The sequence below is a fragment of the Aliirhizobium sp. YIM B11859 genome, assembly GCF_057163345.1.
In genome coordinates, this window is the sequence record NZ_JBXHAY010000004.1 from 227,509 (window position 1) to 341,202 (window position 113,694).

The 113,694-nt window shown below is 61.0% G+C and carries 105 protein-coding genes (2 of these 105 cut by a window edge); 63 read left to right on the forward strand and 42 right to left on the reverse strand.

Annotated features, from left to right (window positions below; genetic code table 11):
* The 5 genes in view from AC2GXZ_RS17540 to AC2GXZ_RS17560 are tightly spaced (at most 51 nt apart) and all read left to right on the forward strand, a layout consistent with a single transcriptional unit that may run on beyond the window.
* Positions 1-572: the 3' portion of an ABC transporter permease subunit gene (locus AC2GXZ_RS17540; protein ID WP_483760473.1), read on the forward strand. It extends 346 nt beyond the left edge of the window; the window shows 572 of its 918 coding nt (coding positions 347-918); the start codon falls outside the window, past its left edge; its stop codon occupies positions 570-572.
* Positions 573-574: 2 nt separating this feature from the next.
* Positions 575-1,705, forward strand: a complete 1,131-nt coding sequence (locus AC2GXZ_RS17545; RefSeq protein ID WP_483760474.1) for an ABC transporter ATP-binding protein — start codon at positions 575-577, stop codon at positions 1,703-1,705.
* Entirely contained in the window at positions 1,702-2,532 is an 831-nt protein-coding gene (locus tag AC2GXZ_RS17550) for a glycerophosphodiester phosphodiesterase family protein (protein ID WP_483760475.1), read from the forward strand. The genes AC2GXZ_RS17545 and AC2GXZ_RS17550 overlap by 4 nt, the downstream gene beginning before the upstream one ends.
* Positions 2,533-2,583: 51 nt before the next feature.
* Entirely contained in the window at positions 2,584-3,414 is an 831-nt protein-coding gene (locus AC2GXZ_RS17555; protein ID WP_483760476.1) for a glycerophosphodiester phosphodiesterase family protein, read from the forward strand.
* Positions 3,411-4,238: an inositol monophosphatase family protein gene (locus AC2GXZ_RS17560; protein WP_483760477.1), complete on the forward strand. Its 828-nt coding sequence runs from the start codon at positions 3,411-3,413 to the stop codon at positions 4,236-4,238. Before AC2GXZ_RS17555 ends, AC2GXZ_RS17560 begins: the two co-directional genes overlap by 4 nt.
* A 74-nt stretch (positions 4,239-4,312) precedes the next feature.
* Here AC2GXZ_RS17560 and AC2GXZ_RS17565 read toward each other — a convergent pair whose 3' ends face one another.
* From AC2GXZ_RS17565 to AC2GXZ_RS17585, 5 genes are read right to left on the reverse strand one after another with little or no spacing between them, the layout of a single operon-like run.
* Positions 4,313-6,541 carry a phosphotransferase family protein gene (locus tag AC2GXZ_RS17565; protein ID WP_483760478.1) on the reverse strand — a complete coding sequence of 743 codons (2,229 nt, stop codon included), beginning with the start codon at positions 6,539-6,541 and terminating at the stop codon, positions 4,313-4,315.
* 18 nt (positions 6,542-6,559) lie between these two features.
* Positions 6,560-7,084: a hypothetical protein gene (locus tag AC2GXZ_RS17570; protein WP_483760479.1), complete on the reverse strand. Its 525-nt coding sequence runs from the start codon at positions 7,082-7,084 to the stop codon at positions 6,560-6,562.
* Entirely contained in the window at positions 7,084-7,788 is a 705-nt protein-coding gene (locus AC2GXZ_RS17575) for a hypothetical protein (protein WP_483760480.1), read from the reverse strand. The genes AC2GXZ_RS17570 and AC2GXZ_RS17575 overlap by 1 nt, the downstream gene beginning before the upstream one ends.
* 16 nt (positions 7,789-7,804) lie before the next feature.
* Positions 7,805-8,722, reverse strand: a complete 918-nt coding sequence (locus AC2GXZ_RS17580) for a hypothetical protein (protein WP_483760481.1) — start codon at positions 8,720-8,722, stop codon at positions 7,805-7,807.
* Positions 8,712-10,262: a hypothetical protein gene (locus AC2GXZ_RS17585; protein WP_483760482.1), complete on the reverse strand. Its 1,551-nt coding sequence runs from the start codon at positions 10,260-10,262 to the stop codon at positions 8,712-8,714. Before AC2GXZ_RS17585 ends, AC2GXZ_RS17580 begins: the two co-directional genes overlap by 11 nt.
* 113 nt (positions 10,263-10,375) lie before the next feature.
* Here AC2GXZ_RS17585 and AC2GXZ_RS17590 point away from each other — a divergent pair, with 113 nt between their 5' ends.
* The 4 genes from AC2GXZ_RS17590 to AC2GXZ_RS17605 are packed head-to-tail and all read left to right on the forward strand — an operon-like array spanning position 10,376 to position 18,259.
* A complete protein-coding gene (locus AC2GXZ_RS17590) occupies positions 10,376-11,527 on the forward strand; it encodes a hypothetical protein (RefSeq protein WP_483760483.1) in 1,152 nt (383 codons plus the stop codon).
* Positions 11,517-12,809: a S1 family peptidase gene (locus tag AC2GXZ_RS17595; RefSeq protein WP_483760484.1), complete on the forward strand. Its 1,293-nt coding sequence runs from the start codon at positions 11,517-11,519 to the stop codon at positions 12,807-12,809. The genes AC2GXZ_RS17590 and AC2GXZ_RS17595 overlap by 11 nt, the downstream gene beginning before the upstream one ends.
* 50 nt (positions 12,810-12,859) lie before the next feature.
* Positions 12,860-15,793: a hypothetical protein gene (locus AC2GXZ_RS17600; protein ID WP_483760485.1), complete on the forward strand. Its 2,934-nt coding sequence runs from the start codon at positions 12,860-12,862 to the stop codon at positions 15,791-15,793.
* A gap of 24 nt (positions 15,794-15,817) precedes the next feature.
* Positions 15,818-18,259 (forward strand): hypothetical protein, encoded by a 2,442-nt coding sequence (locus tag AC2GXZ_RS17605; RefSeq protein WP_483760486.1) that lies wholly within the window; start codon positions 15,818-15,820, stop codon positions 18,257-18,259.
* Positions 18,260-18,288: 29 nt separating this feature from the next.
* Here AC2GXZ_RS17605 and pepT read toward each other — a convergent pair whose 3' ends face one another.
* Positions 18,289-19,515 (reverse strand): peptidase T, encoded by a 1,227-nt coding sequence (gene pepT, locus AC2GXZ_RS17610; RefSeq protein ID WP_483760487.1) that lies wholly within the window; start codon positions 19,513-19,515, stop codon positions 18,289-18,291.
* Positions 19,494-19,826: a hypothetical protein gene (locus tag AC2GXZ_RS17615; protein ID WP_483760488.1), complete on the reverse strand. Its 333-nt coding sequence runs from the start codon at positions 19,824-19,826 to the stop codon at positions 19,494-19,496. The genes pepT and AC2GXZ_RS17615 overlap by 22 nt, the downstream gene beginning before the upstream one ends.
* 10 nt (positions 19,827-19,836) lie before the next feature.
* On the opposite strand from AC2GXZ_RS17615, the gene AC2GXZ_RS17620 reads away from it, so the two are divergent.
* Positions 19,837-20,991 carry an MFS transporter gene (locus tag AC2GXZ_RS17620; protein ID WP_483760489.1) on the forward strand — a complete coding sequence of 385 codons (1,155 nt, stop codon included), beginning with the start codon at positions 19,837-19,839 and terminating at the stop codon, positions 20,989-20,991.
* A 14-nt stretch (positions 20,992-21,005) separates the two neighbouring features.
* Here the strand turns inward: AC2GXZ_RS17620 and AC2GXZ_RS17625 are convergent, their stop codons facing one another.
* The gene (locus AC2GXZ_RS17625) at positions 21,006-22,016 is read right to left on the reverse strand and encodes a LacI family DNA-binding transcriptional regulator (protein WP_483760490.1); all 1,011 of its coding nucleotides are present in this window, start codon (positions 22,014-22,016) and stop codon (positions 21,006-21,008) included.
* Between the two features lie 185 nt (positions 22,017-22,201).
* On the opposite strand from AC2GXZ_RS17625, the gene AC2GXZ_RS17630 reads away from it, so the two are divergent.
* The 20 genes from AC2GXZ_RS17630 (at position 22,202) to AC2GXZ_RS17725 (ending at position 41,846) form a co-directional block, all read left to right on the forward strand.
* Positions 22,202-23,299: an ABC transporter ATP-binding protein gene (locus AC2GXZ_RS17630; protein ID WP_483760491.1), complete on the forward strand. Its 1,098-nt coding sequence runs from the start codon at positions 22,202-22,204 to the stop codon at positions 23,297-23,299.
* A gap of 16 nt (positions 23,300-23,315) precedes the next feature.
* Positions 23,316-25,373, forward strand: coding sequence for a hydantoinase/oxoprolinase family protein (locus AC2GXZ_RS17635; protein ID WP_483760855.1), 2,058 nt, complete (start codon positions 23,316-23,318; stop codon positions 25,371-25,373).
* Positions 25,370-27,349, forward strand: a complete 1,980-nt coding sequence (locus AC2GXZ_RS17640; RefSeq protein WP_483760492.1) for a hydantoinase B/oxoprolinase family protein — start codon at positions 25,370-25,372, stop codon at positions 27,347-27,349. Before AC2GXZ_RS17635 ends, AC2GXZ_RS17640 begins: the two co-directional genes overlap by 4 nt.
* A gap of 56 nt (positions 27,350-27,405) precedes the next feature.
* Positions 27,406-28,455: a substrate-binding domain-containing protein gene (locus AC2GXZ_RS17645; RefSeq protein ID WP_483760493.1), complete on the forward strand. Its 1,050-nt coding sequence runs from the start codon at positions 27,406-27,408 to the stop codon at positions 28,453-28,455.
* Between the two features lie 58 nt (positions 28,456-28,513).
* Positions 28,514-29,374 carry an ABC transporter permease gene (locus tag AC2GXZ_RS17650; protein WP_483760494.1) on the forward strand — a complete coding sequence of 287 codons (861 nt, stop codon included), beginning with the start codon at positions 28,514-28,516 and terminating at the stop codon, positions 29,372-29,374.
* A 3-nt stretch (positions 29,375-29,377) separates the two neighbouring features.
* Positions 29,378-30,175, forward strand: coding sequence for an ABC transporter permease (locus tag AC2GXZ_RS17655; RefSeq protein ID WP_483760495.1), 798 nt, complete (start codon positions 29,378-29,380; stop codon positions 30,173-30,175).
* On the forward strand, positions 30,172-30,834 hold the full coding sequence (locus AC2GXZ_RS17660; protein WP_483760496.1) for a VOC family protein: 663 nt from the start codon (positions 30,172-30,174) through the stop codon (positions 30,832-30,834). Before AC2GXZ_RS17655 ends, AC2GXZ_RS17660 begins: the two co-directional genes overlap by 4 nt.
* Positions 30,831-32,120, forward strand: a complete 1,290-nt coding sequence (locus tag AC2GXZ_RS17665) for an NAD(P)/FAD-dependent oxidoreductase (protein ID WP_483760497.1) — start codon at positions 30,831-30,833, stop codon at positions 32,118-32,120. The genes AC2GXZ_RS17660 and AC2GXZ_RS17665 overlap by 4 nt, the downstream gene beginning before the upstream one ends.
* 70 nt (positions 32,121-32,190) lie before the next feature.
* Positions 32,191-32,679 (forward strand): CMD domain-containing protein, encoded by a 489-nt coding sequence (locus AC2GXZ_RS17670; protein ID WP_483760498.1) that lies wholly within the window; start codon positions 32,191-32,193, stop codon positions 32,677-32,679.
* Positions 32,676-33,263: a peroxidase-related enzyme gene (locus AC2GXZ_RS17675; protein ID WP_483760499.1), complete on the forward strand. Its 588-nt coding sequence runs from the start codon at positions 32,676-32,678 to the stop codon at positions 33,261-33,263. Before AC2GXZ_RS17670 ends, AC2GXZ_RS17675 begins: the two co-directional genes overlap by 4 nt.
* A gap of 240 nt (positions 33,264-33,503) precedes the next feature.
* A complete protein-coding gene (gene modA, locus AC2GXZ_RS17680) occupies positions 33,504-34,295 on the forward strand; it encodes a molybdate ABC transporter substrate-binding protein (RefSeq protein ID WP_483760500.1) in 792 nt (263 codons plus the stop codon).
* A gap of 252 nt (positions 34,296-34,547) precedes the next feature.
* Complete coding sequence (modB, locus tag AC2GXZ_RS17685) at positions 34,548-35,249, forward strand: molybdate ABC transporter permease subunit (RefSeq protein WP_483760501.1); 702 nt, start codon at positions 34,548-34,550, stop codon at positions 35,247-35,249.
* Positions 35,246-36,307, forward strand: a complete 1,062-nt coding sequence (gene modC, locus AC2GXZ_RS17690) for a molybdenum ABC transporter ATP-binding protein (RefSeq protein WP_483760502.1) — start codon at positions 35,246-35,248, stop codon at positions 36,305-36,307. The genes modB and modC overlap by 4 nt, the downstream gene beginning before the upstream one ends.
* A gap of 98 nt (positions 36,308-36,405) precedes the next feature.
* Positions 36,406-37,443 carry a LacI family DNA-binding transcriptional regulator gene (locus AC2GXZ_RS17695; protein WP_483760503.1) on the forward strand — a complete coding sequence of 346 codons (1,038 nt, stop codon included), beginning with the start codon at positions 36,406-36,408 and terminating at the stop codon, positions 37,441-37,443.
* 89 nt (positions 37,444-37,532) lie between these two features.
* Positions 37,533-38,201 (forward strand): amino acid ABC transporter permease, encoded by a 669-nt coding sequence (locus tag AC2GXZ_RS17700; RefSeq protein WP_483760504.1) that lies wholly within the window; start codon positions 37,533-37,535, stop codon positions 38,199-38,201.
* A gap of 12 nt (positions 38,202-38,213) precedes the next feature.
* Complete coding sequence (locus AC2GXZ_RS17705) at positions 38,214-38,870, forward strand: amino acid ABC transporter permease (RefSeq protein WP_483760856.1); 657 nt, start codon at positions 38,214-38,216, stop codon at positions 38,868-38,870.
* Between the two features lie 50 nt (positions 38,871-38,920).
* Complete coding sequence (locus tag AC2GXZ_RS17710) at positions 38,921-39,724, forward strand: transporter substrate-binding domain-containing protein (RefSeq protein ID WP_483760505.1); 804 nt, start codon at positions 38,921-38,923, stop codon at positions 39,722-39,724.
* Between the two features lie 40 nt (positions 39,725-39,764).
* On the forward strand, positions 39,765-40,544 hold the full coding sequence (locus AC2GXZ_RS17715) for an amino acid ABC transporter ATP-binding protein (protein WP_483760506.1): 780 nt from the start codon (positions 39,765-39,767) through the stop codon (positions 40,542-40,544).
* Between the two features lie 54 nt (positions 40,545-40,598).
* Positions 40,599-41,504 carry a 2-hydroxyacid dehydrogenase gene (locus AC2GXZ_RS17720; RefSeq protein ID WP_483760857.1) on the forward strand — a complete coding sequence of 302 codons (906 nt, stop codon included), beginning with the start codon at positions 40,599-40,601 and terminating at the stop codon, positions 41,502-41,504.
* A gap of 12 nt (positions 41,505-41,516) precedes the next feature.
* Positions 41,517-41,846: a hypothetical protein gene (locus tag AC2GXZ_RS17725; RefSeq protein WP_483760507.1), complete on the forward strand. Its 330-nt coding sequence runs from the start codon at positions 41,517-41,519 to the stop codon at positions 41,844-41,846.
* A gap of 52 nt (positions 41,847-41,898) precedes the next feature.
* Here the strand turns inward: AC2GXZ_RS17725 and AC2GXZ_RS17730 are convergent, their stop codons facing one another.
* From AC2GXZ_RS17730 to AC2GXZ_RS17765, 8 genes are all read right to left on the reverse strand, one after another.
* On the reverse strand, positions 41,899-43,395 hold the full coding sequence (locus AC2GXZ_RS17730; protein WP_483760508.1) for a gamma-glutamyltransferase family protein: 1,497 nt from the start codon (positions 43,393-43,395) through the stop codon (positions 41,899-41,901).
* Between the two features lies 1 nt (position 43,396).
* Entirely contained in the window at positions 43,397-44,641 is a 1,245-nt protein-coding gene (locus AC2GXZ_RS17735; protein ID WP_483760509.1) for an amidohydrolase family protein, read from the reverse strand.
* A gap of 239 nt (positions 44,642-44,880) precedes the next feature.
* Positions 44,881-45,657, reverse strand: a complete 777-nt coding sequence (locus AC2GXZ_RS17740) for a phosphate/phosphite/phosphonate ABC transporter substrate-binding protein (RefSeq protein ID WP_483760510.1) — start codon at positions 45,655-45,657, stop codon at positions 44,881-44,883.
* Between the two features lie 54 nt (positions 45,658-45,711).
* The gene (locus AC2GXZ_RS17745; protein WP_483760511.1) at positions 45,712-46,716 is read right to left on the reverse strand and encodes an ornithine cyclodeaminase family protein; all 1,005 of its coding nucleotides are present in this window, start codon (positions 46,714-46,716) and stop codon (positions 45,712-45,714) included.
* Positions 46,717-46,789: 73 nt separating this feature from the next.
* Positions 46,790-48,289, reverse strand: a complete 1,500-nt coding sequence (locus AC2GXZ_RS17750) for an HAL/PAL/TAL family ammonia-lyase (protein ID WP_483760512.1) — start codon at positions 48,287-48,289, stop codon at positions 46,790-46,792.
* Positions 48,286-48,453 carry a hypothetical protein gene (locus AC2GXZ_RS17755; protein ID WP_483760513.1) on the reverse strand — a complete coding sequence of 56 codons (168 nt, stop codon included), beginning with the start codon at positions 48,451-48,453 and terminating at the stop codon, positions 48,286-48,288. Before AC2GXZ_RS17755 ends, AC2GXZ_RS17750 begins: the two co-directional genes overlap by 4 nt.
* Positions 48,454-48,601: 148 nt before the next feature.
* On the reverse strand, positions 48,602-49,837 hold the full coding sequence (locus AC2GXZ_RS17760) for a PAS domain-containing protein (protein ID WP_483760514.1): 1,236 nt from the start codon (positions 49,835-49,837) through the stop codon (positions 48,602-48,604).
* 258 nt (positions 49,838-50,095) lie between these two features.
* Positions 50,096-50,545: a MarR family winged helix-turn-helix transcriptional regulator gene (locus AC2GXZ_RS17765; RefSeq protein ID WP_483760515.1), complete on the reverse strand. Its 450-nt coding sequence runs from the start codon at positions 50,543-50,545 to the stop codon at positions 50,096-50,098.
* A 295-nt stretch (positions 50,546-50,840) separates the two neighbouring features.
* Here AC2GXZ_RS17765 and AC2GXZ_RS17770 point away from each other — a divergent pair, with 295 nt between their 5' ends.
* The 4 genes from AC2GXZ_RS17770 to AC2GXZ_RS17785 all read left to right on the forward strand — a co-directional run bounded on the left by AC2GXZ_RS17770 (position 50,841) and on the right by AC2GXZ_RS17785 (position 54,347).
* Entirely contained in the window at positions 50,841-52,916 is a 2,076-nt protein-coding gene (locus tag AC2GXZ_RS17770; RefSeq protein WP_483760516.1) for an FUSC family protein, read from the forward strand.
* Positions 52,913-53,122: a DUF1656 domain-containing protein gene (locus AC2GXZ_RS17775; RefSeq protein WP_483760517.1), complete on the forward strand. Its 210-nt coding sequence runs from the start codon at positions 52,913-52,915 to the stop codon at positions 53,120-53,122. Before AC2GXZ_RS17770 ends, AC2GXZ_RS17775 begins: the two co-directional genes overlap by 4 nt.
* On the forward strand, positions 53,119-54,003 hold the full coding sequence (locus AC2GXZ_RS17780) for an efflux RND transporter periplasmic adaptor subunit (RefSeq protein ID WP_483760518.1): 885 nt from the start codon (positions 53,119-53,121) through the stop codon (positions 54,001-54,003). The genes AC2GXZ_RS17775 and AC2GXZ_RS17780 overlap by 4 nt, the downstream gene beginning before the upstream one ends.
* A gap of 167 nt (positions 54,004-54,170) precedes the next feature.
* Positions 54,171-54,347, forward strand: a complete 177-nt coding sequence (locus AC2GXZ_RS17785) for a hypothetical protein (protein WP_483760519.1) — start codon at positions 54,171-54,173, stop codon at positions 54,345-54,347.
* A gap of 89 nt (positions 54,348-54,436) precedes the next feature.
* Here AC2GXZ_RS17785 and AC2GXZ_RS17790 read toward each other — a convergent pair whose 3' ends face one another.
* Positions 54,437-55,975 (reverse strand): GMC family oxidoreductase, encoded by a 1,539-nt coding sequence (locus tag AC2GXZ_RS17790; RefSeq protein WP_483760520.1) that lies wholly within the window; start codon positions 55,973-55,975, stop codon positions 54,437-54,439.
* Positions 55,976-56,082: 107 nt separating this feature from the next.
* The gene (locus tag AC2GXZ_RS17795) at positions 56,083-56,811 is read right to left on the reverse strand and encodes a FadR/GntR family transcriptional regulator (protein WP_483760521.1); all 729 of its coding nucleotides are present in this window, start codon (positions 56,809-56,811) and stop codon (positions 56,083-56,085) included.
* Positions 56,812-57,087: 276 nt separating this feature from the next.
* On the opposite strand from AC2GXZ_RS17795, the gene ppaT reads away from it, so the two are divergent.
* Complete coding sequence (gene ppaT, locus AC2GXZ_RS17800) at positions 57,088-58,266, forward strand: pyridoxamine--pyruvate transaminase (RefSeq protein WP_483760522.1); 1,179 nt, start codon at positions 57,088-57,090, stop codon at positions 58,264-58,266.
* Positions 58,267-58,285: 19 nt separating this feature from the next.
* On the opposite strand, the gene AC2GXZ_RS17805 is transcribed toward ppaT, so the two are convergent.
* The 4 genes from AC2GXZ_RS17805 to AC2GXZ_RS17820 all read right to left on the reverse strand — a co-directional run bounded on the left by AC2GXZ_RS17805 (position 58,286) and on the right by AC2GXZ_RS17820 (position 63,032).
* On the reverse strand, positions 58,286-59,218 hold the full coding sequence (locus AC2GXZ_RS17805; protein ID WP_483760523.1) for a putative B6 ABC transporter permease subunit 1: 933 nt from the start codon (positions 59,216-59,218) through the stop codon (positions 58,286-58,288).
* Positions 59,219-59,221: 3 nt separating this feature from the next.
* Positions 59,222-60,301, reverse strand: coding sequence for a putative B6 ABC transporter permease subunit 2 (locus AC2GXZ_RS17810; RefSeq protein ID WP_483760524.1), 1,080 nt, complete (start codon positions 60,299-60,301; stop codon positions 59,222-59,224).
* A gap of 23 nt (positions 60,302-60,324) precedes the next feature.
* Complete coding sequence (locus AC2GXZ_RS17815) at positions 60,325-61,908, reverse strand: putative B6 ABC transporter ATP-binding protein (RefSeq protein WP_483760525.1); 1,584 nt, start codon at positions 61,906-61,908, stop codon at positions 60,325-60,327.
* Between the two features lie 101 nt (positions 61,909-62,009).
* Positions 62,010-63,032 carry a putative B6 ABC transporter substrate-binding protein gene (locus AC2GXZ_RS17820; protein ID WP_483760526.1) on the reverse strand — a complete coding sequence of 341 codons (1,023 nt, stop codon included), beginning with the start codon at positions 63,030-63,032 and terminating at the stop codon, positions 62,010-62,012.
* 99 nt (positions 63,033-63,131) lie between these two features.
* Here AC2GXZ_RS17820 and AC2GXZ_RS17825 point away from each other — a divergent pair, with 99 nt between their 5' ends.
* From AC2GXZ_RS17825 to AC2GXZ_RS17860, 8 genes are all read left to right on the forward strand, one after another.
* Entirely contained in the window at positions 63,132-63,563 is a 432-nt protein-coding gene (locus AC2GXZ_RS17825) for a hypothetical protein (RefSeq protein WP_483760527.1), read from the forward strand.
* Between the two features lie 531 nt (positions 63,564-64,094).
* The gene (locus AC2GXZ_RS17830; protein WP_483760528.1) at positions 64,095-65,585 is read left to right on the forward strand and encodes a 4-hydroxyphenylacetate 3-hydroxylase N-terminal domain-containing protein; all 1,491 of its coding nucleotides are present in this window, start codon (positions 64,095-64,097) and stop codon (positions 65,583-65,585) included.
* A gap of 99 nt (positions 65,586-65,684) precedes the next feature.
* The gene (locus AC2GXZ_RS17835) at positions 65,685-66,089 is read left to right on the forward strand and encodes a nuclear transport factor 2 family protein (protein ID WP_483760529.1); all 405 of its coding nucleotides are present in this window, start codon (positions 65,685-65,687) and stop codon (positions 66,087-66,089) included.
* 4 nt (positions 66,090-66,093) lie between these two features.
* A complete protein-coding gene (locus AC2GXZ_RS17840) occupies positions 66,094-67,563 on the forward strand; it encodes an amidase (RefSeq protein WP_483760530.1) in 1,470 nt (489 codons plus the stop codon).
* On the forward strand, positions 67,560-68,873 hold the full coding sequence (locus AC2GXZ_RS17845; RefSeq protein ID WP_483760531.1) for an amidase: 1,314 nt from the start codon (positions 67,560-67,562) through the stop codon (positions 68,871-68,873). The genes AC2GXZ_RS17840 and AC2GXZ_RS17845 overlap by 4 nt, the downstream gene beginning before the upstream one ends.
* The gene (locus AC2GXZ_RS17850; protein ID WP_483760532.1) at positions 68,870-69,958 is read left to right on the forward strand and encodes an AbrB family transcriptional regulator; all 1,089 of its coding nucleotides are present in this window, start codon (positions 68,870-68,872) and stop codon (positions 69,956-69,958) included. The genes AC2GXZ_RS17845 and AC2GXZ_RS17850 overlap by 4 nt, the downstream gene beginning before the upstream one ends.
* Before the next feature lies 1 nt (position 69,959).
* A complete protein-coding gene (locus AC2GXZ_RS17855; RefSeq protein ID WP_483760533.1) occupies positions 69,960-70,502 on the forward strand; it encodes a flavin reductase family protein in 543 nt (180 codons plus the stop codon).
* Positions 70,503-70,528: 26 nt separating this feature from the next.
* Positions 70,529-71,569, forward strand: a complete 1,041-nt coding sequence (locus AC2GXZ_RS17860) for a 2,5-dihydroxypyridine 5,6-dioxygenase NicX family protein (protein WP_483760534.1) — start codon at positions 70,529-70,531, stop codon at positions 71,567-71,569.
* A 102-nt stretch (positions 71,570-71,671) separates the two neighbouring features.
* On the opposite strand, the gene AC2GXZ_RS17865 is transcribed toward AC2GXZ_RS17860, so the two are convergent.
* Positions 71,672-72,340 (reverse strand): GntR family transcriptional regulator, encoded by a 669-nt coding sequence (locus tag AC2GXZ_RS17865; protein WP_483760535.1) that lies wholly within the window; start codon positions 72,338-72,340, stop codon positions 71,672-71,674.
* 239 nt (positions 72,341-72,579) lie between these two features.
* Here AC2GXZ_RS17865 and AC2GXZ_RS17870 point away from each other — a divergent pair, with 239 nt between their 5' ends.
* From AC2GXZ_RS17870 to AC2GXZ_RS17905, 8 genes are read left to right on the forward strand one after another with little or no spacing between them, the layout of a single operon-like run.
* Positions 72,580-73,059, forward strand: coding sequence for an ureidoglycolate lyase (locus AC2GXZ_RS17870; RefSeq protein ID WP_483760536.1), 480 nt, complete (start codon positions 72,580-72,582; stop codon positions 73,057-73,059).
* The gene (locus AC2GXZ_RS17875; RefSeq protein WP_483760537.1) at positions 73,060-73,974 is read left to right on the forward strand and encodes a polysaccharide deacetylase family protein; all 915 of its coding nucleotides are present in this window, start codon (positions 73,060-73,062) and stop codon (positions 73,972-73,974) included.
* 23 nt (positions 73,975-73,997) lie between these two features.
* Positions 73,998-74,840: a substrate-binding periplasmic protein gene (locus AC2GXZ_RS17880; protein ID WP_483760538.1), complete on the forward strand. Its 843-nt coding sequence runs from the start codon at positions 73,998-74,000 to the stop codon at positions 74,838-74,840.
* A gap of 56 nt (positions 74,841-74,896) precedes the next feature.
* Positions 74,897-75,562, forward strand: a complete 666-nt coding sequence (locus AC2GXZ_RS17885; protein ID WP_483760539.1) for an amino acid ABC transporter permease — start codon at positions 74,897-74,899, stop codon at positions 75,560-75,562.
* A 13-nt stretch (positions 75,563-75,575) separates the two neighbouring features.
* Positions 75,576-76,250, forward strand: a complete 675-nt coding sequence (locus AC2GXZ_RS17890; protein ID WP_483760540.1) for an amino acid ABC transporter permease — start codon at positions 75,576-75,578, stop codon at positions 76,248-76,250.
* A gap of 3 nt (positions 76,251-76,253) precedes the next feature.
* Complete coding sequence (locus AC2GXZ_RS17895) at positions 76,254-77,246, forward strand: NAD-dependent epimerase/dehydratase family protein (RefSeq protein WP_483760541.1); 993 nt, start codon at positions 76,254-76,256, stop codon at positions 77,244-77,246.
* A complete protein-coding gene (locus AC2GXZ_RS17900; protein WP_483760542.1) occupies positions 77,243-77,998 on the forward strand; it encodes an amino acid ABC transporter ATP-binding protein in 756 nt (251 codons plus the stop codon). The genes AC2GXZ_RS17895 and AC2GXZ_RS17900 overlap by 4 nt, the downstream gene beginning before the upstream one ends.
* 15 nt (positions 77,999-78,013) lie before the next feature.
* Entirely contained in the window at positions 78,014-78,784 is a 771-nt protein-coding gene (locus AC2GXZ_RS17905) for an SDR family NAD(P)-dependent oxidoreductase (protein WP_483760543.1), read from the forward strand.
* Positions 78,785-78,852: 68 nt separating this feature from the next.
* On the opposite strand, the gene atzF is transcribed toward AC2GXZ_RS17905, so the two are convergent.
* Genes atzF through AC2GXZ_RS17945 form a run of 8 tightly spaced genes read right to left on the reverse strand, consistent with a single transcriptional unit; the run spans position 78,853 to position 87,231 of the window.
* Positions 78,853-80,694, reverse strand: coding sequence for an allophanate hydrolase (gene atzF, locus AC2GXZ_RS17910; protein ID WP_483760544.1), 1,842 nt, complete (start codon positions 80,692-80,694; stop codon positions 78,853-78,855).
* Positions 80,691-81,044 (reverse strand): cupin domain-containing protein, encoded by a 354-nt coding sequence (locus tag AC2GXZ_RS17915; protein ID WP_483760545.1) that lies wholly within the window; start codon positions 81,042-81,044, stop codon positions 80,691-80,693. Before AC2GXZ_RS17915 ends, atzF begins: the two co-directional genes overlap by 4 nt.
* Positions 81,037-81,705, reverse strand: a complete 669-nt coding sequence (locus AC2GXZ_RS17920) for a cysteine hydrolase family protein (protein ID WP_483760858.1) — start codon at positions 81,703-81,705, stop codon at positions 81,037-81,039. Before AC2GXZ_RS17920 ends, AC2GXZ_RS17915 begins: the two co-directional genes overlap by 8 nt.
* An 11-nt stretch (positions 81,706-81,716) precedes the next feature.
* Positions 81,717-83,282, reverse strand: coding sequence for an ABC transporter ATP-binding protein (locus AC2GXZ_RS17925; protein ID WP_483760546.1), 1,566 nt, complete (start codon positions 83,280-83,282; stop codon positions 81,717-81,719).
* Positions 83,279-84,007, reverse strand: coding sequence for a biuret amidohydrolase (gene biuH / locus AC2GXZ_RS17930; protein WP_483760547.1), 729 nt, complete (start codon positions 84,005-84,007; stop codon positions 83,279-83,281). Before biuH ends, AC2GXZ_RS17925 begins: the two co-directional genes overlap by 4 nt.
* Before the next feature lie 15 nt (positions 84,008-84,022).
* The gene (locus tag AC2GXZ_RS17935) at positions 84,023-84,949 is read right to left on the reverse strand and encodes an ABC transporter permease (protein ID WP_483760859.1); all 927 of its coding nucleotides are present in this window, start codon (positions 84,947-84,949) and stop codon (positions 84,023-84,025) included.
* Positions 84,949-86,079 carry an ABC transporter permease gene (locus AC2GXZ_RS17940; protein WP_483760548.1) on the reverse strand — a complete coding sequence of 377 codons (1,131 nt, stop codon included), beginning with the start codon at positions 86,077-86,079 and terminating at the stop codon, positions 84,949-84,951. Before AC2GXZ_RS17940 ends, AC2GXZ_RS17935 begins: the two co-directional genes overlap by 1 nt.
* A gap of 24 nt (positions 86,080-86,103) precedes the next feature.
* A complete protein-coding gene (locus AC2GXZ_RS17945; protein ID WP_483760549.1) occupies positions 86,104-87,231 on the reverse strand; it encodes a BMP family ABC transporter substrate-binding protein in 1,128 nt (375 codons plus the stop codon).
* Positions 87,232-87,586: 355 nt separating this feature from the next.
* Between AC2GXZ_RS17945 and AC2GXZ_RS17950 the strand changes: the two genes are divergently transcribed.
* Positions 87,587-88,294: a GntR family transcriptional regulator gene (locus tag AC2GXZ_RS17950; protein ID WP_483760550.1), complete on the forward strand. Its 708-nt coding sequence runs from the start codon at positions 87,587-87,589 to the stop codon at positions 88,292-88,294.
* A 19-nt stretch (positions 88,295-88,313) separates the two neighbouring features.
* Here AC2GXZ_RS17950 and AC2GXZ_RS17955 read toward each other — a convergent pair whose 3' ends face one another.
* From AC2GXZ_RS17955 to AC2GXZ_RS17980, 6 genes are all read right to left on the reverse strand, one after another.
* Complete coding sequence (locus AC2GXZ_RS17955; RefSeq protein ID WP_483760860.1) at positions 88,314-89,219, reverse strand: 2-hydroxyacid dehydrogenase; 906 nt, start codon at positions 89,217-89,219, stop codon at positions 88,314-88,316.
* Positions 89,219-90,862 (reverse strand): dipeptide ABC transporter ATP-binding protein, encoded by a 1,644-nt coding sequence (locus AC2GXZ_RS17960; RefSeq protein ID WP_483760551.1) that lies wholly within the window; start codon positions 90,860-90,862, stop codon positions 89,219-89,221. Before AC2GXZ_RS17960 ends, AC2GXZ_RS17955 begins: the two co-directional genes overlap by 1 nt.
* Positions 90,863-90,865: 3 nt before the next feature.
* Positions 90,866-91,714 (reverse strand): ABC transporter permease, encoded by an 849-nt coding sequence (locus AC2GXZ_RS17965; protein ID WP_483760552.1) that lies wholly within the window; start codon positions 91,712-91,714, stop codon positions 90,866-90,868.
* Entirely contained in the window at positions 91,714-92,721 is a 1,008-nt protein-coding gene (locus tag AC2GXZ_RS17970) for an ABC transporter permease (RefSeq protein ID WP_483760553.1), read from the reverse strand. The genes AC2GXZ_RS17965 and AC2GXZ_RS17970 overlap by 1 nt, the downstream gene beginning before the upstream one ends.
* Before the next feature lie 13 nt (positions 92,722-92,734).
* Positions 92,735-94,297, reverse strand: coding sequence for an ABC transporter substrate-binding protein (locus AC2GXZ_RS17975; protein WP_483760554.1), 1,563 nt, complete (start codon positions 94,295-94,297; stop codon positions 92,735-92,737).
* Positions 94,298-94,369: 72 nt separating this feature from the next.
* The gene (locus AC2GXZ_RS17980) at positions 94,370-95,665 is read right to left on the reverse strand and encodes an LLM class flavin-dependent oxidoreductase (protein ID WP_483760555.1); all 1,296 of its coding nucleotides are present in this window, start codon (positions 95,663-95,665) and stop codon (positions 94,370-94,372) included.
* A 309-nt stretch (positions 95,666-95,974) separates the two neighbouring features.
* On the opposite strand from AC2GXZ_RS17980, the gene AC2GXZ_RS17985 reads away from it, so the two are divergent.
* From AC2GXZ_RS17985 to AC2GXZ_RS17995, 3 genes are read left to right on the forward strand one after another with little or no spacing between them, the layout of a single operon-like run.
* Positions 95,975-96,658, forward strand: a complete 684-nt coding sequence (locus AC2GXZ_RS17985) for a GntR family transcriptional regulator (protein ID WP_483760556.1) — start codon at positions 95,975-95,977, stop codon at positions 96,656-96,658.
* A gap of 1 nt (position 96,659) precedes the next feature.
* Entirely contained in the window at positions 96,660-97,958 is a 1,299-nt protein-coding gene (locus AC2GXZ_RS17990) for an NAD(P)/FAD-dependent oxidoreductase (RefSeq protein ID WP_483760557.1), read from the forward strand.
* A gap of 58 nt (positions 97,959-98,016) precedes the next feature.
* A complete protein-coding gene (locus AC2GXZ_RS17995; RefSeq protein WP_483760558.1) occupies positions 98,017-98,547 on the forward strand; it encodes a flavin reductase in 531 nt (176 codons plus the stop codon).
* Positions 98,548-98,764: 217 nt separating this feature from the next.
* On the opposite strand, the gene AC2GXZ_RS18000 is transcribed toward AC2GXZ_RS17995, so the two are convergent.
* Positions 98,765-98,917, reverse strand: coding sequence for a hypothetical protein (locus AC2GXZ_RS18000; RefSeq protein WP_483760559.1), 153 nt, complete (start codon positions 98,915-98,917; stop codon positions 98,765-98,767).
* A 14-nt stretch (positions 98,918-98,931) separates the two neighbouring features.
* Positions 98,932-99,768, reverse strand: coding sequence for a GntR family transcriptional regulator (locus AC2GXZ_RS18005; RefSeq protein WP_483760560.1), 837 nt, complete (start codon positions 99,766-99,768; stop codon positions 98,932-98,934).
* A gap of 414 nt (positions 99,769-100,182) precedes the next feature.
* Between AC2GXZ_RS18005 and AC2GXZ_RS18010 the strand changes: the two genes are divergently transcribed.
* Both AC2GXZ_RS18010 and AC2GXZ_RS18015 read left to right on the forward strand, forming a co-directional pair.
* On the forward strand, positions 100,183-100,680 hold the full coding sequence (locus AC2GXZ_RS18010) for a (2Fe-2S)-binding protein (RefSeq protein ID WP_483760561.1): 498 nt from the start codon (positions 100,183-100,185) through the stop codon (positions 100,678-100,680).
* Positions 100,677-104,237 carry a molybdopterin cofactor-binding domain-containing protein gene (locus tag AC2GXZ_RS18015; protein WP_483760562.1) on the forward strand — a complete coding sequence of 1,187 codons (3,561 nt, stop codon included), beginning with the start codon at positions 100,677-100,679 and terminating at the stop codon, positions 104,235-104,237. Before AC2GXZ_RS18010 ends, AC2GXZ_RS18015 begins: the two co-directional genes overlap by 4 nt.
* Positions 104,238-104,389: 152 nt before the next feature.
* On the opposite strand, the gene AC2GXZ_RS18020 is transcribed toward AC2GXZ_RS18015, so the two are convergent.
* A complete protein-coding gene (locus AC2GXZ_RS18020; protein ID WP_483760563.1) occupies positions 104,390-105,226 on the reverse strand; it encodes a ferredoxin--NADP reductase in 837 nt (278 codons plus the stop codon).
* Between the two features lie 70 nt (positions 105,227-105,296).
* The gene (locus tag AC2GXZ_RS18025) at positions 105,297-106,793 is read right to left on the reverse strand and encodes a hypothetical protein (protein ID WP_483760564.1); all 1,497 of its coding nucleotides are present in this window, start codon (positions 106,791-106,793) and stop codon (positions 105,297-105,299) included.
* A gap of 280 nt (positions 106,794-107,073) precedes the next feature.
* Between AC2GXZ_RS18025 and AC2GXZ_RS18030 the strand changes: the two genes are divergently transcribed.
* The 5 genes from AC2GXZ_RS18030 (at position 107,074) to AC2GXZ_RS18050 (ending at position 111,764) form a co-directional block, all read left to right on the forward strand.
* On the forward strand, positions 107,074-108,381 hold the full coding sequence (locus AC2GXZ_RS18030) for an ABC transporter substrate-binding protein (RefSeq protein ID WP_483760565.1): 1,308 nt from the start codon (positions 107,074-107,076) through the stop codon (positions 108,379-108,381).
* A 120-nt stretch (positions 108,382-108,501) separates the two neighbouring features.
* Positions 108,502-109,383: a branched-chain amino acid ABC transporter permease gene (locus tag AC2GXZ_RS18035; RefSeq protein ID WP_483760566.1), complete on the forward strand. Its 882-nt coding sequence runs from the start codon at positions 108,502-108,504 to the stop codon at positions 109,381-109,383.
* Positions 109,380-110,342, forward strand: a complete 963-nt coding sequence (locus AC2GXZ_RS18040) for a branched-chain amino acid ABC transporter permease (RefSeq protein ID WP_483760567.1) — start codon at positions 109,380-109,382, stop codon at positions 110,340-110,342. The genes AC2GXZ_RS18035 and AC2GXZ_RS18040 overlap by 4 nt, the downstream gene beginning before the upstream one ends.
* Positions 110,330-111,064: an ABC transporter ATP-binding protein gene (locus AC2GXZ_RS18045; protein ID WP_483760568.1), complete on the forward strand. Its 735-nt coding sequence runs from the start codon at positions 110,330-110,332 to the stop codon at positions 111,062-111,064. The genes AC2GXZ_RS18040 and AC2GXZ_RS18045 overlap by 13 nt, the downstream gene beginning before the upstream one ends.
* Before the next feature lies 1 nt (position 111,065).
* Complete coding sequence (locus AC2GXZ_RS18050) at positions 111,066-111,764, forward strand: ABC transporter ATP-binding protein (RefSeq protein ID WP_483760569.1); 699 nt, start codon at positions 111,066-111,068, stop codon at positions 111,762-111,764.
* A 2-nt stretch (positions 111,765-111,766) separates the two neighbouring features.
* Here AC2GXZ_RS18050 and AC2GXZ_RS18055 read toward each other — a convergent pair whose 3' ends face one another.
* Positions 111,767-112,201, reverse strand: a complete 435-nt coding sequence (locus tag AC2GXZ_RS18055; protein ID WP_483760570.1) for a MarR family winged helix-turn-helix transcriptional regulator — start codon at positions 112,199-112,201, stop codon at positions 111,767-111,769.
* Positions 112,202-112,535: 334 nt separating this feature from the next.
* Here AC2GXZ_RS18055 and AC2GXZ_RS18060 point away from each other — a divergent pair, with 334 nt between their 5' ends.
* Positions 112,536-113,694 carry the 5' portion of a 6-hydroxynicotinate reductase gene (locus tag AC2GXZ_RS18060; protein ID WP_483760571.1) on the forward strand. It continues 347 nt past the right edge of the window, so 1,159 of the gene's 1,506 nt are visible here — the first part of the coding sequence; the start codon lies at positions 112,536-112,538; its stop codon lies off the right edge, out of view.

Here is a 113,694-nt window from a genome sequence, read left to right on the forward strand (position 1 = left end):
TGCTGCCGCTCGATATTCGGGTGATCACCACCTATCAGGTCGCGGCCAATATCTTCTCGCCGCTCAACGCGGTCCTGGATGTTTCCGGTCTCAATGATCTGATCACGGAGGCTTTCGGCGCGCCGGTCCATCTCGAGCTCAGCGTGCTCGACACTCACTTCGGTCTGGTCGCGCCGCTTGTCGCACATGGCACCGGCACCTTCCTGTTCCGGCAATTTTTCCTGACCTTGCCCAAGGACCTGTTCAAGGCGGCGCGCATGGATGGGGCAGGGCCGATCCGCTTCCTGTTCGACATTCTGCTGCCGCTCGCCCGTCCCAGCATCGCCTCACTCTTCGTCCTGACCTTCCTGAGCGGCTGGACGCAATATCTCTGGCCGCTGGTCGGCGCCTCGACGCCTGACATGCAGACAGCCGTGGTGGGGCTTGCCCGTCTCGTGCCTGATGCAGACGGCCAGGTACCCGATTTCCCGATGATCATGGCAGGCGCCGTGCTCGTCTCTCTTGTCCCTCTTACGATGATCGCGCTTCTGCAGCGCTTCCTCGTTCAGGGCCTCGTTCTTTCGGAGAAATGACAATGACCGCCATCGACGTAAGCATCCGCGCCGCCGCGGCCGATATCGAGCTTCTCGGCGTCTCCAAGACCTATGACGCCAACACCACGGTCATCCCGCCGCTCGACGTGGCGCTTCGGCCGGGCGAGTTCACCGTCGTGCTTGGTCCATCGGGCTGCGGCAAGTCCACGCTTCTGCAGATGATTGCCGGGCTTGAGCGGGTTTCCGCCGGCAAGATCGTTATCGGCGGCCGCGAGGTTCAGGACCTCGAACCGAAGCATCGCGGCTGCGCCATGGTGTTCCAGAGCTACGCGCTTTATCCGCATATGACGGTCGCCGAAAACATGGCCTACAGCCTCAAGGTCGCCGGGGTACCGAAGGCGGAACGCACCGAGCGGGTGGCCTCCGTCGCAAGGATGCTCGGCCTTGCCGATTTTCTCGCCCGCAAGCCCAGCCAGCTGTCCGGTGGCCAGCGGCAGCGCGTCGCGATCGGCCGCGCCATCATTCGCGAACCGGGTGTGCTGCTGTTTGACGAGCCGCTTTCCAACCTCGATGCCCAGCTGCGCCATGACATGCGTATCGAACTTGCCGATTTGCATCGCCGCATCGGCGCCACCAGCGTCTTCGTCACCCATGATCAGGTCGAGGCGATGACGCTCGCCGACCGCATTCTCATCCTTAACAAAGGCCGCATCGAGCAGTTCGATACGCCGAAGGAGATCTATCATCATCCGGCATCGGTCTTCGTCGCCAAATTCATCGGTGCGCCGCCCATGAACATTCTGGCCGTAACCGGCGATGGTTCAGCGCTGCGTCTGGCCGACGGACAAGTCGTGGCCAGTCACTCAGCCAAGGGCAGTTTCCAGCTCGGTATTCGCCCGGAGGACATCAGCGTTGATGCCGGTGGGCAGATCAAGGCCGAGATACGCTACCGCGAAGACCTGGGTTCCCACGAAATCCTCGAAACCGATATCGCCGGCCAGCAATTGCGCATCGCAACGCCTTTCGGTGCGGAGATCGACGCGGCCTCGAGCCTGTGCCTGTCCTTCCCGCGATCACGTCTGCATCTTTTCGACGGCGAGACGGGCCGCGCCATTCACGCAGCTTTCGAAAACGCCGATGTTGCGCCCGCATCCGTGAAAGAATACCAGTGAACTACAGAGAGTTTATCACCGATAAGACCCGTGACTGCGCCATCGTTGCGCATCGCGGCATCTGGCGGGATGCGCCCGAAAATAGTCTTCTTGCGATCCGGCGGGCAATCGAAGCCGGTTACGATGTTGTGGAGATCGATATCCGCCGCAGCGCCGATGGCTGTCTTTTCCTGCTGCATGACGAGACGCTGAAGCGCATGGCCGATGTCGATGCGGCGCCGGAACACCTTTCTTCCGAAGAGCTCTGCGATATCCGTTTGCGCAATCGCGATGGCGGCGCTGAAAACGCTTTCACCACAGAGGTGCTGCCGTGCCTGGTCGACGTGTTCGAACTCGCGAGAGGCCGCATCTTTCTGCATCTCGATGTCAAGGAACGACAGATCATTCCTGATGTCGTTGCCTGTGCCAAGGCATTGGGCGTCGAGAACCAGGTTGATTTCTGGGCATCGTTGAAAAGTGAAAAGGACCTTGCCTGGATCCGCGCGACAATCGACCCGCATGACGTCCTGTTCATGGCCAAGACACGCCTCAACGTAGCGGGGGCCGCCGAGCAGGTGCAGCTGCTGTCACAGTTGTCGCCATCGGTCTGCGAAATCTATTTCGACCGACTGGAAGATCTGTCGGCCCTCGATGGTCTGCTGCGCCAACACGTGATGGCGCTCTGGGTCAACACACTCGATAGCGTCGCCTGCGCCAATTTTACCGACACCGCAGCCCTTGCCGATCCCGATGCCGTCTGGGGGCGGCTGATCGATGCCGGTATTTCGGTCATCCAGACCGACGAGGCGCAAGCGCTCAAATCCTATCTCGCGGCCCGCCGCGCCTGATCTGCCCAAGGCCCGATCCACCCAGGGCCTGATATACTCAAGGAAAGTGAAATGACACATTACAAGGACCATATTGCCGATCCAAAACGCGCGCCTGCGATCGTTGCTCATCGCGGCGCCTGGCATGGTGCGCCGGAAAACAGCCTCGCCGCGATCGAACGAGCAATCGCCGTCGGCGCGGATATCGTCGAACTTGATATCCGCAAGAGCAGCGATGGCGAGCTGTTCATCATGCATGACGATACGCTGTTGCGCATGGCGGGTATCGACCGGGATGCCGAAACCTTCACCATCGCCGAACTTCAGGCGATCGCCTTGCGCGAAGACGATGGCGGCGAACATCGCGCGACGACCGATCAGCGTATTCCGACGTTGAAACAGGCACTTGAAATTATCCGCGGTCGTATCTTCGCAGATCTCGATCTCAAGGATCGCGGTCTGTTTCCTGAAGTCGCCGCCTGCGCCCGTGAGATGAATGCGGCGCATTATGTCGATCTGAAGACCCGCGTGATGGCGCGTGAGGAACTCGACTGGGTTCGCGCCCAGAATATCGACGGTGTGCCGTTCATGGCGATGGCGCGTTTCACCGAAGACGGCATTCACGACACCATGGCGCTGCTTTCCGAGCTCAGGCCCTTCATGTGCGAGATCCGTTTCGACCGGATCGAGACGATCGCCGACAACCGTCAGATGTTCCGTGACGCCGGCATGGCGTTGTGGACAAACACCCTCAACATGGTTGCCAGCGGCGACTGGGTGGACAAGACGGCACTGATTGATCCAGACAGCATCTGGGGCCGGCTGATGGATGCCGGAATCAGTGTTTTCCAGACCGACGAGCCGGAAGCGCTGAAAGCCTATATCGAAGGACGCCACGCATGAAGACTGTCAGCGACGACCTGCTCAATGCCCTGATGAGCGATATGCGGGAGGCGGCCGAAGTCGAAATTCTCCCGCGCTTCCGCTCCGTTACGTCGGATACCATTCGCGCCAAGACCATGGCCGATGATATCGTCACGGATGCGGATATCGCCTCCGAGGCCTTTATCAGCAAGCGGCTCGGTGAACGTCTGCCGGGCATCGCGATCGTCGGCGAGGAGGCCGTGTCGGACGATGCTTCCATCCTCAAACGTCTGGCGGAAGCCGATCTGGCAGCCGTCATCGATCCGGTCGACGGTACCTGGCATTTTGCCCATGGCACGCCGATGTTCGGCAGCATTCTTGCGATCGTCTCCGGTGGAGAGACCATTGCCGGGCTGATCCATTACCCGGTCCTCGGCGATTTCCTCGTCGCGCGCCGCGGTGAGGGGGCCTGGCATATCGCAGCGGACGGTATGCGGACGCGGCTTTCCGTTGCCGCGCCGACGCCCATCGACGAGATGCATGGATTTATTCCGCTGCACATGTTCGAGCCCAACCTGCAGAAGGAAATGGCACCACGCGTGCTGCGCTTCCTGCGCGTCACCACCTGGCGTTGCTCTGCCTGGGAATACCGCATGATGGCAACCGGTGCGATGAGCTTCTGCCTCAACGAAAGCCTGAAGCCGTGGGATCATGCCGCCGGCGTGCTCATCCACGCGGAAGCCGGAGGATATGCGGCGACGATGGCAGGTGAGCCATACCGGCCAACGATGACAAACGGGCATTTGCTGGCAGCACCTGACAAAGCATCCTGGAGTGATGTGAAGGCCGCGTTGTCCACCTAGGCGGCAGCGGGTCTATCGGATCTTTCTGAATCCCGACCACCGGGAAGGCGTTGAGGATTGAAATGATCCAAGGATCATAGGGTTGATCGTGTTGATAGATGTGCGGCGTCGGCGAAAGCCTTGGTGGACCGCGCCGCACCCAGCTCGTAGCGCAGGCAGAGTTCCTCCGTCAGCTTGAGAAGGTCTGACAGCATTGCCTCATCAACGATGCGGCAGGGGGCGATATCGACTTCCGTGTGATGCACGACATGACCCGTCTTCAGGGATTGTGCGGTGATGTCATCGATATTGATATAAAACTCCTCCTGCTTATCCTCTGCCAGCGACAGGTCCTTGAGCGCGAACTTTTCTCGAAAGACGGTGTGCGAGATGACCGGTTCGAAACGCACGCTAGGGAATTTGCCTGTCTTCGATGCCAGAAAGAGTGGATTGCGTAAATCTTCGCGGCCGTCGGCACTTGAGTTCATCAGGTCATCGGTCCCCATCTGCAGATCGTCGATCCAGTTGAACTCCAGCCGGGCGATCACTGCGCTTGTGCCATAGCGGACGGAGGGCAGTTCAAGATTGAGCGGGTGCATGTTCGCACCCATCGGCGCACCCCAGGTCATGAACTTGCTCGACATCAATCGCTGACGCAGCGTGAAACCGGCAGCGATCAGGCCGTTTTCGAGCGCCGATGCGGGGTCGTCATAATAGAGGTCGACGCTTTGCGGGCCGGGAGCGCGGTCAAAGCGCTCGACGGCGAGAGCGGCAAAGCGGCTGTCCGGCCCTAGCAGAAGTTCGCCTGCCTTGCCGTGGCCAAACTGGTGAAGTGCATTGCGTAGCCGTCGAATGGAGTTGTCCGTCAGCGGACGCAGACGTCCCTCGTGTTCAAGCGAAAGTTCGACAGGCTTGTTCTTGTCATTCGGCCGGACCGGTTTCCAGTGCAGCAGCCGGAAGCCACGTCGGTCCAGCGTTTCGGTGAGGTCGGGAATTCTTGCCCGAACGTCATCCCTGAACCTGCGCAGGCTTTCCGGCTCCACCTCGCCTGGGCAAGCGATCGCCGTCACCGGACCGGGGATACTGACAGGGTCTTCCAGCCGGGCGCAGAAGCGGGCAAGCCATTTCATCCCTTCGCCATAAAGCGCCAGCGCGACATCCTCGCGCGAGGGTGTCTTTTCCAGGCGGCCCTGCGGCAGCCCTAACAGGTTGGCTGCCATGGCAAGTTCGTATCGGGCCTCCCAGAAGCGGTCACCATGTTCATTGGCGAACTCGGCAACCTTCTTGAGGCAAATCCTGACGAGATCCGGCGTCCAGAGCGCAGCATTGATGCGATAGCTGAGGCTGGCACCATCAGCGTCGGTCGATCTGTAGTCCACCTTGAAGCCCTGTCCGTCATAGGGCTTTTCCATGGGGCCGGTATTTTCAACGAAATGAGTGAGCTTGGCGATATCGAAGAGATAGTCGCCATTCAGCCATTCCTTCGGGTCGATGAATTTCAGCTCCAGCTTGCCGCCTTCTCTCCGCAGAAGGATGTTGCCGGGGTTCGGGTCGCCATGGACGACGGTGGAGAAAGGAGCGGCGATGCGATCCAGATAGGCTGAGTTCCGCTGGATCAGATCTAAGTAAGATTGCCATGGTGCATAACACTCGCCATTGATTTCCAGCGGTCGAGATCTGAAGCGCGGGTCGAATGCGGCCGTCTTGTTCAGTCGTTCTATAATCCGCCCGAGATAGTCTTCCCGAATGCTCGGTATGGCGCGTTTGTTCTTGCTTGAGGAGAAGCCAAGAAACATGACGTTCAACGCATGCTCCGTCAGTTCCGGCGGAGAGCCGCTGACGGACTTTCCCGGTTTCGGGAAGAACCTGTCTTCAAGCGATACCCAGCCGTCACCGGGTGGAAAGAATTCCATCAGATAGGCATAGGGTGGAGTGTCGCGAACCGCATAGACCACAGGCCATGCCTTGCGGTAGTCGTCGTGAAGCTTGGCATTGCCGCGGATGAGGTTCATAGTTATCGCTTCTTTCGCCAGCTTCTCTTCTTTCCGGTCGAGCTTGAAGGCGAAAGGCGCCTGGAATTTGTAGAAGGCCACGACATCGGCGGTGTTGCCGCCTGAAAGCGACTTGCCCTCGATCTCCAGCTTGGCCACCGGCAGGCCCTTGGCGACGACCGACTCGATCAGGTCTTTGGCGATACCGTCCGCCATCCGCTTGATTTCCTCCCGCTCAGGTGGAACGGCGTCACCTTCTTCATCCGTCTCCTGCAGAAGTGCGCTGATCGCTTCGGTCAACACATCCTTCAGGTATCTTTCCTGATCCGTCATTATGTCGCGCTCCCGTCTCTACTGGTTGATGGACGCCCGCAGGTTCTTCACCTGCTGGATCAGGTCACTGACCGGCACCTCCTGCGCCTGCCGCGCGGCCTCCTCGCGCTTCAAGTCGTTATTCGCATTGCGAATGCCCTGCTCGATGGCCATGACCAGCCGCTCCCGACGCGCGGCTTCGGCCAGCGATACGGCGATCTGGGTGCGCAGGTCCTGGTTCTGTGTCTGTAGATCTCGAAGGCTTTGGAGGTCCGCCCTTATGCGCGAAAGCTCGGAGCGCTTGGCAGCTATTTCCCTGTCCAGGGCCGAGACCCGCTGGTTGCTTGCCCTCAACGCGGCATTCAGGCGGGCATTCGCCGTATCCAATGCGTTTGCCCGTGTTGTCAGCGAGGCGACCCGCTGTTCATAGGCGCCGGTCGCGGTGCCACATGCGCCACCCCGTAGGCCACCCTCGCGAGGATCGGTGCTGACGTCGGAGCAACATCCGGTCAGCACTCCCAGGCCGAAAAGCAACAGCTCTTTCCAACTTAATGCCACCCGCATCAGAGCTTCTCCTCGACATCGGTCAGGGTTGCACGGCTCTCGATGAGCCGCTCCTTGCCATGCTCGGCCGAATTGATCTGCGGGTTCAGCGACGAACCGCCTGAAACGCGGGTCTTGAGGGATTCGAGTTGGGCAATCTCTCTTTCTGCTGCGCGGATCGCGTCGGAGATCGCACCCTTATCGTCGGAAATCGCAGCCCGGAGGGCGGCCCTCTCACGCGCATTGGTTTTGCCGAGCGCCGCCGCCTGCTGACGCCGCCTGATGACGAGAGAGTTGGCCGTGGAAACCATTCCGGAAAGCTTGGCATTGTTGGCACGGGCCTGCCGGATGACGGCGGTCAGTTCGTCTTCCTGGCGCACGTAGCTTTTTTTCTTTTCCGCCACGCCCTGTCCGACGCTGCCGCCCACCAGCGTTCCGATGATGCCGCCGATCAGCGCGTTGCGCGCGACCTGCCTCCCGTCGCCTCCGCTGAGAGCCGTCACTGCTGCAGCACCAACCGCACCAATCATGGCACCGGCCGCCGCACCTTCCGTGACTGTGCGCCGGTAGTCAGCTGTCTGGCCTGCCAACCGACCTGAGCCGATGCCGCCGCTTCGACCGGATGCGTTGCTGCCTTCCAGATCGGTAGCCGAGGTCTGGCAGGAGACGAGCACGAGGCTCACAAACAGGGCTGCCACGATTTTGAAGATTCTGCCGAAATGCATTGTGCCTCCAGTCTTGTCAGAGATCTCGAAAGAGTTTGGCCAGGAGATCGGGACTACACAGCCCGTCTTTTGCGCTGCCGAGACGGATGTCGACAGTCGCTTTGGCTTCGGTGATTTCAGCCGGAGAGAGGCCGCGGTAGTAGGTCGCCATCTCGTCGAAGGCCCGCCTGGCATCGCCGGTCTCGCTCATGATGCTGCGACGTATTTCCGGCGCCGTCTCGAAGCTGCCGGGGATGACCCTGATGCAGGCCAGCGGAATGCCGGCAGCCGACAATGCTTCCCGATAGGCCTGGGCAAGCTTGGCACTGAGCAGATAGACGGCGGTTATTGCCTCGTTCTTGCCAAGACCTGGCGGCGCCAGCGCTAGGATCTGCGGTGGCAGGAATGTCTCTATGACGATCTCGTTGGTGCCTGGCGGCATAGGGTTTGCCCTCGCTGCCATGCGCTGGCGCATGTCGTCGCCAAATGGCACACTCAGCCTCTGCCCCTCGGCATAGAAAGGCGCCAGCGGTTTGATCGGGATGGAAAAATGCCCGATGTCCAGATGGCCGGGCGAGGCCTGGTTCTTGAGCGCTTCCAGCCGTAGCTCGACCTGCGACAGGGTCTCGTTGGCCATCGAAAGCAATCTGCTTTTTTCCGCCAGCTCCTGCGCCTGCAGATCGTTCTCGCGTTTCAGGCGTTCGGTTTCGGTCTGTGCCAGTGCCACCAGTCTTGCCTGTTCTTCCAGCGCCTGGCGAGAAGCGAGATTTTGAGACTTGCGCGGCAGCTTTTCCGCGGTCGCTTCCGGAGACGCCAGGGCCGAGGCGGCCTGATCAATCTGCTGGCCTATGCCGACAATGCCGAGCAGCAGGATCGCGATGGCAAACAGCGATATCATCAGGTCCGATCCCGGTCCGTAGGCGTCCTCGAGTGGTTCAGGAAGGCTAACGTCCATCGGTCGGCCCTCCGCCTGCCACCACAGCTGCGGGAGAAGCCTTGGCGAACGGCAGAATTTGCCGAATGCCGTCCCATTCGCGCATTGCGATCTGGCCCGCAGAAATTGCCGCGACCGCGACGATATACGCCACGAAGGCGCGCCGCGCCTGACGCGCGCCGTCACGTTGCAACCTGGTGATCATAGCGCCGACAATGGCGCCCGAACCGGACAGATTTTTCTCGACACCATTGGAAATGCCACGCGCGAGACTGTCGCGCAGCGTCTCGTGCAGTCCGGCGGAGAGCGCGTCGTTCGTTCTGGACAGGCCTGTCGACAGCGACAATGCGATGCCGTTCAGCGCCGCATTGGTCGTTTCACGGCTTTTCTCCATGGCGCTTTCAAGCGAGGTGGCACTTTCCGCAACGTGTCGGCCGACGTCGGTGATCAGCTGCTCCATTCGTTGCGACGCCATCGTCTCGATGGATCGCATTTTTTCAGCGATCTCGCTTGCATGCCGGGTCGCATCACGGCCCTGTTCGAGCACGGCCTTGATGTCCGAACTCTGGCGAGCGAACAGCAGCACCGGTTCCGAAAGACCGTCGGCCACTATCTTTGCGGTGGCGTCCAGCCTGCCGGCATGTCCGTGGATATCGGAGCGCATGTCTGCGAGCGCGCGGATATTGTCCTTCAGTGCTTCACGCAGATCCTCCGCGGTGCGCACCAATTCCTCGTTGCCCGTCGAGATGTTCCTGAAAAACCTCTGTGCGTTGATTGCAAGCCGTTGGATCCCGCTGATCAGCCTGGCTTCCCGCGACCGCGCAAGTGATGCGAGCAACGCAATGAAGATCGAAGCGACAATGCCGGCGATCGAGGTCCCGAAGGCCAGGGTCAGTCCCTCGACGACATCGCCCATCAGGTCGCTGACGCGTTGCATCATGTTTCCGAATTCGGCGACCTGTTGCATGTTGCTGCTCGCGCCCATCTGTGCGCCGCGCAGAACAAAGACCTGCTGGACCTGTTGAAGTGACAGGATCAGACCGACAAACGTGCCGAGAATGCCGGTGCGGATCGCTACCGTCTGGACCGAGGCGATCCGGTAGGAAAACGCCCTGATGCCTTGCTCCTCGGCGCGTATGGCGAGATGCGCCGGCTCGTAGCGGAAGAAGCGGGCATCGTTGTGCAGGATGGACAGGATGCGCCCGGTATAAGTCGAGAGCCTGCGGGCTGTATCCTCGTCATTGTCGCCAAGCAGGCCGGATGCCGCAAGATCCGGCGATGTATGACGATAGAGGGTCGGGTCGTGGTGGAGATAGTCGTGGATACGCCTGTCGACAAAGGCAATGACCGCGAGTTCCTCGCGTTCTCTGCGCAGTCCGGCCGCTGCCAGCCCCGCCGCCAGGAAGAGTGAACCGAAGAAGACGCCGCCTGCCGACCATAACGCAAGCTGCGATGCGAAAACGGGGGCCAACATCTCGAGATGGCGCCGGTCAAACAGGCCCAGGGCTGCAATCGTGATCGCAAGCGCTCCAAGCATTGCCGCGAGGCCAGTCTTCTTCATGGCGCATCCCTGATCGGATCGTGAAAATAAATTCACCAATAGTATGTGTGGGGGACTTGATCAATCCATGAGTTTATATTTATTTAAATGCAATCTAAAATTGATAATGTGATATGGCGACGATGGTCGAGAGCTCCGGATTGATAGGACGGCTTCTGAAGCTGGGCTCGGTCCCGAAACGTGTGCTGGATCGCCCAGCGCGCCCGATCGGCGATGTTTCGACCACCGCACGGGTGACGCTTACCGCCATCAGCCGCAGCGAGACGAGTGGCCAGTTGATCCTGGGAGCGGAGCTGGATGCGACGCTGGGTTTCTCCTCTTACAGATGTATCGCTCCGCTCCATGGGAGCTTTCACCGCATGGAAGTCATACTTGATGGGGCGGTGCTCACTGGCCTGCAGACGCGGTGGGGCAGGCATTGCAGGCCGACACTCGTCATGGCCGAAATGCCGCTGGAGAACGAACAGGTCTTTGTTGTGCCGTTTCAGGAAGAAGGCACGGCAGGCATTACCGCAAATACGATCGGGGACTTTTCCCGTTTCAATCCGACTATAGGCTCCGTGTCGCTCGAAGACAGGGAAAACAGCCGGCTACTGCAGCATCTCCTCACCACCTGCATTGCTGAGGTCGATCCCTATCGCCACGGTAATTCGGGCCTTTGCGCGTCGATCCCGCTTCCTCTGGTGGAAATCGCTCTTTGGCCGGGAACTCAACCGCCCGCGAAGCCGCTTTGGCAGCTTTATCACCAGGCACGCAAGGCAAGCACCCAGCGATTTGCCGTGCTGCCGGCAAAGCATGGCGAGCTGGCCATGTGGCATCGCGAAGTCGCGGATGCGCTCAAACCGGACTGCGACAGATGGCTCGAACACGGCCGGCCTGTCGGTGACGCCTACCTGACGGAAGCGATCGTGTCGCGGCAGGCAGACATTGTGGCATGGCAGGCGCTGGCGGGATCCGATGCAGCGCGCGGGCTCGGTATCGGCACGCCTGTGGCGGCTCTCGCCAAGATTTATCTCGGTCAGGCGATCGCCGCATGGGCGCGATTTCAGTCTTTCGATGAATTGATCGGCCTTGGCGCATCGACAGATGGCGCACGCGCCCGCAGCGAACTGTTCCTGCTGCTTGAGGATATCACCAAAAGTGATGGGCCCGAGGCGATGCTGATCGCAATCCGAGATGCCCTTTCAAACGGCCGGACCATGTTCGCGCAGCCGCAGATCGAAGAGCTTCTCCATAAGGTTTCGAGGCGTCTGAATGCCCTTTGACGCGAACCTTTACCAATGTCTTGCGCTTATCACGCCGCGGGAAAGCTCGCTGGGGCATGGATCGGGCATGGTGCTCGGAGATCGTCATATCCTGACCTGCGCGCATGTTGTGGATATCAACTACTTCCACCGGGCATACGATCGGGAATTGACCCACGAGGAGCGGCGTGACGCCAATATCCAGCTGGCGAAGGATATTGGGCGCATCAAGGTCACCGTGCGCCTTTTTGACGGGGTGTATCGCGAAGCGTGCCTTTTGGCTGTAGATGCTGCGATCGATATGGTGCTGTTGCGCCTCGATCAGCCGATCCGAGTCCCGGTCCGCCTTCCTCCGCCTGCAGGCGATCTCGCCTTGGGAAAATCGATGCCGCTCACGGCACTTGGAATGGCGCGCGCCAGCAATGGCTCTTTCCGGATCGCCTCGAATGCGCTTTCACCGCGCGCGAACGAGAATTCCGACAGCAAGGTATCCTCCTTTTCCGGGGACGCAGCGCCGGGGATGAGTGGTGGGCCGATCTTCGCCCAGACGGCCGAAGGTTACCGGCTTGTCGGAATGCTGGCACTGGGAGGAAACACCGTCGATTATGTCCGTGGCATCCGTGATCGGGAAATTTTCGCCTTCCTGCGGCAGATTTCGGCACCAGTAGATTGGTATGGGCCGGCCTTCGGTCTCGCGCATGCGTTTACGACCCCGATCGGGCAGGCGGAAGGAGGGATCCAGTGGATCCGCAGCGCCAACGCGGGAGCTGATCTAACGGTGCCGGCCGGCCAACCTCGACAGATGGGAGCCGAGTATATGGCCTCGCAGCCTCTGACACTCGCCGACGTTGATGCCTTGCTCGGTATTTCTCGCACCCCGATCCTTCAGGAGGCCCGCAGGCTTTGTCTGGCAGAGTTCAGCGCGGATGAGGCAGACAGGGTCTGCAGCTTGTTATCTGCCACGACAGGCTTTGATGTCGCACCTCCGGCAATGGCTGGGCTCGTTGCGATCGCCGCCCGGTTCGAAGCCTGTTCTGTCGAAACACCGGGCGACCAGTTCGATCGTATTGCCAATCTGCCCTTCGCAATCTGGCAGTTGCACAAGGCCGGCGGCTTCGCTGTCGGACCCGAGCCGGCGCTCGAATGGATTGCTGAAGGTTCGTTGTCAAAAGCCTTTTTCAGTGGTGCGGACTTAAGGCCGAGGCGCGAGAGTTCGCTAGCGCGGTCGTCTTCCCGCCGGGGCCGGGCGCTGCTGCGGCCCCGCTTGTCTCTCGATCTCTGGGACGGAATGGCGATCGGATGAGCGACGGTGCAAAATCTTTGCCGGGTATAGAAACTGACTTTGAGGGCGAAATGTCGACCGTGACGGCGAATGAAGAGGCTATTGCTGTCACTGATCCCATTGAAAATGCGACGGACGGCCATGCATCGATCGGTGCTCGGGATGACAGAAAGAGGCGAACCGAGATATCCGAGCTGCCAGCGGCGGATGAGGGGAGTGGCAGCTTCAAGTCCAGTCCGAGCAGGGCGCCACAATCTGAGGATGATCGCTCGGCTTATGTCTTTCAGCTTGTCGATGCCGAGGGCGGAGCGGACCTTTTAGAATTCGCCTCCTATCTTGCCGAGGAAGGGTCGACTTTCCTTCGCCATCTGATGCATGTCGCCGGCAGCTTGGTTGGCCAGGGGCTCGACGGACGGCCGCAACCGATCGCCGGTCTTGCCCTTCGCTCCGCGGATGCTGCCCCGCTTTTGGCGCTTGCGCAAATTCTGGCAGAAGGCGACGAGAAGGCAGTCATCATCGCGTCCTATCAGGGGGATCTTGCGGCGGGAAACTCTCCTGCTCTTTTGGCTGAGGCGATCTCGCGATACCACGCATCCGGGAATCTGACGGGTGAAGTCATCGTTTTTCTCCTGCCCGACGCTATGCGCATGCGCGGCTGGGAAAAGGCGACACTTTGCGATGAAGATCCGCTCTCGCGTCTCATGCTTGCGCTTGGCAAGCGCCTGATCATTGGTTTCGATTTGGCGAGCGCCCATCCGATGAGCAGGGTGGTGAATGCCGATACGCGCATCATGCCCTTGCCTTGGGCACTGCCGGAGATTTTTCGTCGTGCCGGCAGGAGCGACTTCAGCCTAAGCCGCATAGACAGCCGCTTGTTGCTGCAGATGGAGCGGGAAACGGCATGGTGCGGCCCTGAAGACGACGTGCGCGAACGCGGTCGTCTTCAGCAACTGGCAGCCGGTCTGCAGGAGGCAACGGGTGCTGGAGAGCTCCAGACGCGCCTTCAACGATTGCTGGCGGATGACGGCTACGATATCGAGGCGACCTGGGCACAGCGTGGCAGATGGGTATCCGAGGCGTTCGGGCTTCTCGATCCGTCGAAAAGCGAGAGCACCGGAACCTTTCCCTGCGGTCCTGTCGTCTTGCGACAGGCAATCCTGTTCAGTGCCGCGTTCTGCAGAACACTCCCCGGCCATCAGTTTATGAGGGTCGTTCGTGCCACGGTTGATCTGAACATGCCGTTGAGGCCGTCTGAACTCATGCCGCAGGACCGGTTGGATCTGCCGGCATCTCCGGCGTCGGAAGACGAAAAGGTCGATCCTGCGCCGGAAATGCCTCGGTTGGGAGACTATTTCGAACGTTATTTCGATCGCCTGTGCCGCGAATACGACATCGTAGTGGATGGTGGTTGCCTCAAGCTCTCTGGGAAGTGGGGCGGCTTTCCGCTTGCCGCGTTCATCGGGGAAAATGCCCCAAACCAGGCAGCAAGTCTCGCCAAAAGCCTGATCGTAAATATCCAGGGTCTGGATCTGCAGGACTTCGTGGAAAATGCGGCGCTCATCGACATACTGGCCTCCGCGAAGATCCATCTCTCCGCAAGCTTCGAAAATCATCTCCTGGTCAAATGGTTGGCGGAACACACATTCCGGCCGTTTCTGCCACATATCATGGAGGCGCAGGCGCTGAGCGAACTAGTGGAACACGTCAGGACGAGCGCCACCGACAGTGCCACTCTGATTGCCGACATTCTGCAGGCCGATAATTCGAAAAAGACGGCCGAGCATGCGCGTGAGGCTGGCTGGCAGATGGCGCGAACCATAACCCTGTTTTCCAATGCCTGCCGGCAGATCGTCGATGCAGACAATATCCGTCGCGACCTTGCAGAGGAGGAAAACGGCCTGCTGGCAACCCTTCTCAAGGATCAGAATTGGGTCGCTAACTTCGTCGTCGGTGTTTGCGTCGGAATTCTGTTGATGGACCCCCGCCCACCCGGCGCGGTGGATCGTCGAGACCTCTACGCTCTGATCCGCAGATCCGTCCGCATTGAAGATCCCAAGCTGCGGGCGGTTCGTCACCTGTTTTCGCACTATCTCAACATGCGCACCGACGCGATCGGCGCAGCCTTCGGCGAGTTGGAGCAGGCGGAGAAAATACTTCGGGTCCTGGATGAGGGAGATTGCGATATACCGTCATTCTGGCATGGCGTTACCGATGGCATCATCGAGCTTCTGCTGAATTTCGATATTCGCTGGCCGCCTGCGGACGGCAATCTTTTGAGTTACGACGCAATGCAGGGGCGCCGATACACGGCCCAGGTTGTGGGACAAGGCAATCCTGTTCCCGTGGTGGAACAGCGCTACCCCGGAGAAACGGACGACTACGTCCTCAAAAGACTGGTGACAGGCTTTTTTGCATGTCCGCCCGCGCTCTGGCTGGAGCGAAGCCTGAACCGGTTGGCAGTGGACGATGCCGCACACCGGTTGCGCGACTGTATCTATGTATTGCTGGATGGCGTGCCGTCGAAGGCGGTTGCATGGCTTGCCATCGACAGACGCGAGCATGAGCAAAGGATGCTCCGCAGCCTGTGCATCAACTGTGGCGCCGAACCGCTGCGGACCGTCGATGAATTGCCTGATCGGCTACATGCGATCACGGATTTCTCCCACGTTTCGCCGGCCGGCGAGGCGCTTATCCGACTTTATGGGGTGTTCCGGGCTGCCGTCCTTCTCCACTGGCGTTTTCAGATGTTCGGTGTCGGGTCGATCGCGGCCGGCTCTGAACCCGCTGAAAACTTCACCGCGATGCTTAAGAAACTGAGCAACGGCGTTCCGCGCGACGTGCTGGCAGGCCTGATCGAAGCCCTGACCATACTGCAAACAGTCACCAGAAACGCGCTGGAGGACCATGCCGCCGCGCTTGGAGACCCTGTCGCTGCGGAATTTTACAAGGCAAAGGCCGAAGCGATCACCAGACTACGGCGGCATATCGAGCGGTTGCGACACTGACCCACCGAGTGGAAGGAGATCGGCATGAACGAATACGGCTCACTGGCGCCCTGCACCTATCGCGAGGCGGTGGCACGGCTGGCGCCGGGCGAAAAAACCCCGGACGGATTTGACGTCGTCACGCTCGATGCACGCGGGCGAGCGATCTCCGGTCCAAGAATGCTGCTGCCGGGCAAAAAATACCGCATCGCCGTCACCCGTGATTTCTATCGCTCAATTTCAGATGCGACCCGGAAATTGCGGGAGCAGCTCGAGCCGATTTTGTTCACCACGAGGGAAGCCGTGAATTTCGATCTCGATCTGCGCATCGCCACTTCTGGGCGTCGCAGCGCCAATATCGCCGAGTGCCATTTTCATGAGAGCAAGGGACCGGAGCAACTGTTCTACGCCTTCTTCGGCAACGAACTTCGCGCCCTTCTTGAAAAATCGGCGCAGGAGCAGACGAGCGACATCGACACGCGGATCGCCGAAAGCAAGGAGAAATGGGAGCCGCTGCTCAAGGACAAGCTGGAACGGCGGTTCGAGATCGGCGTTGAAATCAACTTTCTCATCGAGAAGACGGTGGAACAGGACAAGCGGATCGCCACCGACGGTGCATCGCCTCTCCATGTCGCCTTCACCGACCGCATCGACCGCAATATGCCGTTGAGGGTGGATCTGCGCATCCGTCGCATGCAGGACGGCAAAAGCAGCCGAGCATTGCCGCGCGGCGAAACAAAGCTACGCAACGTCCTGCTCGATGTCGTCAGCAAGGCCTGCGCCGAGGAGCTGATGCTTTTCGATTATTGGTATCGACCGGAGCAGATGCGGCAATCCGTTGCGGCGCGACTGACAGCATATCTTGCCGAATATGCCTACGAGGTCGCCAATCTCGTCGTGGTCCGCGATGAGGCAAGCATTGCTCCACCTCCGCCGAGCGTAAAGCTTGAAACGACCGTGCGCTGGCAGGACACGCGAGGCTACGAACTTGAATTCAGGGCCGACGCGGTCGCCGAGGTCAAGGAGGATGGGGCGGGTCTTTACGATCGGTGCGGCCAGCCGGAGCGTGCCGGCTGGTTCAGGGAGACGATCTCCGATTGTCTGAGCCATGTCCTGGCGGGGGTCGCGATCAACGATCTGGGCGAGGCCCAGATCGCCGCATTCAACAGAGACGTCAAACAGCGGATTTCGGAGCGCGCCGACGGTATCGGCCTAAGGCTCGATGTATTTTTTGCATCCGTCTTCCTGCCGCTGCACGGCTGGCTGAAGACCCGCAGGGTCGCGGTGCCGGAACAGGATTACCTGACGGCGCATCCCAAGATCCCCGGCACGTTCAGCATGGATATGGAGGTCCGGTTCGAAAGCCGGACAGCTTTGGAGCCCTTTTTTATCGAATATACCCGAAGGACCGGCGGACAGAACAGCCGGGTCCCCGATGACGACTTCATCCGTGACAAGCTTGTCGAGGTCGCCCGCGAAGCGGCGGAACTGATCATGCAGTCGACCCCTGCGGAGGTCTATTTCAGCAATTTCATCGGCGCAGCACGGTGGAATAGTTCGATGTCGGAGCTGCCGGACCCGGGAAATGTCGACGCAGACGATAATCTGGTTTTCGCCAAGCTCGTTTCCATTCTCGAAAATCGCTATCCCGGCGTCACGCTTGTCGGCCTGCATTTTCATCGGCTCGATCGTTGCGTCGAAGACCTGCGGCAACTGGTGGCGGCGGTGCGCATGTTGCAGTTTGAATGCACGGTCAAGGACCGCCACGTCGGCAATGCCGGTCTTGACCGCGACATCAAGGGATACGTCACCGTCGAAAGTGGATCGGCCGAACGTATCGTCATGATGTTGAACAATGATTTCCACTTGCTGGCAGCCGATAGATTTAAGGCCGACCTTGTGAGGCACCTGAAAATCGTCGCCGAAAACCGGCTCAGCCGTGCGGACCAGATGGAGATAGAATCGCTCATGGGATCACTGACGCTGGATGGCGAGGCCTTTCGCAGTCCCGTCGCGGGTCTACTGGACAATCATTTGCGGCAAGCCCTGAAGGACGATTTCGGCCTCATCGCCGGACGTATAGAATTTACGGCCGAACTGTCGTCTGGAGAGGAAGCGCTGCGCACTCTTGCAAGTGAGGAGATGAGCGTGTCCCTCGGCGCTCTGCAAAAGGAATATGCCTCGCTGCTCCAGCAACTCTCGAACCTGCTGGAACAGCGACAGGCGATAACCTCGACCTCGGTGGAGGACAACAAGAGGCGCAACGACCTGACAGCCGAGATCGAAAAGACCACGCTTGCTCTGCAGGCGCTGCGACAGAGGGCGTCACGCGGTCGGCTTGGCGATCCGGCCGATCTCGTCAGCCAGGCGCAGCAGGTCTATCTGCCACATGCCAAGAGGTCCCAACCGCATCTGCCAATCGCAGACATGGCGCGTGACCCAGGCCCTTCCGATGTGAATGGTGGAGCGTCTGACGAGGATCTGTGAAATAGGCCATCTCGTCCATGGCGTCCCGGTCACTGGGTCGCAGCGAGACGGCAGAGTGTCCGGGCGACCTCAAAAGACTTCTCGAAGGCCGGAATGGGGAGACATTCGAAACGAGAGTGGAAATTATACGCTCCGGTAAAGAAATTCGGCGTCGGCACCCCCCGTGACGACAGTGCCGCGCCATCGGTTCCGCCACGCATGGGGAGGGGTTTGGGCTGGATGCCAAGTTTTTCCAATGCCGAAAAAAGCAGATCCACCGGTCGCGCATCGTCGCCGAGATGATCGTTGATATTGTGGTATTGATCACTGACTTTGCAGACGACTTTGCCTGTCGGATAGTCGGTGCCGATTGCGGCGGCAACCGCGCCGATCCGATGTTTGCGGTTTTCGAAACCGGCCCTGTCGAAATCGCGGATCATCACCGACAGGCGGGCTTCCGTGTCATTTGCAACAAGGTCCTTGAACCAGAAATATCCTTCCCGGCCGTCGGTTCGTTCGGGTGTTTCGGCCCGGTCGAACCGGGCGATGAAATCCATCGCCATCAGAAGCGGATTGACCAGCACGCCCTTGGCGGACATTGGATGAGCGCTGACGCCGGTAAAGACGATCTCGCCGATTGCCGCATTGAAATTTTCGAACACGACTTCGCCAAGTTCGCAGCAGTCGATCGTATAGGCGAAATCGCAGGCGAACCGCTTGAGATCGAGTGCCTTCGCACCGCGCAGGCCGATCTCCTCGTCCGGTACGAAGGCGACGCAGATGTCGCCATGCGGTCCTGATGCGTCGATCCGGTTCAGCATCGTCATGATCACGGCGATCGCCGCCTTGTTGTCGGCGCCGAGCACGCTCGTGCCATCGCTGAAGACAATATCCTGTCCTTCCCAGCCGAGAATTTCCGGATGCTCGTTGACGCGCAGCCAGATGTCGCTCTCCCGGTTCAGGCAGAGATCCGCGCCGTCGAAACGCAGGATCTGCGGTCTGATTGCCGGCGAGAGGCCGACGTCCACGGTGTCAAGATGGGCGATAAAGCCGATGCGTGGCGCGCCCGGCAGCGTGCCGCGTTTTACCGCCGTCACCGTGGCATGTTCGTCGATGGCGACCTCGTCGAGGCCCAAAGCCTGCAACTCGCCGTGAAGGAGAGCGGCGAGCCGGGCCTGTCCTGGTGTCGAGGGCAAGCTGGAGGACTTTGCGTCGCTCTGGCTGTCGATGGCCAGATAACGGAAGAACCTCTCGGTCAATTCGTCGCGAAGATCCATGAAAATTCCTGTCGGCGGAGAGGTGATTTGATGTGGTGACCTGCAGGATAGTTGGCTTCACCAACGTATGCCAAGGTCGATTGCGCCGGCACACGCGTCGGCGCTGGTGACGGCTGGAAACTTGCTGTGGAGCAGCAATCCAGGATCGGGCGACCTTTTCGATGCGAGGTCGGCCACGCGCTTGGCACAATCGGTCGCAACATGCCAATATCGAGGCGTCCCACCAGCGCTCCTGCAGCACTTTGCCTGTTTCCATTGAAGACATTCAGCAATAAGGTTCGAACTGATACCTTGACCCCTTCAAGATCCATCACGCCTTCGATGACCCTTCTTTTTGCCACCGTCGGCGGCATTGCAGTCGGCAATCTTTACTGGGCACAGCCCCTGCTGGCCACGATCGCGGCATCGTTCGGTATTTCGGTCGGTGCGGCCGGAACGCTGGTGACGACAACGCAGATTGGCTACGCCCTCGGTGTCGTGCTGATCGTCCCGCTTGGCGACGCATTCAACCGACGAAAACTGATCCCGATCGTGATGGGGTGTTCAGCCGTTGCGCTCCTCGCAACGGCGGTCGCGCCGAGTTATTGGGTGATCCTGCTCACACTCGCGGCACTCGGCATGACCACGATTTCCGGCCAGCTGCTGGTGCCGCTTGCGAGTGAACTCGCAAGTCCTGCGCAACGGGGCCGCGTCGTCGGAACCATCGTCGCCGGTCTGCTGACGGGCATTCTTCTTTCCCGCACGGTGAGTGGCGTCGTTGCCGATCTGTTCGGCTGGCATTCGGTTTACATCATGGCAGCGGTCATCACGATCGGCCTTGCAATTGCAGTTCAGCGCGTATTGCCGGACGAAACCAACCGTCCGGGCATTCGATATGGACAGTTGCTTGCATCCATCGTCACGCTTGTCCGCAGGCATCGGGTGGTGCAGGTGACCCTGGCGATCGGTGCCTTGGCATTTTGCGTCTTCACGCTGTTCTGGACGGGCCTCACTTTCCTGTTCAGCGCTCAGCCCTATGGATATTCGCTTACACAGATCGGTCTTGTCGGGCTTGTCGGACTGGCCGGGGCGCTTGCCGCCCGCAATGTGGGCTGGCTGCATGACCATGGCTATTCGGCATCGGGGACCGGCGCCGGCCTGCTGCTGGCCATCCTATCCCTATCGATCGCGACTTTCGGATCAACGAGCCTGATCTGCATGGTGGTGGCTGTATTTCTGCTCGACATTGCCATTCAGGGCGTCAATGTCCTTAACCAGACACGGCTGCTGTCGGTAGAGCCTGACGCGCGCAGTCGCCTGAACACAGCCTTCGTGGCGTGCAATTTCATCGGCGGGGCCGTCGGCTCTGCACTCGCGGGTCTGCTTTGGAATTTGGCGGGCTGGGAAGGGCTGATGGCTGTGGCGCTGATATTGATCTTCGTCGCAGCAAGTCTTTGGGCATGGCAGCGCGCCAGCCTGGAAGTGTCGTCGGGTTAGGCGGCCCTTCGGCGTCAGGCACTCGCCCGCTTGACGATATGGAAGCCGGTATCGACAATCGTACCCTGTGCACCGACGCCTGCTGCTCGTTGGATAATGAGCGACATCGCACGCTGCCCCATTTCATAGGTGTGAGGCTGCACGGTGGTAATGCCGGGCGTGATCTCCGAGGCGATTTCATAATCGCCCCAACCGGCAACCGCGATCCGCTCCGGCACCTTCCAGCCGCGGCGGCCGCATTCGAACAGTACGCCGGCCGCAACGATATCCGTCGGGCAGATGATTGCATCGAGATCAGGATCTATTCCGCATAATCCTTCCAAAGCCTTTGGCCCGGCGCCGAAACCGTCGGCCTGGTCGATCAGGAAAATCCGGTGGCTGTCCAGACCTGCCGCTTCCATGACCTGCCTGAAGGCGGGTACGCGCTCGGTAAAACGGTGGGAGACGTCGCCTTCGTAACCGACGAAACCGACCCGCCGATATCCCTGGGCGATCAGCAGTTCGACAATGGCCCTTGTGGCATCGGCGGTCGAGTAGCCGACAGCCATATCGAAGGGATTTTCATGGACCCAGGATTCGACGATCGGCACGCCGGTTTTTCGCAGCAGGGTTCGCACATCGGTTTCGTGTTCGTCGCCCACCAGCGCGATGCCGGCAACGCGCAGCCCGACGAATGTCCGGATTGCGGCCGCCTCCTGGCTGAGGGTATCTGCCAATTTCAGGATAAGCTGATATCCTTCGGTGGCAACATGGTCCTGCATGCCGCGGACATAGTTGTAGAAGCTTGAGTTCTTGATCGACGGAATGACTGCGCCGATGACGCGGCTTTGGCCAGAGGCAAGATTGCCTGCCGAGTGGTTTGGAACATAGCCGAGCTCGGCGGCGATTTTCAGCACGCGCAGGCGCGTTTCTTCCTGAACGCGCTCAGGATATCGGAACGTGTTTGAGACCGTCATCGGTGACACGCCGGCCGCTACTGCGACCGACTGCATGGTGACCGTTTCATCAGATCGAAGCTTCGTCATAAGGCGACCTTGAGCTTAATTCTATCGCTGGGTGATTACGAAATATGCACTGCTATAAATGGCGGCAAAATGAGAAAAGCAATCCTTGACAGAAGCCATGCGCAGAATATTGTAGCGCTACAAAAGATGAATGGGAACTGTTCAGTGTTTATCTTCGACGGCGGGTGCAAAATCGGGATGTATTCATGACGGCAACGGATCGCCAAGCCGAAAAAGGGCTTTTGCTGAGCGGGATCCACAAATCCTACGGCAAAGTTGCGGCAGTCAGGAGCCTCGACTTGCAGGTGGCTGCCGGCGAACTCGTGGCTCTGCTTGGTCCGTCCGGATGCGGCAAGACGACGACGTTGCGCATGGTTGCCGGTTTCGAGACGCCGGATGCCGGGTCGGTGACGATTGGCGGCGACGAGATTTCCCATTTGCCGCCGCATAAACGTCGGCTGGGCATGGTCTTCCAGAACTACAGCCTCTTTCCGCATCGTACGGTCGCAGAAAACATCGGTTTCGGCCTGCGCATGGCCGGCATGGGGAAAGCTGCCCGCGACGAGAAGATCAGCGACATGCTCGACCTGGTTCAGCTCCAGGGCCGGGGAGACGTATATCCGTCAAAACTGTCCGGTGGACAGCAGCAGCGTGTCGCCCTGGCGCGCTCGCTGGTGGTCAATCCCAAGGTTCTGCTTCTCGACGAACCGCTTGGCGCGCTCGACAAGTCGCTGCGTGAAAGTATGCAGTTCGAGATCCGCGGCATGCAGCAGCGTCTCGGCATCACGGCGCTTCTCGTCACCCATGACCAGGAGGAGGCCATGTCGATGGCCGATCAGGTTGCCGTGATGAACGGCGGCCGCATCCTGCAGATCGGCGCTCCGACGGATATCTACGACAGGCCGAAGAGCCGCTTCGTCGCCGAGTTCCTCGGCACCTCGAACATTTTCGAGGGGACGGTCGGTGCGGACGGCACGACGTTGGTGCTTTCCGGGCCGCAGGGGCCGGTGAGCCTTCCTCTGCCGGAGCGCCGGGAGGCGGGCGGCTCGACCTTTCTTTCGGTTCGTCCAGAACGAATGGGGCTGACGCTGGGTGATGCTGCCGGCGGTTTCTCCGGGCGCATCGTCGGCGCAGTCTTCCGCGGCAACTATGCGGCTTATCAGGTCGAGGTCCCGTCTATCGGTCGTGAGCTTTTCGTCTACCGGCAGGCCGACGGGCCGCTCGGGTCGACAACCTATCATCTCGGTCAGGCGGTAACGCTCGACTGGGCGCCGCAGGATGGCGTCGTCGTGAGTGCGGAGTAATTTGAAAGTGACGAACATGCTAAAAAGCGGTGCGCGCATCGGGATCGACGTCGGCGGCACGTTTACCGACTTCGTTCTGTCCAATCCGAATGATGGCTCCCTGACCTATTACAAGGAGCCTTCGACGCCGGATGAGCCGTCGCGTGCGTTGATCGAAGGGCTGCAATCGCTGCTGAAAAAGGCCGGCATGACGTCGGCCGATGTCGGAACGCTGATGCATGGCACGACGATCGGTCTCAACGCGATCATCCAGCGTCGCGGTGCCACCATCGCGCTGGTAGTCAGCAAGGGCTATCGCGACATTCTCGAAATCGCCCGCAGCCGCATGCCGTCCTCCTTCGATTTTCACGCGTCCAAGGAAGAACCGCTGGTGCCGCGCCTGCGCATCGTCGAAATCGATGCCCGCCTTTCGGCCCATGGTGACGTTACGAAGGCTGCAGATGACGCCGAACTCGATCGTGTTGCCGCCGAACTGAAAGCCCTCGGCGTGGATGCCGCAGCCCTCGTCCTGATCAACGGCTATACGACACCATCGGTCGAGATCGACATGGCGAAGATGCTGTCGGAAAAGACTGGCGGCCTGTCGATCACCTCTGCCGCCGCGATCTGGCCGGAAATCCGCGAATACGAGCGCACGCTCGTTGCTTGCCTCAATGCCTATATCCAGCCGCTGATGCAGCGCTATTTTGCCGGACTGAAAAAGGGGCTGGAGCGCGATGGCGTCGTCGCTCCGATTCTGGTGACGGCTTCGAATGGCGGTTCGCTCAGCCTGATCTCGGCCGATGAACGGCCGGTCGAAACCATTCTTTCCGGCCCGGCATCGGGCGTGATGGCTGCAGCCCGACTTGCCGAGGCTGCCGATGTCAAGTCGATCATCACCTTCGATATGGGCGGCACGTCGTCCGACATCGCGGTTGCGCAAGCGGGCTCCGCCGAGCTTGCGACCCGCACGGACATCGGTGGCCTGCCGCTGGTGCTTCCGGTGGTGGACGTGTCTGCCATCGGCGCCGGTGGTGGCTCGATCGTCTGGGTCGATGCCCACGGTCTCCTGAAGGTCGGCCCGCAAAGCGCCGGCGCCATGCCGGGTCCGGTCTCCTACGGTCGCGGTGGCACCCAGCCGGCGGTCACCGACTGCTATCTGGCGCTCGGCTATATCGATCCTGCCGGCTTCCTCGGCGGTCGTATGGTTCTCGACATCGATGCGGCGCGTGCAGCCCTTGCCGAAGTCGGTCGGCGTATCGGACTGACCGACCACGACGCTGCAGCGTTTGCCGCTGAAGGTGCATTGGCCGTCACAACAGCCGGCATGGCGACCGAGCTTTACAAGACGCTTGCCTCGCGTGGCCTCGACCCGGCCTCATTCGCGCTGGTCCCCTTCGGCGGCGCCGGCCCGACGCATGCCAATCTTCTTGCCGAGGAAACGGGTATCGGTCGCGTGGTCATTCCGCCGGCGGCCGGAACATTCTGCGCGTTGGGTGCCGCCGCTGCCGATCTGCGCCGCGATTTCGTCCGCAGCCTGCGCCGCGCCGTCGATGAAACAAGTGCCGCCCTGATGCTCGAGGTGATGGCGGAACTGGAGGATGAAGGCAGCGCCTGGCTGGACCGTGAAGGTGAAGCCAGCCAGACCCGCCGGTTCGAGCGTGGTGCAGACATGCGTTATGCCGGCCAGGCCTATGAGTTGCGCGTCAAGCTCGATGAAAATGCCCGCGATGTCGCGTCGATCTGTGAAGCCTTCCATCTGGAACATGAGCGCATCTACGGTTTTCGCGATACGCAGACCGAAGTCGAACTCGGCACGGTCCGTCTTGCTGTTGTCGGCGTGACCGAAAACATCCCCCAGCCCGAAATTGCCGCCGGTACCGGCGTGCCGACGCGCAAGGGCGAACGTTCGATCTTCCGCGCCGGAAAATGGGTTGCAGCCGGCGTCTATGATCGCAGCGCATTCGGCGCCGGCGACCGTATCAGCGGCCCGGCGATCATCGAGCAGGACGACACGACAACGGTGCTTTTGCCCGGCTGGTCGGCACGTGCCGACGCCCTTGGAAACCTTCATCTCGAAAGACATGCGCAATGAAGCTTGATCCCGTCACGCTCGCCATTCTCGGCAACAAGCTTGCTGCCGTCAGCGAGGAGATGTGCCTGACGCTGCAGCGCACCGGCCGCACGCTCTATGTCAAGGAAACCGCCGACTTTGCCTGCGCGCTCGCAGGCCTGGACGGCCGATTCTTTGCCTATCCACGGTCGATCGGCGTCTCCGGTTTCGTCGGCCTGGAATGCGCGCCGTCGATTGCAGCCGTTGGTCCGCTCGAACCCGGCGACGTTATCCTCACCAATGATCCCTATCGTTCGGAAGGTCTCGCCACACATCTGCCCGACCTGCACATGATCGAGCCCTATTTCCATGAGGGCAAGATCGTCGCCTATGGCTGGTGCTTCGTCCATTGCTCGGACGTTGGAGGCCGCGTGCCGTCCAGTATCTCGCCGGTCAATACCGAGATTTTCCAGGAGGGCCTGCGCATTCCGCCGGTCAAGCTGATGAAGAAGGGCGAGATGAACCCCGACGTTCAGCTGTTCCTCAATGCAAACAGCCGTACCCCCGACGCCAATATGGGCGATATCCGTGCCATGCTCGCGGCATTGGCCGCCGGTCGACGCCGGCTTGAGCAGACGATCGGCCAGCATGGCGCTGAAACCGTCTCTACCGCCGCGATCGATCTGGTCGCCTATTCCGCCGAGAAGGCGCGCACCGTGCTTAAACGGGTGCCATCAGGCACATACCGCTTCTCCGATTATCTCGACGATGATGCGGCAAGCCGCCTGCCGGTCCGCATCGCCCTTGCGGCAACATTCGAGGACGGCGAAGTCCATCTGGATTTCACCGGCACCGATCCGCAGGTTGCCACGGCGATGAACATTCCCTCGCGCGGGCGTCCGCATGCCTGGCTGACGCTCCGTGTTCTGGCGCTGGTCAACACGCTCGATCCGACGACGCCGCTCAATGTCGGCATGCTGGCGCCGGTGCGCATCACTGCGCCCGAAGGCAGCCTCGTCAACCCGCAGGAACCGGCAGCCGTCGGCGTTCGTCATGCGGCGGCAATCCGCGTCAACGACGTTTTGAACGGTGCCTTCGGCAAGGCACTTCCTGATGTCATGCCGGCCGCCTCCTCCGGTACCGTCATTCCTGTCGTCATGGCGGAACCGGATGGTCATGGCGGCCGGCGCGTGCAGGTCATCGAGCCGATGATCGGCGGCACCGGCGCCCGCAAGGGCCGCGACGGCATCGATGGCCGCGACAGCGGCATTTCCAACCTCGCCAACAATCCGGTCGAGACGGTGGAGGCTGAACTCGGCATCGAGATCTCCACCTACGCGCTGCGTCCCAATTCGGGCGGCGCCGGACAGTGGCGCGGCGGTTGCGGCATGGAACTGACCTTCCGCGTGTTGACCGACGACAGCAACGTGCTTGGCCGGGGTCTGGAACGCCTGCTGTTCCGTCCCTGGGGCTCGAATGGCGGAAAGCCCGGCATGCCGGGCCAGCTCATCCTCAATCGCGGCACGCCACAGGAGCGGCAACTCGGCAAGATCGACGTCTTGACCGTCAATGCCGGCGATACTGTCACCTTCCTGACGCCGGGCGCCGGCGGATGGGGTGATCCAGCCGGGCGCGACCCCGAGGCAGTGCTGAAGGATGTCGTCAACGGTTTCGTCACCATGGAAGCGGCTACTGCCGACTATGGTGTGGCGATCGTCGACGGTCGTGTCGATGCGTTACGTACGGAAAAACTTCGCAAGGAGATGGTGGCCAGCACTCCGGCCAATGCCCAGGGTGTAGAGCGCGAGCGTTGGGATCAGGCTTTCCCGGCTGGCGTGATGGACACGCTCAACCGCGCACTGGTGATGTTGCCGGGTTCGGTCAGGCAGCGCCGCCGCCGTGAAATCTTCGATGCCGTGCTTGCGGAACTGCCGGAAGGCTTTCCGCGGATATCGGCCAGCCAGAATGCCGTTGACGCCGCACGTCAGCGGCTGGAGGCCGCCGCAGGCAGCCTCTGATCCGCATGAATTGAACTGCCTGAAATGCCACCTCGTTTAAGCTTTGGAGAACCGCGATGACGATCATGAAGAGAAGAAACTTCCTCGGTGGCAGCGCCATGGTTGGCGCCGGCCTGATGGCGGGCGGCCTGCCGCGTCTGGCCAATGCCCAGTCGAAGGAAATCACCGTCACCGCCTTTGGCGGCGTATGGGAAGAAGCTATTCGTACCTGCTTCGTTGCGCCTTTCGAGGCGAAGACCAAGGCGAAGGCGAATGTCTCGCTCGGCGGCCCGCCGCAATGGCTGGCGCAGGTCGAGGCCAACCAGGCAAAGCCGCCGGTCGATGTGCTGATCATGACGCCGGACCTCGCATTGACCGCCGCCAAGGCCGGTCTGGTCGATGATATCACTGTCGACAAGGTTCCGAATCTCGCCAAGATCCCGAAGGAATTGACCGACAGCGTCATGGGCAAGGGCACGCTGTTCGACTACGGCGTCGGCGGCATCACCTTCCACAAGGAGCGCGTCAAAACCCCACCGAAATCGTTTGCCGAATTCGTCGACCGTGTTTCCTCGGGCGATCTGATCGCCTCGGTCCCGTCGATTTCCTACGCCGTCACACCGATCATGCTGATCTGGGCGATGGCCAAGGCACTTGGCGGCGGCGTGGAGAATGTCGATCCCTTCTTCAAGGCAATGGAAAAGATGAAGTCCAACCTCGTCTTCTGGGGCGGCCCGAACGACTTCTTCAATCACCTGTCTTCCGGCGAAGCCGATTGCGGCATCTATTTCGATGGTCGCACCTGGAACCACTATGACAGCGGCGCCACCTGGATCGATTTCGTCAATCCTGAGGAGGGCGGTTCGCTCAATGGCGTTGCCGTGCAGAAGCCGAAGAATGCCGATCCGCTCGCCTGGGATTACATCAACGAGATCCTCGACGCGCAGAACCAGACGAAGTTTGCCGACATCATGAATTACGGCGTCACCAATACCGACGTCGTTTACAGCGAAAAGCTGAAGCCGCGCATCACGCCTTGGCAGAAGACCGCTTTCCCGCCCTATGAGCAGATCGCTCAGGTGCGCAACGAATGGGTCGATCGGTGGAACCGCGAAATCGGCCGATAATAAACAACGGGCTGCCTTCATGTGAGGGCAGCCCGCTTCCTGTCAACGGATGCAAGCAATGAGCCAAACAAGCCAGCAACAGCCCCAGCCAAGTCGCCGCCCGCGGCTGCTGTCGCCGCATCTTCTGGCATTGCCGGCGGTGATTTTCCTGGTCGTGTTCTTTGCCTCGCCACTGTTCGACAACGGCATGCGCAGCGTGATGGTGGACGAGGGCTTCACGCTTTCGCGTTACGCCTCGCTGCTGACGGACAGCTTTTATCTCGGCATCATCGCTCAGACCGTAGCTCTATCGGCCGGCGTGACGGTGATCTCGGTGCTGATCGGTTATCCGGTCGCCTATTTTCTTGTGCGCAAGGCTGGCCGTTTTGCCGGTCTGATCATCTTCCTGCTGATCGCGCCGCTTCTGACTTCAATCATCATGCGCACGTTCGGCTGGCAGGTGCTGTTTGCCCGCCGTGGCCTGGTCAACAATCTGCTTGTCGATCAGCTCGGTATCCTGTCGGCGCCGCTGAGGCTTACGAATTCGCCCGAGATTGCGATCGCGGCACTGGTCCATGTGCTTGTGCCCTTCATGGTCCTGTCGATCAGCACCGTGCTGCAGGGTATCGACACGCGGCTGGAAGAATCGGCAAAAATTCTCGGTGCAAACCGGCTGCGGACCTTCCTGGAGGTGACCTTGCCTTTGTCCCTCGACGGCATCGGCACCGGCGCCATTCTCGTCTTCATGATCGCCAATGGCAGTTTCGTCACGCTGGTGCTGCTCGGCGGTGGCATGCAGACTTTGCCTTTGATGATCTACCAGCAGTTCAACACGACGCGTGATTTCGGCATGGCGAGCGCCATGAGTACGATCCTGCTCGTCATTGCCGTCGCCTGCCTGTTCCTGCAATTGCGCCTCGTGCGCCGCAAGGGAGCGTGAGCGATGAAACGCGACTGGATCAATATCGGCCTTGCCGCCTTCGTCGTCCTCTTCTTCGTCTTCATGCTGGCGCCGATCCTGATCGTCGTTGTGGTGTCCTTCACCTCGGCCGGTTATGTGTCGTTCCCGATACCAGGCTGGTCGATGAAGTGGTTTGCGCGTATTTTCGAATACCGGCCTTTCATCGATGCGATGATCGTCAGCATCGAGATCGCCATAGGCGCCACGCTGCTCTCCTGTCTGATCGGCGTTCCCGCATCGATCTATCTGGCCCGCTCGCGAAGCGCATGGGCAAGTGCGGTGATGACCTTCCTCCTGTCGCCGCTGTCGATGCCGATGATCGTCATCGGTTTCGCATCGCTGTTCTTCCTGTCCTGGCTTGGCGTCGGCATCTCCTTCACGGCATTGCTGATCACCCACACCGTCGTCTGCCTTCCCTATATCGTGCGCACCGTGGCCGGTGTTTACGCCGGCATCCCACGTTCCTACGAGGAAGCCGCTGCCATTCTCGGTGCCAATCCGCTCCTGACCTTCTGGCATGTGACGCTGCCGCTGATACGGCCGGGCATCATGGCGGGGTCGCTGTTTTCGTTCCTGACATCGTTCGACAACCTGCCGATCAGCTATTTCTTCGGCAGTGCCGACACCAACACGCTGCCGGTGGTGATGTTGAGCTACATGGAAAACCAGTTCGATCCGACAATCGCGGCGCTGAGCACGCTTCAGCTTCTTCTGGCCGTCGTCGCGCTCCTCATCGTCGATCGCCTCTATGGTATCGAAAAGATGACGGTGGCCGGATGAGCATTGTCGTTTCCATCGATCACGTGGTCGTCCTTGTGCCGGATCTTTCCGCCGCAGGTTCTGCCTTCGAGAAGGCCGGCTTTCATGTGACGCCTGAGACCCACCACAGCGCGGCGATGGGCACTGCCAACCGTTGCGTCATGCTTCACGGCAACAGCTATATCGAGATCATGGCCATCGTTGCCGAAACGCCGGCGAACGAGACCTGGCGAAAGCTCCTCTCACAGGGCGTCGGTATCCGTGGGCTGGCGCTGCGCAGCACCGATATCGATGCGTCCGCTGGGCAACTGGCATCGCTCGGCGTCACAGCCGAACCCGTTCGTCATTTCTCCCGCGTCACAGATGACGGAGAACTGCGTTTTTCGATTACCCGCATAGATCCCGAAGCCACGCCCGGCCTGCAATGCCTCGTCTGCCAGCATCATACCGCAGCGCTTCTGTGGCGGTCGGAGACGATGATCCATGCGAACGGCGCGGTAAGGCTCACCTCCATCGCCATGCCGCAGGCGGCTTCGCTATCCGATCTTCCGCATGACGAAGGCGAGGGGATCACGGTGCATGCAGCAGCAAGCAGCCGGCTTGTTTTCGCCGGTCCCCATGCACAGTACCACGACCTTCGCGAGACCTGTGGCCTCGAACTGGAAATCCGAGCAGCATGACATCCTGGCCCTCCGACAAACCATCTTCATTGTGGATGTCGCTGTCGCGCGAAACATTCGAGGCGCCGTCGCTCAAGGGGGAGGCGAGTGCCGATATTGTCATCGTCGGCGGCGGTATTTCGGGTCTGTCGACGGCGCTGGAGCTTGCTCGTCGGGGACGTCGGGTGATTGTGCTGGAAGCGACGCGGGTCGGATATGGCGCATCGGGCCGCGCCAATGGCCAGGTCATCTCGGCACTCACCCGCCATGGCCCGGATGCCATACGCAAGGTCTGGCCGGGTGAACGCGGCGAGCGCTTCATCCAATTGGTCAAGGGGGCCGCCGACCAGCTCTACGATTTGGTGGAACACTACGACATAGATTGCGACGCCAGACGCAACGGCTGGCTTCAACCGGCTCATACACCCGGTCGCGCCAAGCGGGTTGCCGGCCTTGCCGCGCAATGGTCTGCCACCGGCGCGTCGACCGGCGCCTTGTCGGCCGCCGATGTGGCGCTGCGCCTCGGCACGGATGCCTATTGCGGCGGCTGGGAGCATCGCGGCGGCGGCCATATCAACCCTTATGCCTTTACCTGTGGACTGGCTCGCGCGGCCGTTTCGGAAGGTGTCACCATCTACGAAAACAGCCCGGCGGCGCGCCTTTCGCGTGACGGCGATGGCTGGACCGTCGAAACCCCGCAAGGACGCGTCCTTGCCGCCAAAGTCGGGTTGGCGACGGCCGCGCATACCGGCGACCTCTGGCCCGAATTGCATCGTTCGACCGTGCCGGTCACATCCTACCAGGCCGCCACCGATCCGCTTGGCCCCTCGGCAGAGGCGATCCTGCCAAATGACGAGGCGTCGTCCGATACACGGATGGACCTGCGGTATTTCCGCAAGACCCGTGACGGTCGGCTGGTCTCCGGTGGGGCCCTTGCCATCCAGATATTCGCGTCCCGCCGCCTGCCAGGCATGGTCGGACGACGGTTGAGGCAGATGTTCCCCGGCCTGCCGGAAAAGCCGATGACCTTATTCTGGGGTGGTCGTATCGCCATGACCGTTGACCGCCTGCCACACCTTCACCGGCGCAGCGACGGACTATCTGCCTGGATCGGTTGTAACGGACGCGGGCTGGCGCTTGCCTGTGCAATGGGTCCGGTACTTGCCGACGCGATCGATGGCGTTCCGGACGAACAACTCGCCTTGCGGCCGACATTGCCGCCCGCCGTGCCTTTCCACGCGTTCGTTTCGCGTTTCGCCCGGCTCATCCTTCCCTGGTACCGCTTCAAGGACAGCCGTGAGGTCTAGGCCGCCGCCACCGTGGCGAAACCTCTTGCAATGAGGTTGCGTCGAAAATCATGCCCTGTGAAAGTTCAAGATGACAGATTTGATCGAGACATTGGTTGGCGATGGGGCCGACAAACGGCTGAAACAGCTGCTGGCGCGGCGCGCCGACCTGATGGCGCTGACCGAGGCGAGCCGCAAGGCCGTGCTGACGCCGGCCGAACCCGGTGGGCTGTCACACGCGCTGCGGGCGTTGATCGCAGTGCGCGCCTCAGAACGGCTCGGCGACATGAAAATGAAGGATCACTATTACGATCACTTCACCAAATGCGAGGACTTCTACGATCTTGTCGGTCTTGTCGAACCGGATGCGAGAACCGACGATACCCGGCTGCAGGCGATCCTCGATCATGCCGACATGCTGACGTGCCGGCCGCGCACGGCAACCAGGCAGCACATCGAAAAACTCTATGCGGCAGGTGTCGGCGACGCGGACATCGTTCGTCTCGCCGAGCTTGCCGCTTTTCTGGGATATCAGGCTCGCCTCGTCGCCGGCCTGCGGCTGATGGAGACCGCCCGATGAGCGAGACTGTTCACCACTACACGACGGAAGTTCTGGACTGGCGCCCCTTCGTCAAACCGATCGATCTGGAGACGGCAACGCCGGAACAGCTTGCTGCGCTGAAGATCACACCGGCGAACAAAAAGGTCTCCGACTACGTCCTCACCCTTGCCCATGATCCGGAATCGCTTTTGCATCGCTCGCCGCTGTTCAACGGCATCATGTATGGCCGGGACGGGCTCGATCGCGGAGGGCGCGAACTCGGCGCCATTGGTTCCTCCATCGTCAACCGCTGCATCTATTGCATCGCCGTGCATGCGCGTCATTTCAACCAGGCGACCAAGACGACAGAGATCGTCGAGGAAATCTTCGCTCACGAGACGGACGCAAAACTGCCCGAGCGAGAGCAGGCGATCTTCGACTTCTCGGTTAAGCTCTCGGCCTTCCCGCCGGCGGCAACGGTAGAAGACATGGAGCGCCTGAAGGCCGTCGGTCTCGATGAACTGGAAATCGCCGACCTGATCCTGTCGACCGCGATCTTCGGCTGGGCCAACCGGCTGATGCACACGCTCGGTGAACCTTTCGTGCCTGCCACGGAAGATTGATCCAGCAGGGTTTGGAAGCCTGGTCACGTTTCGTCACGAGATCTCGACCGGCACTGTGCAGTCACACGCCGGTCGGCCAAGCGCCGCAAAATATGTTCTTCATAACACTGGGCAATTTGGGCGCGCCCCTGTCGCTGGCCGAAGTGGAATCAATATGTCTTCAGGAATATAACGCTGGCCAAGCGCCCGATTGTCGATATATTTCCGGCGATATCTTGAATCGTCAGGGGGCATATGAAAATGCAGATCAATCATCGTTGGCTGAACAAAGCCGCAGCAGTTGCAGCAACAGCGCTTGTCGTCATGGCGGCATCCATGGCACCTGCCGCAGCGCAGGAGAAGGTCACCGTGTTTGCCGCCGCGAGCATGAAGAACGCGCTGGATGCCGCCAACAAGGCCTGGACCAGCGAAACCGCCAAGGAAACGACCGTTTCCTATGCCGCCAGCGGCGCGCTTGCCAAGCAGATCGAAGCCGGTGCACCGGCGGACGTTTTCATTTCGGCCGACCTGGACTGGATGAAATACGTTTCCGAAAAGAAGCTGGTGAAAGAGGACACGAAATCGAACTGGCTGGGCAACAGCATCGTTCTGGTCGCTCCGAAGGAAAGCGCAAAACCGGTCGACATCAAGGCAGGTTTTGATCTTGCAGCCCTTCTGAAAGGCGGCAAGCTCGCCATGGGCGAACCGAAGTCGGTTCCGGCCGGAAAATATGCCAAGACCGCGCTTGAAAATCTCGGCAGCTGGGCTGGCGTGGAAAAGGACATCGCCTTTGCCGAAAGTGTACGCGCGGCTTTGGCACTCGTGTCCCGTGGTGAGGCTCCCTACGGCATCGTTTACGCCACGGATGCTGCCGCTGATCCGGGCGTTGCGGTCGTCGGAACCTTTCCTGCAGACAGCCATCCGGCGATCATCTACCCGATCGCACTTCTTTCCGAGTCCAAGTCGACAGATGCGGCTGCCTATCTCGACTATCTGAAATCCGCCAAGGCAGCTCCCTTCTTCGAGAAGGAAGGCTTTACGGTTCTGAAATAGGATTTTCGGAGAGCATCCGCTTTCCATCTTTCAGCACGTGCGCCATCCGTGGTGTGCGTGCTGTAGTTTTTTGATCTGCCCGTCGTCATTGCGGAGACGGGCCTGGCGACGCTGTTCCCTGGTAGCGAAAGCGTTTCCAGCGAAAATGTGCGAAGCGGTTTCACTGGAATTGCGTAAAACAGGGAGCTGGGCCATGTCGTCGTTTCGATGACGACATGAAATGATCGAGGCGGTTTTGATGCGGAGTGTATTTTGGACTGGCTGATACTGAGCGACGAGGAATGGACGGCGATCCGGCTCAGCCTGTGGGTCTCGGGCGTTGCCATGGTGGTCAGCCTGCCTTTCGGGATCGTCACGGCCTATCTGCTTGCGCGGGGGCGTTTCTGGGGCAAGTCTGTCCTGAACGGCATCGTCCATCTGCCGCTCATCCTACCGCCGGTCGTGACTGGGTTCATCCTGCTCGTGCTTTTCGGCCGTCGCGGCGTGATTGGGGCTTTTCTCAACGAATATCTCGGTATCGTCCTTTCGTTTAGATGGACTGGCGCAGCACTTGCCTGCGGTGTGATGGGCTTTCCGCTGATGGTCCGCTCCATCCGTCTGTCGATCGAGGGGGTCGACCGCAAGCTCGAGGAGGCTGCCGGCACGCTCGGTGCAAGCCCGGCCTGGGTGTTCATGACGGTTACCCTGCCACTGATCCTGCCGGGCATCATTGCCGGCATGATCCTGTGCTTTGCCAAGGCAATGGGAGAGTTCGGCGCAACGATCACCTTCGTCTCCAACATTCCAGGCGAAACGCAGACGCTTTCGGCTGCCATCTACACGTTCACCCAGGTCCCCGGCGGTGATCTCGGCGCGATGCGGCTGACGCTGGTGGCGATCGCCATATCCTTCATCGCCCTGATCGCTTCGGAACTGTTGGCCCATCTCGTTGGCAAGAGAGTGAGCGCGGAATGACCCTTCTTGTCGATGCACGGCAGAAACTTGGCGCGTTTTCACTCGATGCGGGCTTCAGTTCCGACGGTGGCGTGACGGCGCTGTTCGGCCGCTCGGGATCCGGCAAGACCTCGATGATCCGGATTATCGCCGGGCTGGCAAAACCGGACCATGGACGTCTGGTGATCAATGACACCGTACTGGTTGATACGGAAAAGCGCATCTTCGTGCCCATGCACAGGCGCCGTTTCGGTTATGTTTTCCAGGAAGGACGGCTTTTCCCGCATCTGTCGGTCCGACAGAACCTGTCTTATGGCCGATGGTTCGCGCCGAAGAACGAGGCGCTGGCGGATTTTGACCGGATCATCGACATGCTCGGCATCGGCACGCTTCTGGAACGGCGCCCGGCCGGGCTTTCCGGTGGGGAGAAGCAGAGAGTGGCGATTGGTCGTGCGCTGCTTTCCGCCCCGCGCCTGCTGCTGATGGATGAGCCGCTCGCTGCGCTGGACGAGGCGCGCAAAGCGGAAATCCTGCCCTATCTCCAGCGGCTGCGCGACGAGACGGCAACCCCGATCGTTTATGTCAGCCATTCTGTCGCCGAGGTCGTCCAGCTTGCCGACACGGTGGTGATGATGAAGGATGGCCGGGTCGAGGCCAGCGGTACGCCATCCGAAATCATGGCCCTGCCATCGGCCGACCGACGTGAGGCCGGTGCCGTACTCGCCGGCACGGTGCGCAGCGTCGACGCTGCGCATAATCTCGCAACGATCGCTCTTTCCACCGCCGAAATCATCCTGCCGAATGCGAAAGTAGCCGAAGGGCAGGCCGTTCGTATCCATATTCCCGAACGGGACGTGATGGTTGCGACCATCCGCCCGCAAGGCCTCAGCGCGCTCAATATCATCGAAGGTACGGTAGCCGCCATCGAGCCGGATGTGGATGGCATGATACGTATCCGCATTCGATCCGGTGACGATCTCGTGTTTTCCCGTATCACGGCGCTGTCGCATGAGCGCCTCGCACTTTCCCTTGGAATGCCCGTCTTCGCGGTGATCAAGACGGTTGCCTTGGAGCGGTAAAAAACGTTACCCCCCTTCTTTGAAGGATTGACCGGGTGCGTACGACGATCAATCTATAGGTGAATTACTGCTTCGGTTCGGGAGGTCGGCGCGTACTCATGGGAGCCGAAGGCAGAAAGAAAAACCGCGTCACGCTGCTCGATGTGGCACGTCACGCCGGCGTATCGCGCGCGACGGCCTCGCTGGTCATTCGCAAGAGCCCGCTGGTTGGCGCCGAGACCCGTGCCCGGGTCGAGGCATCCATGCAAGAGCTGGGTTACGTCTACAATATGGGGGCGGCCCGGCTGAGAGCGGACCGCAGCCTGACGATCGGCGTGGTGATTCCCAATCTCACAAATCCGTTCTTCATCGAGCTGCTGGCCGGGATCGAGACGGTGATCGATGCTGCGGGCATGGTGGTAATGCTGGTCAACAGCGGTGACGTGCTTCCCCGCCAGGATGTGTTGCTGACCCGGATGCGCGAACATGGCGTTGATGGCATCATCCTCTGCCCCGCCGCCGGTACCGATCCCGCTCTGGTCTCCCAGATGACGGAATGGAACATGCCGCTGGTTCAGGTCCTGCGGCATGTGTCCGACGAGTGCGATTATGCCGGCGTCGATTATGCGCTTGGAATGCGCCAGGCGGTCGACCATCTTGCCGATCTCGGGCATCGCGATATCGCCTTTGCCGTCCACGGGCCTGTCCATTCGGCCTATCAGGAGCGGGTGGACGGGTTCCGGCATGCGATGGAGGCTCATGGCCTTGCGGCCGACAAAATCATGCGGGTTCCGCACCAGATGTCCGGCATTGCCGGCTCCGCCGAACTGTTTTCGTCGGGGGCCGGAAAATCGAGTGCCGTCGTCTGTTTCAACGATGTCGTGGCGCTCGGCCTGTCCGCCGGACTTTACGATCTCGGCGTTCGTATCGGTCGGGATTTTTCGTTGATCGGCTTTGACGATGTCGCCGATGCGGAGGCGATGCGGCCCCGCCTGACCTCGGTCGCGACATTTCCCGAGGCAATCGGGGAGGGGGCGGCCGTGCTTCTTCTCGATCGTCTTTCAGATCCAGACCTTGCACCTCGCAAATTTGTGAAGGCCGCGCAGCTGCATATTCGCCAATCCTGCGCCGCGCGTGTGGAAAGCGGCCCAATTTAACGCTTTGATGGGTTGACGTTGTCAGACAACCGAATTAGATCGATCTAAATCGTCGCATGGAGGTGCGACCTAAGGCTCGGAGGAGCTCCTTGTACAATTTCAATTTTGAACCTGTGTTTGCAGGATTCGACAAGCTTCTGATCGGTGCCTGGGTCACGGTCCAGCTGTCCTGCGCGGCGATGATCATTGGGTTGATACTGTCGATCCTTTGCGCGGCCGGCAAGACATCGAGGATTGCGCCACTGCGCTGGCTGATCGACGCCTATGTCGAAATCATCCGCAACACGCCGTTCCTGGTGCAGATCTTCTTCATCTTCTTCGGCCTGCCGGCGCTCGGCCTGCGACTGACGCCGAATAGCGCCGCGCTCGTTGCGCTTGTGGTCAATTTTGGTGCCTACGGCACGGAAATCATCCGTGCGGGCATCGAATCCATCCAGAAGGGGCAGGTAGAAGCGGGCACGGCACTCGGTCTCTCCAAGCTGCAGATTTTCCGCTACATCATCATGAAGCCGGCGCTGAGAACTGTCTATCCGGCGCTCACCAGCCAGTTCGTCTATCTGATGCTGACGTCGAGCGTGGTTTCGGCGATTTCCGCCGACGATCTCGCCGCAGCCGGCAATGACCTGCAGTCGGCGACATTCGCCAGCTTCGAGGTCTATATCGTCATTACGGCGATGTACCTCGTCATGTCGATCTGCTTCTCCGCCATCTTCTCGCTGATCGAGAAGACCGCATTCCGATATCCGTTGAGCCGATAGGGGGACACTATGCTGATCAGACCTTTCGGCTGGAACGAATTCTGGATCATCGTCATGGCGGCGCAATGGACGATCGCGCTGTCGGCGATCGCCTTTGCCGGAGGCGGTATCGGAGGCCTGTTCATCGCCCTCGTTCGCGTCTCCGATGCAAAATGGCCGCGGCTGATCGCCACCGGGTTCATTCGTATCTTTCAGGGAACACCGCTCCTTATGCAGCTTTTCCTGGTGTTCTTCGGCATGAACATCATGGGGTTTGCCATCAATCCATGGGTCGCTGCTGCGGTGGCGCTGACGCTGCATGCAAGTGCCTTTCTCGGTGAAATCTGGCGCGGCTGCATCGAGGCCATTCCGCCCGGCCAGCGCGAGGCGGCAACCGCTCTTGGTCTGCGTTATTTCAGCCGGATGCGGTATGTGATCCTGCCGCAGGCGACCCGTATTGCGGTCGCACCGACCGTCGGCTTTCTCGTTCAGCTGATTAAGGGCACGTCGCTTGCGGCCATCATCGGCTTTACCGAACTGACGCGCCAGGGCCAGATCATCAACAATGCGACATTCAGCCCGTTCATGGTGTTCGGCACCGTGGCTGCAATCTATTTCGTCCTCTGCTGGCCCCTGTCACTTCTGGCACGCCGCATGGAGGTCAGGTTTTCGCGGTCAACAACACGTTGACCGATCCTAGGCCGGCGGGAGGATGCCGGTAGAGAAGAAAGGGTAGGAGCATGACTATTTCCAGACGCATGGCGATGGCTGGTATCGGTGCCGCATTGGTGATCGGTGCAACCGCGCAGTTCGCATCCGCACAGACCGTCGAAAGCATCAAGTCGGCCGGCACGATCAAGGTCGGCATGATGGTGGACTTCCCGCCATTCGGCATCATGAACACGTCGAACGAACCAGACGGCTATGACAGCGATGTCGCAAAGCTGCTCGGCAAGGAATGGGGCGTCAAGGTTGTGATCGTTCCGGTTACCGGTCCGAATCGCATCCCATATCTGCAGAGTAACCAGGTCGATCTGCTTGTCGCCTCGCTCGGTATCACCGAAGAGCGCGCCAAGAACGTCGATTTCTCCGAACCCTATGCCGGTATCTCGGTCGGCGTCTTCGGCCCGACCTCCACGCAGGTCTCCAAGCCCGAGGACCTTTCCGGCAAGACGATTGGTGTTGCCCGTGCATCGACACAGGATACGGCCGTCACCAAGATCGCGCCGAAGGATGCCAAGATCCAGCGTTTCGATGACGATGCCAGCGCCGTGCAGGCCCTGCTTTCCGGCCAGGTCGATCTGATCGGCGTCTCCAACGTCGTTGCCGCCCAGATCGAGCAGGCCGCACCCGGTCGTTTCGGCCAGAAGATCCAGCTCAGCCAGCAGGTTCAGGGTATCGCCGTCCGCAAGGGTTCGACCGAGCTGCTGACAGCCGTTAACGCCTTTGTCACCAAGGTGAAGACCGACGGTGAACTCAACAAGATCCACGAGAAGTGGCTGGGTTCGCCGCTCCCGGACTTTGTCACGGCAGCCAAGAAGTAAACAGAGAAACAACAAGCCAGGCCTTAAAGGAGTTCCTCGCATGACCGAGGCAAAAGCGAACGCAGTTGCGGCGGCGGTGCACGGGACTTCCGATGTGGCCGTCAGCATGGAAGGCGTCAACAAGTGGTATGGCGCCTTCCACGCGCTCAAGGAGGTTGACCTTTCGGTCAATCGTGGTGAGCGGATCGTCATCTGCGGGCCATCCGGCTCCGGCAAGTCGACACTGATCCGCTGCATCAACCAGCTCGAAGTCATCCAGAAGGGCCGCATCGTGGTCGACGGTCACGATCTGACGGCCGGCGGCAAGAATGTCGATCTGGTCCGTCAGGAAACCGGGATGGTTTTCCAGAGCTTCAACCTGTTTCCGCATATGACCGTGCTTGAAAACTGCACGCTCGCGCCGATGAAGGTCCGTGGCATATCGAAAGCCGACGCCGAGAAAACGGCGCGCCGTTTCCTTGAGCGCGTGCGCATTCCCGAACAGGCGGATAAATATCCTGCCCAGCTTTCGGGTGGCCAGCAGCAGCGTGTTGCCATCGCCCGGGCGCTCTGCATGAACCCGAAGATCATGCTGTTCGACGAGCCAACCTCGGCGCTTGACCCGGAAATGGTCAAGGAGGTTCTCGACACGATGATCGATCTTGCGAAGGAAGGCATGACCATGCTGTGCGTGACCCATGAAATGGGGTTTGCGCGTCAGGTCGCCGACCGGGTCATCTTCATGGATCGTGGCGAAATCCTCGAAATGGGGCCGCCGCAGACGTTCTTCGAAAATCCGCAGAATGAGCGGCTGAAGAATTTCCTCGGCCAGATCGCCTGATCAGAACTGCACGGGAATACGATAATGAAGCCTGACCTCCTGCTTCTCGAGCCGATGATGAAGCCGATCGAGGAGAAGCTCGACGCACTTTATACCGTTCACCGCGCCTATGATGCGAGCCAGGTACAGGCGGTGGAAGAGGCGTTGCCGCGCATTCGGGCGGCTGCGACCGGTGGCGGCAGTGGCATCTCCAATGAATGGATCGCGAAGCTCCCGAACCTCGGTGTGATCGCTGTAAACGGCGTCGGCACCGACAGGATCGATCTCAAATTTGCCCGCGAACGCAATATCGATGTTGCCACGACGCTTGGCGTGCTGACGGATGACGTCGCCGATATCGGCATCGCGCTGATGCTGGCGGCTCTAAGACACATTGCGGCCGGCGACGCCTATCTTCGCGGCGGCAAATGGACGAAGGGCGAGTTTCCGCTCGGCGTCAGCCCGAAGGGCAAGCGGGTCGGTATTCTCGGTCTTGGCCAGATCGGCAAGGCTTTCGGCCGCAGGGCGGAAGCCTTCGGCATGGAGGTCCGCTACTGGAACCGTTCGCCGGTCAAGGACACGAATTGGAAGGCTTGCGCCACGCCGATTGAGCTTGCGGAAGACAGCGACATCCTCTGTGTGGTGATCTCGGCAAATGCCGAAACGCACAACATCATCGATGCCGGCATGCTCAAGGCGCTCGGCCCGAAAGGGTATCTCATCAATATCGCCCGCGGCACGGTGGTGGACGAGGACGCGCTTCTCGATGCGCTGAACAAGGGCACGATCGCGGGCGCGGGTCTCGACGTCTTCGTCAATGAGCCGAATATCAGGCCGGAATTCTTCACGGCGCCGAACACGGTGCTGATGCCGCATCAGGGAAGCGCCACGCTGGAAACCCGCCTCGGCATGGGAGAGATGGTCCTCAAAAATCTCGCGGCCCATTTTGCCGGCGAAAAACCACCCACGACAGTCAACTGAGTGCAACACGCCATGATTATCAGACAGGCCTTTTTCGAAGGCGCAATCCAGGCCGGCAAGGAAGATGCCTTCAAGGCCTATGTCGCAGAAAAACTGATGCCAATGTGGCTGGCTTTCCCCGGCATCCGGGAAGTGAAGGTCCTCTACAATATCGAGCGCGACCAAGGCGCTCCGTCCTATCCGATGGTTCTCTGGACGGCCTACGACAGTCGCGAAACGCTGGCCGCAGCGCTGGAATCGCCGGTTCGTTACGAAAGTCGCGAGATGACCAAAGGGTTGATGGAGATGTTTGACGGCCGTATCCATCATCACGTCTTCGATCTTGCTCTCGGGCAGGAATAAGACAGGGCTGGCGCTGGCCTGCACAGGTCAGCACTTCGCCGCCCCCGGCGGCCTAATTCGCGCCCCTTGGATCGCTCGCGCCGATAACCACGTCGGCTTCGATCCGGATTGCGCCCGCAAGACCGGCAAGCGGGCTGAGCGCTGCTATCGGGCTCACCTCATGCCCTGAACTTCGCAGGTCTTCCACTCCCTGCATGGGTTCCAGCTTCAGGCTGTCGCGACTGTCGGAAAATGTCCGGCCAAGCAGGAAACGTGGTGCGTGAAGCGCTTCTTCCGGCGCACGACCATGGTCGATCATATGACGCAGGAGCACGCAGGTCGTTTGCGGCTGGCCATCGGCACCCTGTGTGCCATAAAGGAGATACGGTTTTCCATTCCGGGTAGCGATGCCCGGCGTCAGCGTGTGAAACGGCCGTCGACCGGGTTTTATCCGGTTCGGCCCTTCGCCCAGGCGAAAGCTTGCGCCGCGATTGTGCCAGATAATTCCCGTCCGTGGCAGGCAGCAACCGCTGCCCCAGTCGTAATAGGTGCTTTGAAGCGCCGAAATGCAGCGACCTTTCTTGTCGCGTGCGGCAAAATAGACGGTGTCGGCCTTTTCAAATACATGCGGCCATGCGCGCGCCTTGTTTCTGTCGATGGAGGCTGCCCGCGCGTCCAGATGCGACGGTGCCAGCAGCGACTGCGCATAGGCGCGGGCGTCTTCTGCGTCATCGATGCCGCCGCGATCGAGAAATGCCGCTTTTACCGCCTCGACCATCAGGTGGTAGTCCTGCGCACTGCCTTGCTGCGGCGCCGGCCCGAGCCGGTCGAGAATGCCCATGATCGCGAGCGCTGCGGCACCCTGTGTCGGCGGCGGCGGGGCATGCAGCAGGACATCTCGATAGGCGATACGCAACGGATCTGACTGCTCGGCCCGGGTGGTGGCGAGATCTTCGGCTTTGGCGTCCACGCCGACACTCCTGAGATCAGCCAGAATCCGATCCGCAAGCCCGCCGTCATAGAAACTGCTCAATCCGCTATCGGATAACTCGGCCAAGCTGTCCGCCAACTCCGGCTTGACCATGCGCTGGCCTTCCGTCGCCGTCACATAACGCTCGAAACCGAGCCAGTCACCGATCTCGCCGGCGCGAAACTGCGTCCAGAAGGCCTGCGAGGCGCCGACCGAGAAGCCGTCGCGCGCAGCCGCAATGGCCGGCGCGAGCAGCGGCGAGATACTGCAGCCTGGTGCCTGCAATGCAAGTGCCGCCTCCCAGGTCCGCACCGCTGCAGCGGTCGTCAGGATGGATTGCGGGCCGCGGGTGGCAATATTCGAAATCCTGTCCGTAAAGGCAAAGGCATGACCTATCCCGTTGATGGCAGTCACAGTGCCATCCGCATCCGCCGCCAGCCAAACCGCATCTCCGCCGATGCCGCAGAAATGCGGCATGACGACACTCAGCAAGGCGCCGATCGCGACGGCGGCCTCGGCCGCAGAGGCACCCGCCTCAAGCAGTTCGTTGCCGATCGCCGTTGCCGCGGGGTGAGGGGAGATAGCCAGATAATCGGTCATGTCACATCGTCATGCGAAGGGGAGGGACAGGAGCCCACAGTCTTATTATGCCGGCCTTGATCGCGCCAACCACAGCCGCGTTGCTGCGCACCGCATCTTCCGCCGTTTCTGCCGCGACAAGGATGAAATCGGCGATTTCGCCGGCTAAAAGCGCCGGTGCCTTGAGGCCGATGATCTTTTCTGGATCGATCGTGACCATCTCGTAAGCCGCGCGCATGTCACCATCGGTCGCCAGCTGGTCGAGATTGGCATAGAGGCCGGCCATGCGCAGCAGCGATGCATCGCCGAAGGGGGTGAACGGGTTCTGGATGTTGTTCGTCGCCAGCGCGACGGTGACGCCGAGATCCCTGATCTGTTTTGCCGGAGCGATGCCGCGAGGACGCAGCGGATTGTCTCTGTTCCCGTTGAGGAAGGCGTCGGTTGCCGGCAAGACGACCAGAGCCACTCCCGCCTCGGCCATGTCGCGTGCAATCTGTTCCCGCTGATGTGGATCGAAGGCCGAAAATTTTGTCGCGTGGCCGACCGTTACGCGCCCCTGCCAACCATAGGCCAGCGTTTGCCGGACGATCTCCGGCAAGATGGAATTGGCAGCGTCGAGATTGAAATCTGCATGAAAATCGACATCGACATCATGTTTGCGGGCAAGATCGAAAACCAGGCCGACATGCATAACCGGATCCGGATCAGTATAGGGGCAGCCCCCCACAAGGTCCGCGCCCATTTCCAGTGCTTGGTCGAGAAGCAGGATTGTTTCCGGCTCGTTGGTAAGTCCTTCCTGAGCGAAGGCACAGAGCTGCAGATCGATGAGCGGCGCCCATCGCCGCCGAAGACGCAGCAGGCCTTCGAGGCTGCGAAGCCCTGCCCGGGGATCGACTTCGACGAAGCTTCGCATGCGTTGGGTGCCGGCTCTCACCGCCATTTCGAGAACCTTGGCCCCGCGCGCTTCGACATCTTCGGCGGTGAAGCCGCGTTTTGCCTCTGCCGTCAATCGCACGGCTTCGCCAAGCGTGCCCTCGCAAAGCGGGCAGCGACCGAGGATCATCGCCTTGTCGAGATGCACGTGCGCATCGGTGAAACCCGCCATCAGCAGCGCACCCGCTCCGTCCAGCCGCTCGATCGTATCAGTGTCGCTCGCCACGCCGATCGCCAGGATACGGCCGCCTGCGACATGAACCGATTGCCCCTGGCGTCCATCCCCTAGGCGGACGTTGTCGATGATGAATTCGCTGTCGCCTTTGGTTTGCATAGGTTGCCACCTGTCACGTTGTTCGGGGAATCGCACCGAAGGAATAGACCAGCAATCGGAGGCGTTTGCGAGCATGCGTGCGGCACGGCGGCAAATGGATGAACGCTAAACGACATTGATCAAAGCCTGACTGCCGTCTTGTATCAAAGGCCTGCCCGCAGCCGAAATGCAGCATCGTCTTGGTGTCGGTTACCACAAACTCGTTTTCAGCCGTTTGTCTTGATTTCCAGGGCCGGGTCTCACCATTTGCCGAGAATTTCGTCGACTTTCCTGGCACGCTCGGGCAAGTTTTCGTAAGCCACCATATCGGGCTCGACAAATGCCTGTAGGCCAAGTGCCGCGAGTATCTGTCTGCCCTCGCTTGTTTCGTGCGCCTGCCAGAGCACCGAGCGAAACGCATCCACCGTTTCTTTCGCCAGATGTCGTGCCGATATTAGCAGAGGGAACGGGGCAGGGGCGGAGGTTGCGATGACGCGCAGGCTGGCCAACATCTGTGGCTCGTGCAGTTCGAGAAGCTGGTAGGCATAGGCATCGATTGCGCCGGCATCCACCTTGCCGCTCGCGACCGCCTCGATCATGCCGACGGGATTGATGAATGGTCCTGTCGTTTCCGGTAGCGGTCCGACCATATTCTTTGTCGCAAGGAATTCGCGCGGCGCATTATAACCCGATTGCGAATCCCGCACCGTCCATCCCCATCTGGCGGAGGAAAGACCGTCCAGCAAGAGGCCGGAGTTTCGGGCGGTCACGATCCGGCTGGCATAGAGCGGCCGGCCGCGGCTCCAGTCGGCAGTCGAAACCGGTGCCGCCAGAGGCTGGGGGCGATGTGCCGGCGCCATCATGGCGAACGGGTAACCGCAGATGAACGCCGCGCCCAGATCCGGCCTTTCCCACAATTCCGAGAGCGGCGCGGGTGCCGCATGTGCGATGATCGTCAGCGGGATGCCGCATTCGCGCCCAACCCAATCGAAGAGTGTGTCCCAGAGGCTGCGGATCTTCGGGCTCAGATTGTACATTCTCGAGCAGGCCACCGGTTGTGGCGGAGAAGCGGATGGTCGCTTTGCCATGCGTCAGGCAAACCGCAATCGCTGGCCAAGGCCCATTGCCTTGGCCTTGTCGACCATCGCGGCACCGAGTGCGATGTCCGTGGTGCTCAGCCCGCGATGCCAGAACAGGATCGTCTCATCGTCGTTTTGGCGGCCGAGCTTGAGGCCGCAAACGATCTGGCCGATTTCCGCGTGCAGCGTTTCTGCAGTCACCTTGCCTTCATCGACATGGCGCCGCAGAGCCCCATACGGCTTGCCTGGGCCACATTGTCCCCAGTCGTCGACGACCACCTTGTCCATGATGTCGGTGAGGTCGAACTCAAGCGCACTCATCGTGCCATAAGGAACGACGAAGGCGCCTTTCTTGACCCATTCGGTCCTGAACAGCGGTGTCGGCTCCGGCAGGCGGCTCGCCTCGATCATTATGTCGGCACCCTTCAGGCAGTCTTCCCAGTTGTCCGTGGCGACGATCTTCTTGCCGAGATCGTTTTCCAGCCGGGCGGCAAAGGCCTCGCGGCTTTCCGGCCGGCGGGAATGAACGCGGATTTCGTCGAAATCGAAAAGGTGATCGAGCAGCCTGACATTCCAGTAGGAGGTGCCGCGGGCGCCGATATGGCCAAGCACCCTGCTGTCCTTGCGGGCAAGATATTTGGCACCGAGCGCCGTGACGGCTCCCGTGCGCATATCGGTGATCGCGGTTGCGTCGACCACCGCCTTGGGCATGCCGGTCTTTGGATCGAAAAGATTAAGCACAGCCATTTCCGAAGGCAGGCCCTGCTTGTAGTTGTCGACGAAATCGCCGACGACCTTCACGCCGGCATAACCGAGCGCCTTCACGTAGCCACGCAGCACGTTGAAATGGCCCTTGTCGGAGCTTTCGGGAACGAGATGGACGCGCGGTTCGATGACGGTTTCGCCGCGGCCCTGTGCATCCAGCGCTTTTTCAACGGCAGAGAGGATTTCGGCGTCGGTGAGCGCCATGGCCTTGACGTCCAGCGCGTTCAGATAGTCGATCCAGATTTCCTGCATTGCTGTTCTCCGGAGATTTTGGCCGGCAGTGCCGTTCATTGTGATGGAGGGTGGGGCAATTCCGTGCGGCCCGCTAGGTGACAGAGCGGATGAGCGTTGCGATGGCTTCGAAGTCGGGGCCCTGCGCCCGGTCTTCCTCAAGCGGTGGTACGTATTGGCGGACAGCCCTGTATGCCGCGCCGGAACCTACCCCCAGCTCGGCCTCGACACCACGCAACTCGACAGCCTGTGTCGAGGCGATCAGTTCGATGGCCACCAGATAACGCAGGCGTTCGACGATCGCCTCGGTCTTGGCGATGACGCTGGGGGCAAGCGACGCCTGGTCCTCCACGCCGTCGGCGACCGGGATCGGCGTCAGCGAGACCGGCGCGGCAAGGTGGCGAATTTCTGCTTCAAGCGCCGATACCGTCTTCTGGACAGTAGCAAAACCGGTGCGGCTCTGCCCAAGCGGTGTCAGGAAACGCGGCAGGTCCGACATGCCGGGCGACATGATCTTCATCGTCCGGTAGGCCGTTGCCGCGGCACAATGGGCCATCGCCTGACCCAGCCTTTCCCAGGCAAGGACGAAGGCCGTCATGTCGAAATTGCCGTTCGACAGGATCAGATCTTCGCCGACGAGTATGACGGGATTGTCGCCGGAACTGCCGATTTCAATCTCGGTCGCTGCCGTCGCTTCGTCGATCGCATGCAGCAAGGCGCCCCAGACCTGCGGGCTGCACCGATAACTCAATGGATCCTGAAGACGTCTTGCGGCTCCGTCCGCAAGCAGGCTGCTGCCGGCAAGCAGGTGCCGCAAGCGGCTTGCCGCCTCTCTTTGTCCAAAGGCCGGACGCGCAGCCAGGGCGCGATCGTCGAATGCCGACACGTTCGCGCGGAACGCCTCGAAATTGAGGGCTATTGCCCTCAGCGACCATTCGAGAACTCTGCGGATATCCATAAGGCAGAGGCAGGCCTTGCCGACCGACATGCTGTTGGCAACGACGAGTGCATGCCCGTCCTTTGGTTGCAGCCTGAGCGGTTCGAGCGCCGCCCGCGACAAGGCATCCGCTGCCGGCATCACCTTGCCTTCGAATTCGACGTCACCGTAACCGAGAAGGGCACGGCCCATATGGGCGAGCGGTGCAAGGTCGGCAGCGCCAATCGAGCCAAGCGAAGGGATGATCGGATGAAAGCCGGCATTGAGTGCTGCGACGAGGCCGGAGAATACGGGAAGGGAGACGCCGGCGCCTCCGGCAGCCATGCCGGCAATCCGCACCGCCATCATCGCCCGCACAGCCTCTGTCGACATTGGCGCGCCGACGCCAACGGCTCGTGCCTGAGGGACCCTAAGCTGGAAGGCGACAAGATCATCAACCGCAAGGCGGGTATCGACACCCGCACCCAGTGCCGTCGTCAGGCCGTAGACCGGCACGTCCGAAGCCGCATAGCGATCAACGACGGCGCGGCCTGCAAGAATGCGCGTTTCGACATCCTGCCCGACGCTCACTCGGGCGTTCTGTCGTGCTATGGCGACGATATCGCCGATTGTCGGAGCCTCGGTCGTCAGGCGCACGACGGTGGGGGCCTCGGTCATTGTTTCCCTCCGTCGGTGAGATGGAGGTTCGAACGCTCGAATGTGCCCGCTTCAAAACTGAAAATTTTCCCCGGGCAGGAAACAAGGCCACCGGATCCGGAAACCTTCAAGATTACGCCGTCCTGCATCAGACCGGCCGCCGCAAGTGCGCAGATCACGCGCATTCCGAAACTCCCAAATGTCTATACATGTGTATGCGGACATGAGAGCTGACCAAATGCAAGCCAATAATCCTGGCCGAGGGTTTTTTAAGCGAAATGCAGATGCCGCGAAAACCAACGGGCGACGATCTCAGATCGGCTCTGGGGGCGCCTATGCCTGTTCGTGCGCGTAGGCTTCCAATAGATGCGCGGCGTCGGATCTCAGGCCGTTATTGACGTTCAATATATCCGAAAGCCCTGTCTGGAGAATCTCCTGGAAGGCTTCAAGGTCGGCAATAAGGTCCTTCAGGCCGCTTGCGTCGAGGCGACCGGTTTCGACCTTACCCATTACCCTTATGGCGGCCAGTCCGAGGGCCAGACGCTTCATTTCCGATGCCCGGTCGAAGAAGGTCTTGAGCTCGCGTTCCATGTCGGCAAGGCTTCGAAGTGCATTGGCCTTGTATGTGGACAACTGCTGCCGCAGCAGCACCTGTTCCTGGGCGTGATCGACGCCCGCGATCGGCGTCTCGTTCCGAAATCCGTCGACGACCTCCTGCTGCAGGTAGGATGTTGCCAAAAGAAATGCGCCGAGATGGATCGTGTGGGAGACGCGGACGGCGGCGTCGAGAAAATCGCGCAGTCCTTGCTGAATCTGTTCGGACAGGATGTTGTAATTGTTTGAGATCGTGGCAATTGCAGCACCCGCATCGCCAATCTGACCGGCATGCACAAGCAGGTTGAGCGGCACGAAACGATAGGCCTGATAACCCTCGGTAATGCCGCGGGCAGCACGCAGAAGTCTGGCGGTGGATGGAATGAGGCGGGCATAGAGTGAAAGCGTCTGCTTGGTGCGCCTCTCCATCTGTTCCTCCCGGCCGCTGAACTCGGCGACCAGAGTTGCGGCCATGAAGGCATCGTAATTTTCGAAGCCAAGTTCAGACAGGCGCGACGACAGAAGACCAGCACTTTGGGCCGGAGACATGTCGGCATCTGCTTCGACATGCAAAAGTGCCGCATATTCCGACTGGACGACATCGAAAAGAGCGCTGCCCGGTTTCAGCCGGACAGACAGAAAGCCGCTTTCGCATGGTGTTATGATCGCATAGACCCAGTAATAACGACCATCCTTGGCCTTGTTCTTGACGTAGGCTCCCGTCGGCATGCCTTTCTTCAGTCTGTCCCAAAGCAACCAGAATACCGCGCGCGGCATCGATTCATGCCGGATGATATTATGCGGCTTTCCGGCGAGTTCGGCCCACGAGTATTGGCTGATCCTTTGGAATACTTCGTTCCCAGACTGGATTTTTCCACGCTCATCCGTCCTCGAAAAGAACAATTCCCTGAAATAGAATGGGGACTCTATTTCGATCGAGACGTTCGCCTCTTGAGGTCTTTTTATCGCTTTCATCTGACGGTCCGCCGATCTTCCCGAATTACCCTCCCGTATTCGCGAACTGGCGTTGTTGCACTGGGAAAACGGCTTGTCATTACTGATTTCAGCCGCGTTTGACGTTCGTCAAGCGTGCGACGAGAAATTCAAATTTTAATAAAATTGAACAGGTTGGGGCGCTCGCATGAAGTGAAAACGCTCTTGTGGATGCAGCTTTATGTTTTGGTCGCAAATGAAAATGCGTCCGCTGACGCAACGGTTTCCGCAAATGGGCGGTTATTCTTCCGGTGGATCCGCGGCAGCAGCCGACAGGGTCTCATGCAGGCGGACGATCGCCTCAAGATCGCCGGCATCCGCGTCGGCAAGGACCCTGTCACGCAGGATGACGAGGATCTCCTCAGCACGTGTGGCCATGATCTCGCCATCGGCGGTCAACCAGATGGAATTGGCCCGACGATCGCGTTCGTCTGCACGCCGTTCGATCAGGTTGGCAGCGCTCAATTCATCGAGCAAGCGAACCAATGCGTTGCTCGATTGGCCGATGGCGTCGGCAAGTTGTACCTGACGCAAACCTCCGCCAAGTCTGTGCAGCCAGATCAAGACATCAGCGCGTGCCGCAGATATGCCTTCGTCCGCCAGTGCACGTTCCGCCAGCCGCCGCCAAAGATTTGCGCCTTGAAGCATCGCCGCGGTGGCCTTGCGCTTCAGTATCTGTTGCTTGTCCATCTCCGGCTTGCCTTCGATTGCCCTTGCGACAATGTGTCCGACCCTCTGAGGGCACCAAAAAGACATCTACACAATTTGATGACTTGAGAATAGTACGCATGTGAACTATTTAGATGACAAAGAGCAAATTCCGACAGCAAATCGCAGGCGTCCGGCTGGCCGGCACCTTTACCGTTCGCGTCTCGGCCGGATCCGGATCTTTCGTGCAACCATCTGCACGATCGCGCCCCCTTCCGGCGATGCGGCGATGACCCGATAGAGGCGGTCGGCAAACTGTTGGTCCTGAAGAAGTAGAATGTCGTTGCTATCACAATTGCTGAACCCTGCTGCCGACGATGTCGTCTTCTCGCTGAAGACATTCGCCGCTGCAGTCCTTGCGCTGTTGATCTGTTACACCTTCGATCTGCAGGGGCCGCAATGGGCCTTCACCAGCGTCTATATCATCGCCAATCCGCTGGCCGGTGCAAGCGGCTCCAAGGCGCTCTACCGGCTGGTCGGCACGGCCGCGGGCGGGGCCGCGACAGTCGTTTTCGTCCCCAATCTCGTCAATTCGCCGGAGATCCTGACGATCGTCGTCTCTCTGTGGATCGGGACTTGCCTCTGTGTAAGCCTGTTGGACCGCTCGCCGCGCGGCTACGCCTTCATGCTGGCGGGCTATACCGTCGCGCTGACCAGTTTTCCGGTCGTCGACGCTCCCGACACGGCTTTTACCTATGCCACGGCACGCACGCTGGAGATCGGCGTCGCAATCATCTGCACGCTGCTTTTCAATACCGTATTTTTTCCGAAATCCGCCAACAGCGTTCTGGCGAGGCGCGTCGACGGCTGGTTATCCGATGTCCGGGAACTGGCCGGCCAGGTGCTGCAGGGTGGCGGGGCGAAAGGGGTGGTGACATCCCTCTCGCGCAAACTGGCGGCAGAAGCGACCGATATCCGGCTGTTCACCACCCATGCTTTCTTCGACACGCCGAGCTCGAGAAAAACGGCACATCTGTCGCGAGAATTGCAGCGCATGATGGTTGCCATGCTGCCGGTCATTTCCGGCATTGAAGATGTGCTCAATGCCTTTCGCAACAGCCGCACGGGAATGCCTCCTGAAATCCGCGGGATCGTCGATGACGTGTTTTCCTGGATGAAGCAGGAGACGCCGCTTTCCGAAGAAGACCGCAGCATGCTCTGGAACCGTCTCCAGATGATTGCCCGCCGCGGCGCGGCAGACGCCAGCTGGTCGGGCATCCTGTCGCGCAACCTGGCATTCAGGCTGCAGGATCTGGTGCAGACCTGGAGCGACTGTCTCGATCTGAAGAACGGTGTCGTCCCGAACCGCACCCGAACGCGTCTTCTGGTGCGCCTGGGCCTTGCGGGTTCTCAGCGTCCGATGCACCGGGACTATGCCATGGCAGTCTTTTCGGGGATAACAGCGGCCCTGACGACCGGTTTCGGTTGTCTCATCTGGATCGCAACCGGCTGGGCGTCTGGCGCCGGCATGGTGCTGATGGGCGCCATCATGATGTGTTTTTTCGCCGCGATGGACAATGCCAAGCCGGTGATCACCAAGTTCACCATCGCCAGCAGCTTTGCCGCGATTATCTGTTTCGTCATCCAGTTCGCAATCACGCCGATGATCACAAGCTTTGCTGCAATGATGGCGGTGCTGGCGATCGTCTGTATTCCGGTTGGCCTGCTGGCGGCGCGGCCGCAGACCTTTCTTCTTGGAATGTCCGTCGGCACCAGCCTGCCGAACATGCTAGGTTTGCCTGCAAGGCCGAGTTTCGATGCGGCGAGCTTCATCAATTCGAACCTGGCGATGATCTCCGGCATGGTTCTGGCGCTGGTCGTCACGGTCCTGGTCAAGACGGTCGGTACGGAATGGAGCGCCCGGCGTCTCCTGCGCGCCGGATGGATGGATATCCGTGCCGTTGCCGTCGCCGATTCCGGCAGCGATTTCACCCAGCTTCTCCACAAGATGCTGGACCGTCTGGCCTTGCTGGCGCCGCGGGTGAACGCCTTGCCCAAGACCTCGCATATCCATGGCGAGGACATCCTCAAGGACATGCGTGCCGGCTTCAACCTGATCGAATTGCAGCGGGCGATCCTTGCGCTGCCGGCCGGTCAGGGTGCACGCGTGCATGATGTTGTCGAGGCCATTGCCGATCATTATGACCGCAAAATCCGCAGCGCCGATCCGGTCGTCCCTGATCCACGCCTTCTGCAGTCCCTTGATCGCTGTCTCGATACGCTCGGTACCGCCGCATCCGAAGCGGCAGCGGATGCTTCGCGTGCCTGCGCTGCGCTGCGCTATACGCTTTTCCCATCTGCCGATGATTTCGAGCCGCTGCCGGCGCGTCAACTTGAGGAGCAAGCCGCATGAAGCCGGAACTCGATATCTATGGCGTGTTCATCCCGACCGTCGCGCTTCTGGCGCTGATCGCCTACCTCATCAGCACGGCGCTGCGCCGCCTGCTTGACAGGGTCGGTTTCTACAATCTCGTCTGGCACAGGCCGCTCTTCGACCTTGCCATGCTCGTTTGCATTCTGGCCGGCCTCGTCGAGGCTGCCGATAAGGTGACATTATGAAAACTCTCTTCGCAGTATCGGGCCGAGTGCTCCTCACATGTGTGTTCGTCGGCATAGCCGGTGTGCTCGGCACCCATATCTGGGACTATTACATGAACCTCCCGTGGACGCGGGATGGCAAGCTGCAGGCCGATATCGTTCGCCTGACCACCGATGTTTCGGGCATTGTCAGCGAGGTCGACGTCCACGACAACCAGAAGATCAAGATGGGCGACGTCATCTTCAGGATCGACAGCGCTCGTTTCGCGCTGGCCAAGCGCGAGGCGGAAGCTCAGGTCACCAGTTCGCAGGCGGCGCTGCGCCAGGCGCGTGCCGATCTTGCCCTCTATCAGCGCCTGGGCGACGGATCGGTTACCCGGCAGAAGATTGACCAGGCACAGACATCCGCGGATCAGGCCGAGGCTACCTACCAGACCGCGCTTGTCGCCATGGATACCGCTGAACTCAATCTGGAGCGATCCACGGTCAAGGCGCCGGTCAACGGCGTCATCACCAATTTCTCGCTTCGGCCTGGCGACTATATTTCCGCTGGATCAACCGTCTCGGCGCTGGTCGACAGCGATTCCTATTATGTCGACGGTTATTTCGAAGAAAACAAGCTCGACCGCATCAAGCTCGGCGACAAGGCGCGTATCGGTCTGATGGGAACCGACGAGATTCTCAAGGGCCATGTCGTCGGTATCGCCGCGGGCATAGAGGATCGCGAGCGGTCGGACACGACCGGATCGTTGGCCAACATAAATCCCACCTTCACCTGGGTTCGGCTCGCACAGCGCGTGCCTGTCCGCATCGCACTGGACGAGGTTCCCCAGGGAACGGTCCTTGTTGCGGGACGCACGGCCAGCGTTCGCATCACCGACACCAATCCCGAGATCCGCTAAGCGCGATTGGAATTAGAAAGGCCTGTCTGAAGGCCTGAAGAGAGATGACAGGGAATTGCAGCGGGCAATGCCGGCCGGTTCACGTGCCGGCTTGCCGAAGCTTGCATTGTCCCGCCACCTCAATGAAGAAAAATACGAGAAAAATGGCATTGGACGGCGCGTCCCTCATGATCGTACGCCAGGCGCTGAATGCGTTTTGCGAACTTCACAACATCTCTCTGCTGGACGAGGTTGCCATCGAGGCTGCCGACCAGCTGGTCAAAATGGTGATCCGCGGCGAGGGCGGGCTGGAGGTCCTGCGCTGGAGGTTGGAAGATTGGCTGTCCTCCTATCTCAAGGAGTGAGCTTGCCGCAGGTCTTGCCTGCCATTCAAGAGAGGAAGCCCGCGGCCGCCTGCAGACAGACCACTTGCATTCGCCGGGCGGGCTCAAGGTCAGCGTTCGGAGTTTGCGAACCCGGTGGCGAAGACTTCTGCGATCGCCAGGACCGCGGCATGGACGGGGCCTGACGTGATGCTTGGAATAACCGACGCATCGACGACATGAAGGTTGTCCAGACCCCGGAATTTCAGGTTTGCGTCGACCGGCGCCCTGTCATCTGCCCCCATACGGCAGGTCCCGACCGGATGGTGATGAGTGATGATGGCCTTGGCGATGAAGTCGTCCGTCTCGCTCTCGCTCATGGCTTTCCGGCCGGGAAACACTTCTTCCTCCCGCCATTCGTCAAGTTCTGCTCCGTGCCCGACCATGCGTGCATAGTCGAGCGCACGGCGGAAAAGACGCCGGTCGTGCTCCGTCTGCATATATGCCGGGTCGATCATCGGTCGATCGTTTATTCCGGGTCCGGTAATCGCAAGACTACCGCGGCTGGTCGGATGGGTGACACCGAAAAGCAGCGTATAGGCCTCGCCGGCCGCCGGCGCAGTGAAGCTCTCGGAAACCGAAGGCCCAATGACGCAACCGAGAACGACATCCGGCCTGCCTTCGGCAATCGTCGGATCGTCGCCATTCAGATACATCAGCGATTCCGAAATCTGCAGCTTCGATGGCGCAACGGTCTTGCGGGCGCGGTAGACATTTCCGGCGCCGAGCAGGTGGTCGTGCAGATTGCGCCCGACCTCGCGTCTTTCGAGAATGCAGTCAACGCCAGCGGCACGAAGCAGCTCGGGGTCGCCGATCCCCGACCGCATGAGCAGGAGCGGGCTGGCAACGGCGCCGGCCGAAAGGATGATACTGTCAGCCGTGAAGATCTCCTCGTGGCCGGCCACGGTCGCCTCGACACCGGTGACACGGCCTTGGTTGACAAGCAGGCGATGGACGGTGACCCAGGGCGTGACGATAAGGTTCGGGCGTATCATTGCCGGCGACAGATAGGCATCTGCGGCACTGACACGTTTGCCGTTGCTGATCATCAGCGAGTTGGGGGACGTTCCATTGAGATTGCCGCCGTTATGCTCCGCAAGCTTCGGTATCCCGAGCGCCTGAGCGCTTGCCATATAAGCACGCGCAACCGGGCTGACTTCTCCATCCGGCAGCCAGACCGGCATCGGACCGCTATCGCCGTGGACAGGGCCTGTCCCTCCGGAGAAACTCTCCGAGGCTATGAAGCCCGGCAGCAGACCTTCGTAGGACCAGCGATTGGAACCTGTTGCCTCTGCCCATGCGGCGAAATCGTCGGCGTGGCCACGCACATGCGCCATGGCATGCAGGCAGCTCGAACCACCAAAGACCTTGCCGCGCGGCCAGGGAAGCAAACGTCCCGCGGTTCCAGACTGGGGTATTGTCTCAAAGGCCCAGTCGTAGTCGCGGCCCTGAATGAAAGGCCATTTCTGCGGAATGTCTATATCCGGATCGACCGGCGGGCCGCCGGCTTCCAGCACGCCGACCGAGCGCGCCGGATCCGCAGAAAGGCGATTGGCAAGGACGCAACCGGCGGAACCCGCGCCGACAATCAGGACATCGAAATGGGGCATGGGCAACAAACTCCGTAACGACTGGACATGCTTTTCCGTTCGCGCGGGCACGTGCCTCGCGCGGCGGACGAATTCACGGGATGGCTGGAGCTGGAGGAGCGGCGACCTCAGGCCGCGTTGACGCTTCCGACCCCGAGGCGGCTGGCAATCTTTCTCTGGACCACGGCAAGGTGCTCCCACATGGCTTTTTCGGCGCGGTTCGGATCGCGAGCTGCAATCGCCTCGGCGATCACCTGATGCTCGGCATCACGCTGGGCGATACGCTCGACCGTCGTTTCATCGTCGCTGTCGGCAAAGCGCAGGCGGCTATCGTTCTGCACCTGATGCAAAAGGATATGCAGTTCGCTCGCCAGACTGTTGCGCGAGCCGGCGGCAATGGCGCGGTGGAACAGCTGGTCGGCCTGGCTCGGGCTCATGCCGGAAGGTGACTTGGCATGTTGCAGGATGCGGCTGATTTCCGCCGGCGAGGCGCGAAGTGCCGCAAGCCGCGCGAGCGCCGGCTCCAGCATCATGCGCATTTCCATCACCTCCAGCGGGTTGGTGGAAAGCACGAGTTTGCCGCTCTGGATGCTGGTGTCGGAGGAGGCTGCCCGTCGACCGCTGCGTGCCGGTTCCAGTTCGCCAACGCCGCGCAGCATCTGCAATGCCTTGCGCAACTGGTGGCGCTTGACGTTCAGCCTGTCCGCCAGAACCCGTTCCGCCGGCAGAGAGCCTTCATCCTCGATGATCCGGCGCAGGGCGTCCACGATCTCGGCTGCTTCCTGTCTACCGGACGACGCGGAAACATCTTCCGTCACCCCTGCATCCAGTTCCTGCATCGTGTTTGCTTTTACCAAAACAGTGTTTTCCCGGAATCCGCGGCCTGACCTGCCGGCGCCATCGCTGGTTGGCGCATATCGGGCAGGTGATTTGCATAATGGTTGAGTTTCTGGTCGGCTATCAAGCCCGTCAACCACGCCTTTGGTTTCCGGCAATATGTCATGCATCCCTTCGGCGCAATTGATTTCTACCCGGCTCACCATAATATGCACCAATCTTTTGACCAATGGAATTTTTTGGTTGAAATCTTGGTTGAGTGATTTGAAGCCCAGAACATTGGAAAGCCGCGCCGCATGACCACCAAGCTTGCCCCGACCGTCTTCACGCTCACCACTGGTCCGGTGAACTGCTATCCCGAGGTACTGGCCGCGCTCGGGCGTCCGGTCCTCTATGATTACGATCCTGCCTTTATGGCGACTTACGAGCGGGTAAGCAGAAAACTGCAGACGATGTTTGCGACGAAGAACGTTCCGGTCATTCTGCAGGGCGAGCCGGTTCTGGCGCTGGAAGCGGTCGGCATCTCGACTGTGGGCAAGGATGACGTCGTCCTCAATCTCGCATCCGGCGTTTATGGAGACGGTTATCGTTCCTGGCTGGAGCCGCATGCCCGCGAATATCTGGAAATCAGGGTACCCTTCAACGAGGTGATCGATCCGGCGACCGTCGAGACCATGCTTTCCGAGCGGCCGGATATTACCGTTGTCACCATCTGCCACCACGATACGCCATCCGGCACCATCAATCCGGTGAAGGAGATTGGCGCTATCGTGGCGCGGACGAAGGCGGTTTTCGTTGTCGATGCCGTCTCGTCCTTCGCCGGCATGGATGTGCTGCCGGAAGATGTGTGCGCTGATATTTTCGTCACCGGCCCGAACAAGTGCATGGGCTGCCCGCCTGGACTTTCGCTGCTTGCCATCAGCGACAAGGGCTGGGCGAAGATGAAGGCCAATCCGAGTGCGCCGCGTGGCTCGATCCTCAGCGTGCTCGACTGGGAAGAGGCATGGCGCGCCGATCGCGGTTTTCCCTTCACGCCTTCGGTTGCCGAGATCAACGGACTGGAAGCGGCCATCGATCTCTATCTGGCGGAAGGCCAGGAAGCCGTATGGGCACGCCATGCGCTGACGGCAAAGGCCTGCCGCGCCGGCATCAAGGCGATGGGACTTCATCTTTGGGCCGCATCCGAAGAGATCGCCTCGCCAACGGCGACGGCGGTGCGTTTGCCCGAAGGCGTCGAGGAGGCGAAGCTTCGCCAGATCATGCGTGACGACTACGGCGTCGTCATTTCGTCCGGCCGTGGTGCGACGCTCAACAAGCTGGTGCGCATCGGCCATATGGGGCCGACCGCCCGGCCGATCTATGCATTGGTGGCCGTCGCGGCACTCGGCGCGGCGCTCTCGAAGATCACCAGCCAGGCTTATGATGCTGGCGCCGGATCGGCGGCAGTGATGGCGGTGATCGACGCAGCCGTTTGAGCCGGCAGACATCCTCATCTCAACGGGCGCCGCGGACATAGGCGGCGCCCAGCGCGCTGGGCAGGTTGGCCTTGCGGCCGAGCAGGACCAGTACGCCCATGACGGCCGCAAAGGGTAACATCTGGATGACGTCGGTCGGAATATCGACGCCGGCCACCTGAAGCGCTGTCGTCAGCGACAGGCAGGCGCCGAACAGGGCTGCTCCCCCCAAAACCCAGAGCGGACGTCCGCGGGCGAGCATGGCAAGGACGATGCCGATAAAACCGTTGCCGTTGGTCATGAAGGGCACAAAAATCCCGGCGCCGACGACGGCCATGAAGGCGCCGCCGAGACCGACCATGGCGCCGGTCAAAAGCACCGCCAGCGAGCGGATGCCGATGACGCTGACACCGGAGGAATCGAGTGCCGCCGGTTTGTCGCCCGCCGCCTGCAGCGCAATCCCCCAATGGGTACTGCGGTAGAGATAGGCGAGTATCGCCACCAGCAGCAGGGCGAAATAGACAATCGGCGGCCGATCGAAGAGAGCCGGCCCGAGAACCGGAATATCGGCGAGAAGCGGAATCCGCAGGGATGAGATCGCGCCGAGCCGCGGATAGGTCTGGGCGAATTGGAAATAGTGAAACATCGCCGTCGCCCCTTCGGCGCCTAGCGTCAGTGCAATGCCGATGACGATCTGGTTGAGGCCGAAGCGGACGCAGAGGATTGCCATGATCGCCGCCACCAGCATGCCGCCACTGGCGCCGCCGATAAAGCCGAGCAGGGCGGAATCGGTCTTCCAGGCGACGAGAAAGCCGGCATAGGCGCCGGCCAGCATCATGCCCTCGATGCCGATATTCAGCACGCCGGTCTTTTCCGAAAGCTGTTCGCCAAGCCCGGCAAGGAGAAGCGGAATGCCGGCGGTAATGGCGCCTGCGAGAAGGGCTGTCAGGAAGGCAGCGGTCAGGAGTGTCATCGATCAGGTCCTCCGGCTTTCGCGGCGTTTCTGGTCAAGTGTTTCGGTGATCCCGAGCAGCACAAGCAGGATCGCCATCGTTACCAGCGTGAAATAGTTGGGCACGCCGAGCCTTCGTGCCGCGCTTTCGCTGCCGATCGACAGGACGGAGAAAAGAAACACATAGGCGATCGTCGCAAAGCCGTTGAACCGGGCGAGAAAGACCAGCGGCACGATGGTCAGCGTATAGGCCGGGTTCCAGTCGGCGCGGACATTGCCATATTGGCCAAGCACGGCAACAGCGCCTGACAGGCCGGAAAAGCCGGCCGAGATTGCGAATACACCGATCGTCAGCGCCGAGACGGATAGGCCCGCATGCACGGCGGCCTTGGCGTTCGCCCCGACGACTCGCAGTTTTAGCCCGAACGCGGTCTTGGCCATCACGTAATGGACGATGAGGATGGCGACGAGGCCGATCAGCACGCCGCTCGAAATCGTCGTATCGAACAGCCGCGGCAACCGGTCTTCCACCGGCAGCGTGCGGGTCTGTGGCACCGTCGTTGCCGGGTCGAGGAAGAGAAGCTTGACCAGCACATTGGCGAGCGAAATGCCGAGAAAGGTCATCATCATCGTGGTGATGATCTCGTTGACGCCCTGCCAGGCACGCAGCATCGCCGGAACCAGCGACCAGACGGCACCCATGGCGGCGCCGATCACGAGCGTCACGATCAGCACCAGCCAGACCGGCATGAACTCGACAAGGACTGGCGCGAGTGCCGCGACAAACACGGCGCCGAGCAGGAATTGCGCGTCGCCGCCGAGGTTCCAGATGCCGGCGCGGAAGGCGACGATCAGCCCGGCGGCAATCAACAGCAGCGGACCCATTCGGGTCAGGGTCGCCTCGATGCCCGATGGCGAGAGCAGGCCGCGATTGACGATATAGGTGTAATATTCCACCGGATTGACGCCCATCAGCATCAACAGAAGGCTGGCGATCAACAGCGCTGCAATCAGCGGGGCGAGTGACAGGACGATGAGAAGCAGGCGGTCGCCCGATATCCACGCCCGTATTCCGCTCCTGTTTTCGGCCGTCTCTTCATTCATGGCCGTATCCTGCATTTCGACGCTCATGCCGCCACACCGCTCATATATTCACCGATCTTGCGCCGTGCTTCACCGTCATTTTCGACGATGCCGACGATGCGCCCCTGCGACATGACCGCGATGCGGTCGCTGAGCTCAACCAATTCGTCGAGTTCGGTTGACAGCACGATCACCGCCTTGCCGCTGTCGGCCGCTTCGCGGATGCGGCGCCGTGAGGCGGCAATATTGTTGAGGTCGAGCCCGTAGGTCGGCTTGGCGAAGATCACCGCCTTGGCGCTGCCAGTCAGTTCGCGGGCCAGAAGCAGCTTCTGGATATTGCCGCCGGACAGTTTTCCCGCCGGCGTTTCGATATCCGGCGTGCGGATGTCGTAATCCCTGATCTGCTTGCGGGCATTGTCGGCGATCACGCCTGCCTGCTGGATGCCGGAGCGCCAGAACGGCGCTTCGCCGATCTGCTTCAACAGCAGGTTGATTGAAACCGGAAATGTGCCGACCGTGCCTTCTCCCAGCCGGTCGTCGGTGACGTAACGAAGGCCGCGATTGCGTCTTTCGCCAACGGCCAGATCCTCGATTGGCTGGCCATCCAGATAGATGCGGCCGTTTTTTACCGGGCGCTGGCCGGCAAGCGCTTCTGCCAGCTGTTTCTGGCCGTTGCCGTCAATGCCGGCAATGCCGAGGATTTCGCCGGCGCCGATCTTCAACTCGATGCCGGAAACCGGCACGGTCTCATCATCGACTTCCAGCGCCAGGATTTCCAGTACCGGTTCCTTCTCGCCGGAGGCATTCCGCGTTGCGCTTGCCACTTTGTCGGATTGAGCAGTCTGCGCCTCGTTCGATCCGAACATCAGCCGGACGACCTCCTTGGTCGCCATATCCGGTCCGAGCGATTTCAAGTCGTCCGGTCCGAGCGCGCCGACCTTGCGGCCAAGCCGCAGGACCGAGATGCGATCACCATAAGCGACGGCTTCGTTGAGCTTGTGGGTGATGAAAACGACGGCGAGCCCCTGCGCCACCAGCTGCCGCATCAGACCGCCGAGTTTTTCGGCATCCTTCGGCGTCAGCATGGCGGTGGCTTCGTCGAGAATAAGGAAACGGCTGCCGCGCATCAGGGTGCGGACGATCTCCGCCTGCTGCTGCTCACCGAGCGAAAGGCTGCTGGTGACGGCATCAGGATTGATATCGACCCCGATCGAGCCGGCGGTTTCCCGCATCCGCTTCGATGTTTCGCTCCGATCCGGCTTTTTCCACCAGGTGCCGCCGAGATTGACATTGTCGACCAGCGTCAGGCTCGGCACCAGCATCGAATGCTGGAAGACCGTTCCTATCCCGAGTGAAAGCGCTTTCTGCGGTGAGGCGATCGGCGTCTGCTCGCCATCGATCAGAATCGTGCCTTCGCTCGGCTGCTGCAGGCCGGACAGCATACTGACCAGCGTCGATTTGCCCGCGCCGTTTTCGCCGAGCAGGACATGAACCTCGCCGGGAAAGAAGTCGATCGATATGGAATCATTGGCAACGATGCCGGGAAAGCGCTTGGTGACGCCTTTGAGCGAAACCAGCGGTTTCGGCCCGGTTGCCGAACCTGTCTGCGTCTGGGGAGACGATGTCATCAAGCCATCCCGGTGTTATCCCGCCGGCATTTCGCCGCAGGACCAATATCAATGCTGTGAGTGAAGGAGCCGGGTGTGATCCTGCCCGGCCCCTGATGTGATCAGTTCAGCTGGCTGACCAGGGCATGGACGGATGCTGCATCGAATTTCGGCTCGACCTTGATCTCACCCTTGATCATCTTGTCGCGGATGTCCATCACCGACTTCCAGACATCATCCGGGATCTGCTTGGTTTTCAGAAGTGAAACGGAATCGTCGGCAAGCGAGATATTGTAGTTACGGGTGCCGAACTTGTCGGCCTTGATGTCCTCGATCATCGCTGTATAGACCGGTGCGAGGTTCCACAGGACCGAGCTTAAGAGGTAGCCCTTGTCGATGCTGGTCTTGTCGCCGATCACGTCGATGAAAAACACCTTGCCGCCATCCGGCGCCTTGGTGGTCTCGACCGCCTGCAGCATGCCGAAGGAGGAGCCGTTGCCCTGGCCGAAGATGATATCGGCGCCGGCGGCGATCAGCGATTCCGTCACGCGCTTGCCACCTGCCGCATCCGAATAGGCGGCCGGTCCGATCACCGCATAACGGATCACGACGGAGGATTTTTCCGCTTTAACGCCTTCGGCGAAGGCGGCCGACTGGGCATTCCACGACGGAGGTTCGCCCGATACGACGATGCCGACAGTGCCGCTGCGGCTCATCTTAGCGGCGAGGCGGCCGGCGAGATAGGCTCCGGCATGACCGCTGGCGGTATAATCGACGACGGCGTCCTTCTTCAGCGAGGCGGGCATATCGACGATCGCCACCTTGACCTTGGCTTCGGCGCCGATTTCCGGTGCTGCCGTGTTATAACCGCTGGCATGGGCGATCAGCAGCGTGTTGCCGTCTTCGGCCAGTTCGCGCAGCGTCGGGCGCACGTCGCCGTAACCGAGGTTTTCCGCAGTGATGACCTTGACGCCGGTTGCCTTGCCGGCAGCCTTCGCGCCATCGACACCCTGCTGGTTCCAGCCGAAATCGGTGCCTTGTTCAGGTGTGAGGATGGCGATCGACTTGACATCCTCGGCATAGGAGGCGCTCGAAAGCATAGTTGCAGCAATGGCTGCAATATACGCATATTTTTTACTTCTCATTTGTGAGGTTCCCTTTGTTTTATGGTAATGTAATTCCATATTTACTTTATTTTTTCACGCTGCTAGCGTCCTCTGCAATAGAACAAAGGCGCCGTCGTCATGAAAATTCCTGCTTTCCTCGTTGTTGCCACAGCAGCTGTCATTCTCCCTGCCGTCGCGGCCTATGCGACCAAGATCGAACGGGGCCGCAGCGGCCTCGATGAAATTCCGCTTGCCGTCACCAACGGCGGCACGGACGTGATTTCCTGCGGCGCGACGCTTGCCCATTGGTATTCCCAACCCATCGGGACGGTTGCTCCGGGCGCCGTTATGAAGAGCAGGATCTGGCTGCAGCGGGAAACCGGCGCGATCTTTCTGCTCAATGATCTCGAGGATCGCATGCCGGTCGAACGCCTCTGGTGTGGCAAGGACGGCCAGTCCTGGGCGACGCGCAGCGAAATCAGGCTGGAGCGCCGCCGTGGTGAGGTTATGGCGCCAATCACGGTTACCTGCGCTGCGACCGGAAGCGCGATTGGTTGCCATCCAGGCTGAGCAAGGCTGTCTGATCGAACTCTGCGCAGATGTCATGCCCGTCTCGTGAACCATGTCGATCCCGTATTCCTCTGGAATTCAACCCTTTCGACAGGGCTGCGAGCGCTGGCCGGTGGCTATCGGGTTATGGTTTCCCTGTTCCTGCCGGCCTTTCGGCGACCGACTATATTCGCGGCTCGACCATGGTCAACATGGATTCAACCATTTTTTTTGGTTGAGATGTTTTAGCGTAAAGGTTGGATATGTTTCTGCTTATTTTTTCCCCTCTGAGCGAGCGGGGAAATCGACGCGATGGCGCATATCAATGGAACTTCCGGCCAAATGCGCGAAAATTGCTCGGGAATTCGGCATTGCATTGATAGATGCAAATTTTGTAATCGGCGACGCAAAAAATATAACCAATAATTTTGGTTGATTTATTTTGGTTGGGATGTGTAGCTTGGTTGACAAGTTCGCCAAGCGCCGGTTCTGGCCTGCCAGTTCCTGCTGCAGGAGCGAATGCCGAGGGGTTACAGGTTTAGGAGACTGCATATGGACACGAGCGCGGCAAAGACCAAGGCGGGGCTTGCCCATCGCCTGAAGACCGGTGAGCAATTCAAGGCGTCGCTTGATGACGGTCGCCAGCTCTGGGTGGGCGGCAAGAAGGTGGAGAAGGTGACGGACGAACCGGCGCTGAAGGCCGGCATCGACCTGCTCGCATCGATGTTCGACGACCAGTTTACTGAAGAACATGCCGACGCGACGACCTATGTCGAACCGTCCACCAACGAGATCGTCAGCCGTTCATGGCAGGTGCCGCGCACCTTGGCCGATCTCGTCGATCGCCGCAAGATGATCGAATATACCAGCCTCAAGACGGGTGGCACGTTCGGCCGTCCGCCGGATCTGGCGCCGGCGATTGCCGTCGGTCTCGCTGCCTATCTGCCGACCTTCAAGGCGAAGAAGTCGCTGATCGACGGCTGCAATCCGGATTTTGCCGAAAATATCGAAAGCTATATCGCCTTTGGCCGCGACAACAACCTGACGGCATCCGAAAGCCTTGCCGGCCCGCAGACCGACCGCTCCGACCCGAAGGCTGCCGAAGGTTCGCTTTTGCGCGTCAAGTCGGTCGAAAAGGGCGGCATCCGCATTTCCGGCGCAAAGACGGTCGGTTCGATCGCGGCGCAGGCCAACGAGATCTTCTTCACCAATCTCGGCGGCATCCAGTCGACGCCGGCCGATGCCTGCATCTGGGGTTCGGTGCCGATCAATACCGATGGCATCAAGATGATCTCGCGCGAGATGGTCTCCCAGCCCGGCGCCGATCCGTTCGATCACCCGGTCTCGCATCTCGGCGAGGAAGCCGACCAGTTCATCGTTTTCGACAATGTCTTCGTGCCGACCGAGCGCATCTTCAATCTCGGCGATCCGACGGCCATGCAGTGGTACGGGCCGGTCTGCGTTTTTGCCCACTGGCACGTGCTGACGCGTCTTGCGGTCAAGGCGGAGCTTTTCGTCGGTGCCGGCCAGATGGTTCTCGAAGTGCTCGGCACCGACAAGATCCCGGCCGTGCAGATGATGCTCGGCGAACTGATCGAATATGCGCAGACCCTGCGCGCCTTCATCGTTGCCGCAGAAGCGCTGGCCAAGCCGACCGAGGCCGACGTCATGGCACCGGATGTCGGCATGCTGACGGCTGGTCGCCTTTATTCGATCCAGCATTATCCGCGCATCATCCACACGCTGCAGGAACTCTGCGGCCAGGGCCTCGTGATGCGCTTCGGCAAGGCCGCCTTCGAAAACCCGGAGATCGGCCATCACCTGAAGGACCTGCTGCCCGGCCATGGTGTTTCCGCCATGCAGAAGGAGTTGTTGATGAACTTCATCTGGGACATGACGACCGGCGCGCTTGCCGGCCGCGTGGCGCTGTTTGAAAACGTCAATGCCAGCCCGGCCCCGCGGCTTCGCGCCCGCCTCTTTGAAGAGGTCAAGCGGGACGATTTCGTCGCCAAGGTGAAGAAGCTCGCCGGCATGGACTGGTAAGCCGACAAAAACGGACGACCGGCAGCGCGCCTTTCGCGCTGCCGCCTTTTTCGGGCCCGGACGTGGACGGGCCGCAGATGCGAGATCGAAAGCTCCACCATGTCCAGTCCCGACGCCATCGTCGACGCCTTCTACCGCGCCTATAACGATCACGATGCTGATGCCGCAGTCGGCCTCTATATCGAGGCCGGGCGCCACGAGGAAATTGCCTTCGGCACTGAACGCTGCGGTGCAGACGGTCTGTCCAAGGGCTTGAGCGGGCTGTTTTCGATGATGCCCGATGTCCAGTGGCGGGAGCGCGAGCGCATACGCTCCGCTGCCCACATCGCCATCCTCTATCAGATGACCGGCACATTCTCGCCACGGCCCAAGGAAGGCGCCGAGCCGCCTTCGCCAAAGGCCGTTTCCCTGAATGGGCTGCATGTCCTTGAAATCACCGATGGCCGCATATCGGTCAGCCGGGATTACTGGGACAAGGCGGAATTCCTCGCACAGATCGCATGATGCCATGACAGTGTTTGCCCATTATAGCGACTATGATGCTCTCGGCCTCGCGGATCTCGTCCGGCGCGGCGAGGTGACACCCCTCGACCTGTGGGAAACCGCTGTCGCATTGATCGAGGACGCCAATCCCGCCCTCAACTGCGTCGTTCATGCGCATTTCGATCTGGCGCGAAAGCAGATCGAGGATGGATTGCCGAACGGTCCGTTCCACGGCGTGCCTTTCCTTCTGAAGAATACCGGTTTCGAAGTGAAGGACATGCTGCTGTCGACCGGGGCGAGACTGTTCCGCGACATGGTCTCCACCCGCGACGGAACACTTGCGGCCCGCTACAAGGCGGCCGGCCTCGTTATTCTCGGCAAGACCAATACGCCTGAATTCGCCCTGAGCTTTGCCACCGAGCCACGCGAATTCGGCCCGACGCGCAATCCCTGGAACCTCGATCATGGTCCGGGCGGTTCGTCCGGCGGCTCTTCGGCCGCTGTTGCCGCCGGCATCGTGCCGATTGCCAATTCGTCGGATGGCGCCGGCTCGACACGGCTGCCGGCCTCCCATTGCGGACTGTTCGGTTTCAAGCCGAGCCGGATGCGCAATCCGCTTGGCCCCGTTGCGGTCGAAGGCATTGCCGGCATGTCGACGCCGCATGCGCTCTCCTGGACGGTGCGCGACAACGCAGCACTTCTCGATGTTTCGGCCGGTGCCGATATCGGCGATCCCTATGCGGCACCGGAGCCTTCGGGCACCTATCTTGCGGCTGTCTCGCGCACGCCGCAACGGTTGAAGATCGGCCTGACGTTGGCGTCGCCGCTCGGCACGGATGTCGATCCCGAAATTCTCGCGACCGTCCGCGAGGCGGCTCTTTTCCTTGAAAGCCTCGGCCATCATGTCGAGGAAGTGGCGGATGCCGGTTACGACGCCCATGCGCTGAAGGCAGCCTGGCGGGTTATTGCCGGCGTCAATGTTGCTCCCGCCGTGCTCGGCCGCGGGGCGGCCCTTGGTATTGACGACCCTGCATCGCTGCTGGAGCCGGTCAACGAGGAATGGATCCGCGAGGGCATGACCCACACGGGCATGACCTATCTCAAGGCGATCAACCAGCTGCATGCCACGGCCCGTGGTCTCGGCGGCTTTTTCGGCAAATACGACCTGCTGCTGTCACCATCGACCGGTGAGCTTGCGCCGAAGATCGGCGAAATGGCGGGCAGCGGCATCTCGCTTGACGCCTTCTATGACCGGTTCTGGTCGCATGGCCCGTTCACCGCAGCCTTCAACGCCTCCGGTTTCCCGGCGATGAGCGTGCCTTTCGGCGCGTCGAAATCGGGTCTGCCGATCGGCATCCATGTCGGTGCGGGTTTCGGGCAGGAGGAATTGCTGTTTTCGGTCGCCGGCGAAATCGAACGCACACGTCCCTGGATCGCATCTCGTCCATCCTATCAGGCCGGCAGGACCGGACCCAAAGCAGGAGGTGACTCGTGAGCCCGCTTTCCGCAGACAATATCCGCAATCTCGGCGCCGAGGCGCTTTCCCGCAAGGTCGGCTGTGGCGCGTTGAAGGCAACGGCGGTGGCCGAAGCCTATCTCGACCATATCGCGGCGCGCGAACCCGACGTTCTGGCATGGAAACATCTCGACCCGGCGCAGGTCATGGCGGCGGCGGAAGCGATCGATGCCCAGCCGAAAAAGGGACCGCTCGCCGGCATCCCGATCGGCGTCAAGGATGTGATCGATACATCTGACATGCCGACCGGTTACGGAACGGACGCCTATGACGGTTTCCAGCCGCTCTGGGATGCTCCCTGCGTGGCGCTGTCGCGCGATGCAGGCGGGCTGGTGCTCGGCAAGACGGTGTCGACGGAATTTGCCATGGCAAGCCCCGGCAAGACGCGCAACCCCCATAATCCGGCGCATACGCCGGGCGGCTCTTCCAGCGGTTCCTGCGCCGCCGTCGGCGCCGGCATGTCGGTGATGGCTTTCGGCACGCAGACGGCAGGCTCGATCATTCGCCCCGCGGCCTATTGCGGCACGGTCGGTTACAAACCGACCTTCGGCCTGATCGATCCGGCTGAAGTGAAGGTTCTGGCGCATGGGCTCGATACGCTCGGAATGATCGCACGCAACGTCCGCGATGCCGCATGGTGCACTTCCGTTCTGGCCGGCCGTGCGAACATGATGGTTGGTGCCGAACCGGCAAAGCCTGTGGTCGGGCTGTTCCTGCCGTCTCGTCTTGAGCTGGCGGGCGAAGAGGCGATCGTCGCCGTCGAGGTTGCCGCAGACAAACTTTCCGATGCCGGCGTCACGGTCCGCAAGATCGCGCTTCCTTCATGGTTCGACGAGTTGCACGATATCCATGCAGCGATCATGGGCTGGGAGGTCACCCATGCGCTGGCCCATGAGCGGTTGAGGCTCTGGGACAGACTGACACCCGTCACCCGCGCCTTCCTGACCGAAAAGGCGTTGATCACCATCGAACAATATGATGCCGCCTCGCGGCGTATCGTCGAACTCCGCGAGGCCTTCTCCGGAATGATCGATGGGGTCGATCTGCTCATGACCTTGCCGGCGCCCGGTGCCGCACCGGAAGGACTGGCCTCGACCGGCGCCCCGGCCTTCAATACACCCTGGACAGTGCTGCACACGCCCTGCATCACCATCCCCGTCATCCGCACCGACGACAACCTGCCGGTCGGTATCCAGCTTGTCGGCCGTATCGGTGATGATGCTCGGCTTTTCGATGCGGCGGCCTTCGTTGAGGCAGTGCTCGGCACGGCCGGCGGGCGTCGCGGATGACGCCATTGTTCAACGAGCTGCCGGAAAACCTGACGGGGATGCGGCGCATCCTGGCATGGCTGCCGATACTCGTCCTTGCCGCCGCTTTTTCCTATCTGCTGCTGCTGGTCGGTTTTCCGGCTGCAACGCTGCTTGGTGCAATGATCGCCGGGATCGTGTTCGGTGTCGGTGGTACGCAGCTTTCCGTTCCAAGGCCCGCCTATACGCTTGCGCAAGGCTTTGCCGGTGTGTTCATCGCCCGCAGCCTGACGCCTTCGATCCTGATCGATGTCACGGCCCATTGGCCGTTCCTGATCCTGATGACGGCATTGACGCTGTTTTGCGCCTTTTTCGTCGGCTGGGCGCTCAACCGCTGGGGCGGCGTGCCAAAAATGCCGGCAATCCTCGGCAGCCTGCCGGGCATGTCGGGCGCCATGGTCATCATCGCGCATGAACGCGGCATCGACAGCCGCATTGTCGCGCTGATGCAATATACACGGCTGGCAAGCGTGATCGTCGCCGTCTCGCTCGTCTCGCATTTCCTTCCCAATATCGAGGCCAAGGACGTCATCGGCGAAGCCGGCCTGCAATTCTCCGACTGGCCGGCGGTGGTGATCTCGGCGCTGATTGCGGCAAGCGCCCTGCCTGCCGCGCGGTTCCGTTGGCTGCCGGCTGCGTCGATGTTGTTCCCGATGATCATCGGAGCGATCCTTGAATCATCCGGGATATTCCATATCGTTCTTCTCGACTGGGTCATCGCGCTGGTGTTTGCCGTGATCGGGCTGGAAGTTGGGCTGAAATTCACCCGCGCGTCGCTATCACAGCTGGCGCGGATGATCCCCGGCATCCTGATATCCTGCGTCGCGTTGCTCCTGACCGGTGGGTTGCTGGCGCTGCTGCTCAGGCTCGTCATGCCGGTCGATCCCCTGAGCGCTCTGCTTGCCACGGCGCCCGGCAGTACCGAAACCGTAGCGATCGTGGCGGTTGCCGGTCATGCGGAGGTCTCGGTCGTGCTGGCCTTCCAGACCGTGCGGATGTTCGTCGTCGTGCTGTTCGGACCGATGATCATGGAGAAGCTGTCGCTGCTTCCGATATGGAGATCCTGAGATGATGGAGGAATGGCCAGACCTGTCCGATATGGTGCGCCCGGCGCTGCCGCATGGTCTTGCACCGCCGGAGCTTGTCGAGGGTTTCAAGGGGGCGATGCGGCGCTTTGCCAGCGGCGTCACCGTCATTACCTCGGGCAAAGGGCATGGCCGTCGCGGGCTGACGGCAACCGCGATCAGCAGCGTCACCATGGAGCCGCCGACCATTCTCGTCTGCGTCAACCGCAGCGGCGAGGCACATGCGACGATCGAGGCAAGCGGCGCCTTCTGCGTCAATATCCTGTCGAGCGAGGAAGATGCGGCGGCACTTTGTTTTGCCGGCCAGCACGGGCTGTCAGGGGCGGATAAATTCGTGCCCTTTTCCTGGAGCAATCTCGCTACAGGTGCGCCGGCACTCGATGGCGCGCTTGCCAATGTTGACTGCCGGGTCTGCGAGGCGCTGAGGGCAGCGTCGCACACCGTCTATTTCGGCCGGGTCGAAGCCGTCAGGCTTTCGGAAGGCCGGCCTCTCGTCCATTTCGATCGTCAATTTCACAGGCTCTGACGGGCCGCGTTTTTTGGAGAAGACCCATGGCTATCAGTGATCCGGATATGGTTGTCGCCTGGAAACAGGTGCTGGAAATGTGCAAGGTCAAGGCCGGCGAACAGCTGACCATTCTCACCAGCGACGATTCCAACCCGCAGATCATCGCCACCTGCCGGATCGCTGCCGTGCAGATCGGCGCAGTCGTCACACTGTTGAACCTGCCGCCGATGAATGGTGAAAAGGCGCTCAGCCGTGACAAGTCCGGTTATGTCGGCAAGACGGCGCTTGCCTTCAACAGTGCAGCGCTCGCCTGCCTGAAGGCGAGCGACATGGTGATCGACACGATGCAGCTGCTGTTTTCGCCCGAACAGGAGATCATCCTCAAGGGGGGCACCCGCATGCTGCTCGCCGTCGAACCGCCGGAAGTCATGCTGCGCATGATGCCGACGATGGAGGGCAAGGCGCGGGTGCTTGCAGCCGAAAAACTGCTCGAAAAAGCCAGGGTGATGACCGTCACCTCTAAGGCCGGCACCGATTTCCGCTGCTCGCTCGGCCAGTATCCGGTTCTGACGCAATATGGACTGGCCGACGAGAAGGGCCGCTGGGACCATTGGCCGAGCTGCTTTGTCGCCCGCTGGCCGGACGAGGGGACCTGCGAGGGCACGATCGTCATCGACGAAGGCGACATCGTTCTGCCCTTCAAGATGTATGCCCGTGACCGTGTGACCTTCACGATCGAAAAGGGTTACGTCACCCGTATCGACGGCGGCTTCATGGCGGATTACATGAAGGAATTCATGGACAGTTTTGACGCGCCTGAAGCCTATGCCATGGCCCATGTCGGCTGGGGACTGGAACCGCGCGCCTCATGGACGCAGCTCGGTCTCTACGACCGCGAATCGGGCCTGAGCATGGATTCGCGTACATTTGCCGGCAATTTCCTGTTCTCGACCGGGCCGAATACCGAGGCCGGCGGCAGCCGCGATGTGCCCTGCCATCTCGACATTCCGCTGCGCAAATGCTCGCTGTCGCTCGATGGCGAGGCGATGACCGTCGAGGGCAAGGTTGTACAACCGCCTATGTGAGGTGGATAAGGTCGGGGAGGGGCGTCGGCGCCCCTTCTTCGCCAAAGAGCAGATGTCTGGCGGCCAAGCCATAGGGGGCCGATCACGGGGAAGTGGCGTGGCTCAGGAGAAATACCACCGCACGAAGCGATCCTTGACGCGGTCGACATGCACATCCATCGCCTCGCGTGCCTTGACCGGGTCACCGGCGGCGATCGCTTCCAATACGGCGATATGTTCCAGAGCCTGCTGTTCGAAATTCTTTTCCATTCTGACGACATGGCACATGCGAGCGCGCTGACGGATGTTCTGCACATATTGCGTCAGGATCGGACGACCGCTGGCGGTGGCGACGAATTCGTGGAACTCGTCATCATATTTCCAGAATGGCTCCAGATCCATTTCGGGATTTGCCGCCACTTCACGGCTTTTCTTCAATATCGCATCGACGCTTTGTGGCGCATGGCGTTGCGCCGCCTGGGCTGCGGCTTCGCCTTCCAGCAGCTTGCGGATGATCAGGATGTCCATCAATTCCTCGATCGCCACCTGCTTGATGACGATCGTGCCGTTGGACAGCCGCTCGACCAATCCTTCGCCGACAAGACGGTTGATTGCCGCACGCATCGGGGTTCTTGAAGCCTTGAGCTGATCGGCAAGCGCCCGCTCGGTAAACACTTCGCCCGGCTGCAGTTCCTGCGCCAGGATCAGGCTGCGGACGTATTGATAGGCCTGTTCGGTCAGGCTGACGCCCTTGCCTCTCGACGCCTTGGCGATCTCTACGGCCTTGTTCATCACCAGTCTCCCATCCGCCCGCAAGGCAGGCCGTGTCCGCAATTTCAATCTCGTTACTTCAGGCTGCAGCCGAACGCCAGCACTTCTACCGTAGTGATGCAGACCCCGAAACATTTTATGCTGCACTGCAATGTCACTCTTTACAGCCAGCCTGCAGCCGGATAAATATCCCACAAGTATCCATCTGGGATACCAAAATTTCAGATGCCAGTAAAGCGCATACGCAGACGGAGTTTCTTGTGAATTTGGATGCCCATGCCCTGACAGTCGAAGCCTTCTCGAATTTCGGGGAAGTCATTGCCCATCAGGGAACAGAACGCCGTCACCGGTTTTCGCTGGCAGGCGCTGAGGGGCTGGATCGGTCTTTCTGGGTAACCAGGATCGCCGAGGCGATTTCGTTCCCCTTCGTCATCGATCAGCTGGAGCGGCATCCGCATTCCGATCAGGCGTTTTTCCCGCTTTCGGGCCAGCGCATGCTGATCGTCGTTTGCCCGTCTCTTGCCGATGGCAGCCCGGATGTCGCGGCGGCCGTGGCCTTCGTGTCCGAGCCCGGCCAAGGCGTCGTCTATCACCGCAATGTCTGGCATGCCGGCATGTCGGTACTCGATCTTCCCTCGGAATTCGTGGTGACGATGGCGATGGATCATGCCGCATCCGACACCGATATATTCCTGCCGCTGGAGCGTCCGCTCCACGTCGATTTCAAGGGGGCCTTCTAAGTGCTTTCAAAACATCTGCAGCGTGATTTTATCGGCTACGGCGGCATGGCGCCGGATCCGAAATGGCCGGACGGCGCAAGGCTCGCGCTGAACTTCGTCCTCAATGTTGAGGAGGGCTCCGAGCCCTCGATCGAGGATGGCGATCCTGTAACGGAATCGGCTCTCACCGAAGGCGCTTCGGGCAATTTTCCCGGTCGCGATCTGGCCGCGGAATCGATGTTCGAATATGGCAGCCGGGTCGGTTACTGGCGGCTCGTGCGGCTGTTCGAAGAACGGGCCATGCCGGCCACCATCATGGCCTGCGCACTGGCTCTGGAGCGCAATGCCGAAATCGCTGCGCATGTCCGCGATAGCAAGCTGTTCGACATCTGCGCCCACGGATGGCGGTGGGAACATCATCGCGCCCTGAGCCGTGACGAAGAGCGTGCCCGTATTTCGCGCACCATCGCTTCGATCAAAGAAACGGCCGGGCGTGGGCCGGATGGCTGGTATTGCCGTTATGGGCCAAGCATGAACACCCGCGAGCTTTTGAGCGAAGAGGGCAGTTTTCTTTACGACAGCGACGCTTATAACGACGAACTTCCCTATTGGCTGGACGTTCAGGGCAAAAACCACCTCGTGGTCCCCTACAGCCTGACCAATAACGACGCCAAGTTCATGCGCGGAGCAATCGATAGCGGCGAGGCATTTTTCCGCATGCTGCGCGAAAGCTTCGACATGCTGATGGCGGAAGGCGCCACGGCGCCGAAAATGATGTCCGTCGGCCTGCATCTGCGGATCGCCGGTCACCCGGGCCGGGCGCTCGGGCTTCAGCGATTTCTCGATCACGTCGCCAGCCACGGAGATCAGGTCTGGGTCACCACCCGGTCCGGGATCGCCCGTCACTGGCATGACAACCATCCACCTCAAGCATAGTTCGACAAAAAAGGGGAACTAAAATGAAGAAAATGCTTCTTTCCACGATCGCCGGCGCCATGGCGCTTGCCATGGCCTCTGCCGCCAGCGCAGAAGATGGTGCACCTCTGGTCGTCGGCTCCGATTTCGGCGTCGCTCCGTGGATGGTCCGTGGTGCAAGCGGTCCCGAAGGTTTCGGCGTCGATCTGATCAACGCCATCGGCAAACAGATCGGCCGCCCGAAGGTCGAGATCACGGATGTCAACTTCTCCGGTCTTTTCGCAGCCCTCTTTGCCAGCCGTATCGACATCACCGTCAACCCGCTCAACATCACCAAGGATCGCAGCGAGAAGATGCTGTTCGCCGAGCCGATCTTTGCCACCGGCAACGGCTTCATCGTCGCCAAGGGCAACAAGATTGCCGGCTTCGAAGACCTGAAGGGCAAGGCCGTCGCTGTCAATCGCGGCACGCTGTCCGACACCTGGGCGACCGCCAATGCTGAGAAATACGGCTTCGAAGTCCAGCGCTACGACACGTTCCCGGATTCCGTCCAGGCAGTTCTGACGCGTCGTGCCTTCACCGCACTCAACGAGATCCCGACGACGGTTTATGCTGCCAGCAAGAACCCAATGATCGAAGTCGCCTTCAAGGATTTTGACGGGCGCAAGTTCGGCTACGCGTTCCGCAACGACGACGTCAAGCTGCGCAACCAGGTCGAAGACGCGATCGAATGCCTGAAGAAGGAAGGTGTTCTGGCCGCTCTCTACGAGAAATGGTATAACGAGAAGCCGGCTGCCGACAGCCCGCTCACCACCATCTATCCAGGCTACGGCGCTCCGGGTTTCACCGGCTACGATGCCACGCCGCATGAGCTGTCCTGCAAGTAAGGACTGACCATCGGGACCGCTGACGTCATGTCGGCGGTCTCTTGCCGGAGCGCGTGATGCAGAAAATCCTCGAAAACTATCTTAACTGGGACATTATCCGCGAAGCATTTCCCGAAGTGCTGGCCGGATTCTGGGTCACCGTACAGGCATCGCTGGCCGTCATCGCGATCGGCCTCATCGCCGGGCTCGCGCTGGCGATCCTGCGCTGCCTGCGCAATCGGGTGATCGACGGGGTGATCACCACCTATATCGAGATCTTCAGGACGCTGCCGCAGCTTGTCGTGCTGATCTTCGTATATTTCGGCCTGCCCTATCTCGGCGTGACCCTGTCGCCGTTTTTCGCCACGGTGTTCGGCCTTGCCGCCGTGCTTTCGGCGTTTTCCGCCGAAATCTTCTGGGCGTCGATCATTGCCGTGCCGAAGGGCCAGTGGGAGGCGGCAACGGCGCTTGCCTTCAAGCCCTGGCGCACACTCACCTTCATCATCCTGCCGCAGGCGGTGCGCCTGGCATTGCCGCTGGTAACCAACCGCTCGATCGCCATCACCAAGGGGACGGCACTCGGCGTGGCGGTGTCGCTGCAGGAAACACTCGGCAGCGCCCAGAGCATCATGTCGATCAAGGCCAATCCGTCGCCGCTGACGCTGGCTGCCGGTTTCTACCTTCTGTTCTTCATTCCGCTGGTGGCGTTCAGCCGCTACGTGGAACGTCGCTTCTCGCATTAGGGAGACATGGGACATGGAACTCCTTCTGCTCAACTTCGCCAATATCGATAGCCTCAAGCTCGTCTATCCGCTGCTGATCCAGGGCCTGCAGCTGACGCTGCTCCTGGCCGTCGTCGCCCTGCCGCTATCGCTTCTGTCGGGCCTGACGGTTGCCGTGCTCTACAGTTTTGCCGGCACCGGCATCCGCAAGCTGATGGTTGTGATCATCGATCTGCTGCGCGCCTTTCCGGTGCTCGTCCTTCTGGTGCTGATCTATTACAGCCTGCCGTTCTTCGGCCTGACGCTCGGCAGCTTCACCGCCGTCGTGGTGGCGCTGGTGATCAACAATACCGGCTATTTCAGCGAGATTTTCCGGGCGGGCCTTGAATCCATTCCGAAGGGACAGCACGAGGCGGCCGCCGCACTCGGTTTTCGTCGGTTCCGTGCGATGATCTACCTCATCCTGCCGCAGGCTATCCGCAAGGTCGTCGCGCCGCTTGCCAGCAATTCGCTTGAACTGGTCAAGACAACTTCGATCGCCTCTCTCGTGGCGCTGCCCGAACTTTTGCGTTCGGCCCGTGTTGCCCAGGAACAGACCTATAATCCGACGCCGCTGACGGCTGCTGCCGTCATCTTCTTCCTCATGCTCTGGCCGTTTTCGCACTGGGTTTCCAGGCTCGAGCGCAAGGCGATTGTCGGAAGGGGCTGATCGATGCGGGTTCTGATCACCGGCGGCACCGGCTTTGTCGGGCTTGCCACGGCGGAAGCGCTGCTGGCAGCCGGTCACGAGGTGACGCTGTTTGCCACGGCCGGCCTGCCGGACGCATTTCGCGATGCCGAAGCACTGCGCGACGCCACGGTTTTTCTCGGCGACATATGCAGCGAGGCCGATCTTTCCGCTGTGGTCGGGATGGCGCAGCCGCATGCCGTGCTGCATCTCGCCGCCATGACACCCGATGCCGAGGCCGAACGGGAGATGGCTGCCCGCATCGTCGGCGTCAATGTCGGCGGCACGGCGACCTTGCTCAAGGTTCTGCGCAATGCGGGCGATCTGAAACGGGTGGTAACCACCAGCAGCGTTGCGGTTTATGGCCATGTCGCGCTTGAGGACGGGCCGATCACCGAGGAGCGTATTCCTGCGCCTGCAAGCCTTTACGGAATAACCAAGGTCGCGGCCGAGAACACGGCGCTGCGCCTCGCATCTCTTTACGGCATGGATCTGCGGATCGCGCGTCTTGGACCACTGTTCGGCCCCTGGGAATATCATACCGGTGTTCGGCCGCTCCTGAGCCCGCATGCCCAGGTGCTGCAGCAATGGCGTGAGGGCCGTGTATCGCGGCTTGCGCGTCCTCTGTTGGGCGACTGGCTTTACAGTCGCGATGCCGCAACCGGGCTCCGGCTTCTTCTTGAAGGCGAAACCCTGCACCATCCGATCTACAATATCGGCGCCGGTGCAAACGGCAGCGTTTTCGACTGGGCGGAGAGGCTTTCCGCTGTGATCGGCGGGCACGGCGCGGAGTTGGCGGAGGCGAGCGAGCCTGCCAATGTCACCGTTTCGATGGCGCAGGACCGTGCAAGCCTTTCCATCGGGCGTCTGTCGCAGGATACCGGCTACGGGCCCCTTTACCATGGCGACCGTGCCGTGACCGACCACGCCGAATGGCTTTCGAAATTTGCCCCCCTTGAAAAGAGGATCAGCGCATGAATACCGTTAACCTCGGCCGCACCGTGATCGAGATGCGCACCGTGACCAAATCCTATTCCACGTTCAAGGCGCTCGATGGCATCGATCTCGATGTCGCGCGCGGCGAGCGGATCGTCATTTGCGGCCCTTCCGGTTCCGGCAAATCGACGCTCATTCGCTGCATCAACGGGCTGGAAAAGTTCGACGGCGGCTCGATTACCGTCGATGGCATCGCCATCGGCGACAGCGCCCGCAATCTCGACAAGGTGCGCCAGGAAGTCGGTATGGTGTTCCAGCACTTCAACCTGTTTCCGCATCTGACCGTGTTGCAGAACCTGATGATCGCGCCGATGAAAAATCGCGGCAAGACGCGGGCGGAGGCCGAGGCGCTGGCCCGCCACTATCTCGAACGGGTTCAGATCGCCGACCATGCCCACAAGATGCCGTCGCAGATTTCCGGCGGCCAGCAGCAGCGTGTGGCGATTGCCCGTGCGTTGTGCATGGAGCCGCAGATCATGCTGTTCGACGAGCCGACCTCCGCGCTCGATCCAGAAATGATCAAGGAAGTGCTCGACGTCATGGTGGAACTGGCCCGCGAAGGCATGACCATGGTCTGCGTCACCCACGAAATGGGCTTTGCCCGGTCGGTGGCAAGCCAGGTGATCTTCATGGACAAGGGCAAGATCGTCGAACGCAACACGCCGGAAGAGTTCTTCTCCAATCCGCAGCATGAGCGTACCCGCACGTTCCTGCAGCAGGTCATCAGGCACTAGGCAAGGCAAAAGACAATGAGATTAGCTGGCAGGACCGCCATCATCACGGGGGCATCGTCGGGCATCGGGCGGGCCATCTCGCTGCTGTTTGCGCAGGAAGGCGCGATCGTCGTCGCGGCAGACGTGACCGCGGATGTCGTCGAGGGCGGCACTCCCGTCATCGACGAATTGAAAAAGGTCAGCGACAAGGCCGTCTTTGCCAGGGCCGACATATCCAGTGCGGCGGAAGTTCAGTCGCTTTTCGACGATGTGGCCGGCCGTTACGGTCGCATCGATATTCTGGTCAACAATGCCGTCGTGCGCGGCGGTGCCTCGCTTGTCGATACGGATGAGGCGGAATGGGACCGGGTGACCGATGTCAATCTGAAGGGCGCTTATCTGTGCCTGCGGGCTGCCGTCCGGCAGATGCTGACCCAGGAGATCGTCAACGAGGCCCGTGGTCGGATCGTCAACATCACCTCGCAGCATGGCATGATCGCAGCGCCGGGCGATTTCGCCTACGGCGTCAGCAAGGCCGGCATGGTCTATATGACCAAGCAGGTTGCCGCCGACTACGGTCCCGAAAGCATCATCTGCAATGCGGTCGCGCCGGGCAAGATCCTGACGGGCAAGGGCGGCCGGGCGATCGATCCCGAAATGCTGGACTATTCCCGCAGCCGCACGCCCTTGCCCCGTCTCGGCAAGCCGATGGATGTCGCCCGTGCGGCGCTGTTCCTGGCAAGCGACGAGGCCAGTTATCTGACCGGACACAACCTGATGGTCGATGGCGGCTGGATGGCGCGCTGAGCCATCCCCGCCTGCCAGGCGAATAACTTCGCTGTTTGCCCACTTGCATCATCGATCCGTACGGTATCCTAGCCGTGGCGGCTTTTGCCCACGGTCGTCGCGGCGCAGAACGCCCTCCATCCGCCGTAATGGCTGATGTCGGCGGCGCCGTCCTCCACCGCCACCTGCTCGCAAAGGAAACCCTTGGCCGAGCTGCCGTCGGCAAGCGAAATCGTGCCTATGCCTAGCGGCGCGGGGATGGCAGCGACGAAACTGCCGAAGGCGGCAGGCGTCAACCGCCAGATCTCGACGTCGATCTGGTTACCCTTGCCGCGCGCCGTCTTCACCATACCGGGTTTCGGAGGCACGGTTCCGGCTAGGGCATAAAGGCGGTAATCCGCAGAGGTGCTGCCGCTGCGAAAAAATTCTCCACCCAGCTCGACCAATTGGTGGTTGAGCGGCATGCCCGACAGATGCGCGCCGACCACGACGATATCGATCAGGCCGTCGGCGGTCTCTCCCCGCGGGACGACAGCAGGCGCCGGTTGCGGCCAGCCGGTCGCCCCAATCGTCAGCCCGCTTGCCGCATGAATATCGCGGGCGAGCGTTGCCGTCAGCCCGTCCTTGCCGGCTGCGGAGAGCAAAGTCACGCTTGCCGGCAGACCATCCAACCGTGTGCCGGTCGGAACGGCGATGCCGCACATGTCGAGCAGGTTGACGAAATTGGTATAGGTGCCGAGGCGCGAGTTCTCGCGGATGGGTTCGGCCTGAAGTTCGGCGACCGTATAATGCCGCGGTGCAGTGGGTACGCAGAAGATGTCGATCGAGGCGATGACCGGTGCCAACCGCTTCTTCAACGCCTGCAGCGCATAAAGACCGTTGAAGGCGTCGCTTGCCGAAAGCGTCTTCGCCCCGTCATAGATCCGGCGGGTTACCGGGTGGAACCGGTCCTCATGCGCGTCGAAGAAATCCTTCACCGCGGCATAGCGTTCCGCCACCCAGGCGCCTTCATAGAGCAGGTCGGCGACCTTGTAGAAGTCGGCGAAGGGAATCTCGATCAGCCGGTGTCCGAAGCCGGCAAGCACGGATAGCGCCTCGCCATAGGCTGCCTCCATCGCCGCGTCGCCGAAAAACCGGAGGTCTTCCTTGGCCGGCACGCCGATCGTCAGCATCGCCGGCGCTGAGCCATATCCAACTGCGGGAACGGTTTTCGAATAGGCGTCGCTTGCATCCGGTCGGGCCGCCACCGAGAAGACGTTCCAGGCATCATCGACCGTCAGCGCGAAGATCGAGACGCAATCGAGGGTGCGGCAGGCCGGAACGACGCCGGTGGTGGACAGGGCGCCGACAGTCGGTTTCAGCCCGACAATGTTATTGAGGCCGGCCGGAATGCGGCCGGAACCCGCAGTGTCGGTGCCGAGCGCAAACGACACGATGCCCAGCGCCGTGGCAACGGCCGAGCCGGAGGACGAGCCGCCGGGCACAAGCGTCGGGTCGATGGCGTTTCTTGGGATCGGATAGGGGGAACGCACGCCGACCAGACCGGTGGCGAACTGGTCGAGATTGGTTTTGCCGATGACGAGCGCGCCCGCCTGTCTCAACAGCCGCACGACCGTCGCGTCCCTGTCAGGCAGATAGGCATAATCCGGGCAGGCGGCGGTGGTCGGCATGCCGGCGACATCGATATTGTCTTTCACCGCGAAGGGAATGCCGAACAGTGGTCTTTCAGGGTCGAAGGCGCCGAGTCCCTCGGCTTCGGCAAGTACGTGATCTTTTTCGGCTAAGTGTATGAATATGCCCGGATCATCGACTTCAGCGATGCGAGCGAACACCCGTTCGACGATCTCCGCGACACTACCGCCGCGGCGATAGAAGTTCAAAAGCGAGGCGATGTCGAAGGCCGGTGGCACCGTCGGCTTGATCCCGGTCATGCTTTATCCTCTTCCAGTATCGTCACCGGACGGTCCCACTGGATCAGCACCACGCAGCCGGTATCGCTCCAGACCGAATGCTCGGTTCCGGCGGCATTGACCACATAGCTTCCGCGGCCGTAATCGCCCGCCTCGTCGGACTGCACGCCGTCGAGAACGAGGATGGTTTCAAGACCCTCGTGCCGGTGGCGCGGCACCGATGCGCCTGCCAGATATTTCAACAGGGCGACGCCCGGCTGGTCGCCGTCGAAATGCCTGATCCAGTGGATCGTCACCTCTTTCCGGAATGGTTCGAACTCCAGATCCTTCCAGCCTCCCGAGGTCAGCATTTCGCGTGTCGTCTCAGGCATGGGCCAGTCCCTCCAGGATGTCGTCAACATGCGCGGTCCAGCCGACGATCGCGCCTTGGGCTCGGATCATGGCGATGGCGGCGGCCTTGAACTCGGGAAAATAACTTTCGGTCGCCTCCTCTGCGAGCAGGCATTCGTAACCCCGGTCATTGGCCTCGCGCATCGTTGTCTGCACGCAGACCTCGGTCGTAACGCCGGCAAACACCAGCTGGCTGATGCGCTTTTCTTGCAGGATCGCGCCGAGTTCGGTGGCATAGAAGGCGCCCTTACCGGGCTTTTCGATCACCACTTCGCCGTCGATAGGCGCGAGCTCAGGCAGGATGGCGGTGCCGGGTTCTCCGGCAATCAGCACGCGCCCCATCGGCCCCGCGTCCCCGATCCGCAGCGAAGGATTGCCGCGGTCGCGCTTGGCCGACGGCAGGTCGGAAAGGTCGGGCCTGTGGCATTCCATCGTATGGATGACCGGCAGCCCCGCGGCACGGAACCCTTCGATCAGGCGTTTCACATCCGGCACGATCCTCTGGATGCGTGAGACATCATTGCCGAGGCTTGCGCCGAAACCGCCTGGTTCGGCGAAATCGCGCTGCATGTCGATGACGATCAGCGCCAGCTTTTCGGGCTTTGCCGGAAAGGCGAAGGGCTCTGCCTTTATCTCGACGATACCCCCCGCCATCAGTGATGCCCTGCCATATGGGCGCCGATCACGCTGATATCGGCGCCGCGCGCCGGCGTTTCATAGACCAGCTTGCCTTCCGATATGACCATGATCCGGTCCGACATTTCGAGAAGCTCGTCGAGATCTTCCGACAGAAGCAATACTGCCGCGCCGGCATTGCGTGCCTTCATGATGCGGGCACGGATTTCGGCAACCGCGGAAAAGTCGAGCCCGAAACACGGATTGGAGACGATCAGAAGATCGACGGCGCCGGTGAGTTCGCGGGCCAGCACGGCGCGCTGCACATTGCCGCCGGACAAAGCCGCGATGGGGGAGGCAGAGGAAGCGGTCTTGACCTTGAAATCCGAGATCAGCGCATGCGCCCGCTTCTTCATCCGGCCCTTGGAGAGCCAGATTGCATCCCTTCCATCGATATCAAGATCGAAGGTACGGAAGGCGAGGTTTTCGCTCACCGTCATCTTCGGCGCACAGGCATTCTGCAGCGGCTCTTCCGGGATGAAGCGGACGTTATTTCTACGCGTCTCGGGTCGCGTCGCGCCATAGGCGTAGCCCTGGACGAGCACCTGGCCCGTATCCGTCGGGCGCTGGCCGGCAAGGATCTCTGTCAGCTCCTTCTGTCCATTTCCGGAAATCCCGGCTATGCCGACGATCTCGCCCGAACGGACGGTCAGTTCATCGATCTCGATCGTCTTCAGCCCGGATCTGTCCGGAGCCCTGACCTGCTCGACCTTGAGAACCGGCCTGGCGGTTCCGGATACCGGCAGGCGGCTGTCGAGTTCGGCAAGCTTGACGTCGCCGATCATCATCGCCGCCATGTCGGCGGTGGAAAGCTCGCTCACCTTGCCGGTGCCGACCAGCTTGCCGCGCCGCAGGATCGACACCCCATCGGTGAACTTGGTCACCTCATGGAATTTGTGGGAGATCATCAGCACGGTCAGTTCGCCACGTTCGGTCATGCCGCGCACGAGGCCGAGCATTTCGTCGGCTTCGGCCGGTGTGAGCACCGAGGTCGGCTCGTCGAGCACGATGAAGGAGCGGCCGAGATAGAGCTGTTTGACGATTTCGAGTTTCTGCTTTTCACCGGCAGCGAGTTCGCGTACCTGTCGGTCGAGTGGGATCCGGAACGGCATGCGCTCCATGAAGGCGGCAAGCGCCTTGCGTTCCCTCGCCCAGTTGATCACCGCCGGCACTTCGGCGCGGCTGATGACGAGGTTTTCGGCCCCTGTCAGCGACGGCACGAGGGTGAAATGCTGGTAGACCATGCCAAGCCCATAGGCCGCCGCATCCTTCGGCGAAGCGACCGCGACCTCCCGGCCATCAACGGACAACGAGCCTGATGTGGCGTGGTAAAAGCCCATGATACATTTAACCAGCGTCGATTTGCCGGCGCCGTTTTCACCGAGAAGCGCGTGGAACGAGCCGGCCGGCACGCTGATCGAGACGTTGTCGAGGGCGGTAAAGGCGCCAAAGCGCATCGTCATGCCGATGGTTTCGATACCGACGGCCTTGCCTGATTGTGGAAGGGGCGTGTCGCGGACGATCTGGAGGGAGGACGGGCTCATGGCAGTTGGCTCACGAAGGTCGCGGAATTGGAGACGGCACCGAACACACCGCCCTGCATCTTCACCATCTTGATCGCCGCCAGATGGTTGCCGTAGTCGGTGGCACCGCAGCAATCCTCCAGCAGCAGGCATTCGTAACCGCGGTCGTTTGCCTCGCGCATCGTCGTCGAAACGCAGACATCGGTGGTGATGCCGGTGAGGATGATATTCTCGATGCGTTTCTGGGTGATGATCAGTTCAAGATCGGTGGCGCAGAAGGAGCCCTTGCCGGGTTTGTCGATGATCGTCTCGCCCGCTATCGGATAAAGTTCGGGGATGATGTCCCAGCCCGGCTCGCCGCGCGTCAGGATGCGGCCGCAGGGGCCGGCATCACCGATGCCGGCGCCGATGCGCTGCGAACGCCAGCGCTTGTTGGCCGGCAGGTCCGCAAGATCCGGCCGGTGGCCCTCGCGGGTATGGATGATGTGGTAACCCTTGGCACGCATGGCGGAAAGCACCGCCTTGATCGGTTCTATCGGCGCCTGAACCAGAGACAGGTCGTACCCCATGTGATCGACATAACCGCCTTTGCCGCAGAAATCGGTCTGCATATCGATGATGATCAGCGCGGTATTGTCGGGTCGAAGCTTGCCGTTATAGGGCCACGGATAGGGATCGGCATCGATGAAGGTAAGTGTCTCGCCGGAAAACGGCGCAGGGGCCAAAGGGCTTGAAAGGCTGTTCATCAAAACTCTCCTCTCTTATTTGGTCAGGGACAATTCGCCCGGCGCGCCGGCAAGCGCGCGGTTGGGCGACGAGGTGGCAATCAGGATGATGAGGGTCAGCACGTAAGGTGCGGCGTAGAAGAGATAATATCCCTGGCTCACGCCGACCGATTGCAATGCCGGACCGAGCGCACCGGCACCGCCGAACAGAAGGGCTGCAAGAAAGCAGCCGATCGGGTTCCAACGGGCGAAGATGACCAGTGCCACCGCCATCAGGCCCTGGCCAGACGATATGCCCTCGTTCCATGAGCCCGGATAATAAAGCGACAGATAGGCTCCGCCGACCGCCGCGAAGGAACCGCCGATGGCGGTGGCGATGAGGCGAACCCGATCCGGACTGATACCCATGGCGCGCGCTGCATCCGTACTGTCGCCGACGACGCGCAGGATGAGGCCAGGTCTGGTATTCCTGAACGCCCAGAACAGGAACAGCGCCAGCGCCATGCCGATGAAAAACAGCGCATTGATGTTGAGCGCTGCCTGAACCTGCGAGATGGCCGACCATGATCCAAGCGGGATCGACGGCAGTTTCGGTGCGGCGGGCTGGATGAAGGGTTTTCCGAGGAAGAAGGCGAGACCGAGGCCGAACTGCATCATGGCGATGCCGATCGCGATGTCGTTGACCTTGGGAAACTTGCAGATCCAGCCGTGGATGAGGCCGAAGACGGCGCCGGCCGCCATGGCTGCCAGGACGCCGAGCCAGGGCGAGCCGGTTTTCACCGCAACCGCATAGGCGGTCATGGCGCCGAAGACCAGCGTCCCTTCGAGCCCGAGATTGATGCGCCCGGAGCGCTCGGTGATCGATTCCCCTAGCGAGACAAAGATGAAGGGGGTGGAAACGCGGATCGCGCCGGCAAAGATCGCCAGAGGCACGCCCCAGAGGCCGATACCTGTCTCTTCCATCATGCGCTCCTTTTCCAAAGATCGGGGTTGAACAGCTTGAATCGACCGTAAAAGGTCTCGCAAAGCAGGATGATGATGAACAGCGTGCCCTGCAGCACCAGCACGGTCGCATCCGGCAGGCCCATGCGCCGCTGGATCAGCCCGCCCGATGCTTCCAGTCCGCCGAGCAGGAAGGCGATCGGGATGATTGCCAGCGGATTGTGGCGGGCCAGAAACGCCACGAGAATGCCGGTATAACCGTAACCGGCCGCGAGCGAGGCATTGGCACTGCCCTGGACTGCTGCGACTTCCAGCATGCCGGCAAGCCCGGCGAAACTGCCAGCAATGGCGGTAAACCCGACGATCAGCCTGCCGACCGGCAGGCCCTGTATCTGTGCTGCCCGGACATTGCCGCCGGCGATGCGGGCGGCAAAGCCGAAACTCGTCGCCTCGATCAGCACCCAGGAGCCGATACAGGCGATGATGCCGACGGCGAGGCCCCAATGCACGTCCATGCCGGGCATGTCGCCGATTATGTAATTGGCGGGCAGGGGTTTGGTGGAGGGTTTGTTGAGACTTGCCGGATCGCGCAACAGTCCCTCGACCAGCTGGTTCATCAGCGCAATCGCGATATAGGCGAGAAGCAGCGAGGAGATCGTTTCGTTGACGCCGCGATAGTGGCGGAGAGAACCGGCAAGCCCGATCCAGATGCCGCCGACGATCATCGCCGAGATCGCCATCAGCGGCAGGAGCACCAAAGGCGTGACAAGCCCCGCCAACGGAACGGCCGTGGCCGCGGCTGCCACACCGCCAAGCACCAGCGCGCCTTCGCCGCCGATGATGACGAGGCCGAGTCTTGCCGGCAGCGCCACGCAGAGCGCCGTCAAAAGCAATGGCGATGCACGTGAAAGACTGTTCTGGATCGAAAACCAGCTGCCGAAACCGCCGGCATACATGATCTGGAAAAGTGCGAGCGGCGATTTGCCGATCACCAGGATGAAGACGGAAAAGAGCGCCATGCCGATGAGGATCGCCACGAGCCCGATCGCGACGGGTTCCACCCGTCGCGCCAGCCATTCGAGGGCAGGGCGGAAGGAGTGCCTTGCGCCTGCTGCCATGGATAATACGGGATCGTTTGCTTCAATCGTCATGACGCTTCTCCCTTCACGCCAGGGTCAGGATGTGGAACCGACGACACCTTCGACCAGATAGACCATGCTTTCGAGATCGACCGCATCCTCGCCATAGGCCTTGCCCGCGACGATCACGACATTGCCCTTGTTGTCCTTCAGCGGTCCCTTGAAGACGGAGAGCTTGCCCGCCATCGCCTCGGCCAGCGTCGCGTCGAACTTCTTGCGCGCCTCGGCGGATACGCCGGGGCCGAGCGGGCTCATCTTGACGAAACCGTCCTTCAGCCCGCCACGGACAAAGTTGCCGAGCTTTTCGCCGGCCTGCGCCTTCTTGATGAAGTCCGTATAGACATTGCCCCAGGCCCATTCGGCGCCGGTGAGGTATTTTTCCGGCGCAAGCGGGCTCTGGTTGGCGTGGTAACCGCAGACGAAGGCGCCGCGGCCAGCGGCTGTTTCCACCACGACCTTCGGACTGTCGACATGGCAGGTGATGACGTCGGCGCCCTGGTCGATCAGCGCATTGGTGGCCTCCGCTTCCTTGACCGCCAGCGACCATTCGCCGGTGAAGATCACCTGGCAGGTGATCGCCGGATCGACGGAACGGGCGCCGATGAGGAACGCATTGATGTTCTGCAGCACCTGCGGAATGGGTTTCGCCGCGACAAAGCCGATCTTCTTGCTTTTCGACGCATAACCGGCGGTTATGCCGTTCAGATACTGGCCCTGATGGATATAGCCGAAATAGGAGCCGGTATTGGCCGGGTTCTTGCCCTCTTGCCACAGGCCGCCGCAATGACGGAACTGCACGTCGGGATATTTCGCCGCCATGGCCAGCATATGCGGGTCGAAATAACCGAAGGAGGTCGGGAAGATCAGGGCGGCGCCATCGAGATTGATCATCGATTCCATCGTCTTCTGAACATCGACGGTCTCGGGCACGTTTTCCTCTTCGACAAGCGTGATGCCGGGCATCGCCTTGATCACGGCGGCACCCTCTGCATGCGCCTGGTTATAACCGTAGTCGTCCTTGGGTCCGACATAGATGAAGCCGACCGTCAGCGCCGTCTGCGCCCGCGCACGGGTCGCCATCAGGCCGGGAGCCGCGCCGGCAAGAAGGCCGGCGGCGGAGACGTTTAGAAAATTTCGGCGGTTCATGGAAAGCAATTTGGTCATCGTCATGCTCCCTTGCGGCGCTAGGCCGATTGCAACAGGGCCATCAGTCATTGGCCCGATCGGTGATTACACAGTAAAGTGCATGCAATGCGTGTGCCAGAATTTAAGTAATTGATATATAATCCTATTGCTCGTGCTTCAGTATGCCGATGACAAAAGTGTATGCAGATTGATTAAGCTTTTGATTATTTTTAAATCAATGCGGATATTTTGATCTGAAGGTGGCTGATGTTCCCTGGAGGAGCAGGATTAGTTAAAAGAATCCCTAGATTTTTCATATGCTTGATGGCAGTGTTGACTTATCGATGTGAGGGCGCCATCTGTATGCAGAGAAATTCCGGCCGTTAGGATTGTTGTGGCGCAGGCGAGGCGAAAGAAGGTTATCCGCACAGGGACGACTGTCGAGCAGATGGTGCGCTCCATCGCCGATATGATCGTCACCGGGGTCATGCTTCCGGGCGAGAAGCTGGAGGAGATCGCACTCGCTGCCCGGTTTGAAGTGTCACGGACGCCGGTGCGCGAAGCATTGCGGGAGCTGGGTGCTATGGGGCTGGTGGAGCGGGAGCCTAACCGCAGCGCCGTCGTCATGAACGTCACCGAGGCGCATCTTCATTCGATGTTTGAGGCGATGGCGGAGCTTGAAGGCGTCTGCGCCCGTTTGTCGGCCGAACGGATGACGGCGGAAGAGCGGCGCTTACTCGACATGGAACACCGCGCCTCGATGCGGCTCGTGCATTCCGGCGCACCGGAGGATTATTCTGCCTATAACACCGAATTCCACAACCGGCTTTACCGCGGGGCACATAACAACCACCTGCTGGAACTGGCGATGCAGACGCGGGCGCGGCTCGCGCCGTTCCGCCGGGCGCAGTTCCGGCTATCGGGCCGGCTCACCAAATCCTACGAGGAACACGACCGGATCGTCACGGCGATCCTGCGTGCAGATCCTGCAGCCGCTGGCCATGCCGCCTATGTGCATGTCTCGATCGTCAGCGATGCGAGCGCCGTTTTCGCGGCGCCGCCGAAAGCCGGCGCGAGCCCGGCGAGAACGTTGCGGAACTGATGGGAAGCCGGAACGCAGCTCAGCGCGCCGGCAGCATGCCGATGGCGCTGTTCAGCAGGCGCCTCGATGCATCGGCGGTCTTGAAGCCGGCATGGGCGGTCAGCGTCGCATTGGGAAGATCAAACCAGCAGGCATCCGGCGGCAGCGGTTCCTCGTCGAACACATCGAGGCCCGCATGGGCAATCCGCTTGTCCTTTAGCGCGGTATAGAGCGCCGCACTGTCGACGACACCAGCGCGGGCGGTGTTGATTACTATCGCGGATGGCTTCATCCGGCCGATCCTGGCTGCATCGATCATGCCGCGTGTCGCGTCGTTGAGCGCCAAATGCAGCGAGATCACGTCGCATTGCGAAAGCAGATCATCGAGCGGCAAGGCGTGGCCGCTCCAGCGCTCGGGCAGCGGGCTGCGGTTCCAGATCGACACGGTCATGCCGAGTGCCTCGCCGATCTCGGCAAATGTCTGTCCGATACCGCCGAAACCGACAATGCCGAGCCGGCGGCCGGCAAGTTCCATCCCTTCCAGCGGCTCCCAATGGCCGACCCGCAGATCCCGGTCCATGGCCGAGACCTTGCGCGCGGCGGAGAACATCAATGCAGTCGCGTGTTCCGCGACCGAGCGGTCGCCATAACCGGAAATCGTCCGCACCCGGATGCCCTGCGCCTCGGCCGCCGCGACATCGATATAGCTGGTGGCACCGCTGCCGAGGAAGATGATCTCGCGAAGCTTCGGAAGACGGGCAATGATTACTGCATCCATCATCGTATGGCCATTGAGAATGATCTCGGCCTCTGCCGCCAGTGCCACGAGTTCGTCGGCATTCGGATCGCCGACATTGACCGACATGGTCTGCGCATAGTCTGGAAAGACGTCCTGCAGCAGGCCGAGCATGAAGAGCGAGCAATCGATATAGACGGTATTGATCATCACATGCGCGCTCCGACCGCGCGGGCAAGCGCACCCTGAGAGGCAAGCAGCGTGCGGGTATAATCATGGGAAGGCGAGGCGAAGATCTCTTCCGTCGGGCCGATTTCGAGCAGCTTGCCATGCAGCAGCACCGCAATCCGGTCGCACATGAAGCGGGCCGCATCGAGATCGTGGGTGATGAACACCATCGACATGCCGGTTTCAGCCTGGATGTCCTTGAACAGATTGAGCACGCCCGCACGCACCGAAACGTCGAGCTTGGAGACGGCCTCGTCGGCAACGATCATGCTCGGTTCAAGCGCGATCGCCCGCGCCACGGCAACGCGCTGCAACTGTCCACCGGAAAGCTGATGGGCATAACGTTCGGCATGGGCGGCGGTTAGGCCGACACGTTCCAGCAGCGCGATCGAACGTGCCTCGATCTGCGCCCGCGGGCAATCCACCATGACCAGCGCCTCGGCGAGCGACGCGCCCATCGTCTTGCGCGGATTGAACGAACCGCCGGGATCCTGGAACACCATCTGCAATTCGCGCCGCATGCCGCGCAATGCCCGTTCGGGCAGGTGGGTTATGTCGCGGCCACGATAGACGATCTTGCCGGCTGAAGGCGTATAGAGCCGCAGCAATGCGCGGCCGAGCGTCGTCTTGCCGGAGCCGGATTCACCGACCAGCCCGAGGATTTCGCCAGGGCGGATGTCCAAATTGATGTCGTCCAGGGCCTTGAAGGACGCGCGTGTGCGCGAGCCGGGGAATGTCACCGCCAGATCCCTGACCCGGAACAGCGGTTCGCTGCTGTCGGTCATGGCTCCTGTCTTGGCGGCCTTCGGTGCAGCGGCGGATGGCTTTTCGCCGACATTGGAAAGCTCCAGCGCCGTATCGATCAGCTTCTTCGTATAGGCATGCTGCGGGTTGGTGAAGATCGTCTTCGCCTCGCCGGTCTCGACGATCTCGCCGGCATTCATCACCGCGATCCGGTCGCAGAGCGATGCGGCGACGGCCATGTCGTGGGTGACGAATATCATTGCCGCGTTCAGCCGGTTGCGCATGTCGAGGAAGAGTTCGAGGATCTGCGCCTCGACCACCTTGTCGAGATTGGTGGTCGGCTCGTCGGCGACGATCAGCGCCGGCCTCAGCGCAATCACCAGTGCGATCAGCGCCCGCTGCAGCATGCCGCCGGAAAGCTGGTGCGGGTAAAGGTCGATCACCTCGGTCGCGCGCTTGACGCCGACTTCTCCGAGAAGCGTGATGCCGCGCTCGCGGCCGTTATTAGCAACACCCGCCTGTTTCAAGATCTGCCCGAAATGCCAGCCGATCGTCTTGGCCGGATTGAACGAACCGACCGGGTCCTGGAAGATCATCGCCAGCTGCACACCGCGCAGGCCCGAAAACTGGTCCTCCGACATCGCCGGCAGGTCCAACCCATCGAAACGCATCTCGTCGGCTGTCACTTTGGCGCTGTCTGGCAAAAGACGAAGCAGCGACATGCCGGTCATCGTCTTGCCCGAACCGGATTCGCCGATGACGCCGAGGATCTCGCCCTTGTTGACGACCATGTCGATGCCGTGAAGCACTTCGTTTTCGCCGCCGCGGGAGCGGAAGGCGACGCGCAGGTTGCGGATCTGGACGGTTGGATGTGTCGTCATCGCTTACGCCCTTTCCTTGAGGCGGGGATCGGTCATGTCGCGGATGCCGTCGCCGAGCAGGTTGACGCCGAGGAGGGCAATCGAAATTGCCATGCCGCTCATCGTCAGCACCCAGGGGGCACGGCTGAAATATTCGCGCCCATCGGCCATGATGCCGCCGAGAGACGGTGTGGGCGGCTGCACGCCGAGGCCGATGAAGCTCAATCCCGCTTCGAGAATGATGGCGAAGGCAAGTGCCACGCTTGCCTGAACCATGATCGGTGCCGAGATATTCGGCAGGATCTGGGTCAGCATGATCGCGCTCGGGCGTCGCCCCATCAGCCGCGAAGCTTGAACATAGGGCTCTTCACGGATCAGCATCGTCGTATTGCGCGAGATGCGGGCAAAGATCGGCAGGTAAACGAGGGCGATGGCGAGGATGATGTTGGCCGTCGAGAAGCCGAATACGACCATCAGCAGCATGGCGAGGATGAAGCTCGGGAAGGCGAAGAGAAGATCCGAGATCCGCATCACGATATTGTCCACCCAGCCGCCGAAATAGCCGGATGCCATGCCCATGGCGCAGCCGAACACTGTGGCGATCAGGATCGAACCGACGCTGATGCCGATCGAAACCTGCCCGCCGGCCAGAACCCGCGACAGCACGTCCCGGCCAAAGCTGTCGGTGCCGAAGGGATGGGCGAAGGAGGGGGGTGCGAGGATCGCCATGAAATCCATGTCTTCGGGTCCAAAGGCCTGAAGGTGAGGGCCGAGGAAGACTGCAATCAGGACGAAGACGGTCATCAACAGGCCGACGGCGCCCGTGCGGTGACGCAGAAGGCTTTTGATCGGGGCGGTCAGGGCGCGCAGCATCAGCGGGTCCTTTTCGGATCGAGAAGCATGCAGATGAAGTCGGTCAGCATGTTGACGGCCAGCACGATCGACAGGAACACGACGGTGCAGGTCTGCAGGACCGGGAAATCGCGGGAAAAGGCGCCATCGACCATGAAGGAGCCGACGCCGGGAATGCCGAAGATCCTCTCCACCACCACGACGCCGCCGAGAATGTAGCGGATCTGCAGGCCGACCACCGTCAGATAGGGTACAAGCGCATTGCGCAGCACGAAATGGATGAAGATGAACCATTCGTTGAGGCCGTAGGAGCGGGCGGCCGTCACATAGGAACGGTTCATCGTTTCGATCAGCACGGCGCGCAGGGTTCGCGAGAAAACGGCGGCCATGGGGGCGGCGATCGCAAGTGCGGGCAGGAAGCCTGAATAGAGAGCGCCTGCAACGCTGTCGGCGGGCGAGACATAACCATAGGTCGGGAAGATGCCAAGGCTGAGGCCCAGCCCGAAGATCAGCACATAGCTCAGCCAGAAATCCGGCATGGAAATGCCGAAGACGGCAATCGACGTTGCAACGGTGTCGATGGCGCGGCCGCGGTTGAGTGCTGCAAGGCTGCCGAGGATCAGCGAGATGACCACCGCGAGCGTCAGCGCATAAAGCCCGATGAACAGGGTGGCCGGCAATTTGGTGGCGAGAAGAGAGGCGACCGTGCGACCGGAGGCAACCGCAAGCGAGGTGCCGAAATCGCCATGCAGCATGCCGGTGAGCCAGCTCAGATATTGCACCCAGACCGGATGGTCGAGCCCGTAATGGGCGCGGAATGCAGCAACGGCGTCAGGGGTTGCCTGTTCGCCGAGGGCGGCCAGCGCCGGATCACCCGGCGCCGCCTTCATGGTGAAGAAGATGACGATCGTGCCGGCGAGCAGGACGGCCAGCGCGCCGAGAAGTTTTACGGCAAACCCTGCCGCAATGCTTCCCAGGCCCTTGCGGGCTGCGCGACGCGCGGCGGTCTGGCCAAGTGGTTCACTCACCGGCGCCATCAGATCAGCCGACCTTCATGTTGGCGAACTGGTCGCCGAAGTTGGAATAGGGCTTCTGGGCGAAGCCATCGACACCGGTGCGCATCAGGTTATGGATATTGGAGCAGAAGCATGGGATCACAGGCACGTCCTGCATGACCATCGCCTCGGCTTCCTTGTAGATCTTGACGCGGGTCGCGGGATCGAGCTCGGCGCGGGCGGCTTCCAGCTTGGCGTCGACGCCCGGATTGGAATATTTACCGAAATTGCGCCAGCCGGTCGAGTGGAAAAGGTCGCCCATATATTCGTCCGGATCGACCATGCCGAGCCAGCCCCAGACGCCGGCCTGGAAGTCGCCGGACTTCTGGCGGGCGTAAGCCGCATTGGCATCCGTCACCTCGACGGTGAACTTGGTGCCCAGCACCTGATTGACCTGGGCAACGAAGATTTCGGCAAAACGCTTCCACCAGCTGCCGCCCCATGTGACGATGGCAACGGCGTGTTCGTCGGCCTTGTATTTCGACTTGGCGAGTTCAGCCTTGGCAGCCGTCGCATCGAACTTGGCGAAGTCACGGGCGCCCGGCGTGTAATAGTCGCCGAGAAGCGGCGGGAAGGCACCGGTCAGCGGCACGCCTTCGCCGAAGATCACAGCGGCAACCATCGCCTCGCGCTGGAAGGCCATCGACACGGCCCGGCGGAAATGCACGTCGTCGAAGGGCGGCTTCATCAGGTTGATCGAGATGAAGCGGGTGTTAAGGCCCGGCTGACGCAGCACCTTGACGGCCGGATTCTTCATCAGCTGCGGCACGTCCGCGGCAGGTGCGGTCGACGTCAGGTCGATCTGGTTGCCGAGAAGGGCGGTCACGCCCGAGGCTTCCTCGGTGATCAGCGGAATGTCGACCGTCTTGATCGCCGGTGCGCCACCGAAATAATCCTCATGGGCAACGAGCTTGAGGCCCGAGCCAGCGCTCCATTCGGAAAGCTTGTAGGGGCCCGTGCCGACCGGTGCCTTGCCGAAACCGTCCACGCCTGCTTTCTCGACGGCCTTGCGCGAGACGATCTGGGTGCCGGTACGGGCATTGGTGAGGAAGGTCAGGAGCGGCGCGAAGGGTTTGCTCGTGTGGATGCGCACCGTTAGGTCATCGATGACCTCGACCTTTTCGATCGCTGCGACCTTGCCCTGGTTCGGCGAGGCGAAGGACTTGTCGAGCACGCGTTCGATCGAGAACTTGACGTCGTCGGCCGTCAGCGCCGATCCGTCATGGAACTTGACGCCGGAGCGCAGCTTGAACTCAAGCGCGCCATCGTCGAGCGTCTTATAGGATTCGGCGAGGTCCGGAACGATCTTCATGTTCTCGTCGAACTTCAGCAGGCCGTTGTAAAGTGACCAAATCACATAGAATTCCGGGATCAACGTTGCCTTGCCCGGATCGAGCGTGTTGATCGCGTTATAGCCGGTAATGGCGGCGCGCAGGTTGGTGGCGGCGGCAAAAGCTGGCGTCAGCGGGATGCCGAACCCGGTGACTGTGGCCATGGCTGTCGCGCCTTTGAGCAGTGTGCGTCGACCGATCTTCATCTCAGACATCATTCCTTCACTCCTGCTGTTCGTGCGGTTTTTCCGCAGCGATTGTTGGTTCTTCCCTCTGGATCAGTATCGGCCTCAGTCGAGGCCGAGATTTTCACGCAGCGTGCTGCCCGAATATTCGCTGCGGAACAGGCCGCGCTTGCGCATTTCCGGCAGAATGAAGCGCGACAGGTCGTCCATGCCTTGCGGCAACATCGGCGGGCAGATGTTGAAGCCGTCGGCTGCGCCCGTCTCGACCCAATGCTGCATGTCGTCGACGATCTCTTCCGCCGTGCCGACCATGTAGCGGCCGGTAAAGCCGGCGGCGGCATTTTCGTACATCTGGCGGATCGTCAGGTTCTCGCGCCGTGCCTTCTGGATCATCGAGCCGGAAATGCTGATCTTGTCGCTGACGAAATCCTCCGGAATCGGCTGGTCGAGATCATAGGCGGAAAGATCGCCGCAATAGTTATACAGCATGGCAAGGCCGGCGACCGGATCGATCAGTGACTGCAGTTCCTCGAACTTCGCCTGCGCCTCCTCCCTGGTCTCGCCGACATAAAGCGTGATGCCCGGCATGATCAGCGGCGCGTTGGCGGTCCGGCCGTATTCGGCGGCGCGACGCTTCAGGTCCGTATAGAAAGTGCGTGCCTCTTCGATATCGAGTGCGACGGTATAAACGACATCGGCATGCTGGGCGGCAATGTCGCGACCCTTGTCGGAGGCGCCGGCTTGGACGATCAGCGGGCGCCCCTGCGGCGTACGTGCCGAGGTCAGCGGCCCGCGCACCTGGAAGAAGCGACCGGAATGATTGAGCACATGCAGTTTGTCCGGATCGTAGAACTGGCCGGTTGCCTTGTCATGCACGAAGGCATCACCCTCGAAGCTCTCCCACAGTCCCTTTACCACGCCGACGAATTCCGCCGCCCGGTCGTAACGCTCATCCTTTGCCAGCGGTGCCACACGGTTGAAGTTCAACGCTTCCTGATCCGACCAGGAGGTGACCACGTTCCAGCCGGCACGGCCGCCGCTGATATGGTCGATCGAGGCAAATTTACGGGCGACATGATAAGGTTCATTATAGGTGGTCGATGCGGTCGACACGAGGCCGATATGCTCGGTCACGGCGGCAATTGCAGACAGCAGCGTCAGCGGCTCCAGTTCGGCGTTGCGCATGTCGTGCGACAGCGCGCCGGCCGGCTTGTCCTCGCCGCGGACGGCAAGGCCGTCGGCAAAAAAGATCATGTCCAGCTTCTCAGCTTCCGCCTGCAGCGCCACGTCGCGATAGGCCGCAAACGAGGTCAGCGACGACGGGTTGAAGTCCGGGTGCCGCCACGCCGCGATGTGGTAGCCGAGATAGCGCATGGACAAGCCGAGCTTGATTTCAGTCATTGCTGCCGTTCCCTGCCGATCATGTTTCCATGCCGGCTTTTGTCTTTGTTTCGGTATACCCAATCAATGCATGACTTTAATTCTTTGGCAATAGTCAAATGAAGTTCGAAAGGGTCAAAATTTATGCCAGCCTTCATTTTGTGCATATTAGTGAATTTTATGCATGGAAAACAACGGCGATGGATTTCTCGTTTCTCCGTGAAGTTTCCGGATCAACGACCAATCAGGTCAATTGCCGGTTGACATTCTCATTTCGGTATACTGAACTGGAATTCAGCGTATTTTCGTTTGGCGCAGTCTGGAACAATCATGGTCGACGTAAATTCGATGCCGGAAGCCGATGACGCGTTTCGCGGCAGCACCGTCTATGTCGGGCTGAAGGAGCGTATCCTTCGTCACGAATTTCTGATGGGGACGCCGCTGCGCGAAGAGGATGTCGCCGGCTGGTTCGGAACCAGTCGCGTTCCTGCCCGTGAGGCCCTGCGTCGGCTGGCGCAGGAGGGGCTGGTCGAACGTGTCGGTCGCCGCTACACGATCCGCAGTTATAGTTATGACGAGATCGTCGTCGTCTACCGGCTGCGCGCGGCGCTTGAACATCTGGCCGTGGAGCGGGCGATTGCCAATCGCGACCGTGGGTTCGACAGGATCGCCTCCGTTCTCGATCGCCAGAGCCAGGCTGTGCAGCGGGCAAGCCGCGGCGAATTCAGCGCGCTCGATACCGAATTTCATCTCGCCATCGCCGATGTGAGCGGCCTGCCGATGTTGTCGCAGGAACTGGAACTGGTTCTCAACCGGGCGAGACTGATCCGCAGCAACGAGATCGGCCGCGATTCAGGTCCGCGAGCCGCCTATGACGATCACTGTCGGATTTTCGCGGCGATCGAGCGTGGCGATGCGCGCACTGCCAAGGCCGAACTCGAATATCACTATTTCACGACACTGCGCTGGCATACCGGCGCGGTCATTGCATCCGCGCAGCAGGACGACATTTAAGATGGATTACGCCAAGGATTGCCTCAACCAATTCCCCACTTTGTGGATGGACACTGCACAGGAGGCCGATCTTACGACGCCGCTCGATGGCGATGCGAAATGCGACGTGGTCATTATCGGTGGTGGCTATACCGGTCTTTCCGCCGCCATCACGCTCGCGCGACGCGGCGTGGACGCGCGTCTTCTCGAGGGCAGTTTTCCCGGCTGGGGCGGTTCGGGCCGCAATAGTGGCTCGGTGATCCGCGGCTTCAAGAACAGCCGCAGCGATCTGATCCGCACCTATGGCGAGGATCGCGGCCGGGCAATGGCCGATTTCGGCGCCCGCACGACCGATGTGGTGATGGATTTCATCACCGATTACGCTATCGAATGCGATCTGAAGCGCACCGGCTGGCTGTTGCCGGCCCATAATGCCGCCGGCATCCGCCGTGTCGAGGAGCGTGTCCGCACCTGGACCGCCGATGGTTTCGGCGGGCTCGATGTCGTCGGTCGCGAAGAGCTTGCGGCCCTGCTCGGATCGCGGGCCTATATCGGTGGCATGATCGACCGCGAAGGCGCCTCGATCAACCCGCTCAGCTATGCGCGCGGGCTGGCGCGTGCCGCAATCGGCCTCGGCGCCCATATTCATTGCCAGACGCGGGCGACCGCCATCAAGGAGACGGCGGGTGGCTGGTCGGTCCCGACACCGCGCGGAACTGTGACGGCCAAGGCCGTCATTCTGGCAACCGATGCCTATTCCCATGGCCTCAGTGCCGCGGTCGACGACAGCTATGTTTCGATCCACACCTTCATCGTCGCCACGGCGCCCCTGCCGGATGCCGTCGCCGATACGATCCTGCCCGGTGAACATGCCGCCTCCGACAGCCGCCGTATCCTCAACTACTGGCACAAGACGCCGGACCGGCGCGTCCTGTTCGGCACACGCGGCACGCTCAGTGGTCCGTATCGCGACGGCGATTTCTCACATGTGGAAAAGGCGATGCTCAACGTCTATCCGCAGCTCGAAGGTCAGCCGATCGAATACCGCTGGGCCGGCAAGGTGGGGCTGACGCGGGACTTCATGCCACATATCGACCAGCCGCAGCCGGGTCTGTGGACCGCCCACGGTTATTGCGGGCGCGGTGTGGCGATGGCGAGCGCCTATGGCACGCTGCTCGGGCAGACCGTGCTCGGCAATACGTCGCTCAAGGAACTGCCGATACCGAACACGCCGGCACCGCGCATGCCGCCGCCGCTGCTGCGCAATGTCGGTATCGTTGCCGCAACGCAGCTTTACCGCGCATTGGACGTAAATTTCTAAAGCTCTTGACGCCCACCGCCATGGCCGTCGGCAGCGCGGATCCACGAAGGGATATCAGATGAACCAGAATGCCTCGATACCGATGCCAAGCGAGCCGGTCTCCCTGTCCGCCTATCGCGCTGCCATGGCCAAGGTGGCAGCGCCCGTCCATATCATCACCACCCGCTGCGGCGAGCGAAACTACGGCATGACGGCAACGGCGGTCTGCAGCGTCACGGATACGCCGCCGCGCCTGCTGGTCTGCATCAACCGTACCGCCCAGTCCTATGAGCATTTCCTGACGTCGCGGGTCCTGGCGGTCAATACCGTGCAGGCGGCCGATCAGGAGATCGCGGCGGTTTTTGCCGGTGCAGGTGGGATAAAGGACATGGATGTTCGTTTCGGCCATGGCACATGGGATGTGCTGGAAACCGGCGCTCCGGTGCTGATGAGTGCCATATCCGCCTTCGACTGCCGGATCGTCGAAGCATCAAGGCAGGAAACGCACGACATCCTGCTCTGCGACGTCGTTGGCCTGCGCGTTGCAGAAGAGCCCGAACCGCTCCTGTATTTCGACAAGCGCTTTATTGCGCTGGCACGCCAGGGTTGAGGGCTGGAAAAGCGAAGCCCGCACTGCGGCAGAACCGTGGTGCGGGCCTCTAACCGCCATCATGGCGGCTGGAACAATGGGTGGAACGGCATCGATCCACCGTCAAATGAATATTTTGTAACTCACAGTCATGTTCGGTTGAAGCTGCTTGAGAGTTCATCCACAGGAAGAATTAGGTGCGACTAATGTTTGTCCTGCCTCGATGGACGCGCTGGAATCATCTGGCTGAGAAGCTTGAACAGCATTTTTGTCCGGCGATGCGCCGCTTGGTGATCGTTTGATATTGCGTTGCCGGCTCGACCACATCTCCGCCGACGATGGCGATGCGCCTGTGGCTGCGGATAAGCTCAATCACTTTGGCATTTGGCATGCCGTCCGTCGGTCCTAGGCATCAGGGGCCTGACTGTTGCCGTGAGCGGGGCTTGCCGGGCGGAAGCGGGAAGAGGCCTGATGGTCGCGCTCCATCGTCATGCGATACTGGTAACGGTCTGTCCGATAGAGGATGCGGATGAATTTTACCGGCCTGTCCTCGCTTCCAAGCACCGTGCGGGTAACAGCAAGCAGCGGCGTTCCGACCGGGATGCCAAGCGCCTGGGCAATTTTGGGATCGGCAAGAGCCGCGCTGAAACTCTGCCGCGCGCCGACGATCTCGATGCCGTTTCTGTCGAACAGGCTCATCAGCGAGGCGGCGTTCATATCCTCCTCGCTGAAGCGCCGGCCGATATAGCCGGGCATGAAGCTGGTCAGGTAGGAATAGGGCACATCATTATAGCTGCGCACCCGCACCGCCCTCTGGACGGGTTCATCCGGCCCGATCTGCAGTTCCTTCTGACAGTCGGCAGGCGGCAGCACGGAGCCGAATTCGAGCACCCTCGCATGACTGCGTGTTCCCGTGTCGGCGAATTTCTCCAGGTCGGCAAGGTTTTCCAGAGGCCCGTCGATATCCTCGGCCGGCATTTGCGGCATCACCTCGCGACTGATGATCCGCGTACCTGCTCCCCGCCGCCGGTCGACGAAACCCAGCTGCGCCAGTTCGTTGATGGCGCGCGATACGGTGATGCGTGATACCGTGAACTCACGAGCCAGCTCCACCTCGGCTGGAAGAAAACCGTTCGGTCCGTAAAATCCCTGTTCGATCCGCTCGCGCAATACCAGCTGCACCTGATGATAGAGCGGCGTCGGGATGCCGGTGGGCGAGCGCACCAGCGGGGTATCTGTCATGTGCAATCCTTCTCGCGCGGATTCGAGTCATGTCCTCGACCGGCACAGTGTCCTCCAATAGCCGGCGATGACAACACTCAACTTTAGGATGCGGCGTTGCGCTGATGGAGATGCTTCCGGTTCAGTCCGGTAGCCGGCCTGGCTCATTCGCGGCCGGTACCATTTCCGATAGGCAATCGTGATCCGGCGCCGAAAATGCATTGACAGCCGCGCGGCGACTGGCAATCATTTGTATACGAACAATGGGCGAAAAGACCCGGGGAACGACATGAGGATTGCAGCTGGTGATGACCGGCTACCGGCCTATGGGCCGGCGCTTGGTCGTATTTGTTTTCGATTGGAACGCTTCCCGCCGGATGCGGGCTGTCGGCACAAACCGCGATGGCTCTCTCGCCCCGGCGGGTGCAGACGTTGATGAAGACGCAGAGCATCCATCTCAAGGTCAACGGCAATAGCCATGAGCTCGACCTTTCTCCCGATACGCCTCTGCTCTACGTGCTTCGCAATGATCTCCGTCTGAATGGCCCGAAATTCGGTTGCGGGCTCGGCGAATGCGGTGCCTGCGCCGTTCTCGTCAACGGCAGGACGGTGCGCTCCTGTTCCATTTCGGTCGCCGCGGCGGAAGGCCGGGAGATCGTCACGCTTGAGGGACTGGGTACGGTCGATGCTCCCCATCCTGTCCAGCGTGCCTTTGTCGAACAACAGGCGGCGCAATGTGGTTATTGTCTCAACGGCATGATCATGGCGATCGCCGGCCTTCTCAACCGCAATCCTGAACCTGCCGAAGCGGATATCCGCGCCGCCCTGAAAAACCATCTCTGTCGGTGCGGCACCCATGTGGAAATCCTTGCAGCGGCAAGGCGCGCGGTCGAACTGATGCGGGAGACACAGGTCGAGGAGGCGCTGCCATGAGCGAACCGCGCGAGACGATCGCTTCCGCCTATTTTGATCACCCCGAAGCACTCCTCGTCGTTCGGCAGAATGCCGATGGCAAGCGGGAGCTTTTCCTGGCGATAGAGCCGGGCTGTCGTGTGACGGCCTTTAACGGCCATGTCGATCTCGGCACCGGCATCCGCACTGCACTGGCCCAGATCGTCGCCGAAGAGCTGGATATCGCCTTCGACCGCGTCACCATGGTGCTTGGCACGACGACGGCTGTGCCCGACCAGGGGCCGACGATTGCCAGCGAGACGATCCAGTTTGCCGCAAAACCGCTGCGCCAGGCCGCGGCCACCGCCCGTCGACATCTGCTTGAGCGTGCCGCCAGGCTTCATGCGCTGGAACCGTCAGCGCTTACTATCGAAAATGGGCTGATCCGGCCGACGGCCGAATCCAACTGGGAATTGGATTTCGACGAGCTTATCGCCGGCCGCAACGAACAGATCGAAATCGATCCGCTGGCACCCGTCAAGCCTGTCGCAGACTACCGGCTGGTCGGCAAGGGCCAGAAGCGCAGCGATATTGCCGCCAAGGCCGCCGGCACATGGTCCTATGTCCATGATGTGCGGGTGCCGGGCATGCTGCACGGCCGGGTCGTTCGACCGCCTTATGCGGGCTTTGACAGCGGCGATTTCGTCGGCCACAGCCTGATTGCCGTGGATGAGGCATCGATTGCTCACGTGCCGGGCATCGTTTCTGTCGTCATCGACGGCGATTTCATCGGCATTGTCGCCAGCCGCGAGGAATTTGCTGCCCAGGCCGCCCGCGAACTCAAGGTCACATGGCAGGCACTCCCCGACTTCCAGGATCTCAACGAGCCTGAAGAACCGTTGCGGATGAACCGCTCGAAGCCGCGATTGCTGCGTGATCAGGGCGATGTCGAGCGAGCGCTTGCCGGCGCTTCGCCGCTGATGGAACGCACCTATGTCTGGCCTTACCAGATGCATGCCTCGATCGGCCCATCCTGCGCCGTCGCCGACTGGAAGACCGGCAGTCTCGTCGTCTGGTCGGGTACACAGAACCCGTTTCCGATGCGTCGTGATCTGGCGCTTCTGCTTGGCATGCCGGAAAACCAGATTGTCGTCGAGCGACTGGAGGCGGCGGGCTGTTACGGACGCAACTGTGCCGACGATGTGACGGCGGATGCCGCACTTATGTCGCGGGCGGTCGGCCATCCGGTGCGCGTCCAGCTTACCCGCGAACAGGAGCATGCCTGGGAGCCGAAGGGTGCCGCCCAGGTCATCGATGTACGCGGTGGGCTCGATCTCGAAGGTGGCCCGGCCGGTTACGAATTCGATACCCGTTATCCCTCCAACCTGTCGCCGACGCTGGCGCTGATTCTGACCGGCCGCCTGCCGAACACGCCGGAGGTCGCCGAGATGGGCGACCGCACCGCGATCCCGCCCTATGCGTTCGGGGATATGCGCGTCACCGTTCACGACATGCCGCCGATCGCGCGGGCCTCGTGGTTCCGCGGCGTCTCGGCGATGCCGAACTCGTTTGCGCATGAGAGTTTCATCGATGAGCTGGCGGCGGCGGCGGGTGTTGATCCGGTCGAGTACCGGCTGCGTTATCTCACCGACAGCCGTGCCGCCGATCTCGTCCGCGCCGTCACCGAAAAGGCCGGCTGGAGGCCGCGTACCCGCTCTGGAACCGAGGGCGGCGAGGGCGACCTGCTCTATGGCCGCGGTTTTGCCTATGCCGTTTATGTCCACGGCAAATTTCCCGGCGTGGCTGCCGCATGGTCTGCCTGGGTGGCCGATGTTGCGGTGAACAGGAAAACCGGCGAGATCGCTGTCACGAAGATCACCGTCGGCCAGGATTCCGGCATGATGATCAACCCCGACGGGGTGAAACATCAGATCCACGGCAATGTCATCCAGTCGCTGAGCCGGGTCTTGAAGGAGAAGGTCAGCTTCGACGGCGCCAGGGTGGAAAGCGTTGAATGGGGCGGTTATCCGATCATGACCTTTCCGGAAGTGCCCGATATCGACGTGCTGATGTTGCCGAGGCCGGATGACGAGCCGCTCGGCGTCGGCGAATCCGCTTCCGTGCCAAGTGCTGCCGCTATCGTCAATGCCGTCTATGACGCGACGGGCCTGCGCTTTCGTGAATTGCCGCTGACGCCTGACAGGATACTGGCGGCACTGCGCGAGCAGCGCGGCGAATTGCTGCCCGCACCGGCAGGCAGGATGCGGAAGGAGCGCAGCTGGTGGAAGCTGCCGCTGGCGCTGACCGGCATCGCCGGGGCGATTGCCGGCGGCATTACGCTCGCCTCTCCCGTGCGCAGCGCATTCGCACCGATCCCGAGGCCCGATCCCGGCGTCTTCAGCGCCGCCACCATCGAAAAAGGCCGGCTGGTTGCCGCGGCCGCCGGCTGCAATGTCTGCCACGAAGGGCCGGGCGGTGCGCGCCTTGCCGGGGGGCATGCGTTCGACACGCCCTTCGGCACGGTCTATTCCACCAATATCTCGCCCGATCCTGTCCATGGCATCGGCAACTGGTCCTACCCGGCTTTCGAGCGGGCGATGCGCGAGGGCGTTGCCCGCGACGGCCGCCATCTCTATCCCGTCCACCCTTATACGTCCTTTGCCGGGGCTGACGAGGCGGACCTTCAGGCACTTTATGCCTATCTGATGTCCGAGACGCCGTCGGCGGCGAAAGCGCCTGCCAGCGAATTGAAGCCGCCGTTCAACATCCGTGGCCTGCTGGCGGGATGGAACGCACTCTATCTCGATCCGCAACCGTTCAAGGCCGATCCGGTAAAAACGGCATCCTGGAACCGCGGCGCCTATCTGGTGGAAACGCTCGGTCACTGTTCCGCCTGCCATAGCGAGCGTAATGCCATCGGCGCCGAAAAGCAGGGCAGCGCCCATCTCGCTGGCGGTTATGCCAACGGCTGGTCGGCGCCGGCGATCAACGGGGCGGGCGCCGGGCCTGTCGGCTGGACCCGTGCAGCGCTGTTCGATTATCTGCGTACCGGCCATTCGGCCGACCATGGCAGCGCCGGCGGCCCGATGGCGGGCGTCGTCAAATCGCTTTCGGCGCTGCCAGACGAGGATATCGCGGCGATCTCGGAATATCTTGCCAGCCGCGGGGACGCCGTGTCCGGCGAAGATGCCGTCCTCCAGAAAGAGGCACGGCTTGCTGCGGCGGAGACCGCCAGGGCTGCGGCCCTCGATATCTCTCCTGCCGGGGCCCGCATTTTCGACGGAGCCTGCGGTTCGTGCCATGAGGGCGCATCGCCGCTGGCAAGCCTCGCACTCAACTCCGGCCTGTCGGCATCGCGGCCCGACAACGTCGTCAACGCCATCCTTCAAGGCATGCATGCGCCGGCGATCCTGACCGAACATGCGAGCGTCAGGGATCTGGAAGTCATGTCGATGCCGGGTTTTTCCGGCAGCCTCAGTGATCGACAGATCGCCGATCTGGCCGTCTACCTGAGGGCAAGGTTTGCCCCGGGCGAAGCGCCTTGGGAGGGCGTGAAGGAGACGGTTGCGCGGGCGAGGGCATCGGCGACGGGAGGCTGAGGCCGTAGCCTGAATGGCGGCGGAGAGTTTGTTTTTTATTCACAAGGTCGTCTGCATGGACATCGTAAGCCCCGCCCTTCGCTTTGGCTCAAGGGGTTCGTCACTGCAATCGATCCGCCGGATCGATTGCTCGGGCTATGTCCGACCGTTCCTCACCCCACAAACGCCCGTTCTACGACAAATGTCGCCGGCTTGTTGTTGGCGCCTTCGATCAGTCCGAAACCTTCGAGCATGGCGGATGTGTCCTTGATCATCGCCATCGAGCCGCAAATCATGGCCCGGTCGGTCTCTGGCGAAATCGCCGGCAGGCCGGTCATTGCGAAGAAACGTCCATCGGCCATCAGCTCGGTGATCCGGCCCATCCGCGGGAATGTCTGGCGGGTCGTGCTGGTGAACAGCTTCAGCCGGCCCGCGATCATCTCGCCGACCAGCGGGTCGTCGGTCAGATCCTCGGCAAGGCGGGTGATATAGGTCAGTTCCTCGACTTCGCGGCAAGTCTGGATCAGCACCACCTGGTCGAATTTCTCGTAGGTCTCGGGATCGCACACGAGGCTGGCAAATGGCGCGACACCGGTTCCGGTCGAGAAAAGATAAAGCCTCTTGCCCGGCAAAAGCGCGTCGAGCACCAGCGTGCCGGTTGGCTTCTTGCGCATCAGCACCGTGTCGCCGGGCTTTATCCGCTGCAGATGTTCCGTCAACGGTCCGTCCGGCACCTTGATCGAGAAGAACTCGATCTCTTCGTCCCAGGAGGGGCTGGCGATCGAATAGGCGCGAAAGACCGGCTTTTCGGCATTCGGCAGACCGATCATGATAAATTCGCCGGAACGGAAACGAAAACTCGCCGGGCGGGTGATGCGGAAGCGGAACAGCCGGTCGGTGAAATGTTCGACGGCCACCACTTTTTCGGCAAACACATTGTCCGGGACCGCAAAGGTCTGCGCAACTTCCGCGACCACATGCAGTTTCGTGGCCAGACTGCCTTGCGTCATCATCTTCCTCGTGAAAGTCATTTGTATACAAACGATATTGCCGGGAAAACGTTGCGAGGTCAAGGGTCGGTCAGCCGACCGTCGGCGTCGACAGAAGCCAGAGGCCAAAGACGGTATAGCCGACCATGACCAGCGCCAGAAAAATCTGGCTTATTGTTGCGCGTGCCGGACTGTCAAAGCGCTGGAGCGCGATCATATGGGCAATCAGGATGCCGATGCAGTGGCCGCCGGCAATGATCGCTGTCTGCGCCGTCCAGACCTTCTCGACATTGTGGATGTCGATCAGCATCGATGCGGTGACATGCCACTGCGCGGTTCCGAGCAGATCCCAGCCCTGATGAAAGGGATCGGAAATCACGGCATAAAGATATTGGCCGTTCATCAGAAGCAGGCTGAGATAATGGGCGCCGTGGAAGGCGACCGAGATCGGCACGATCGAATAGACCAGATGCGCTGCAAGCGAGAGGCAGGTGTTGCGATCGCGCTTGCCGCTGAGCCATGTGCCGGCGAACACGGCGGCGAGATAGATAAGGGCGAGCACCGCGGGCGCCGCGATGAGCCCGAACGTGTTCGGCAGCGTAACGGCGCTGCGGCCTGGAAATTCGAGTGGATTGATGCCGATTGCCGCAAGCCACGTGAAGGTTTCCGAAAACCCGTCAAACGATGCGGTTCCCAGCGTCAGCAGCAGAAAAATTGCGGCGCTGATCGGCGGCGGCTCGTCGGTCACGCAGCGCTGGCCGGGCCAGCCGATCCTGACCGTCGTCCATATGCCGGATTTCGGCGGCTCGATCTGCAGCGGCGCAATCATGCCGATCATCCGGAAATAGACGGAGAAGGGTTCGCCGCGTTTGGTCCATTCCGCTTCGCCGAAGACAACTATTGCCGCCAGATTGGCGAGCCAGTAGAGCGTCGCCGCCAGCGCCAGCCGTGGCGGGTCCTCCGGCGCCAGCGAGATCAGTTCGTACCAGGCGAACAGGAAGAACAGCAGGATTGCCGGCAGATATCCGACGGCCGCGGGAAGTCTCGTCAGCGGTTGGCTGCCAAGCGCAAGGCCGGTCAGTCGCCGCAGGATGGCAAGTGGTCCGGTCCATGGATTGAACCAGGGCCACAAATTGCCGACCACCGCCTGCAGCAGCGTGAAGGCCACCCAGAATAGCGTCCAGACGAAAAGCGGCAGCGGGTTTTCCAGCGGATCGGCGGTGGAATAGATCCCGGTCGCCACCAGGCCTGCGAGCAGCAGAAAACTGGCCGTGCTGGTAAAGGCGACCGGCAGAACCGGTCTGTGATCCAGGATGAAGACGGCGCGGCTTGCCCGGCTGAACCATGCGGCAGGCACGAGAAGCAAGGTGATGAAGGTGGCGGCGACGACGATTGCGCCGCCAGTCATGTAATAATCGGTCGGCAGCAGCATCACCAAACCACGCTCGGTGCCATGGGCGGATGCATGACAGGGCGCCAGCAGGCAGAGGGTTGCCGGTGCCAGAGCTTGAAGCCGGCGGATCGCGCTGAATTTGCTGCCGTCCATTCGAAGTTTCATGCCACCCTCAAGCTGAACGGTCCGCCCCATGTTCCCTGTCCCGATCATCTGTAAACTTAAGGCCTTCCATGGCTTTTCATCTTCCGCCAGACTGCGGCGAATCCGGTCATTGCGGATGTTCAGGTTCATGGAGGTTCTATTCGTTGGCATACAAACAGGAGGCGCATCCGTTGTCCATGGCGGATCACCTAATTTTCAGCGCCCTCCACGTCGTGCTTGTCAATCATCAAACATCGTGATTTGTTGGTAGACGAATGATCTATCGCACAAGAATGACGGACGTTCTTTCCACTAAGAGGGGAAATTTCATATGACCGATAAGATAGCAGACCCGAAATCTTCATTGACTCGTCGCTCCACGCTTCTTGGAATGGGAGCGGCCGCCGGCGCCGGCGTGATGTCTTCCGTTTCGCCCGGCTTCGTACGTTATGCACAGGCCCAGTCCTCCGAGCCGATCAAGCTCGGTTTCGAATGTCACCGCACCGGCATCGGCGCATCCTATGGCCGCTGGTACGAGCGCGTCGCCAATGCCGCCGTCAAGATCATCAATGACGAGGGCGGCATCAATGGCCGGCCGGTCCAACTGATTACCGAGGATGACGGCACCGATCCCAAGCGGGGCGCCGAAGTCGTTGAGAAATTCGCCACTCAGCACAAGGTTGATGCCGTTTTCGGCACGCTGTTCTCGCATGTCGTTGTGGGTGCTGCACCGCGCGCCGGCGAACTGAAAATGCCGTATCTGGTCGTTTCGGAAGGCACGCATGTGTCGTCTGGCAGCCTCAACCGTTACTGCTTCCAGCCGGGCATTACCGATGTCCGAAGCCAGGTCACGTCGGTTGCGCCTTGGATCACCAAGAACCTCGGCAAGAAGGTCACAATGATCTTCCCCGATTACGCTTTCGGCTACGACCACCGCGACAATCTTCCGCCGGCGATCAAGGCGCAGGGCGGCGAGGTCGTCGAGATGATCGCCGTTCCACCGACGGAAACGTCGTTCACCCGCTACCTGCCGCGCATCCCGACCGATACCGACGTGCTGTATCACATCATGGTCGGCCCGGCGGTTCTGACCTTCGTCACCGAGCTCGGCCAGTTTTACGGCTCGCAGCGTCCGCAAATCTTCGGCTTCATCGACAGCGTCGAGGCGGTCGATCTGGCCACGCCGCAGCTTGGTTTCCTCGACGGCACCTATTTCTGGGAAGGCATGCCGCGTTATGCCCAGAAGGACCAGAGCCAGTGGGACAAGCTCTATCGTGCGGCTGTCGGCGTCAACGAGAACGGTGCCAGCGTCAAGGACCCGAAGGACATCTCCACCTACGCCCACATGTACGGCGTCTGGGAAACGCTGTTCACCATCAAGCAGGCCATGCAGGCGGCAGGCTATGCCGGGCCGCAGGACAAGGCCAAGTTCATCGAGGCCCTCGAGGCGATCGAGAAATTCGATGAAGGCCGCGACCATCCGCAGGGCAACAAGATCTTCAACGGCCGGAACCACCAGGCCTATGGCCACCAGAACATCTCCAAGGTCAACGGCACGCGCATGGACGTCGTCCATCGTACCTCGATCGAGGACGGCATGTATGAGGTGAAGGCCGACTATACGAAGATGGCGCTCTGACCGAGCCCTGAGCAGGGCGCCGCGATCAAGTGGCGCCCCCGTTCGTCTCTCGTGTTTCCTTTCCCAGTCCGTTATGAGATCCGGCAAGGGACACGTGTGTCCATGCATAAGGAGAAAGTCTTGGCTTTCGGTCCGTTTCTGCTGCTCGCGACATTGGAGGGATTGCTCCAGGCGGCGATCCTCACACTCACTGCGCTTGGCCTGTCGCTTGTCTTCGGCGTCATGCGGGTGGTCAATGTCGCCCATGGCGAGTTCTACATGCTCGGTGCCGTATTTGCCTGGTGGGTGGCGTCGATGTTCGGCATGCATCCGGCAATCGGATTCTTCGTCGCACTTGTCGTCAGTCCGCTGATCGTCGGGGCCATTGCCTTTGCCAGTGAGCGGCTGATCCTGAAAAGGCTGAATTACGATCCGGAATCCACCATCGTTGCGACGATCGGCATGCTCTATGTCATCCAGCAGAGCGTGCTCTTGACCTACGGCCCCGATGCGCGACCGGTGCCGGCCCCCTTTTATTACCGGATCCAGCTGCCGTGGTTCGGTTATTCCGGCTATAATCTGTTCGTCATTGCCGCCGCTGTCGTCCTGCTCATTGCCGTCTGGTTCGTGCTGAGCCGCACCCGGCTTGGCCTGATCATGCGCGCCACCCAGTTCGACCGCGAGACGGCGCAGGCCTTCGGCATCCCGATCGAGCGGGTCTATGCCTTCGTGTTTGCTGCCGGCGCCATGCTCGCCGCGATCGCTGCGGTGCTGATCGTGCCGATCCGCCAGGCGCATTACCTGATGGGGCTCGATCCGCTGCTCCTGTCCTTCATCGTCGTCATTCTCGGTGGACTGGGCAGCCTGAGGGGCACGGTCGTTGCAGCTCTACTGATCGGCTTGAGCGACGGCATCATCTCCGTCTTCTTTTCGCCGACGCTTGCCAAGATGATCTCCACCCTGCTCGTCGCCCTCGTGCTTGTGTTCAAGCCGGAAGGCCTGTTCGGAGCCAAGGCGCGATGATGGGATCCTCGACCAAACGCGTCATCGCGCTGCACGCCACGGTGTTTGCCGCGCTGTTCCTCGTCCAGTTCGTGCTGCCGGACTATCATTATCTCGCCATGACCCGCGTGATGGTTCTCGCCATCTATGCGATGGGCTACAACATGCTGTTCGGTTATACCGGCCTCTTGAGCCTCGGCCATGCGATGTTCTTCGCCGCCGGTCTCTACGGTGCGGGCATGACGGCCTATTATACCGATCTCGGCGTGCCGGCGGCCTTCCTGATCGGCATCTGTTGCGGTGCGCTTCTGTCGCTGGTCATCGGCCTGGTGGCGCTGCGCACCACCGGCGTCGCCTTCATGATCGTCACCATGATGTTCGGCCAGGTGGCTTATCTCACCACGACCTATTTCACCGATTACACCCGCGGGGAAGAAGGCCTTACCATGCCGATCGCGGCCCGCAGCTTCGATCTTTTCGGCCTGCATGCCGACCTCACCAACCCCGTCGTGCGCTATAATCTGGCGCTCGGGCTGCTTTTAATCGCACTTGTCGCCATCCTCGTCATCGTGCGGGGACCGATGGGCCGGGTGCTGATCGCCATTCGCGAAAACGAGCCACGCACGCTGATGCTCGGTTTTAATACGTTCAAGGCGAAACTCGCAGCACTGGTCGTCTCCGGCACGATCTCGGCCATGGCCGGCGCCGCCTATGGCCTGTTGTTTGCCTATATCGGCGCGAGCTTCGCCTCCATTCAGTATTCGATCGAGGCTTTGCTGTTCACCCTGCTCGGCGGTGCCGGCACCGTGCTCGGTCCGCTGCTCGGCACGATCGCGATGTTCTACATGATCGACATCGCCAGCGAATATACGGAAGCCTATCTGCTCGTCACCGGCGTGGCGCTGGTGCTGCTCGTCCTCTTCTTTCCGAAGGGCTTGCTTGGAACGATCCGCGAAAGGTGGCTGACATGGCTCCCGTGACCCTGCTTTCGACCAAGGGCCTCAGCCGCCAGTTCGGTGGTCTGAAGGCGGTCAACAATGTCGACTTCACGATCCGGCAAGGAGAAATCCGTGCGCTGATCGGCCCGAACGGCGCCGGCAAGACGACCTTCGTTTCTCTGCTTTCGGGACGTCTCGACCCAAGCGCCGGATCGATCGAATTTCTCGGAAACGAGATCACCGGAAAGCCCGCCTATAAGCGGGTGCGCGACGGCATCGCCTATACGTTCCAGATCACCAGCATCTATCCGATGCTGAGCGTCTTCGACAATGTGGCACTCTCGGCCCAGAGCGCGTTGCAGCGATCACAGGGCGCCAGCCGCTCGCTGATTGCGGAAAAGGCACTTGAGGCGTTGAGCCGTGTCGGCCTGGGCGATCGCTTGCGGGAAAAGGCCGGTACCATGTCCTATGGCCACCAGCGGCTTCTCGAGGTGGCGATGGGGCTGGCGCTGGAACCGAAGCTGCTGATCCTCGATGAACCGACGCAAGGGTTGTCTGACGGCGAGATCGACAATTTCTGTCGTCTGGTGAAGGAAATTGCCCGGTCTGCCACGGTGCTTCTGATCGAACACAACATGCCGGTCGTGATGAAGCTCGCCGATACGATCACGGTGTTGAACTACGGTGAAATCCTTGCCGAGGGAACGCCCGCCGATATCCGCGCCAACGCGGCCGTGCAGGCCGCTTATCTGGGGACGGGCTGACATGCTGGAAATCTCAAATCTCGACGTCTATCACGGCAGCAGCCAGACGCTGAAAGGTATGTCGCTCACCCTCAACAAGGGCGAAGTGCTCTGCCTGCTCGGCCGAAACGGCGCCGGCAAGACGACGACCTTGCGTGCCATCATGGGACTCGCCCGTGCCAAAGGAGGCAACATCCGCCTCGACGGGACCGAGATTTCCGGCCTGCCGGCGCATGAGGTTCCGCGCCGCGGCATCGGTTATGTCCCGCAGGGGCGCCGGTTGTTCTCCGAACTCACCGTCAGGGAAAATCTCGAAATCGGCATGATGACACGCCACAGCCCGCGCCGTGTTCTCGACGAGGCGCTGGCGCTGTTCCCGCGGCTGCAGGAAAGGCTTGGCCAGGTGTCGGGAACGCTTTCCGGTGGTGAGCAGCAGATGCTGGCCACCGCCCGTGCGATGTGCATCGACCCCTCCGTCATCCTTCTGGACGAGCCGACCGAGGGATTGATGCCGTCGATGATCGCCACCATCCGCGACGTTGTCGTCACATTGCGCGAGCGCGGCAAGGCCATTCTTCTGGTCGAGCAGCGTGTTGAGGCGGTACTGTCGATTGCCGACCACGTCTGTTTCGTCGAGAACGGCCGCGCCCAGGCGATACTGCCGGTTCAGGCGCTGAAGGACGATCCGTCCCTGTTGTCCCGTTATGTCGGCGTCGGATGATGTCAGGTGATCTTGCGCAGGAGTTCGATGAACATCATGCGTTCGGCCGAGGTCAACGGATCAAGGGTGTTTTCCGTCGCCTGGATGGCTGCGGCGAGATTGGTCTCGATCAGCGCATGGCCGTTATCGGTGAGTTTCAGCACCAGCCGGCGGCCGTCATTCGGGTCGGATGCGGTCTGGATCAGACCGCGCTTGACCATTCGGTCGACGACACCCTTGATGGTTGCGACATCCATTGCGGTCTCGCGGCCGAGCTGGTTTTGCGAGCAAGGCTCGATCTGCCTGAGTTTGGTCAATGCCGCCCATTGGGTCGTCGTCAACTTGTCGCCGATCAGCCCGTTGAAGATCGCCACATGCCGCTGGTTCGCCTGGCGAAGGAAAAAGCCGATCTGCTGGTCGACCTCGTAACCGGTCGTTTCGGATCGTTTGCTGTCCATCGTTTTCAAATCCCGGCGTCTGGCTGTGATGGCAGCGCCGGGCCGTGGCGCCGCTCATCGAAACGGGTTTAGCCCGGCAGGCGCGATTGTCAATGTCACAGGCCGAAAAGGCATGGTTTGCAGGCGTTGCGGTGCAGCCGGAGGCAATAGGCCAGATAGGGACGAATGAAGCTGTTGTGACGATCAGGCCCTTTGCGGGGCCGCTTGACAGTAGTATGAAGTCAATCGATACTTGTTAGTATACGAATGAAATAATCATGTTCGGAAACGCGTCTTCGCCGAATGACCCCAAGTGCAGTCACTTGAGGCGGCGGCCCTCGGGAAGGAGATTTCCTTGGTCAAGCAACTGGTCGAAAGCACGCTCAACGGCAAGATCCGCTGTGATGCCTGTCCCGTGATGTGTTACATCGCCGACGGCCGCTCCGGCGCCTGCGATCGGTATGCCAATGTCGCCGGCGACCTGATCCGTGTCGATCCGCTGACGATCATCGAGGCGACCGAGGCGGAGGGTGGTCCAGGGGGGCTGAAAGTCGTGCCTTTCCTGCCGGCGGGTGGCGCTGCGGATTGGGATGGCGACATCGTCCAGCCCCGCAACGCCTTCGTCACCGCCGTTGGTGCCGGCACCACCTATCCCGATTACAAGCCCGCCCCCTTTATCGTTTCCCGCAAGGAAAACGGCGTCGATATGGTGACCGTCGTCACCGAGGGCATTTTTAGCTATTGCGGCGTCAAGGTGAAGATCGATACCGACCGTTTCCTCGGGCCTGAATCGGCGCCGGTCAGGGTCGATGGCGAGCCGATCGGCCATGTCATGACCAGCGAATACGGCTCGCAGATGTTGTCGCTCGGCGGCGTGCATCACCTGACCGGCGGCTCCAAGAAAGAGGGCCGCGTCACCTGCGAAGCGCTCTTGCAACTCTGTAATCGCTCCTCCGTCGAGATGACCATCGACGGAGGGGCCACATTGGTCGTAGCAGCCGGCCAGCCGCCGATCATCAATGGCGAGCAGGAATATCGCATGCGTGTCGGCTGCGGTTCGGCGACGATCGGCATGTTCGCCCGCCAATGGCTCGGTCATGTCGATGAGGTCGTGGTCGTCGACGACCACATTACCGGCGTGCTGTCCGAACATCAGGCCGGCAAGCTTCTGGACATTCCTCCGACCGGGATCAAGATCAAGGGTCGCCGCTCGACGCCTGGTCGCTATTTCCAGGTGGCCGAACCCGGTACCGGCTGGGGCGGCACCAACATCACCGACCCGCTGGCCATTCTCGGAGACTTCGATGCGAAGACCGCCTATCCCGGCCTTCGTATGCTGATGGTCTCCACCACCGGCGAGCAATACGGCTATTATATTCTCGACGACAATCTGCAGCCGACGTTGCAGACGGTTCTGCCGGCGGCACTGCAGCAATCGGTCGAGGTGATCGAGGAAAATTGCGAGCCGGCGCTTGCCTCTGTTCTGTTTATCGGCGGTGCGGGCGGCAGTCTTC

Excerpts from the sequence above, each read along its gene's own strand:
- AC2GXZ_RS17545 (WP_483760474.1), top strand. The coding sequence starts at position 575 with ATGACCGCCATCGACGTAAGCATCCGCGCCGCCGCGGCCGATATCGAG.
- AC2GXZ_RS17555 (WP_483760476.1), top strand. The coding sequence starts at position 2,584 with ATGACACATTACAAGGACCATATTGCCGATCCAAAACGCGCGCCTGCG.
- AC2GXZ_RS17560 (WP_483760477.1), top strand. The coding sequence starts at position 3,411 with ATGAAGACTGTCAGCGACGACCTGCTCAATGCCCTGATGAGCGATATG.
- AC2GXZ_RS17565 (WP_483760478.1), bottom strand. The coding sequence starts at position 6,541 with ATGACGGATCAGGAAAGATACCTGAAGGATGTGTTGACCGAAGCGATC.
- AC2GXZ_RS17570 (WP_483760479.1), bottom strand. The coding sequence starts at position 7,084 with ATGCGGGTGGCATTAAGTTGGAAAGAGCTGTTGCTTTTCGGCCTGGGA.
- AC2GXZ_RS17575 (WP_483760480.1), bottom strand. The coding sequence starts at position 7,788 with ATGCATTTCGGCAGAATCTTCAAAATCGTGGCAGCCCTGTTTGTGAGC.
- AC2GXZ_RS17580 (WP_483760481.1), bottom strand. The coding sequence starts at position 8,722 with ATGGACGTTAGCCTTCCTGAACCACTCGAGGACGCCTACGGACCGGGA.
- AC2GXZ_RS17585 (WP_483760482.1), bottom strand. The coding sequence starts at position 10,262 with ATGAAGAAGACTGGCCTCGCGGCAATGCTTGGAGCGCTTGCGATCACG.
- AC2GXZ_RS17590 (WP_483760483.1), top strand. The coding sequence starts at position 10,376 with ATGGCGACGATGGTCGAGAGCTCCGGATTGATAGGACGGCTTCTGAAG.
- AC2GXZ_RS17595 (WP_483760484.1), top strand. The coding sequence starts at position 11,517 with ATGCCCTTTGACGCGAACCTTTACCAATGTCTTGCGCTTATCACGCCG.
- AC2GXZ_RS17600 (WP_483760485.1), top strand. The coding sequence starts at position 12,860 with ATGTCGACCGTGACGGCGAATGAAGAGGCTATTGCTGTCACTGATCCC.
- AC2GXZ_RS17605 (WP_483760486.1), top strand. The coding sequence starts at position 15,818 with ATGAACGAATACGGCTCACTGGCGCCCTGCACCTATCGCGAGGCGGTG.
- pepT (WP_483760487.1), bottom strand. The coding sequence starts at position 19,515 with ATGGATCTTCGCGACGAATTGACCGAGAGGTTCTTCCGTTATCTGGCC.
- AC2GXZ_RS17615 (WP_483760488.1), bottom strand. The coding sequence starts at position 19,826 with ATGGATCTTGAAGGGGTCAAGGTATCAGTTCGAACCTTATTGCTGAAT.
- AC2GXZ_RS17620 (WP_483760489.1), top strand. The coding sequence starts at position 19,837 with ATGACCCTTCTTTTTGCCACCGTCGGCGGCATTGCAGTCGGCAATCTT.
- AC2GXZ_RS17625 (WP_483760490.1), bottom strand. The coding sequence starts at position 22,016 with ATGACGAAGCTTCGATCTGATGAAACGGTCACCATGCAGTCGGTCGCA.
- AC2GXZ_RS17630 (WP_483760491.1), top strand. The coding sequence starts at position 22,202 with ATGACGGCAACGGATCGCCAAGCCGAAAAAGGGCTTTTGCTGAGCGGG.
- AC2GXZ_RS17635 (WP_483760855.1), top strand. The coding sequence starts at position 23,316 with ATGCTAAAAAGCGGTGCGCGCATCGGGATCGACGTCGGCGGCACGTTT.
- AC2GXZ_RS17640 (WP_483760492.1), top strand. The coding sequence starts at position 25,370 with ATGAAGCTTGATCCCGTCACGCTCGCCATTCTCGGCAACAAGCTTGCT.
- AC2GXZ_RS17645 (WP_483760493.1), top strand. The coding sequence starts at position 27,406 with ATGACGATCATGAAGAGAAGAAACTTCCTCGGTGGCAGCGCCATGGTT.
- AC2GXZ_RS17650 (WP_483760494.1), top strand. The coding sequence starts at position 28,514 with ATGAGCCAAACAAGCCAGCAACAGCCCCAGCCAAGTCGCCGCCCGCGG.
- AC2GXZ_RS17655 (WP_483760495.1), top strand. The coding sequence starts at position 29,378 with ATGAAACGCGACTGGATCAATATCGGCCTTGCCGCCTTCGTCGTCCTC.
- AC2GXZ_RS17660 (WP_483760496.1), top strand. The coding sequence starts at position 30,172 with ATGAGCATTGTCGTTTCCATCGATCACGTGGTCGTCCTTGTGCCGGAT.
- AC2GXZ_RS17665 (WP_483760497.1), top strand. The coding sequence starts at position 30,831 with ATGACATCCTGGCCCTCCGACAAACCATCTTCATTGTGGATGTCGCTG.
- AC2GXZ_RS17670 (WP_483760498.1), top strand. The coding sequence starts at position 32,191 with ATGACAGATTTGATCGAGACATTGGTTGGCGATGGGGCCGACAAACGG.
- AC2GXZ_RS17675 (WP_483760499.1), top strand. The coding sequence starts at position 32,676 with ATGAGCGAGACTGTTCACCACTACACGACGGAAGTTCTGGACTGGCGC.
- modA (WP_483760500.1), top strand. The coding sequence starts at position 33,504 with ATGCAGATCAATCATCGTTGGCTGAACAAAGCCGCAGCAGTTGCAGCA.
- modC (WP_483760502.1), top strand. The coding sequence starts at position 35,246 with ATGACCCTTCTTGTCGATGCACGGCAGAAACTTGGCGCGTTTTCACTC.
- AC2GXZ_RS17695 (WP_483760503.1), top strand. The coding sequence starts at position 36,406 with ATGGGAGCCGAAGGCAGAAAGAAAAACCGCGTCACGCTGCTCGATGTG.
- AC2GXZ_RS17710 (WP_483760505.1), top strand. The coding sequence starts at position 38,921 with ATGACTATTTCCAGACGCATGGCGATGGCTGGTATCGGTGCCGCATTG.
- AC2GXZ_RS17715 (WP_483760506.1), top strand. The coding sequence starts at position 39,765 with ATGACCGAGGCAAAAGCGAACGCAGTTGCGGCGGCGGTGCACGGGACT.
- AC2GXZ_RS17720 (WP_483760857.1), top strand. The coding sequence starts at position 40,599 with ATGATGAAGCCGATCGAGGAGAAGCTCGACGCACTTTATACCGTTCAC.
- AC2GXZ_RS17725 (WP_483760507.1), top strand. The coding sequence starts at position 41,517 with ATGATTATCAGACAGGCCTTTTTCGAAGGCGCAATCCAGGCCGGCAAG.
- AC2GXZ_RS17730 (WP_483760508.1), bottom strand. The coding sequence starts at position 43,395 with ATGACCGATTATCTGGCTATCTCCCCTCACCCCGCGGCAACGGCGATC.
- AC2GXZ_RS17735 (WP_483760509.1), bottom strand. The coding sequence starts at position 44,641 with ATGCAAACCAAAGGCGACAGCGAATTCATCATCGACAACGTCCGCCTA.
- AC2GXZ_RS17740 (WP_483760510.1), bottom strand. The coding sequence starts at position 45,657 with ATGTACAATCTGAGCCCGAAGATCCGCAGCCTCTGGGACACACTCTTC.
- AC2GXZ_RS17745 (WP_483760511.1), bottom strand. The coding sequence starts at position 46,716 with ATGCAGGAAATCTGGATCGACTATCTGAACGCGCTGGACGTCAAGGCC.
- AC2GXZ_RS17750 (WP_483760512.1), bottom strand. The coding sequence starts at position 48,289 with ATGACCGAGGCCCCCACCGTCGTGCGCCTGACGACCGAGGCTCCGACA.
- AC2GXZ_RS17755 (WP_483760513.1), bottom strand. The coding sequence starts at position 48,453 with ATGCGCGTGATCTGCGCACTTGCGGCGGCCGGTCTGATGCAGGACGGC.
- AC2GXZ_RS17760 (WP_483760514.1), bottom strand. The coding sequence starts at position 49,837 with ATGAAAGCGATAAAAAGACCTCAAGAGGCGAACGTCTCGATCGAAATA.
- AC2GXZ_RS17765 (WP_483760515.1), bottom strand. The coding sequence starts at position 50,545 with ATGGACAAGCAACAGATACTGAAGCGCAAGGCCACCGCGGCGATGCTT.
- AC2GXZ_RS17770 (WP_483760516.1), top strand. The coding sequence starts at position 50,841 with ATGTCGTTGCTATCACAATTGCTGAACCCTGCTGCCGACGATGTCGTC.
- AC2GXZ_RS17775 (WP_483760517.1), top strand. The coding sequence starts at position 52,913 with ATGAAGCCGGAACTCGATATCTATGGCGTGTTCATCCCGACCGTCGCG.
- AC2GXZ_RS17780 (WP_483760518.1), top strand. The coding sequence starts at position 53,119 with ATGAAAACTCTCTTCGCAGTATCGGGCCGAGTGCTCCTCACATGTGTG.
- AC2GXZ_RS17785 (WP_483760519.1), top strand. The coding sequence starts at position 54,171 with ATGATCGTACGCCAGGCGCTGAATGCGTTTTGCGAACTTCACAACATC.
- AC2GXZ_RS17790 (WP_483760520.1), bottom strand. The coding sequence starts at position 55,975 with ATGCCCCATTTCGATGTCCTGATTGTCGGCGCGGGTTCCGCCGGTTGC.
- ppaT (WP_483760522.1), top strand. The coding sequence starts at position 57,088 with ATGACCACCAAGCTTGCCCCGACCGTCTTCACGCTCACCACTGGTCCG.
- AC2GXZ_RS17805 (WP_483760523.1), bottom strand. The coding sequence starts at position 59,218 with ATGACACTCCTGACCGCTGCCTTCCTGACAGCCCTTCTCGCAGGCGCC.
- AC2GXZ_RS17810 (WP_483760524.1), bottom strand. The coding sequence starts at position 60,301 with ATGAATGAAGAGACGGCCGAAAACAGGAGCGGAATACGGGCGTGGATA.
- AC2GXZ_RS17815 (WP_483760525.1), bottom strand. The coding sequence starts at position 61,908 with ATGACATCGTCTCCCCAGACGCAGACAGGTTCGGCAACCGGGCCGAAA.
- AC2GXZ_RS17820 (WP_483760526.1), bottom strand. The coding sequence starts at position 63,032 with ATGAGAAGTAAAAAATATGCGTATATTGCAGCCATTGCTGCAACTATG.
- AC2GXZ_RS17825 (WP_483760527.1), top strand. The coding sequence starts at position 63,132 with ATGAAAATTCCTGCTTTCCTCGTTGTTGCCACAGCAGCTGTCATTCTC.
- AC2GXZ_RS17830 (WP_483760528.1), top strand. The coding sequence starts at position 64,095 with ATGGACACGAGCGCGGCAAAGACCAAGGCGGGGCTTGCCCATCGCCTG.
- AC2GXZ_RS17835 (WP_483760529.1), top strand. The coding sequence starts at position 65,685 with ATGTCCAGTCCCGACGCCATCGTCGACGCCTTCTACCGCGCCTATAAC.
- AC2GXZ_RS17840 (WP_483760530.1), top strand. The coding sequence starts at position 66,094 with ATGACAGTGTTTGCCCATTATAGCGACTATGATGCTCTCGGCCTCGCG.
- AC2GXZ_RS17850 (WP_483760532.1), top strand. The coding sequence starts at position 68,870 with ATGACGCCATTGTTCAACGAGCTGCCGGAAAACCTGACGGGGATGCGG.
- AC2GXZ_RS17855 (WP_483760533.1), top strand. The coding sequence starts at position 69,960 with ATGATGGAGGAATGGCCAGACCTGTCCGATATGGTGCGCCCGGCGCTG.
- AC2GXZ_RS17860 (WP_483760534.1), top strand. The coding sequence starts at position 70,529 with ATGGCTATCAGTGATCCGGATATGGTTGTCGCCTGGAAACAGGTGCTG.
- AC2GXZ_RS17865 (WP_483760535.1), bottom strand. The coding sequence starts at position 72,340 with ATGAACAAGGCCGTAGAGATCGCCAAGGCGTCGAGAGGCAAGGGCGTC.
- AC2GXZ_RS17880 (WP_483760538.1), top strand. The coding sequence starts at position 73,998 with ATGAAGAAAATGCTTCTTTCCACGATCGCCGGCGCCATGGCGCTTGCC.
- AC2GXZ_RS17885 (WP_483760539.1), top strand. The coding sequence starts at position 74,897 with ATGCAGAAAATCCTCGAAAACTATCTTAACTGGGACATTATCCGCGAA.
- AC2GXZ_RS17890 (WP_483760540.1), top strand. The coding sequence starts at position 75,576 with ATGGAACTCCTTCTGCTCAACTTCGCCAATATCGATAGCCTCAAGCTC.
- AC2GXZ_RS17895 (WP_483760541.1), top strand. The coding sequence starts at position 76,254 with ATGCGGGTTCTGATCACCGGCGGCACCGGCTTTGTCGGGCTTGCCACG.
- AC2GXZ_RS17900 (WP_483760542.1), top strand. The coding sequence starts at position 77,243 with ATGAATACCGTTAACCTCGGCCGCACCGTGATCGAGATGCGCACCGTG.
- AC2GXZ_RS17905 (WP_483760543.1), top strand. The coding sequence starts at position 78,014 with ATGAGATTAGCTGGCAGGACCGCCATCATCACGGGGGCATCGTCGGGC.
- atzF (WP_483760544.1), bottom strand. The coding sequence starts at position 80,694 with ATGACCGGGATCAAGCCGACGGTGCCACCGGCCTTCGACATCGCCTCG.
- AC2GXZ_RS17915 (WP_483760545.1), bottom strand. The coding sequence starts at position 81,044 with ATGCCTGAGACGACACGCGAAATGCTGACCTCGGGAGGCTGGAAGGAT.
- AC2GXZ_RS17925 (WP_483760546.1), bottom strand. The coding sequence starts at position 83,282 with ATGAGCCCGTCCTCCCTCCAGATCGTCCGCGACACGCCCCTTCCACAA.
- biuH (WP_483760547.1), bottom strand. The coding sequence starts at position 84,007 with ATGAACAGCCTTTCAAGCCCTTTGGCCCCTGCGCCGTTTTCCGGCGAG.
- AC2GXZ_RS17935 (WP_483760859.1), bottom strand. The coding sequence starts at position 84,949 with ATGGAAGAGACAGGTATCGGCCTCTGGGGCGTGCCTCTGGCGATCTTT.
- AC2GXZ_RS17940 (WP_483760548.1), bottom strand. The coding sequence starts at position 86,079 with ATGACGATTGAAGCAAACGATCCCGTATTATCCATGGCAGCAGGCGCA.
- AC2GXZ_RS17945 (WP_483760549.1), bottom strand. The coding sequence starts at position 87,231 with ATGACCAAATTGCTTTCCATGAACCGCCGAAATTTTCTAAACGTCTCC.
- AC2GXZ_RS17955 (WP_483760860.1), bottom strand. The coding sequence starts at position 89,219 with ATGATCAATACCGTCTATATCGATTGCTCGCTCTTCATGCTCGGCCTG.
- AC2GXZ_RS17960 (WP_483760551.1), bottom strand. The coding sequence starts at position 90,862 with ATGACGACACATCCAACCGTCCAGATCCGCAACCTGCGCGTCGCCTTC.
- AC2GXZ_RS17965 (WP_483760552.1), bottom strand. The coding sequence starts at position 91,714 with ATGCTGCGCGCCCTGACCGCCCCGATCAAAAGCCTTCTGCGTCACCGC.
- AC2GXZ_RS17975 (WP_483760554.1), bottom strand. The coding sequence starts at position 94,297 with ATGATGTCTGAGATGAAGATCGGTCGACGCACACTGCTCAAAGGCGCG.
- AC2GXZ_RS17980 (WP_483760555.1), bottom strand. The coding sequence starts at position 95,665 with ATGACTGAAATCAAGCTCGGCTTGTCCATGCGCTATCTCGGCTACCAC.
- AC2GXZ_RS17985 (WP_483760556.1), top strand. The coding sequence starts at position 95,975 with ATGGTCGACGTAAATTCGATGCCGGAAGCCGATGACGCGTTTCGCGGC.
- AC2GXZ_RS17990 (WP_483760557.1), top strand. The coding sequence starts at position 96,660 with ATGGATTACGCCAAGGATTGCCTCAACCAATTCCCCACTTTGTGGATG.
- AC2GXZ_RS17995 (WP_483760558.1), top strand. The coding sequence starts at position 98,017 with ATGAACCAGAATGCCTCGATACCGATGCCAAGCGAGCCGGTCTCCCTG.
- AC2GXZ_RS18000 (WP_483760559.1), bottom strand. The coding sequence starts at position 98,917 with ATGCCAAATGCCAAAGTGATTGAGCTTATCCGCAGCCACAGGCGCATC.
- AC2GXZ_RS18005 (WP_483760560.1), bottom strand. The coding sequence starts at position 99,768 with ATGACAGATACCCCGCTGGTGCGCTCGCCCACCGGCATCCCGACGCCG.
- AC2GXZ_RS18010 (WP_483760561.1), top strand. The coding sequence starts at position 100,183 with ATGAAGACGCAGAGCATCCATCTCAAGGTCAACGGCAATAGCCATGAG.
- AC2GXZ_RS18015 (WP_483760562.1), top strand. The coding sequence starts at position 100,677 with ATGAGCGAACCGCGCGAGACGATCGCTTCCGCCTATTTTGATCACCCC.
- AC2GXZ_RS18020 (WP_483760563.1), bottom strand. The coding sequence starts at position 105,226 with ATGACGCAAGGCAGTCTGGCCACGAAACTGCATGTGGTCGCGGAAGTT.
- AC2GXZ_RS18025 (WP_483760564.1), bottom strand. The coding sequence starts at position 106,793 with ATGGGGCGGACCGTTCAGCTTGAGGGTGGCATGAAACTTCGAATGGAC.
- AC2GXZ_RS18030 (WP_483760565.1), top strand. The coding sequence starts at position 107,074 with ATGACCGATAAGATAGCAGACCCGAAATCTTCATTGACTCGTCGCTCC.
- AC2GXZ_RS18040 (WP_483760567.1), top strand. The coding sequence starts at position 109,380 with ATGATGGGATCCTCGACCAAACGCGTCATCGCGCTGCACGCCACGGTG.
- AC2GXZ_RS18045 (WP_483760568.1), top strand. The coding sequence starts at position 110,330 with ATGGCTCCCGTGACCCTGCTTTCGACCAAGGGCCTCAGCCGCCAGTTC.
- AC2GXZ_RS18050 (WP_483760569.1), top strand. The coding sequence starts at position 111,066 with ATGCTGGAAATCTCAAATCTCGACGTCTATCACGGCAGCAGCCAGACG.
- AC2GXZ_RS18055 (WP_483760570.1), bottom strand. The coding sequence starts at position 112,201 with ATGGACAGCAAACGATCCGAAACGACCGGTTACGAGGTCGACCAGCAG.